Origin of the sequence: Ruegeria profundi (assembly GCF_001507545.1) — a bacterium.
Lineage (GTDB): Bacteria > Pseudomonadota > Alphaproteobacteria > Rhodobacterales > Rhodobacteraceae > Ruegeria > Ruegeria profundi.
In genome coordinates this window covers 1-113,136 of sequence record NZ_LQBP01000008.1, presented here as the reverse complement: position 1 = coordinate 113,136, position 113,136 = coordinate 1, and the positions used below count along the sequence as shown (strand labels likewise).

The following is a 113,136-nucleotide window of genomic DNA, read 5'->3' as shown; positions in this document are numbered from 1 at the left end:
GCCGCCGCCCTTCGGCCCCTTCGATCCACAACCGATCCATTGAGGGGATAAGCCAGACGATTCGGGCCAGTTTCCCCAGATCGATCTGACTTGAAGCCTTGCCATCAATCCGAACCTGTCGGGCCGCTCCACCCTCGGACCAGGTTTCGACCTCGTAGCTCCGACCTTGCGCTTGCAGCAGCCCGGTCAATTTCCACCCCAGCGCTTCGGGCCTGCGGGTCATCTCAGCCGCGCTTGCCCGCCGCATGCCGCGACCGGGTGAAAACAGCGACACCGCTTCAAGAATATTCGTCTTTCCGGCTCCGTTCGGCCCATGAATCGCCACGGGGCGCCCATCCAGAGACAATCGCGCCAACTTGTGCGACCGGAAATGCGAGACCGTAAGTTCGGTCAGGGCCAAAGTCATGACCCCTCCCCTTCGTTAAGGACCACCCCGAGGGATCGATCAGACGCGCATCGGCATGACAACGTAGACCGCGCTTTGATCATTGCCTTCGCGCATCAGCGTTGGATCACCAGCCGAGTTGAACAGGAACACCGCGTTCTCGCGGTCAACCTGCGAAGCGATTTCAAGCAGGTATTTCGCGTTAAACCCGATTTCCAGCCGCTCATCACCATAAGCTACAGCCAGTTCTTCCTCGGCAGCACCGCTGTCGGGGGCGTTGACCGATAACACCAGTTTGTCTGCATCCAATTGCAGCTTTACGGCGCGGGACCGCTCGGACGAAACGGTCGCGACGCGATCCACCGCTTGGGCGAATTCGGCGGCATCCACCTCTAACTGACGCGTGTTCCCCTGTGGAATCACACGGGTATAGTCCGGGAACGTACCGTCGATCACTTTCGAGGTCAGGGTAATATCGGGCGTCGCAAACCGTACCTTGGTTTCGCTGACCGAAACGGCGATATCCATTTCATCATCGTCCAACAGCTTGCGCAGCTCACCCACTGTTTTTCGGGGCACGATCACACCGGGCATACCCGCCGCGCCATCAGGCAGATCGGCATCAATGCGGGCAAGCCGGTGGCCATCGGTGGCCACGCATCGCAGCACTTTGCCACCATCCGACCCGTCAGCCACATGCATGTAAACGCCATTCAGATAATACCGGGTCTCTTCGGTCGAGATGGCAAATTTCGATTTGTCGAACAGACGACGCAGCAAAGCTGCCGGTGCGGTAAAGTTAGACTGGTATTCCGAGGACGCCATCACCGGGAAATCTTCTTTCGGCAGCGTCGCCAGCGAGAAGTTTGATCGCCCCGCCTCAACCGTCAGACGCCCTGCGGCGCTGTCGGCTGTCAGGGTGACCAGCGCCCCATCGGGAAGTTTGCGCACAATTTCGTGCAGGGTTGTCGCGGCCACAGTTGTCGCACCGGCCTTTTCAACCTGCGCCGGGGCCTTGTCGACCACTTCGATATCCAAATCAGTGGCGCGGAACTGGACCTGGTCGCCTTCGGCTTCGATCAACACATTGGCAAGGATCGGAATGGTGTTGCGACGTTCCACAACGGATTGGGCCTGCGAAACGGCCTTGAGAAGGGTGCCGCGTTCGATGCTGATCTTCATACCCTCAATTCCTCTGACTTGCGTGCCGAAACAGGCGGGACTGGCACGTTAGCGGTTCCGCCCTGAGGCACAAGGATTTTTTACGGTTTTCTGGGTCGGAACATCCAAAGCGTCAAGAGGCGCGTTGCCCTGCGGGCACAGTTCCTTGGCAACCGTGGATAAAAGCGCACAAGAAAACACCCCGGGCACAAGGGTCCGGGGCGCTTCTCAAGCGGTTAGAAAAACCTCAGGCTTCCAGCGCGCGACGGAGCATTTCCACGTCTTCAGCGATCTGGCCATCGGTGACTTTCAGCTCTTCAATGCGTTTGACGCCGTGCATGACGGTTGTGTGATCGCGCCCGCCAAAGCGGCGACCGATCTCGGGCAGGGACCGGCTGGTCAACTGCTTGCACAAATACATCGCCACCTGTCGCGGGCGCGCATAAGACCGAAGGCGTTTCGGCCCGATAATATCGGACAGGCGAATGTTGTAGTAGTCCGACACTTTGCGCTGAATTTCTTCGACGGTGATCTTGCGCTCTGACGCGCGCAGCACATCCGCCAGACAATCCTGCGTCAACTCCATATCGATCTCGCGCCCCACCAGAGAGGCAAAAGCGAACAGCCGGGTCAGCGCGCCTTCCAGCACACGAACATTGGTCGAAATACGATGCGCAAGGAATTCCAACACACCATCGGCAATGGTCAGGTCGGGATAGGTGCTGCTGTATTGCTGCACCTTGTTTTGCAGAATGCCCAGACGCAGTTCGTAATCCGTAGGGTGAAGGTCAACGACAAGACCACATTGAAGGCGCGATTTTACACGTTCTTCCAGGTCCTTGATCTCACCCGGGGCGCGGTCAGCCGAGATGATGATCTGCTTGTTCTGATCCACCAACGCATTGAAGGTGTGAAAAAACTCTTCCTGGGTCGAATCCTTACCGGCGATGAATTGCACATCATCTACCATAAGCACGTCGACCGAACGGAACAGATGTTTGAAATCCATCATCCGACGTTCGCGCAGGGCCTGCACAAAACGGTACATGAACTGCTCTGCCGACAGGTAGAGGACATTCAACTCTGGGCGTTTGTTCTTCAATTCCCACGCGATGGCGTGCATCAGGTGCGTTTTACCAAGACCAACACCGCCATAAAGAACCAATGGGTTAAATGTAACGGGGCCGCCTTCTGAAACACGGCGCGCGGCAGCATGAGCAAGTTCGTTGGGTTTGCCGACCACGAAACTATCAAAGGTAAAACGGGCGTCCAGCGGCGCAGCCTGAAGCGATTCCAACGCATCCTGCGCAGGCTCGGCCTGCTGCGACAGAGGTTGGCTCTGCGGCGTTTTCCGGACGTCAGCAGAGTCGCCCTCGTGTTCGTTGGACGGTCGCACCGGTGAGTTAGCCGCCACACGAAATGCGAGGCGCTGAACCGATTCCCCCGCAGTGTTCATTTCATACAGAATCAAGTCCGCGAAATTCTGACTGACGTAATTGCCCATGAAGTTCGTCGGAACCGAGAATGTCGCAACGCCATCCTGAAGCTCCTGAAATTCAAGAGGTTCGATCCAGGTGGTATAGTTGTTTTTTCCGATCGCCTTGAGCAGCTTGCTACGCAGTTGTCCCCATTTCTCTTGTGTCATTACGCGCCTCACGCATCCCATTCTTTATTGGCCTGTCGGCCTTATTTCTCAATCCCGGTTGCCCGGTTCTTTTGCTTTCACTCGAAAAAGGGGTAGGGTTCACCAAACCACATAGATTTGGCGGGCCTGTCCTTCATATTCAGCAAGGCCTGATACACAGGCACCCAAAAAAACCGGGTCGCCCCCTGAACAGAGGTGCGCTTCGCAATCAATTTTGTCGACAGGGCTCAAGTCTTTGGAAATCCCAAGACCATTAGCAGATCGGCAAAACGATCTTCATCGTTTTCCGACAATTGTTTCACGACCATCCTGATGCCCGTCAGTATGATCAATGAAACAGCCTGTCCCCCCAAGCGAGTGAGTCGCTGTAACAGTGGTAACAACAGGTCGCGGTGTACGGCAACGAAACTCTGATATTGACTCGGATGTTTGGCCGAACGAATCTCTCGGCTTTATTAAGGCGCGACTTTCCGGCAACAGCAGCGAAAAGGCGCCACGTGAAGTGACGCCTTTAACAGGAGTATAGCCTTGTTTTGTTGACCCTAGGTCAACTCAACATATCAGCCGAGCGCTTTGACGCGGGCCGACAGGCGCGACATTTTCCGCGACGCAGTGTTCTTGTGGAAGACGCCCTTGGTGACGCCGCGCATCAGTTCAGGCTGGGCTGCGCGCAGGGCTGCGGTTGCGGCCTCTTTGTCGCCGGATGCGATCGCTTCTTCGACTTTGCGCAGGTAGGTGCGGATGCGCGACCGGCGCGCTTTGTTGATTGCAAAACGTTTCTCGTTCTGACGAGCGCGCTTTTTGGCCTGAGGTGAGTTTGCCATGTGTTTCTGACCTTCGTTCGGTACGGTTATCTAGGGTTGCGCGCCACGGAATATCCGCACCGGTTCAGAATCACGAGTGTGAGTCGGGCCAAGCGGGCCGCACGCGCATGTATGCGGCGCTAATTATCCAAGTTTTCAGATTTTGCCAAGCCGATTCTTCATTCGCGCATAGCGACCAAAAATTGGCGGATCGGGCCCGCCTTTCTTAATTCGTTGCGCGTTTACTTGTCGCGGAACTGTGCCGCGCGTTTTTCCAGGAACGCGGCCATGCCTTCTTTCTGATCTTCCGTGGCGAACATCGAATGGAAGACACGGCGTTCAAACAGCAGACCTTCGCTTAACGTCACTTCGTAGCTGCGGTTCACAGCCTCTTTCGCGGCCATTGCGCTTAGCTGTGATTTCTCCGCGATCTTCTGCGCGGCGCCGATAGCCTCTTCCATCAGCTTCTTTGCAGGAACGACACGGCTGACCAGTCCGGCGCGCTCGGCTTCCTCGGCATCCATGAAACGGCCGGTCAGGTTCATGTCCATCGATTTGGATTTGCCGACAAAACGCGTCAGGCGTTGCGATCCGCCCAGCCCGGCAATAACGCCCAGATTGATCTCGGGCTGTCCGAACTTGGCCGTATCGGCCGCGATGATAAAATCACACAGCATGGCCAGTTCACACCCGCCACCCAGGGCATACCCCGCCACTGCAGCAATAATCGGCTTTCGGATCGCCGACACACGGTCATTGGCGTCAGCAAACAAATTGATGTTGAAAACATCAACAAAGCTCATCTCGGACATCTCCTTGATGTCCGCTCCGGCGGCAAATGCCTTTTCCGAGCCGGTAATTACGATGCAGCGCACCTTGTCGTTCTTGTCGGCGTCTTCAAGCGCATCGCACAACTCAGCCAATAGCTGGGTGTTCAGCGCATTCAGCGCGTCCGGGCGGTTGAGCTTGATAAGGGCGACGTGGTCTTCGATTTCGACGATGATCGTCTCAAAAGCCATGAGATGTAAGCTTCCGGTTGTTCTGTTCAGATACAATTCCTTATCACGCGATTTCGCTGGATCAAGCTATCTTTGGCATTGCGCGCAATAGAAGGATGAGCGACCGGACTGGGTGATTCTTCTGATAACCGCACCGCAACCGTCGGTTCGGCACGGCTGGCCTTCGCGCCCGTAGACGTCAAAGCGGTGTTGAAAATATCCAAGCTCTCCATCAGCTTGACGGAAATCACGCAGGGATGAGCCCCCCGCCTCGATGGCGTCCTGCAAGACCTGACGGATGATCGGAACCAGCGATGCCACGCGGGCTGCAGAAATCTGACCAGCTTTGCGACGTGGCGACACACCGGCGCGATAAAGCGCTTCGCAAACGTAGATATTGCCTAATCCGGCAACGATTCCCTGATCCAGCAGCGCAGATTTGACCGGAGTGTTCTTTCCCTTGAACGACTCGATCAGGTGTTGTTCGTGAAAATCATTACCCAAGGGTTCCGGCCCCAGAACTGACAGCAGCTTGTGTTCGTCGGCGGTGACTGTCGGCAGTAAGTCCATCGCTCCGAACCGGCGCGGATCATTGAAGGTCACGCGGGCGCCATTGGCCATGTGAAACACGACGTGATCATGCTTTTGCGCCATCGGATGTTTCAAGGCAAACTGCCCAAGCGGGTCGCCAGATACCGTCATTCTTCCAGACATGCCCAAATGAATGAGCAAGGTTTCACCGCTGTTGAGATCCGCGAGAATGTACTTGGACCGCCGCCGCAAGCGGTCCACGCGCTGCCCGGTCAGCCGCTCGGCCATCCGGTGCGGGAAAGGCCAGCGCAGGTCGAGGCGATTCACATCCGCGCGTTCGATCACCACACCCTCCATTGCAGGGCTCAGGCCGCGTCTTACTGTCTCGACCTCGGGCAATTCGGGCATTAGATGGCTCCTAATTCAAAGGGCCGCATTGTGCCCGGTTCGTATGGCCCTATAACAGAGGCGAAATTCGATAAACGGCAAGGCAAATGTCCGACAACAGCGACAAGACCACTCATTTCGGGTTCGAAACCGTGCGCGAGGCTGAGAAAGCCGGGCGCGTACAGGGCGTGTTCAACTCGGTCGCCTCGAAATACGACGTGATGAATGATGTCATGTCGATGGGCATCCATCGCGTCTGGAAGGACGCGATGATGGATTGGTTGGCCCCGCGCCCCGGTCAGCGTCTGTTGGACGTCGCGGGCGGTACGGGCGACATCTCGTTCCGTTTTCTGAAACGCGCGGGCTATGGCCATGCAACAGTGCTGGACCTGACCGAACCGATGCTGATCGAAGGCCGACAGCGCGCCGAGGCGGATCAGATGGCCGACAGCCTGAACTGGGTGGTTGGCGATGCCATGGCGTTGCCGTTTGATGACAACAGCTTTGACGTCTACACGATCTCTTTCGGCATTCGGAATGTAACCCGCCCGCAAGAGGCACTGAACGAAGCGTTCCGTGTTCTTAAACCCGGTGGTCGCCTGATGGTGCTGGAATTCAGCCAGTTGCCGAATGACGGGCTGCAAAAGCTCTATGATCTTTACAGTTTCAACGTCATCCCCCGGATGGGCAAGCTGATCGCGAACGACTACGACAGTTATCAATATCTTGTTGAGTCGATCCGCAAGTTCCCGGATCAAGGGACGTTTCTGGATATGGTCCGCACCGCTGGTTTCGAAAACGCCAAATACCGCAACCTCAGCATGGGTATCGCCGCGCTGCATTCCGGTTGGAAGATCTGACGCATGCGCGGACCCCACAACATTATCCGCCTGATCCGGACAGGCGCCACGTTAGAACGCACCGGCGCGATGAATGTGGTTCTGGATGCTTTCGAAGCCCCGCGCGCATTGCGCATTGTGGCGCATGCACTGGGCAAGCCCTTTCAGTTTCTGGGCTACAAAGGCGATCCGAAAATGCCGCCCGCCACGCGGGCGCTGACCGCGCTTGGCCCGGCATACATCAAATTCGGCCAGATTCTTTCGACCCGCCCCGACGTGGTGGGTGAGGAACTGGCAGCGCAACTGCGCGTTTTGCAGGACAAACTGCCGCCCTTTTCGCGCGGCGAAGCCATGGCCGAGGTGCAGAAGGAACTTGGCCAGCCTGTCGAAAGTGTCTTTGAAGAATTCAGCGACCCAATCGCGGCGGCCTCGATTGCGCAGGTCCATAAGGCGCGGCTGGTCAGCACCGGGGAATATGTCGCCGTCAAAGTCCTGCGCCCCGGGATCGAGCGCGCTTTTAAAAAAGATGTCGACGCCTACTATCTGGCTGCCCGGATCATCGAGCTTTTTGCGCCCGGTGCCCGCCGTTTGCGCCCCATGGACGTGATCGAGCATTTTGATGGCGTGGTGCGGGGCGAGCTTGACCTGCGCCTGGAAAGCGCTGCCGCTTCGGAATATGCCGCGAACACCAAGGACGATGCCGGGTTCTGGCTGCCTCCGATCGTGTGGTCGCTTTCGGCGCGACGGGTGATGACGCTGAGTTGGGCGGACGGCATTCCGCTGGGTGACAACGCCGCGCTGGACGCTGCAGGTCACAATCGCCGCGATCTTGCTGAACGCGTCCTGCGTCTGTTCCTGCTGCACGCGCTGCGTGATGGCTTTTTCCATGCAGACATGCACCAGGGCAATCTGAAGGTCGCCGCGAACGGTGACATCATCGCGTATGACTATGGCATCATGGGCCATATCGACGAATATACGCGTCGGGTCTATGCCGAGATATTGTTTGGCTTCATCCGCCGCGACTATAAGCGTGTGGCCGAAGTGCATTTTGAGGCCGGATACGTCCCCGCAAATCAGGATGTCGACGAATTTGCCCGTGCCCTGCGCGCGGTGGGCGAGCCGATCTTTGGCATGGATGCCTCTCATATCTCGATGGGACGCCTGCTGAATTACCTGTTCGAGGTGACTGAGCGCTTTGGCATGGAAACCCGGACCGAGTTGATCCTGCTGCAACGCACCATGGTGGTGGTCGAAGGTGTCGCGCGTTCATTGGATCCGCGTATGAACATCTGGGAGGTCGCCCGTCCGGTGGTCGAGGATTACATAAAGCAATCCATCGGCCCCCGCGCGGCACTGAAGGACTTGGGTAAAACCGCAAGGGTTCTTGCCCGGTTCGGTCCGCGCCTGCCCGGTCTGGTCGAAAACGCCCTGATCGCGCAGACGCAAAACGATCAACCCCAGAAGTCGGCCTTCTGGTCCACCGTATTGCCAGCCGCTGTTGGGGCTGCGGCGGGTGCAGCACTGGTCCTGTTGCTGAACGCACTCAGCTAAGATCAACCAAGCTTGCAGTGACTTTGGGCGCAGCGCAATCGTTGCGCGAAAAAGGGGGCCAAGCGGCCCCCTTGATCAGTATCTGATCAGAGCCGTTCAATCGCGATGGCAATGCCCTGACCGCCACCGATACACATGGTCACCAAGCCCTTGGACCCACCTGTACGCTCTAGCTCGTAAAGGGCCTTAAGCGTGATGATCGCCCCAGTTGCGCCCACCGGGTGACCCAAGGCAATCGCACCACCATTGGGGTTCACCTTGGCTGCATCCAACCCAAGCTCCTGGTTCACCGCCAGGGCCTGTGCTGCAAAAGCTTCGTTGCTTTCAATCACATCAAAATCGCTTACCGACAGACCGGTTCTGTCCATCAGGTTCCGCACGGCCGGAACCGGGCCGATGCCCATCACTTCGGGGCGCACGCCAGCATGCGCATATCCCAGAATACGCGCCTTGGGTTTCAGTCCTGCCTTTTCTGCGGCTTCCGCAGTTGCAAGAACCATCGCGGCAGCACCGTCGTTGATGCCCGACGCGTTCCCGGCAGTGACGCGGCCGTCTTTTTTAAAGACCGGACGCAAGCCGGCAAGCGCTTCGGCCGTCGTAGCCTTGGGGTGTTCATCGACCTTGAAGTCGACCATGTCGCGTTTGACCTTGACCTGAACAGGTGTGATCTGGCTGTCGAAATATCCCGCGTCGATTGCCGCTGCCGCCCGGGTTTGGCTGGTCAGCGCAAACTCATCCATCTGCTCGCGGTTGACTTGATGTTCGTCCGCAACGTTTTCAGCCGTAACACCCATATGACCCGTGCCAAACGGACAGCTTAATGCACCCAGCATCATATCGAGCGACGTGACATCGCCCATCTTCGCCCCCCATCGTGCCTGTGGCATGATATACGGGCTGCGCGACATGCTTTCCGCGCCACCGGCAACGGCGAATTCGGCGTCCCCAAGCATCAGGGCCTGTGTCGCCGAGACAATCGCCTGTGCGCCCGACCCACACAGCCGGTTCACGTTCATCGCAGGGGTACCGTTGGGAATGCCCGCCTGCATTGCAGCAACGCGTGACAAATACATATCGCGCGGTTCGGTGTTGATCACATGTCCGAACACGACGTGTCCGATCTGGGCGCCTTCGACGCCCGAACGTTCCAGCGCAGCTTCGGTCGCAACCGTCGCCAGGTCGATGGGAGCGGTCGAGGACAACGCCCCGCCAAAGGTTCCAATCGCGGTGCGGGCACCATCTAGAATTACGATGTCTTTCATGGATCACTCCTTGTCGATTCGGCGGGATTATGCACTTGCAGCATTGGGCTGTCGCGCAAAACGTGTCGTAACACACAGAATTGACATTCACCCGCTTAAGACGCAAGAAATTCCGTCATGACGGACAATACCGACGATATCCTGACACGCCTTCCTGCCCGCCTGAAAGAGGCACGCCGGTCCAAAGGTCTGTCGCTTGAGGCCGTAGCAAACCTGAGCGGGGTGTCCCGCTCGATGGTCAGCCAAATCGAACGCGGCGAAAGCAGCCCGACCATTTCAACCCTGTGGAACCTTACGCGTGCCCTGCAGGTGGATTTCGCGGGCCTGCTGGACGAGGCCAACACCACCGATCAGGTTGAAGTGCTGCGCAACGCCGAAGTGCCCAGCATCGACAACATGGGTCGGAATTGCCGAATACGTATCCTCTCTCCACCCGAAGAGGCCGGTGGGCATGAAGTTTACGATATCCAGTTTGACGCGGATGGCGCCTTGTTAAGCCAACCTCATGCGCGCGGCGCGAGGGAACAACTGACAGTTCTGGAGGGTTCGGTTCGTGTGTCCTCTGGCAGCGCGTCCCGCGACCTGCAAAGGGGCGATACGGCGCGGTATGCTGCGGATGTGACGCATTCGATTGTGGCTGAGGGTCCGGCCCGCGTGTTCCTGATTGTAAAAAACGCCTGACGGTCGCCGCGATCCGTTTTAGTGGATTTTTTCCCATATACTGAATTCCCCCATTTGGGAATTAAATCCGTTATGTTAGACATGCGACTCATATAGACGGAGACCGCCATGGCAGATGCATTCCTGTCCCACATCACGGACACACTCGCACAGATCGAATCCGAAGGGCTTTATAAACGCGAGCGGATGATCACTTCGCCGCAAGGCGGTGAAATTACGGTGGGCGAAAAACAGGTTATCAACCTGTGCGCCAATAACTACCTTGGTCTGGCTGATCACCCCGCCCTTATCGACGCCGCGAAGGGCGCGATGGAACCCAGAGGATTCGGCATGGCCTCGGTCAGGTTTATCTGCGGCACGCAGGACATCCACCGCGAGTTGGAGCAAAAGCTGGCGCAGTTCCTGAAACAGGACGATGCGATCCTTTTTGCCGCTTGTTTCGATGCAAACGGCGGTCTCTTTGAGCCTTTGCTAGGGCCTGAAGATGCCATCGTTTCGGACAGTCTAAACCATGCCTCGATCATCGACGGGGTGCGGTTGTGCAAGGCCAAACGCTATCGTTACCAGAACAACGACATGAATGATCTTGAAGCGTCGCTGAAACAGGCGCGCGAAGACGGGGCACGGCATATCATGATCGCCACCGATGGCGTGTTTTCGATGGACGGATACTTGGCAAACCTGCCGAGGATCCGCGCTTTGGCCGACACATACGACGCCGTCGTCATGGTCGACGACTGCCACGCCACCGGCTTCATGGGACCAAACGGCGCTGGCACACCGGATCACTTCGGGGTCAAGGTAGACATTCTGACAGGAACCTTGGGCAAGGCGCTTGGGGGGGCAATCGGCGGCTATATCGCCGGGCCGCAACCAGTGATCGACCTGCTGCGACAGCGGGCGCGGCCCTATCTGTTTTCGAATTCACTGCCGCCTGCCATCGTTGCCGCTGGTATAGAAGCCATCAGACTGGTCGAAGAAGGTGAAATGCTGCGCGCCCAATTGTTCGGCAATGCCAAGTACTGGCGCGCGGGGCTGGAAAGGCTGGGCTTTGACCTGCTGCCCGGCGAACACCCGATCATTCCGGTCATGCTGGGTGAGGCGACACTGGCGCAAGAGATGGCCGCCAGGTTGTTTGATGAAGGGGTCTATGTCTCGGGCTTCTTCTTCCCCGTCGTTCCACGGGGTCAGGCGCGGATCAGAACTCAGATGAATGCGGCCCTGACAAAGGACGAATTGGACCGGGCACTTGCCGCGTTCGGCAAGGTCGGCAAGGACTTGCGAGTAATCTGATGCGACCCAACACGATGAAAGCCTTGGAAAAGACCAAGCCCGAAGAAGGCCTTTGGATGGTGCAGGCCCCAGTGCCTGAGATCGGCCCGGACGACGTTCTGATCCGCATCAACAAGACAGGCATTTGCGGAACCGACATTCACATCTGGAATTGGGATGAGTGGGCCGCGGCCACCGTACCCATCCCGATGATCACCGGTCACGAATTCGCTGGTGAGATCGTCGAAATAGGGCGCAACGTAACCGGGCTTGAGATCGGTCAGCGCTGCTCGGGCGAGGGGCACCTGATCGGAAAAGACAGCCGCCAGAGCCGCTCGGGCAAATTTCACCTTGATCCCGGAACGCGGGGTATTGGGGTAAACGAACAGGGCGCGTTTGCGCAATATCTGAAACTGCCTGCTTTCAATGTTGTGCCCTTGCCGGACGACATACCGGATGAAATTGGCGCAATCCTCGACCCGCTTGGCAATGCCGTTCACACCGCGCTCAGCTTTGATTTACTCGGCGAGGATGTCCTGATCACCGGCGCAGGCCCTATCGGTATCATGGCCGCCGCCGTTGCGCGCCACGCCGGTGCCCGGCATGTGGTGATCACCGATATCAACCCCGATCGCCTGAAACTGGCTGAACACGTGGTGCCCACCGTGCGCACCGTGGACGCGTCCAAAGAAGGCCTGGAGGACGTCATCGCCGAACTGGGTATGAAACAAGGGTTCGATGTCGGGCTTGAGATGTCGGGCGCGCAGGTCGCGCTAGACCAGATGGTAGAGGCTTTGGTCATGGGCGGAAAGATCGCTCTGCTGGGAATACCGCCTGGAAAATCACCGGTGGACTGGTCCCGCATCGTGTTCAAGGCCATTACGATCAAAGGCGTCTATGGCCGTGAAATGTTTGAGACTTGGTACAAGATGATTGCCATGTTGCAAAATGGTCTGGACGTCAGCCGGGTCATTACCCACCAGATGAAGGTCGACGATTTTGCCGAAGGTTTTGCCGCGATGAAATCGGGCCGGTCGGGCAAGGTGGTTTTGGACTGGACCTAAGCCTCTGGCGCTCTGCAGACTCAGACCCTAAACAAGGGTGACACAGACGTTTGGAGAGCCACATGAGCGACAAGGATGACCGCTATCTTGAACGCGGGATCGAAGATACTCTGGTCACTGATTTCACAGAAACCCATCGCAAGAGTTACGGCGATTTCCTGCAACTCAAGACGCTGCTGAACCTGCAAAAAACCTTTCAAGACCCCGCGCAGCCGGATGAGATGCTGTTCATCATCATCCACCAGGTCAGCGAGCTCTGGTTGAAGCTGATGCATCATCAATTGGTCGAGGTGCGCAGGTTCCTGCAACAGGACGATTTTGGCCCTGCCATGAAGAACCTTGACCGGGTCAAAGCGATCCAGCGGCAGTTGATCGCGGCTTGGGAAACACTTTTGACCATGACGCCCGCAGACTACATGACCTTTCGGCACGCCTTGGGGAATTCATCCGGTTTTCAAAGCTATGGCTATCGTCAGATCGAATTCATTCTGGGCAATAAGGACCCCTCGACCCTGAAAGTTCACAAGCATGACGCCGAAGTCATGAGGATGCTGAACGATGCCCTGACCAAACCGTCGCTTTACGACGAGGTGTTGTTCATGTTGGCCCGCCAAGGGTTTGACGTACCCAGGGACGTTTTGGAACGCGATTATGCTCAACCCTATTCCGGCGATCCGCGCGTTGTAAAAATATGGGTGCAGGTGTTCCGCGATACGAAGCAGTATTGGGACCTGTATGCGCTTGCCGAAAAACTGATGGATGTGGAATCCCTATTCCAACGATGGCGGTTCGATCACGTTACAGCGGTCGAGCGTGTGATCGGCAACCAACCCGGCACGGGCGGGTCCAGCGGCGTATCGTTCCTGCGTAAGGCCTTGGATTTGCGCTTTTTCCATGATCTCTACGACATGCGCACCGAACTGATGTATACCAAGCAGGAGTAAGCGATGCTGTACCGCGGGTTCTCTCAGGAAGAACTGGATCAGGAATATTCACCCCGTTCGATGATCGGTGGGGACCTGACGCCATATCTGGACAGTTACGCCGCGCTCAGCGCCCGGCATCGCGCGCAGATGGAGGTGAAAGAGAACTTGGCCTATGGCGATACCCCAACGCAGGTTCTGGATCTCTTTCCCGCCAAAGGCACTGGCGCGCCGCTGCATGTCTTTATCCACGGCGGCTATTGGCAGGCGCTCAGCCAGCGTGAATCGGCCATGATGGCCCCGGCGCTGATCGAAGCCGAACAGTCTTTTGCCACTTTGAATTACACGCTCGCCCCGGATGCACGGCTGGATCAGATGATTGCCGAGTGTCGTGATGCCCTTCTTTGGCTGGCCTCACACGCGGGCGTCTTGGGTTTTGACCCATCCAGAATCACCCTGTCGGGGCACAGCGCCGGTGCGCAACTGGCGACCATGGTCATGGCAACCTCTGCCGATGCGCTCGCCCGGGCAGGTTTGCGCGTGCGCGATGTGATTCTGATCAGCGGTGTTTATGATCTTGAGCCGATCAGCCTGACCCCGATCAACGACCCGCTACAACTGACCCCGGTCGAGGTGCATGACCTGTCCCCCATCCTGCACCTGCCCGCCCCCGGTCCGCGCTATCACGTAACAGTGGCCGAACGGGACACGCCTGAATTCATCCGCCAAAGTCGCGACTATGCCGAACTGTTACGGAAGGGTGGCCATTCGGTCAGTTTCGATCTGAAAAAAGGGATGCAGCATTTCGATATCATCATGCATCCGGGAACGTTTTTGCCCGCCGGACACTAGCCCGAAAGAAAAACAGCGGCTCGATTGAGCCGCTGTTTTCTGTTTCTTGGTAAATTCGGATCAGTCCAGCGTACGGGTGACTTCTTCGCGTTCGAAAATTTCGATCACGTCGCCTGCGCGGATATCGTCGTAATTTTCGAATGCCATACCGCATTCTTGACCTGACTGAACCTCGGTCACTTCGTCCTTGAAGCGCTTGAGTGTCTTCAGAGTGCCTTCGTGGATCACCACGTTGTCACGCAGCAGGCGGACGCCAGCCGAGCGGCGGGCAACGCCTTCGGTGACCAGACAGCCTGCAACCTTGCCGACACCGGTAACTTTGAAGACTTCGCGAATCTCGGCGTAACCGATGAACTTTTCGCGGATCTCGGCGCTCAACAGGCCAGAAGCGGCTGCTTTCACGTCATCCACAAGGTCATAGATCACCGAGTAATACCGGATTTCCACGCCCTTCTGGTTCGCGGTGTTCCGCGCCGATGCGTTGGCACGGACGTTGAACCCGAAGATCGGCGCGCCAGACGCTTCGGCCAGGCCGACATCCGTTTCGGTGATCGCACCCACGCCCGAGTGCAGCACACGCACACGCACCTCGTCGTTGCCGATTTTTTCCATCGCCTGAACGATGGCTTCGGCCGAACCTTGTACGTCCGCTTTCATCAGAATCGGCAGCTCGGTGACGTTTTCGTCTTCCTTGGCCTTCTGCATCAGCTGCTCAAGCGTGGTCGCGGCACCAGCGGCAGCGCGTTTGTCCTTGGCGGCTTGCTCACGATAGGCAGCAATCTCGCGGGCCTGCGCTTCGGTCTCGGTCACGTTCAGAACGTCACCGGCCTCGGGCGTACCGTTGAGACCCAGAACCTCGACCGGAACCGAGGGGCCAGCTTCGTTCACGCGATCGCCCTTGTCGTTGATCAGCGCACGGACCTTACCGTATTGCTCACCCACAACAAAAATATCGCCCTGACGCAGAGTGCCGTTCTGAACCAGAACGGTGGCCACGGGACCGCGACCCACATCCAACTGCGCCTCGATCACGGCACCTTGGGCGGCGCGATTCGGATTGGCTTTGAGTTCCAGAATTTCGGCCTGCAATGCGATGGCTTCCAGCAGCTCATCCAGACCCTGACCGGTTATGGCAGATACTTCGACGTCCTGAACCTCACCCGACATTTTCTCGACGATCACTTCGTGCTGGAGCAGATCAGTGCGCACCTTGTCCGGGTTGGCATCGGGTTTGTCGACCTTGTTGATCGCCACGATCATCGGCACTTCGGCCGCCTTGGCGTGGTTGATCGCCTCAATGGTCTGCGGCATCACCGCATCGTCAGCCGCCACAACCAGAACCACGATATCCGTGACCTGAGCCCCGCGCGACCGCATCGACGTAAAGGCCGCGTGGCCCGGGGTATCGAGGAAAGTCAGCGTCGCACCGCCATCGGTTTTCACCTGGTAGGCACCGATATGCTGGGTAATACCTCCGGCCTCACCCGCCACAACACGTGCATCGCGGATCGCGTCCAACAACGAGGTCTTACCGTGGTCGACGTGACCCATGATGGTAATGACCGGCGGACGCGGTTGCAGATCTTTTTCGTCGTCTTCGATCTCTTTGATGACATCTTCAACATCCGAATCGGAAACGCGCGTCACCTTGTGACCGAATTCCTCGATGATCAGTTCGGCGGTATCGGCGTCGATGGTCTGGTTCTGCGTGACCATCATACCCATCTGCATCAGCGACTTGACCACATCTGCCACACGCTCGGCCATGCGGTTGGCCAGTTCCGAGACCATGATCGCCTCAGGCAACTGAACGTCGCGGATCACCTTTTCCCGCTCAACCGGGCCGCCCATGGCTTTCTGACGCGCACGCTCCTGCTTGCGCTTCATTGACGCCATCGAGCGTTGACGGTTGCCTTCGCCACCGGTGGCCTGACCGAGTGTCAGCTTACCGGAGCGACGGTTGTCATCGCGCCCTTTGCCGCGGCCACGCTGTTCGCGTTCGCGGTCCTGTTTGCGCGGAGCCGCAGCCGGCGCGGGTTTGCTGGCCGGGGCGCGTCCGGCTTTGGGCTCTTCCGGAGCCGGGGCAGCAGCAGCCCGTTGGGCAGCTTCTTCCGCTTCCTTGCGCTTGCGCTCTTCATCTTCCGCCTTTTGGCGTGCGCGTTCTTCGGCCTCACGCTGTTCGCGTTCTTTGGCTTCTTGCTCTGCACGCCGCCGGGCGCGTTCTTCTTCACGCGCTTTCTCTGCCGCTTCACGCTCGGCGGCTTCTTCAGCCTCGCGCGCTTTGGCGGCCTGCAACGCCTTCATCCGACGGGCCATCTCTGCGTCGGAAATCCCGGCAGGGCGGCGCGAAGGATCGCCCGAGGGCGCAGCTCCGCCGCCCGGCTTTCCAGCACCCGGCTTGGGGACCACCACGCGTTTGCGTTTGGTTTCCACCACGACATTCTTAGTGCGTCCGTGGCTGAAACTCTGTTTCACATTTCCGGGGCGTGCCCCGCCACGAAGACCCAATGTCTTTTTGCCGTCATTATCGCTCATAAAGCTTCTTACCCTTCCGCGCGGCCCCTGCCGCCGTCATCCGTTTCGCGCAAGCCACGCAGGCGCTGCGCTTCCTCTACAACACGTTTGGCGAGTCCACCAGAGGCCAAGGCCGCATGAATCACCGTTTGGCGCCCAAAAGCCTGTCCTAACTCGTCCGCCGTCAGCCAGCCGATGTATTTTCCGAAGTGCGGCGTGCTGAGTTTCGACTTTCCGCGCCCCGATCCATCAGCGGCCTGAATCAATACCTGGGCCTCTTCCCGGTCCAGCCACGTCTTGACTTTCTCGTATCCGGCGACAGCATCGCCGGACTTGCGTGCCAGGCTCAACAACTCGATCACACGGCGTGAGACCTGCTTTTCGACCTCGTCCACCAAGTCCTGAGGCACATTTACCTGAGACTTGAACCCGCGCGCGAACAGTTTTTTGCCCACCGCCTTATCCAAGGCCGTTCGATCTGCCGACACATAGACCCCGCGCCCCGGCAATTTCGCCGCGACATCCGGATAGACCTGACCGTCCGGCCCCGTCACAAAGCGGATCAACCCGTATTTGGGTTGCACCTCGCCCGTGGCGATGCACTTACGCTCAGGTCCTTCGGACCGATCTTTATGGACGCCACCGCGACCCATGCGCCTACCCCGAGACCTGAGATCAGGCCTCGGCCTCCTCATCTACAGACTCGCCATCTTCTTCGGTCTGCGCCAACTCGGCCGGGTCAACCCAACCTAGCATGATGCGTGCGGTCATGACCAAATCCTGCGCTTCTTCCAAAGAAACACCAAAAGGTTCAAGCACACCGTCATCTTTGACCCGCTCACCGTCGACGGTCGTCCAGCCGCCAGCCAGTTCCCAGTCGGCGCAGGTTGCGAAATCTTCCAACGTCTTCACGTCGTCTTTGGCCAGCGCTTCTACCATCTGGGGTGTGAGGCCTTCGAATTCAATAAGGCTATCCTCGGCGCCCAGCGCCCGCGCACTGTCCAGCGCCGCCTTGGCCTGTGCTTCCAGAAACTCGCGCGCACGGGTCTGAAGTTCTTGCGCGGTCCCTTCGTCGACACCGTCGATGACCAGCAACTCATCGATCTCGACATAGGCCACCTCTTCGAGGTTGGTAAAGCCTTCAGAAACCAGCAGCTGCGCAAAGAATTCGTCCAGATCCAGGCTATCCATGAACAGCTTGGTGCGCGCCTCGAATTCCTTCTGACGACGTGCCGATTCTTCGGCTTCGGTCATGATGTCAATGTCCAGGCCGGTCAACTGGCTGGCCAGACGCACGTTCTGACCGCGGCGACCGATGGCGAGGCTCAGCTGCTCCTCAGGTACCACGACTTCGATCTTGCCGGCTTCTTCGTCCAAAACCACCTTGGAAACCTCGGCGGGCTGAAGCGCATTCACAAGGAATGTCGGCTGGTCTTCGTTCCACGGGATGATGTCGATCTTTTCACCCTGCAATTCGTTCACAACGGCCTGCACGCGGCTGCCGCGCATACCAACGCAGGCACCGACGGGGTCGATCGAGCCATCATAAGAAATCACGGCAATCTTGGCACGCGAACCGGGATCACGGGCCACAGCCTTGACCTCGATGATGCCATCATAGATTTCCGGCACTTCCATCTTGAACAGCTCGGCCATGAATTCCGGCGCGGTGCGCGACAGGAAGATCTGGTGGCCACGAACCTCGCGGCGGACTTCCTTGATATACGCCCGCACGCGATCATTCGGGCGATAGCTTTCGCGACCGATCTTGTCGTTGCGGCGCAGAACAGCTTCGGCCCCACCCAGATCGACGATGACATTGCCGAACTCTTCGCGTTTGACAGCACCGTTGATGATTGTACCGGCGCGATCCTTGAATTCTTCGTACTGGCGATCCCGCTCAGCTTCGCGGACCTTTTGCAGAATCACCTGCTTGGCGGACTGAGCCGCGATGCGGCCCATTTCAACCGGCGGCACTTCTTCGACGAAAACGTCACCAACCTCGGGCGACTCCATGTACTGGCGCGCCTGTTCGACGGTCATCTCAGCCTGATAGTTCTCAAGCTCCTCATCCTCGACCACTGTGCGGACGCGGGTAAAGGTCGCCTTGCCAGTCTTGCGGTCGATTGACACGCGGATGTCCATCTCGGCGCCGTAACGGCTCTTGGCGGCACGGGCGAGCGATTCTTCCATCGCTTCGACAACCAGACCGGGGTCGATCATCTTTTCGCGGGCCACGGCCTCGGCGGTCTGCAGCAGCTCCAGCTGGTTGGCTGAGGTGATTGCCATCAGTTCGTCTCCTCTTCGGACCCTTCGGTCTCAATCTCGTCGAAAGCGTTTTCGTTCAGGGCACCCGCATCTTTGCGCTGGCGCAGCATTTCCTTGATCAGGTCATCGGTCAGGACCAGCTTGGCGTCGCTCAGCCAGTCGAATTGCAGACCGATGGTGATGGTCTCACTCCCTTCGGGGATGTTGATCAGAACCTCATTCCCTTCGATCCCGGCCAGTTCCCCTTTAAACCGCCGACGACCGTCGATCAGTTCAGCAGTCTCGATCTTGGCCTCATACCCTTCGAACATCTCAAAGTCCTTCAGACGCGTCAGGGGTCGATCGATGCCCGGGCTGGACACTTCCAGCGTATAGGCGTCAAGGATCGGATCCTCGACATCCAGCGTGGCGCTGACGGCGTTGGAAATCTCGGCGCAATCATCAACTTCGATACCACCGTCGGGCTTGTCTGCCATGATCTGCAGCGTGGTCTGCTTGCCGCTCATCAAGCGGATGCGGACAAGCTCGTACCCCAAATCCTCGATCACGGGCGTAATGATTTCCGCGAGTCGCCGGTCTATGGCTGCCTTGGCTATCAGGTCATTTGTCATCTGGTGCTCTACCCTTCGAACGGGCACAAAAAAACGGGCGCGCGGCCCGTCGAACTTTCCGGTGGAGCCCCGGACCGAAGCCCGACACGCCGCTGTTGCACCTGCATATACGCGCGGTTTCCCGAATCTGCAACCCCTAGCGCGTTGCGTGGCCTGATTTACGCCAACCACCACCGTTCGGCTATGCGGCCATCATCAAGCGCGCGGCCCGTAGCAATCTGACGCGGCATACCCACATGCGGTGCCACGGCCAGCGCCATGTTCGATTCGCTTGGGAAATATCGCAACCCACGCTGGTTTTTCAGACCGTCACCTGCCGGCAAAGCGGCCACATCGACATATCCGTCCCGCAGCGCCTCGGCCCGGATGCGGGCATCGGGGATAACGATGATTTCGATCGTCTCCGCCCACCCTGCCGAACCGTCCTTATAATGCCCGGACACTTTGCGGCCCAGGAAGTGACGATCGTCATCCGCGCGTTCCACCCGGTAGCATCCGGTGCCGTTTGCCTTGTTCAGCGGCGTTACGCCCTGTCCGCCCCGGGTGATGACAAAGCGGTTGTCAGCCAGAAGGAATGGCAAGCCCGGGTTAGCCTCGGCAAGCTCCAGCCGAACCGAATCTGCAGCAAGTGCCTCAGCTTGTCCGACCTCACTCAGAACAGCCACCACATCGGCGGCTTCCAGCGGTGCGCCGTCGTGGAAGGTAACACCCTTTCGCAGGTCAAAACGCCAGACACGCGCTTCGGCATCGGTATGCCAGCCAGTCGCCAATTCGCCGCGCAACGTGCCGTCGGGCGCAATCTCGGTCAGCGTATCAAAAACAGCCCCGCGCGCCACCAGCTCCAGACTATCGTCGCGCGGCACGGCCAATCGTAGAGCACCCCCCGCCTTTGGCGTATCCGCCAGTGACTTACCCGTCGCCGCTAACAAGGCAGCCGCGGCACCCGAGGCGAACAGAGCGCGGCGGTCAATCCGGGTCATGCTACCCCCTCGGCCACGCGGTCCATGATTCGAACCAACTCGGCACTGATGCCGGGTTCAGACAGAGCGTGGCCCGCGTTGCGTACCATCTTCAGCTCGGCATTGGGCCAGCGATCAGCAAGGGCCCACGCGGCCTGCGGCGGACAGATCATGTCATAACGGCCCTGCACGATATGTCCCGGGATGTGTGCGATCTTTCCAATCTGGTCGAGGATCTGCCCATCCTTCTGAAGGAAAGCAGCATTCATGAAATAGTGATTCTCCAGCCGCGCAAAGGCACGCGCGTATTCACCAGGGCTTTCCCCGACCCCGCCTTGCGCGTGAATCGACGCCAAGGCGTTCTCCCACGCGGACCAGGCCCGCGCGTAAAGGATTTCAGTGGCGCGATCCCCCGAGAAGAGCCGTTTGTTGTAGGCGCCGATTGTGTCGGACAGCTCGCCCTCGGTCAGCAGCGCGGTGAACTTTGCCCACTGCTCGGGCCAGAACTTGCCGGCCCCACCGCCGTAGAACCAATCCAATTCGGCCTGCGTGGCCAAAAAGACACCGCGCAGCACCAATCGGTTCACGCGATCGGGATGCGCCTGCGCGTAGATCAACGCCAGTGTGGCGCCCCAACTGCCGCCAAACACGGTCCAGTCGTCGATATCCAGCAGGGTTCGAAGCCGTTCTATGTCAGCCACCAGATGCCAAGTGGTGTTGTCGGTCACTGATGCGTGTGGCCGGGATCGACCGCACCCGCGTTGATCAAACAGAATCACCCGGTACGTATTCGGGTCAAAATAGCGGCGCATCGCCGGGCTGCAGCCGCCCCCCGGCCCACCGTGCAGGACCACAACCGGCACGCCATTGGGATTGCCGCACTGTTCCATATAGATACGGTGGCCTTCGCCAACATCGACCATGCGCTGATCGAACGGGTCGATCGGCGGGTACAGATATTGCACTGCGCGCTTTTGGTCCGGGTACTTGTCCATTATCGCCCTATATAGTCCTTTAACGTAAAAGAGCATACGGAGACAGGAATGCAAGCGCATCCGAATACTGTGGACCCGTCCGAGATCGCAAAATTCGAGGCGATGGCCGCGGAATGGTGGGACCCGCATGGGAAATTCAAGCCTCTGCACATGCTGAATCCCTGCCGTCTTGACTATATCACACAGCAGATCGCAGGAGAATTCGACCGGGATTTAAAGTCGCCTAAGCCTTTCGAAGGCCTTCGCCTACTGGATATCGGTTGCGGTGGTGGGTTGCTGAGCGAACCCATGGCCCGTTTGGGCGCCAAGGTTGTTGGCGCGGACGCAGCTGAACGCAATTTGCCCGTCGCCCGCATTCATGCCGAGCAATCCGGGCTTGAGATCGATTACCGCCACACCACGGCCGAAGACATGGCTGCCGCAGGTGAGCAATTCGATGTTGTTCTTAACATGGAAGTGGTCGAGCACGTGGCCGATCCGCTCTCGTATCTAACCGCAACACAACAACTGCTAAAACCCGGCGGGCTGCAGATCTGCTCGACCATCAACCGCAACCCGAAATCATATGCGATGGCTATTTTCGGGGCCGAAGTGGTCATGCGCTGGCTGCCGCGCGGCACGCATGAGTGGAGCAAGTTCATCACGCCCGACGAGTTGTTCGACCTGCTGCGTCAGGCGGGTTTGGAGCCGGTAGATCGCAAAGGCTTTGTCTTCAATCCGATTCTCTGGAGCTGGTCGATCTCAGACCGGGATTTGAGCGTGAACTATGTGACGGCGAGTGTGAAGCCAAGCTAAAGCTATTCGCCTTCCAACTGGATGCGCAGATCGCGCAGCACCGGCAACGTGCTGCGCACGCGCTCAACACCTAACTCTTCAACCACGCGGTTGATCATCGGCGCAATTGACGCGATTGCCTGATCGCGCGCGCGACGTCCAGCGGGGCTGATCGCGACCATCTTGCGGCGAGCATCGTCCCAATCGGGACGGATGTGGATGTATCCGGCCCATTCCAACTTGGCCAGAGTGTTGGTCATCGCCCCGCGCGTGACGTGGAACGTGCTTGCCAGTTGCGCAGGCGACCGTTCGTCGCCCACAAAGACCAGATGGTTCAGAACCGAGAAATGTGAAATCTCCATGCCCTTTGGCAGCACCCGGCTGAGCCGGTTGCGCAATAGCTGGTCTGCGGTCAGGATCTCGCTGAACAGCGTGACCGCGAGGGCATTGTGATCGTCTGTCATGGTCCGATTCTGGATCAGGGCCCGTCAAAACGACGGGTGTGCGTCAACGAGGGCACGCGGCGACGCGCCTCAGCCACAGGATTATCATCCAAATCGAAAAAGTGAATGCCCGGATCGGTCCCTGCGTCGACAACGACCTCTCCCCACGGGGCCACGACCATACTGTGGCCGTATGTGTGGCGGGTCTTTCCACGGGTTTTCGCGTGCTCTCCGGTTTGCGCTGGTGCCAGCACCCATGCGCCATTCTCAATCGCCCGTGCACGCAGCAGCGATTCCCAATGCGCTGCGCCGGTCACTGGGGAAAATGCAGCCGGAACAGTAAGAATCCGCGCGCCTGCTTGCGCCAAAGACGCATAGAGATGTGGAAACCGAATATCGTAGCAGATGGTCATCCCAATCGCACCAAAGTCGGTCTGGGCCAAAACGGCCTTATCACCCGGGCGGTAGTTCTTTGATTCGCGGAACGTCTCAGACTCGGTGACTTGCACGTCGAACATATGAATCTTGTCGTACTTTGCCACGATCTGCCCTTGCGGGTCGATCAGGAAGGAGCGGTTGGCAAAGCGTCCGTCAGCGTCATGGGTTTTGATCCCAAGCGAGCCGATCAACAGCCAAACGCCCAGCTCAGCGGCCTGATCGCGCAGGCCCGCGAGCGTGATGTCATCTTCTTCGTGCTGAAGAACCGCGCGCTGCCGCGTTGTGCTGGTAGAGACACAATTCGTCACCTCAGGTGTCAGAACGAACCGCGCGCCCTGGCCTGCCGCCTCGGCCAACAGGCCGCGAACGGTCGCCAGGTTTTCGACCGGATCATCAGACGAGGTGAGTTGCAGCAGCGCGGATTTCATCAAGCTGCCAGCAGACGGTCCAGCTTGCCCTGCCGCTCAAGTTCATAGAGCTCATCGCAGCCGCCGACATGTTGTGAACCGATGAAAATCTGCGGCACGGTGCGTTTGCCGCCCGCGCGCTTGATCATTTCGGGCTTGCGTTTGGGATGTATCAGCACATCGACTTCTTTGAACTGAACTTTCTTCTGTTTCAGCAGACGTTTGGCCGCGTGGCAGTAGCCGCACAGCGGCGAGGTGTAGATTTCAACCGGTTTCATTTCTTGTCCTTCAGATTTTTTACAATCTTGTGCGAATTAGGCATCCTTGGCAACGCGCGCCAGAGCCAACACAAAAATATGATTTGCGCCAGCTTCACGGCAGACACGTGCACAGGCCGTCAGTGTCGCGCCCGAGGTCATGACGTCATCCACCAACAGCACATCCCGGCCCTGCATCCGATGCAGGCGTCCGGGGTGCAGTGAAATCGCGCCTGACAGGGTATCTGCCCGTTCCGCTGCGGTTTTCCCGTCCAGAACAGGCGTCCGGACCCGACGCTTCAGAAGGTCCGGGCAAACGTCCAGCCCGGTTTCGCGCGCCAGATGCTGCGCCAACAGCGCCGACTGGTTGTAGCGCCGCTTGACCAATCGCGACCAATGCAACGGCACCGGCGCAATCAGCATATCATCGCGTATCAAGTCCCTGCCAGCCTGCGCCATCCACCTGGCCGCTGGGCGGGCCAATTCCGGTCTGTCGCCATGTTTCAACGCCAGAATCAACGACCTTGCCTTGCCCTCGTACAAAAGCGCGGCGCGCGCGGCGCTCCAGGGGCGGGGTGTTTTCATACAGTCATCACAGTCAATTCGATGACCGTCTGGCGCGCCCGGCAGGGGAACGCCGCAACTTTCGCATACGAGCCCGCCAATAAAGGGCGTATCGCGCCAGCAAGAACCACACAGACCAAAATCGGTTTCGGTCAGATCACCGCATCCCAGACACCGCGCTGGATAGATCAGTTGAACAGCGGTTTGAATTCGCTGCAAGATGCGATAATTCCGCCCTATGAAGCTGCCTGACTCCACTGCACCCTCTCTGTTCGACCGCCGGGCACTTGACCGGCACCGTGCCCGAGCGCGGGATGAGGCCCTGTTCCTGCATCATGCCGCCGTGGACGAAGTGCAGGATCGCCTCTCTATGGTTAACAAAACCTTCACGGCCCCGGTGATCGTGACGCCGTTCCGACAGATTTGGCAGAATGTTCTGACCAACGCACAGGTTATCCCGGATGATGAGGTTCTGGCCTTGCACCCCAAGGCGCATGATCTGGTGATCCACGCCATGGCGCTGCACTGGGCCAATGATCCCGTGGGCCAACTGATCCAATGCCACCGCGCCCTAAGGCCAGATGGGTTGCTGTTGGTGGTATGTCTGGGAGGCGAAACCCTGCACGAGCTGCGCGCGGCTCTTGGACAGGCTGAAATAGAAGTCACTGGCGGGCTCAGCCCTCGCATCGCGCCCATGGCCGAACTGCGCGATCTCGGCGGCTTGCTGCAACGGGCGGGTTTTGCCCTGCCAGTCGCCGACACCGCCCGTCTGACGGCGGAATATCGCGACCTGACCCACCTGATGCATGACCTGCGCGCGATGGGAGAGACCAACAGCTTGTCCGGGCGTGTGAAACACCCCACACAACGGAAGATTTTTTCGCGCGCCCAAGAGATCTATGCCGGCCACTTCTCGACCCCTTCAGGGCGGCTGCCGGCAACATACGAATTGATCTGCCTGACCGGCTGGTCACCCGACGAAAGCCAACAAAAACCCTTGCGCCCCGGATCGGCCAAAGCGCGCCTTGCCGATGCCTTGGGAACAAAAGAAGGCAAACTGCCCGATTGACGACTGGTCTTTTCCAGTTATCTCAGCCCGATACGCAGAAATTCAGGAAGCCCGACATGTTTGACGCCACCCGCCCATCCCATGCCCCCGCAGACCACCCCAAGGTCAAAATGGGCCGTGTTGGTATCCTGCTGGCCAATCTGGGCACGCCGGATGACTATAGCTATTGGCCAATGCGGCGGTATCTGAACGAGTTTCTGTCGGATCAGCGCGTGATCGACTATCCCAAGTGGAAGTGGCAGCCGATCTTACAAAGCATCATCCTGACCAAGCGTCCTTTCAGCTCGGGTGAGGCTTACAAGTCGATCTGGAACCACGATAAGGGCGAAAGCCCACTCATGACGATCACCAAGGACCAGACAGCCAAGATGCGCAAAGCGATGCAGGCGCGCTATGGAGATCAGGTGCTGGTCGACTTCTGCATGCGCTACGGAAACCCGTCGACCAAATCGAAAGTGCGCGAAATGGTAGCCGCAGGATGTGATCGCATGCTTTTTTTCCCGCTTTACCCGCATTATGCGGGCGCTACGACCGCGACCGCCAACGATCAGTTCTTCCGTGCATTGATGGATGAAGCCTGGCAACCCTCTACCCGCACGGTACCACCCTATTTCGATGAGCCCGCCTATATCGACGCATTGGCCCGGTCGGTGGAAAACGCCTATGCCCAGATGGAAACCAAGCCGGACATCCTGGTTTGTTCGTACCACGGTATGCCGGAACGGTACCTGCAACAGGGCGATCCCTACCATTGCCAATGCGCCAAGACGACAAGATTGCTGAAGGAACGGCTCGGCTGGCCAGATGATCAGATCACGTCGACGTTCCAGTCGCGCTTTGGCCCCGAGGAATGGTTGAAACCTTATACAGTTGACCACGTGGCCGACTTGGCCAAACAGGGCAAGAAAAACATCGCCGTCATCGCACCCGCATTTTCAGCCGATTGCATCGAAACGCTGGAAGAAATTAACGAAGAGATAAAGGAAAGCTTCGAGGAAGCGGGCGGTGAGGAGTTTACTTACATCCCTTGCCTCAACGATGACGATTCGCACATCGAAGCCCTTGGCAAAGTGATCGAAGATAATCTGAAGGGCTGGTTGGACTGAGCCATCTTTGTACTCAGGCATGAAAAAAGGCGGTGGAGTGCTCCACCGCCTTTTCTCTAGATAACGCTCGTCAAATTAGCTTGCTGCAACAGCTGCGGCTACGACGACCAGCAGGATCAGCGGCAGCAGGATACCCTGCGACGTGCCCTGTGTTTCTTCCACAACAACCGGTGCTTCGACAATCGGCTCTTCCAGGTTACCGGCATAAGCGGTCGAAGCAGCAGCGGTCAGTGCAGCGGCGAGAACGAGTTTCTTCATATTAACCTCCAGAATTTGCACGATTCCAAATAATGAAACCGCGCACCCAAGACTTACCTCGTGTTATTTTTCTAATCAGCTATCTGACTGGAATGCAATTGCAACTTGCGCTGCAAGCGGGTTCGTGAGCAAAAATGTGGTCAAATTAGCAACACTTGCGTGCCAACATTCGTCATTGAAAACAATTCTGCGATATCTTCGTTGAACAAGCCGATACATCCATTTGACGATCGGCGGCCGATCTTGCGTGTGTCATGCGTGCCATGGATGCGGTAATATTTCCAGCTGAGATACAAAGCGTGTGTTCCCAACGGGTTATCCGGACCTGGCGGAATATAGTCCGGCCATTCGGGGTTTCGCTTTTTCATCGATGGCGTCGGAGACCAGCTTGGACCTTCAACCTTGCGGATCACGCTGGTCCGGCCACGACGGGTCAATTCCTCGGTCAATGGCACTGAAGACGGGTAGAGTTTATAGGTTCTCTGGTCGTCGGACCAGTAATGTAACGCACGAGAAATTGTATCAACCAGGATCGCGCCGTTATTTGTATTTGAGAAATAGGTTCGCCAATCCTGCGCGCGAAAACCCGAAATGTTCCGACGCACCTGCGGTTCCGGCTCGGGCGCGGGGCGCAGCGGATCGCCGGGTATGTATTGCGCGATAGCAGGAGAGGCCAATACTGCCGACGCTCCGGCAATGAACCCACGACGGGTAGAAGTGTGTAAGTATTTTTTGACCATGATGAACGGTCCTCTGCTAAGGCCAACCTGAAAATCTCACATATTCTATTGCCAGAATGCTTCAGTCGCAAACCAAACCGGCAGAATCATGCGAAATGGGGGCACCGTTCGTTTGCCCAAGGCCGTCTGTCGCGCTATGCCCTAGGTTAAACCAATCATCAGGCTAATCATGACGCGTATAGTTTCTTTCCTTTTTGCATGCGTTGTTGCGCTGGCAGCGTGTACTCCAACCAGCACTCCGACCTATGGCTCGGACGGGCGGCCATTGCCGACAGTTTACAAGATCGGGCGAAACTCCGAAAAACTGCAGTTCCGCATGCTTGATTCGGTCAATGCGCTGCGTCAGGCTCAAGGCTTGCAGCCCGTGCAACTGAACGCACAACTGAACGCTGCCGCGGCAACACATTCAAAGGACATGGCCCGACAGAATCGTCCATGGCATTTTGGGTCGGACGGGTCCTCTCCGATCGACCGCGCGCGGCGCGTGGGCTACTTTGGTACCTTCCTAGGTGAAGCGATCTCTGAGACCTATGAGACCGAGACCGAGACCCTCGCTGCCTGGATGCAGGAACCCGGGCCGCGCTCGGTGATCATGGATCCGAAGGCTACGCAAATGGGGTTTGCCTGGCATCAGGAAGGCGGCGGCAAAATCTGGTGGACATTGGAAATGGGCACCGGCGGGTAGTCGCGTTGGAATCCGAAAAAAGCCCCCGGATGTCTGGGGGCTTTTTCTTATGTAAACTAAGCCGCTTGCATTGATTGTGCTTCGGTCAGAATGGCATACAGCTTGACCGGATCCGGGTTGGCGCGCAGCTTCGAGCAGACTGACGTATCGCGCAAGGTACGAGACACCAGCGCAAGCGCTTTCAAGTGATCCACCCCGGCCTCTTCGGGCGCGAACAGGGCAAAAGCGATATCGACCGGTTGGCGGTCGACCGAGCCAAAATCAAGCGGCTTTTCAAGCATCACGAACACGCCCGAAACACTTTCCAACCCGCCCATCCTTGCATGCGGGAGCGCCACGCCATGCCCAACACCGGTTGGCCCGAGGCTTTCTCTCTCTAGCAGCGCGTCAACGACGAGCTGAGCTTCAAGGCCCAGTGTCGCATCAGCCACATCCGCAATTTCCTGAAACAACCGCTTCTTGCTGGAAGCAGAAGACAATACGCGGACTGCCTCGGGCTTCAGTATGCTCGAAAGCTCCATGATTACGCTCCATGGCGACGCTCCCACAGATGCGGGGGCGCGCCTTTGCTATTCTTGCCTGTTACGGATCAATCCAGCCTATGTTGCCGTCTTCCCGACGATACACGACGTTCAATCCATCCTTGTTTTCATTCCGGAACACCAGCACCGGGGCACCGGCAAGTTCCATCTGCATAACGGCTTCACCAACACTCAGCGATGGGATCTTGGTTTCCATCTCGGCCACGATCATCGGCTGCAGGGATTCGGGTTCGTCAGCCGACTCAGATTCATCAGAGGCGAGGATATAAGACGACGCCCCGAAGAGTTCAACAGGCTCTGCACGATCCTTGTGATGGTCCTTCAGCCGCCGCTTATACCTGCGCAGTTGTGTTTCCATCTTGTCACAGCAGCCTTCGAAGGCCGCATAGATTTCAGTCGCATGGGCCTTGGCCTGCGCTGTCAGGCCAGTGGAAAGATGCACTGTGGTTTCGCATACATATTCATGCGCTGAACGGGAAAAGACGACGTTGGCATCTGTAGGTCGCTGGGCATATTTACCCACAACCTCGCCCAGCTCGGTCTGCACGTGAGTCTGCAGCGCCGCACCGATGTCGATCTGTTTTCCGCTGATTTGATAACGCATGTGATCTCCTTCACAATTCACACCCATTCTTACGTCACGTAGAGCGACGCATGTCTTTTTATCGGGTGGGGGATAAAGGCATATTCCGCGGTAGCCGCACCTGCCTCCCTTCAAAGAAGGGGGATCGTGATCCAGACGGGAACCGAAGAAACGCCATAGCCCAATTGAGGCAAGAGACGGCGAAAGAGTCAATCAAAACAGACGTGCATATACGTAAAATCCGCCCTACCGTCGGCGCAATTTTGCGCAAGCTTATGAAATCCGGAAGTTTTCGCCTAGGTACACGCGGCGTACGTTTTCGTTTTCGACCACTTCATCCGGTGTGCCGGACATCAGGACCTGACCATCATGCAGGATGTAGGCGCGATCCACAATCTCGAGCGTTTCCCGCACGTTATGATCGGTGATCAAAACACCGATGCCGCGCTTTTTCAGGTCGGCAACAAGGTGGCGGATGTCACCGACGCTGATCGGGTCAACACCGGCAAAAGGTTCGTCCAAAAGCAGGTATTTCGGATCAGCCGCGAGGCAGCGCGCAATCTCGACACGGCGACGTTCCCCGCCTGACAACGCCAGTGCAGGTGCCCGACGCAGATGTTCGATCGAGAAGTCCGACAGCAATTCCTCAAGTCGTTCTTTGCGGCGATGAACATGCTTCACCGAGATGTCGAGCACCGAAGCGATGTTGTCCTCAACGCTCATACCGCGAAAAATCGACATTTCCTGCGGCAGATAGCCGATGCCCAGCCGCGCACGGCGATACATTGGCAGGGTCGTCACGGTCTGCCCGTCAATCGTGACGGTGCCGGCCTCGGGGAACACCAGACCAGCGACCGAATAGAACGTTGTGGTTTTGCCTGAACCGTTTGGCCCCAGCAGCGCAACAACTTCGGACCGGTCGAGCGTCATCGACACATCCCGGATCACCGTTTTCTTGCGATAGGATTTCCGCAGTTTTTCGATCCGAAGGCCTGATTGCCCATGGGCCACGGTCAATTCAGGCCGCGTCATCAGTTTTCGCCCTGCTGCAGGATGGTTTTGACATTTCCAGTCATCGTAGCTGTGCCGGTCGTCAGGTTGGCATTCATCTGATCGCCACTGATGGTGCTGGGTCCCTGCGTCAACAGCACATTGCCCTTCATTACGATGACGCCCGAGTCGATGGTGTATTCAGCCCAGTCACCCTCGGCCGCATCGGGCGGGCTGACCAGAACCACATCTTCGGTCGCTTCCATCCGCTCAATGCCCGAGCGTTCCTCATTGTAGATCACCAACACGCGCTCAGCCGTCAGGCGCATCTCACCCTGAATAACGATCACATTTCCCAGAAACTCGGCCGATCCGTCCTCTTGATTGACGTTCAACCGTTCCGATGTCACCTCGACTGGTTGGCTAGGATCTGCTTGGACAGCGCCAAACGCGACCTGCGTTTCCTGCGCAGCCGCACCAAAAGCACCCAGGGTCAGAGCGCAACAAATCAGAACAAAACGAAAATTTGTCACAGGTTATCTTTCTGCCTTTTCGGGCTCGTATATCAGCTTCACGCCGTCTGTAAAAATAATATGGACAGGACCATCCTTTTTTTCCGTGCCGAAGGTCATCCCACCCGCCGTGAAATTGCCGATGATACCAGTTCCATTGACCTGACCCGGCGCGTCGCCCCGGATTTCGTTGAGTGCGGTGTTCAGCAGTTCGGTGGTGACGACAGTGCCATCCGTTGACGTGATGACCACGTCACCAACAAAGGTGGCCGAGTTCTTGTCAGGCCGCAGCACGCCCGAATTTGAATCCAGCGTGATGACACCGCCATTCGACAGACCCAAACGACCGCGGAATTCTGCGGCAGTCGGAGTGGATGCCCCGGTCCCCTGCGTGGCCCGGATCGCCTGAATCTGAACCTCTTCACCCTTGCGCGTGGTGCCGCGGTAATTGGGCTGGGTCACCACCTGATCCGCCAGCCGTTCGTCGATGTCCTTTTGCGCGAAAGGCACGTTCACGCTGGTATCGATACTTCGGGACAACAGGAAGACGCTGGATAGCATCAGGATGGCCACCAGCGGTAGCAACACCTTGAGGAACTGTACCCTGCGTGAATGTCCGTCCACTGCGATACCTCCCGTCTAACCCAGCCCGACGCGCAGGCAATCGTGGATGTGCAACAAGCCTTCGGCCCGTCCTTGAGCAGCGGGATCAACCACGAATAACGACGTAATCTTGCGGTCGTTCATGATCGCGACCGCCTCTTCCGCCATTGCATTCGGTGCGATGGTAAGCGGGTCACGCGTCATGACCTCTTCAGTGTTTTTACCCAAAAGGCCATCCATATTCCGGCGCAGGTCGCCATCGGTCACGATACCTAAAAGGCGGGTAGTTTCATCCGTAACGCCAACGACGCCAAAGCTTTTTTGACTCATGACCAGCAAGGCCTCGCTCATTGGTGTGCCAACAGGAACCAAGGGCAAATCCTTGTGCATCAGATCACGCACAGTCGAAAGCTGCGCGCCCAGCTTGCCGCCGGGGTGAAAGGCGCGGAAATCCTCGGGTTTGAAATCGCGATACTTCATCAGGGCAATCGCCAGCGCATCACCCATCGCCAGCGTCAGCGTGGTCGAGACCGAGGGCACCATTCCAAAGCCGCAAGCCTCGCCCAAAGACGGGATCAACAGGTGCACGTCCGCCTGCTTCATCAACGTACTTTCCGGCTTGCTCGACAACCCGATCAGCGGAATCCCAAAGCGCTGGGTAAAGGCCAGCAGGTTCGCCAGTTCAGGCGCTTCGCCCGAGTTTGAAATCGCCAGAACCACATCGCCCTTGGACACCATGCCAAGATCGCCATGGCTGGCCTCGGCCGGGTGTACGAAATAGGCGGGCGTGCCCGTGCTGGCCAGCGTGGCGGCGATCTTGTGTCCGATATGGCCGGATTTACCAATGCCGCTAACAATAATACGGCCCGGAGCCCGAAGGATCATATGCACCGCTTCGGCGAACTGATCATCCAAACTGTCAGCCAGCACATCCAGCGCTCGGGCCTCGTCGGTGACAACCTGCTTGGCGGTTTTCAAAAAGGACTCGTTGTCGGTCATGAGTGTGCAAAGATATCCGTTTCGGGCCAACCGGCGAGGTCAAGCTTCGCACGCATCGGCAAGAAGTCAAAACAAGCCTGCGCCATCTCGGTGCGGTCTTCGCGTGCCAGACGCGCGTCCAGCGCGTCACGCAGTTGGTGCAGGTACAAGACGTCCGAGGCCGCATAGTCCAGCTGCGCCTCGGTCAGGGTTTCAGCACCCCAGTCGCTCATCTGCTGCTGCTTCGAAATATCGACCCCGATCAGTTCCTGGCACAGATTCTTCAACCCGTGCCGATCGGTATAGGTTCGCACCAGCCGACTGGCGATCTTGGTGCAGTAAACCGGCGCGGCCAGTGCCCCAAAGGCATGATACATCGCGGCAATATCAAACCGGCCGAAATGGAACAACTTGAGCACATTCGGGTTTTCAAGCATGGCGCACAGGTTCGGTGCTGCGGTCTGGCCCTTTTCCACCTGTACAATATGGCTGTGACCGTCGCCGCCGGACATCTGGATCACACACAGGCGATCGCGATGCGGATTCAACCCCATGGTTTCACAATCAATCGCCACGACGGAACCAAGGTCCAGCCCGTCCGGCAGGTCGTTTTTATAGAGATGGTTTGCCACGAGGGTCTTCCTTTACGCGATATTGACCCCGAAATAGGCGGTTTGGTTTGTAAACTCAACGCCGCAGGCAGGATCACGCTACTCATGTCGCCCGCGTTTGACAGAATCCATATGGGGGGGATAGGGATATAGCTATGACGTTGGACACTCGTAATTCTCATCCTCAGATCTCAGCACGGCTCAAGCGGGCAAATGGTCACTTGGCTAAGGTCATACAAATGCTGGACGATCAGGCCCCTCCCGCCGACATTGCCCAGCAACTCTTTGCTGTTGAAAAAGCAATCGCTATCGCCAAGCGCGTTTTGATCTACGATCACATCGAACACTGTCTGTCGCCTGATGGTCAAAGCGATTCACCTGACATAGAAAGCTTAAAGACGATAACAAAATACCTATAAAGTTGGTGCGCATTCGTGCTCAATGCCACCTGCCGGGCGCTCAGATTGCTGCACTGTTGGGCAACCGGGCTGGCACAACGCTTTTATGGATGGCCCTGACCTCGGCGCCCGGGGTCGCGGCAGCGTTGGTAATTTGGCCACGCTCGGGCCAGACAGCCATCTCCAAAAGCATTCCGACACATCTTGAGCCGCAAACGCGCTGTGTTACACCTTGGACACCATGGACCAACTAGACCGTCGCATCATAGCCGCCCTGCAACACAACGCCCGCGAGTCGACCTCGAAAATCGCGGCGAAACTGGGCGTGGCCCGGACGACCGTGCATGAGCGAATTCGCAGAATGGAAGAGAACGGCACAATCGCCGGATATTCCGTCATATTGAACAGCCCCGAGGATGCCCCACGCGTGCAGGTCATTGTCTTGCTTGAAGTGCAGCAAAAGGAAACCACGCGCATTATCAAACGGCTTGAGGCCTACCCCGAAGTGAAACTCTGCCTGTCCATCAATGGTGAGTTCGATCTTCTGTTGTCCGCCGAGGCTCCGAGGCTCGAGGATCTGGACATTCTGGTTGACGACTTGGCCAAGATCCCCGGTGTTCAGCGCACAAACACAAGTGTCGTGTTTGGCCGCCGGATAGATCGAATTTGAGTGGCTGATAACCCTCTGTAAACCCTAGCAAGACTAGCTTGGCCCGGATTGATCAGAATTCCGGACTGGCAGAATGCCTCATCTTTTAATTCTTGGACTTTGTTTTCTTACCTTGTGCGTGGCGCATCAGGGTTTTGCCATGCCGAATGCCGGCGGGGCCAGGATATGTGACACCGCCGCCCGCCGTGCCGCCCATGCCGAAGACGTACCATTGGACGTTCTGCGTGCGATTGCGCGCATAGAAACCGGGCGCACGCGGGACGGGCGGCTCGAGCCTTGGCCGTGGACCATAAATGTTGAGGGGCAGGGATTTTGGTTCACCTCGGAACGCGAGGCAAAATTTTACGTCTTCAACATTTTCAAAGCGGGCAAACGCAGCTTTGATATCGGTTGTTTTCAAATCAATTATCGTTGGCATAGCAAGGCCTTCCGATCCATTGATGCGATGTTCGACCCTTATGAAAATGCCGCTTATGCCGCTCGTTTTCTGAAAAGGCTATATGCCGAGCTCGGGTCCTGGCCCGCTGCGGTCGGGGCCTATCATTCCCGCACACCATCACTGGCACAGTCGTATTCAAGCCGTTTTCAGACCGTTTTTGCCCAACTGGATCAAAGCGGGCAGCAAGCCTTGGGCTGGGGCGAGGATGACACGTCCACTTCCAGTGCGGCCTCTCTGCTCCCGATAAACCCTCAACAGTCTGGCGGGAAATCGCTGGGCTCTCTGGTTCCGCCGTCCGGCGCTGCAACCGCCTTTATCTCGTTCGATTAGGAGAATCGCGTGCCCAAAATCGACGCCCGTTCCCTGTTTTCTCCGACCGTGCTGCTGGCGCTTGCGCTGATGACGGTCATCGTGATGATGATCCTGCCAATGCCCGCCTGGGTGCTGGATGTGGGTCTGGCGACCTCGTTCGCGTTGGCGATCCTGATCTTCACGCTGACGCTGTTTATCGAACGGCCATTGGATTTTTCGTCTTTTCCAACAATCCTTCTGGCCTCGCTGATGTTGCGGCTGTCGCTGAACGTGTCCTCAACCAAGTTGATCATTGGGCAAGGCCACACTGGACCAAACGCCGCCGGAGACGTAATCGAAGGCTTTGCCGATTTCGTTATGGGCGGCAGCATATTTCTTGGGCTGGTGGTCTTTGGCGTTCTGCTGATCGTGAACTTTATGGTAATCACCAAAGGTGCCGCGCGCATGGCCGAGGTTGGCGCGCGATTTGCTCTGGACGGGATGCCCGGAAAGCAACTTGCAATCGACAGCGACATGAGCGCCGGGGCCATCGACCACCAGCAAGCGAAAGAGCGGCGTGAGCGCGAACAACAGGAAACGACCTTTTTCGGCTCACTCGACGGTGCGTCGAAATTTGTCAAAGGCGATGCAGTTGCCGGGCTGCTGATTACTTTGCTGAACCTTGTGATGGGCCTGATCATGGGCGTAATCGTGCATGGGATGCCGATCTCCTCGGCGTTCGAAACCTATGCCATCCTCACCGTTGGCGACGGGCTGGTCTCGCAAATCCCGGCCGTGATCATCTCGATCGCCTCGGCTCTGTTGCTGGCGCGTGGCGGCACGCAGGGCGCAACCGATAATGCGATTTTCTCGCAATTGGGGCGGCATCCGGCCGCTCTGGGAACTGTCGCAATGCTCATGGTGCTATTTGCACTTGTGCCCGGTTTGCCCTTCTTGCCATTCATTTTGGGCGCGGGCGTGCTGGGCTACGCGGCCTTTACTGTTCACCGCAAACAATCCGCGCAGGACGCCGAGGCCGCAGACCCTGCGGAACAGGATGATACTCCAGCTTCTCAAGCTATCGGAGACATTCTGGACCTCGACGACGTTCATCTGGAATTCGCGCCCGATCTGGTCAGCATGGTTCTGAATCCGGGTACCGGGCTGGATGCTCGGATTGCCAATATGCGGACCTACGTGGCCTCTAGCTTTGGCCTGATCCTGCCCGACATTCGCCTGACCGACCGCGCCGAACTGCCAATGGGCACTTATGTGGTCAAGGTGCAAGGAGTTGAGCAGGCACGCGGCGTTCTGAACCCTGACTTGGTGCTGGCGCTGGTGCAGGACGGCCACGATGTGCTGCCCGAGGGGAATGATGTCACCGAACCTGTATATGGCGCGCCTGCGCGGTGGATTCTACCCAAGGACCAAGAGGCCGCCGCGTTGAGCGGGGCCACCATCGTTTCACCGCCTGAGATTCTGGCCACCCATCTGCTTGAGATCATCAAGCAGAATTTCTCGCGCCTGCTGACGCTGAAATCCCTTCGTCGGCTATTGTCCGAGATGACCCGTCTGAGTGATCCGGTCCGGGCTGAGGCAAACCGCAAACTGCTGGATGAGTTGATCCCCGACAAGGTGCCTATCGACACATTGCATGCCGTGCTACGGCTGCTGCTGGACGAACGGGTCTCGATCCGCAACATGGCCCTTATCCTGGAATCTGTTGCTGAGGCGCGCCTGACCACTACCCAGCCCGAAGGCATCTGCGAACTGGTTCGGCAACGATTAGGCTTTCAACTGGTCGCCGAGATGAAACGCGAAGACGGTTCGATCCCCCTGATCCAGCTGGCGCCGGAGTGGGAAGATACATTCGCCACCTATCAGATTGATGCACCTGTGTCGGGTCTTGACGTGGCGCTGCCGCCAAACCTGTTCAACAAACTGGCTGACGGTGTGACCGATAGTGTGGCGCAATCCGCCGATCATGGGCTGTTTCCTGCGTTGGTCACCTCGACCCGGCGACGCCGGCTGCTGCGCACCGTCATGCATGCGCGCGGCATTGCCAACCCCGTGCTGTCCTTTGAAGAAATAGGGCTTGAGGCGCGTCCAGCGCTGGTCGGAACCGTCCCCGCATGATCGCGCTGCCACCGGAGCTTTTGCCCCAGCTGAGCGAAGGTCTGTGGCACATGTTTGCCGTTTTTCTACGTGTCTCGGCGATGGTCTCGCTGCTGCCCGCCTTCGGCGAACGCAGCATCCCGACGCGCGTAAAGTTTAGTGTCGCTGCGGCTTTCACCTTGATTGTAACACCTGCGATTGCGGAGCCAGTCACCCAGCCAGACCTGCTATCTATGGTAGGTATGGTATTAACCGAAGTGCTGATCGGGGTCGCCTTGGGAATTGCGCTGCGGGTATTCGTATTGGCCTTGCAGACCGCAGGCTCGATTGCTGCCCAGGCAACGTCGTTGTCGCAAATTCTTGGACCGGCCGCTGCAGACCCTGTCCCGGCGATGGGGTACATGCTGACGCTGGCCGGGATAACACTTGCTGTTTTGCTCGGCTTACACGTGCGCGCGGCGCAGTTTCTGATCCATAGCTATACATTGTTTCCGATGGGCACAGCACCGCTTGCGCCGGACCTGTCACAATGGGGGGTGCAACAGATCGCGCGCAGCTTTGCGTTGGCCTTTTCCCTAGCCATGCCCTTCGTCATAGCCTCGCTTATCTACAACCTCGCGCTGGGCGTCATTAACCGTGCGATGCCGCAGTTGATGGTGGCCTTTGTCGGCGCGCCGGCCATCACCTTCGCGGGCCTTTTCCTTCTGTTCGCAGGAACCCCCCTGATCCTGTCTGTATGGTCGGATGCCTTGTTCTCATTCATGCTGAACCCGCTTGAGGACCCTAGATGAGCGCATCTGACGACGACAGCGACAAGTCCCACGAGGCGACTCCGCAAAAGCTTCAGAAAGCCCGCGAAAAGGGTGAGGTTGCGAAGTCGAACGACTTGTCCGTCGTGGCCGCCTATACCGGGTTGCTTGTCGCGTTGCTCGCAGCTGGACAATTCAGCGTTCAGAGCATGGGCAGCTTGTTCGCCGTACTGATTGATCAGGCCGGTGAAATCGCACCCTTATTGGTTGACGGATCAGCCGCCAACCCGGTCGGAGGGATGCTGACTACCGCGTTACTGTCGGCTGGGCTCCTGTTCGCTGTGCCCGCCGCTGCGGTTCTACTCAGCTTGATCGCCCAACGCGCCTTGATCTTCGCGCCCAGCAAGTTGAAGCCAAAGCTTTCCCGCATCTCGATCATCTCGAACGCCAAGAACAAATTTGGTCGCGGCGGCTTGTTCGAATTTGCCAAAAGCTTTGTGAAACTGGTGATCTACGGTACCTGCCTGGCGCTGTTTCTCAAGGCCAACATGGCCGCGATTCTTTCGGCCAGCGCATCACCCGCACGGATGTCCGTGATGTTAATGATGAACTTCCTGTTTCGCTTTATGTTCATCGTCATTGCAGTGGCACTGGCGATCGGGGTGGTGGATTACTTGTGGCAACACGCTGAACACATGCGCAAGAACAGGATGTCGCGCAAGGAAGTTCAGGACGAAACCAAAGATGCCGAAGGTGACCCCCACGTAAAGCAACAACGCCGCCAACGTGCGCAGGACATCGCCATGAACCAAATGATGTCGGACGTGCCCGAAGCGGACGTCGTCATCGTCAACCCAACCCACTACGCTGTAGCCTTGAAATGGGCCCGTACAGCGGGATCCGCGCCAGTTTGCGTGGCCAAAGGCGTTGATGAGGTCGCCGCCGCCATCCGAGCCCGCGCCATGGAAGCCGGTGTTCCACTCCATTCCGATCCGCCCACTGCCCGCGCCCTGCACGCAGCTGTCGAGATCGGACAGGAAATTGCGGAAGAGCATTATCGGCCCGTCGCTGCAGCGATCCGTTTCGCTGAGGCCATGCGCAAAAAGGCAAAAGGACAGATCAGGTGAAACAAAACGTATTTTCGGATCTTGAGAAAGTCACTGAAGCCACTTTTCAAAAAGAGCGCAAGCTTTTGCGCCCCTTGCTTGAGGCCGAGGCCCGCGTACAGCAGCAGTTGGCCCGGCTTGAAGCGCAGGTGCAGCAATCGCGAAAGGACAGCGGCTCGTCCGAGGGCTACCGCGTGACCGGTACAGATATTTTGTGGAGCAGTTGGGAATCGGCCTCACGCCGCCAACTCAATCTGGAATTGGCCAGAATTCGTGCCCAAAAACTTAACGCCATGGAAGCGTTGCGCAGGGCATTCGGCCGCCAACAAGCTGTCGCGAAGCTTTCCGCCGCGCAGACAGAGGCGTTCAAACGCGCTAGGGGTAAGAAATTGTCATCATACTAGTCTGCACGAAAGCCGTCAGGATCAAACATCCTGACGGCTGACACTCATGATCAAGACCCGCGATACTTCACCACCCATGCTTTTACGCGCCTCTTCAAGCAACGCTTTGCGCAGGACTTCTAAGTTATCTGACTCGGTGAATGCACCATCGAAGCCGCCAGAATTTGCGTGGTCAAACATGACCTGTAAAAAACCGTCACGCAGCTTCGGCTCGATCGCATAGAATGCTTCGGTCGTGCCAACGCTGGCCTCAAGGCTCAAAGTCATAGTTACCAGCGCGGCAATCCGGTCCTCGTCAACGACGGGCACTACGAATTGCTTGGCCATCCTGATGTATTCATATCCGCTCTTCTTGTAGTTTTCGCCCACCATATCGCTTGAATTTGATGAGGTATTGGTGGGGTTCGTCGCGTCTTGGCTGTGTTTTACAGCCTCGCTCGACCGGCTGGTCGGCGGTAGTGTCACTCCGGCCCCAATTCCAGCGCCAAGACCCAGCAGCATAAACAAAACGGGTAAAAGTATGTTCATCACATCCGCTCCTTAATACGGCAGTACGGCGTCAAGAATCTGCTGGCCGAAGCGTGGCTGTTGCACATCCGTGATCTGTCCTCGTCCACCATAAGACACACGGGCCGAGGCGATCTTGTCATAGGTGATTTCGTTCCTGCGCGAGATATCCTGCGGCCGCACGAAGCCTGTGACCAACAGCTCGCGCAGTTCGAAATTTACCCGCAGTTCCTGCGAACCAGTGATAGACAGGACGCCGTTCGGAAGAACATCCACGACCGTCGCCGCTACGCGCAGCGTCAGTTTTTCCTTGCGGGTCACCGACCCTTCGCCCTCACTTTCCGAAGCGGAGTTGATCGCAACAGCCTCTGCCAACGACGCCCCTTCGGGCAAGCGCCGGTTCGCGCGCTGCGGCAATCCAAACAATCCGTTTATCCCAAGGCTTTCCGAGGCCGAACGCGACCGTTCCGTGTCATTCGTGAACTCTGCCTGTTCGTCCAGTTCGATCACGACCGTCAGGATGTCACCCTTCTTGATTGCCCGCTGATCTCCCAGCAATGAATTCTGCCCACCGCTCCACAACGAGGACTGGTCCACATTGCGTTGCGGCTGGGTATGCAGCGGCAGTCCTGGCCACAGCATCGCGACCTGTTCCGGAGAGTCCTCGTTTGGTGTAAAGCTTGGAGGCCGACCCAGGTGATCAACGCGCCCACAGGCCGACACGAGCAAAACCGCGCCGAGCAGAGACTTGGAGAGTATGGACATCATTTAACCTCGATGTTGCCATCCGGTCGAACTACGCCGGAGATGGTGGTACGGGACGAAAGGTTCATGACCCGAATGCGATCCCCAGCGGCGCCACGCCCTAGCGCGCGACCCTCTGCCGTGATCGACAGCGGCTGGCGGTCAAAGATCAGCACAACAAGGTCGTTACGATCCACGAGGGCGGGTGGCCCCACGTCAGTCGCGCGAATGGGGCGCCCCGGATACAGTGCCACACGGGCTTCTAACCCAACCAGGACCTCAGGATCACTGACACCTCCGGCTACCTTCTGGGGTTTGGTCTCAAGATCGTTGGCCGCGATAATTTCCTTGGCGCGGATCGTCCGAGTTGGAACGACGGTATCGGCTATGGCAGCCACCGGCACCAGAAGCGATGCTATCAGGATCAGGAACCGCATCACCGCACCTGTGTCGTTGCGCCCATCATCTGATCGACGGCAGAGATGACCTTAGCGTTCATCTCATATCCCCGCTGCGCTTCGATCAGTTCCGTGACCTCACGCACCGCATCGACCGAACTGTCCTCAAGATAACCCTGACGCAAGGTGCCCAGCCCGTCCTCACCCGGGGTTCCAACTATTGGCGCGCCAGAGGCCTCGGTCTCTTTGAACAGGTTACCGCCAATCGCTTCGAGCCCTTTGGCGTTCGAGAAACTGGCAAGCGTCAGTTCCCCCAACCGTTGCCCGTCAGTCGTATCGTCGAAATAGGCATAGACCTCACCCGACGCATTGATCGAGATCGACCGGGCATCGTCGGGAATGGTGATTTCCGGGGCCACTGCGAACCCATCCGAGGTGATGATCAGTCCTTCGGCGGATTGTTTCAAACTACCATCGCGGGTAAAAGCCGACTGCCCATTAGGCAGCGTTACCTCAAGGTATCCGCGCCCTTCGATGGCGACATCCAAATCGTTTCCCGTTTCTGACAACGCGCCCTGCGCCAGTTGCACCGTTACAGCCGCAGGACGCACCCCCAGACCCAGTTGAATACCCGTCGGCAGGACGGTCCCGTCATTGGCATTTACTGCTCCGGGCCGTGCCATCTGCTGATAATGCAAATCCGCGAATTCGGCCCGGCGCGCGTTGTAGCCGGTGGTGTTCGTGTTCGCCAAGTTGTTGGAAATCGTCTCGACCCGCATCTGCTGCGCGGTCATGCCTGTTGCCGCAATCTTCAAAGCCCGCATTTTGGAATCTTCCTTTCAAATATCAGCGCATCAGTGTTTTGACCGCACCGCGCAAACGGTCGTCTTCGGTTTCCAGAAAACTCTGGCCCAGCTCATAAGCGCGCTGAACCTCTACAAGCCGCGTCACCTGTTCAACCGCGTTGACGTTGGACCCTTCGAGGAAACGGTGCAGAACTACGGGATTTTCCACCGGGTCAACATCGCCCTCAGTCCGGAACTGGGTGCTGCCCTCTCGTACCAGCATCTTGGGATCAGCTACGCGATAAACGCCGATCTGCCCCAGAAACTGCCCCTCGATACTCAATGTTCCGTCGCTGCCCACGTCGATAGAAGCACTATCCGGAGGGATGAAAACGGGCGCACCGTTGCTATCCAGTACCCTGTACCCATCCATTGTGACCAGATCGCCCTGGCCGCTGGGCGAAAACGCCCCCGCTCGCGTGAGCCGATTGCCCGCAGGGGTTTCAACCATGAAAAAGCCATCACCCTCGATTGCGAAATCGAATTGACCCCCTGTCTCGGTCAGCAGACCTTGTTGCAGCGATGTGTTGCGCACCTCGGCCCGGCTCATGGACAACGAAGTGTTGCCTGGCCTGTCGCGGACATACTCGGAAAACACGACGCCTTGCGCGCGGTATCCTGTTGTATTTGCGTTGGCGATATTGTTCGCAACCAGCCGCATTTCATTCATTAGCCCGGACTGGCGGGACAAAGTGGTATAAACGGAATCCATCAACGACCTCCGGCGATCAGTGGGATCAGGGTTGAAGTGAAAAAGGTCACCAGCGTCTGGGTCATGAAACCCATCGAGATCCAGAACACGATGACAATGGCGATAAGCTTGGGCACGAAGGTCAGCGTCATTTCTTGCACCGAAGTCAGCGCCTGAAACAGGCCGATGATCAGACCCGAGATCAGCGCCACTGCCAGGATCGGAACCGAGGTGATGACCGCGACCCACAATGCCTGGCGTACGATGTCATAGAAAAGACCTTCGCTCAGCATGTCGTCAGACCGGCATCCTGAGGATTTCCTGATAGGCCTCTACCACCTTGTTTCGCACGATCACCGCCGTTTCCACGGCAAGCTCGGTCTGGGCCAGGGCCTGCACAAGGGCGTGCGGGTCCGCCTGGCCTGTCATGGCAGCCTCAGAGACCTGCTCTGACCGTTTCAGGGTCGCCGTAAAATCCTGAAAAGTTGACCGCAATCCCTGCGCCACTCCGATGTGATCGGGATCGGCCTGTGTGGCGGGGCGCGCAAAGGCGTAGTTTTGTGCTGCGGTAAGGGATCGGATATCCATTCTGGTGTCCTTTATTTTCTGAGGAGTTCCATCAAGCTCGACGACATTTGGCGTGTCTGGTCGAACATCTTGAGATTGGCTTCGTAGCTTCGCTGCGCTTCGCGCGCGTCGGCGATTTCGATCATCAGATCGACATTTGAGCCGATGTAGTGGCCGGTTTCATCGGCCAATGGGTGCCCAGGGTCATAAATGCGCGACCCGTCGCGACGGTCGAGGTTGACTTCTCCGACCTGAACAACCTCGCGGCCATCCTTCTGCACAGTCTCAAACGGTACGGTTTTGCGGCGATAGCCCGGTGTGTCCGCGTTCGAGATATTCTCGGACACGTGCCGCAAGCGGGCAGACTGCGCCCGCAACGCGCTCGTCGATGCGGCGAGGGAATTGGAAAAATCACTCATGGTACGCTCTTTTTATGTTCGGCCAAGACTGCTGCGCAGGACATTCATCGAAGACTTGTAGATTGCCAGAGCACGATCATGCTGGCGCTTGACCTCAATCGCTTTGAACATCTCTTCTTCGACGGACACACCGTTGGCCCTTGGATCGCCTGACGGCGTCACTTCATACTCGGACCAGGGTAGCGTTTCGGTGGTGCCATTCAGGTGGCCGTCTCGCGTGGCTGTCATTTCCACCCTACGGCCGGAGCTTTCGAAAGTTTTCTGAAAGGCCTCAATATCATGGGGCTGATAGCCCGGCGTATCTGCATTGGCCATGTTGCGTGCGATGACAGCCTGCCGTTGACCGGCGTGGGTTGCCATTGCGTACGCTGTTTTAAAGACGTTCAGGTCATAGAACATCGGGGCTTCTCCCTCGATCAATTTCAATCAAGGCTTAACCCCGATTCCTTTAGAAAGCGTTTTCAGAAACCTGTTGGAGAACCCACAATGTCAAATCTCGACCCGTCGCTTCTGAAATGCGAATTCGACCGTTTATCCACTATGCGTCATATGGGTCGCGTCTCGGGGGTTGCGCGAGGTGTCATCGAAATTCAGGGGTTGGAGGGGAAAGCACGAATCGGTGACCACCTGACCCTTCGGCGCGGCGGCGCGTCGGATCTGCCGGGCGAAGTGCTGCATGTTGAGGCAGAGGTTATTCACATGTTGCCAACGGCCGCACCGGATGGGGTCAGCCTTGGTGATCAGGTGATTCTGGACCAGACGCCCGCTTTTGCTCCGGGTCTGCACTGGCTGGGGCGCGTGGTTGATCCTTTCGGCAGGCCGCTGGACGGTAAACCCCTGCTTCCCGGAGCGGTGGGGCAGGACATCATGCGGGCTCCACCCCCGGCGGTGACCCGAAAACCGCTGGGCAAGCGGATGGAAACCGGGTTGGCCATGCTCAACACTATGCTACCGATTGTGCAAGGTCAGCGTATTGGCCTCTTCGCCGGGTCGGGCGTGGGCAAATCCACGCTGCTGGCAACACTGGCAAAATCAATGCAGGCGGACGCGGTCGTCGTTGCATTGGTGGGCGAACGTGGACGAGAGGTCAACGCGTTCGTGGAACACGCACTCGGGACTGAGGGAATGAAGCGGTCGGTCGTTGTTGCGGCCACCTCGGACCAGTCGGCGTTGGCTCGCAGGCGTTGCGCGTGGTCTGCAATGTCCATTGCCGAGTACCTGCGGGATCAAGGGTTGAACGTCCTGTTTCTAGCCGACTCGGTGACCCGCTTTGCCGAGGCACATAGGGAAATTGCCGTGGCTATGGGCGAGGCACCCTCACTTCGCGGTTTCCCGCCCTCGGTTACGCCTCTGATCGCCGGTCTTTGCGAACGTGCTGGCCCCGGCTCTGGCGAGCAGGGCGATATCACGGCGGTTTTCAGTATTCTGGTTGCCGGATCGGATATGGATGAACCCGTCGCCGACATTCTGCGCGGTGTGCTGGACGGGCATATTGTCCTGAGCCGTGAAATTGCCGAACGCGGCAGATTTCCCGCCATTGACCTCAGCCGCTCGGTCTCGCGCAGCCTCCCGGGGGCGGCATCCGAAGAGGAAAACCGGATGATCTCGGAAACCCGCAAGCTAGTGGGCAGCTATGAACAGTCCGAGGTGATGATCAAAGCCGGTCTATACGCCGAAGGCGCCGACCCGTTGCTGGATCAGGCCGTGCGCGTACACGATGAGTTGGACGCTTTCTTTGGCAAACTCGAAACAGACGGGATAAAGAACAGCTTCAACCGCCTGCAACTGATCCTGCGACGCGCCACCGCTAACCTGCCGCGCTGAAGAAGTCCGGACAGTTTTAAGTGTTAAGACCACCTTAACACCTGCACGGCTACGCCTGTAGCTGGGTGATAAAAAAGGTGGTGGAGATGGGTACGCAATCCAATGCGGCGCCGATCATCATCAAGAAGAAACGTGTGTCAGGTGGTGAAAGCCACCACGGTGGTGCGTGGAAGGTTGCGTATGCAGACTTCGTCACAGCCATGATGGCGTTCTTCATGTTGATGTGGCTGCTAAACGCAACGACTGAAAAACAACGAAAGGGGCTTGCAGATTATTTCTCGCCGACAATTCCGGTTAACCCGGTTTCGGGTGGCGGCGATGGACCCTTTGGCGGCAATGACATGTTTTCCGAGGTAACCCTCGTGATGGAAGGGTCCGGGGCTGCAAAACAACAGCCCACGACTGCCAGGCAGGCACGCGGGTCAAGCGGTGTAAGCGCGGACAAGGGTAAGGAAGTATCCGAAGATCTTACTACGCTTGAGGCGCAGCTTCTGGGTCGCACCGGGGAAAGTTTGGTATCTGAAAAGGTTCTTAAACACATCGTCACGCGGGTCACCGACGAAGGCCTGGTAGTCGAGCTGTTCGATACAGAGGATCAGCCCCTGTTCGAATCGGGAACGGACGAACCAACGCCGATGATGCGGGCGCTGGCGGTACTGGTGGCGCGATCTTCGGACATTGTGACCAATCAAGTTGCGGTCGAGGGCCACGTCAGCGCATCGCCTGTGGTCTTGGCCCGAAACCCGTCCTGGGATGTCTCGACATCACGCGCGCAGGTTGTCCGCCAACTTCTTGAAGACAAGGGTTTTTCAAACTCACGGCTGGATCGCGTCACGGGTCATGCCGATCGTGAACTGTCTGACAAGAACCCGATGGCCGTGCGCAACAATAGGATTGAGATCATCTTTCTGCGCAACACCTGAGAGTTTGGATAGACTGCATTTTACCTGTTAGCGCGCTGTTAAGGGCAGTGCGCTAGCTGTTGCTTCAAGATTGACGCAACAGAAGGGCGTACCAATGACAATTTCCTCCTCGTTGAATGCCGGCGTGGCCGCATTGAAGGCCAACGCCAACCGACTGTCCACAATTTCGGACAACATCGCGAATTCCGGGACTTACGGCTACAAACGGGTAAATACGGATTTTCACTCGATGGTCACGACCGGCCAGGGCGGCAGCTACTCCGCAGGCGGGGTCAGAACCACCAGCCAGCGCCTTGTCGACCAACGCGGGTCCTTGGTCACCACGAACAACTCGACCGATTTGGCGGTGCGCGGCCGGGGCTTGCTGCCGGTTCGTCCAAGCTCGCAACTTGCCAGCGGATCAAACGAGATGCTGCTGACCACCACCGGATCGTTCCGCCCCAATGAAGAAGGGTATCTTGTAACCCAATCCGGTCTTGTCCTGCTGGGCTGGCGCGCAAATTCGGACGGGTCGATCCCGACTGTTGCCCGGGATACGCCCGCCGCGCTGGAGCCTGTACAGCTTAGTGTCAATCAGCTGGCTGGCTCTCCGACCACAAAGGCGAAACTTCGCATGAACCTTCCCGCTACCGCCACCCAAGCGGGTGCTTCGGGAGACACGCAACCCCTGTCGATCGAATATTTTGACAACCTGGGCAAGACCGAGACCATTGATATCGAGCTTAAGCCATCTGTTCCCACGGACGGCAGCAGCAATGAATGGACTATGATTCTGCGCGATTCAGCCTCGGACGGGGATATCGTTGGGGAGTACACCCTGACCTTCACCGACAGCCGTACTGCAGGTGGTACGCTGGAAAAAGTCGCCAAGGTCACAGGTGGGGATTACGATAAAGACACAGGCAGCGTTGTCGTGGATGTCAAAGGTGGCCCGATGGAAATCGATCTTGGCCTGATCGGTGACAACGAAGGCATTACCCAGCTGTCAGACACCTTTGCCCCGGTTTCGATCACGCGCGACGGATCTGCCGTTGGTACGCTATCCAGCATCCAGGTCGATGAAAACGGGTATGTCTACGCGTTTTATGATACAGGCATCAGCCGCCGTATGTTCCAGATTCCTCTGGCGGACGTACCCAATCCCAACGGGCTGACGGCGCTGGACAGCCAGACCTATGCACCGTCGCGAGAAAGCGGAAACTTTTTCCTGTGGAATGCAGGCGAGGGCCCAACCGGAGAGCTTGTGTCCTTCGCACGGGAAGAATCGACCACCGATGTCTCGACCGAACTGACGTCGCTGATTCAAACCCAGCGCGCTTATTCCTCAACCGCAACGGTGATCAAGACCGTTGACGAAATGCTGCAGGAAACCACCAACATCAAACGTTAATTTTGGTTTTGATCCGAAAAGGAGGGCTGCCTGATGAACTTGTCAACAGCATTCAACAACGCGGTAAGTGGCCTGGCCGCTTCCAGCCGCGGTACGTCGGTTGTGTCGGACAATATCGCCAACGCGCTGACACCCGGTTACGCTCGTAGGTCGTTGGAACTGACGACCAATAGAATCTCGGGTACTGGGGTGCGTACGGTTGGCGTCGTCCGTAATCATGACCCGGTACTAACAGCAAATCGCCGTGCCACGGACTCGGATCTGGCCTATCGTACTGCGGTATCGAAGTTTTTCACCAACGTGGAAGACTTCATCGGTACAGCCGACGACCCCAGATCGCTGGCGAATGCACTGGCAGAGTTCGACAACAGCCTGATCACCGCAGCTAGCCTGCCGGACTCGTCTGAACGCCTTGATCAGGTCGCTCGTACCGGTCGCGATCTGGCGACAAGCATCAACAGGGCGTCCGAGGGCGTTCGGCATCTACGCTCGGAAGCTGATCGCTCAATTGGTCGGCAAGTGGACAGCCTGAACCAAACGCTCAAAGAGATCGAAAAGCTCAACACCAAAATTCCATCAATTAAGCACTCGGGTGGTGATGTCGGAGCCCTTCTTGATCAGCGGCAGGTTCTGATTGACCAGGTTAACGCGGTGGTGCCTGTAAACGTGATGGCGCGTCCGAATGAGCAGGTATCGCTGTATTCTGACGGTGGGCTTATCCTGCTGGAAGGCAGCGCGGCCGAGTTCTCGTTCTCGAAATCCGGCAATATCCAGGCTCATATGACCCTTGATAACGGTTTGCTGTCCGGGCTGGAAATGAACGGCAAGCCTGTGCGCACCAGTGGGGATAGCGCGCAGATTAAGGGCGGCGCACTTATGGCGCAGTTTCAAATCCGCGATGAGCTTGCTGTAGAGGTGCAGGCCAACCTGGACTCGGTCGCCCGCGATTTGATCGAACGGTTCGAAACGCCCGGATTGGATCCAACTGCAAAGCCCACGGACCCTGGCCTGTTCACCGACGACGGAACCCGGTTCGATTCCACGGCACCTGCTGGGTTGGCTTCGCGCATTGGTCTGAACAAGATTGTCGATCCCGACAACGGCGGCGACAGTCGGCTCTTGCGTGACGGGCTTGGCGCGACGGCTCCGGGTAATTCAGGTGATGCCACACAACTACAGGCGTTCGGAGCGATACTGAGCGAATCGCGCCCCGTCGCGGGGGCGCCCTTTGGCACCGGTGAAATGCGCGCAGCTGATCTGACTGAAGCGTTGATGTCCAAGGCCGGATCAGACGCACATACAGCAAGTCAAAGTCTGACATTTGCCAATAGTGCTCAGCAAGAAATGGTCCGAATCGAGACGGCGCAAGGCGTTAACACCGATCAGGAACTACAGAACCTGATCAAGATTGAGCAGGCTTATGCCGCCAATGCACGGGTGATCTCGGTAGTTGATGAATTGATGGAAACCTTGTTGAGGCTGTGATGATAAATTTTACGTCTATCGGTGATCTGGCGCGCGGGATGAGACTTCAGACCCGCTCGGTCGAACTTAGAAACCAAATAGAGACCCTGTCTTACGAGTTGGTCAGCGGCAAGGTTCAGGACGTTTCTGGACGACTGGATGGGGACTATTCTCACCTGCTGGATCTGGACCGAAGCCTTTCGCGCCTCGACGCGTTCAAGGTTTCGACGGCTGAGGCGCGGCTTTTCACAGATGCCACTCAACTTAGTCTGACAACGGTCAATGACTCCGTGGACGAGGTTGCGGCAACTCTGTTGTCGTTTGGCACGTCAAACCAAGCGGTCAGCCACGAAAACGCATCGGCGCTGGCGCGAAACGAACTGGACACGATCATGTCCGCGCTGAACCAACGCGCAGGCGGGCGTAGCCTGTATTCCGGAACGGCCACGGATGTCTCTCCGCTGGCTTCTGCCGATACCCTGCTTTCTGCACTTGAGGGTGAACTGTCCGGCCACACATCAGCGGTCGATATCCGTCAGGCGGCAGAGGACTGGTTCAACGACCCCGCCGGATTTGATGCGGTAATCTATCAGGGATCGGATACTGCGCTGGCACCGATGCAGGTTTCTGAGAACGAGAGCGTGCAAATCCCGATCACTGCCACGGATCCCGCGCTTAAGGATGCGATGCGCGATATCGCTGTTGCTGCATTGTTGTCCGACGATGCACTTAACTTGCCAAGGGATCTGCGTACGAGTCTGTTTAGACAGCTAGGTGGCGATTTAGCGAACACCCAGAACCAGTTGGTGAATCTAAGGGGGCAGGTCGGTTCGGCTCAGGCACGCATCGAACAGGCCGCCACACGCAACAGTGCAGCTAGGACCAGCCTGGAATTCAGCAGGAACGAGCTGATTGCGGCAAATCCGGAAGAGACCGCCACAAAACTCCAGACCGTCCAGGTTCAATTGGAGAGTTTGTATTCCGTCACCGTCCGCAATTCGAACCTGTCATTGGTGAACTTCCTGAGATGAGACTCCTTGCTTTTCTACTGATGCTACTGCCCGGGATCGCATCTGCCGGAACGATACGCCTGAAGGATCTTGTGGATTTCGACGGGGTGCGCGGCAATGACTTGGTGGGCTATGGGCTTGTTGTCGGGCTAAACGGCACCGGTGATGGGCTGCGCAACTCGCCTTTCACGGAAGAAACCATGTCGAACATCCTTGAAAGGCTGGGTGTAAACGTGAATGGCGAAGATTTCCGGCCCAAGAACGTGGCGGCCGTTTTGGTGACAGCCAGCCTGCCGCCGTTTGCGCGGGTCGGTGGACAGATAGATGTTACGGTGTCGGCCATCGGAGATTCTGACAGTCTGCTTGGCGGCACCTTGGTCATGACACCGCTGAACGCTGCGGATGGCCAAATTTACGCGGTGGCGCAAGGCACTGTGCTTGCCGGAGGCGCCGTGGCCCAGGGCGAGGCTGCATCGGTCGTGCGCGGCGTGCCGACCTCTGGGGTGATCCCGTCCGGCGCACGGGTTGAGCGCGAGACTGACTTTGATCTCTCGGCACTCACAGAAATGCGTTTGGCCCTGCGTGAGCCTGATTTCACCACTGCCAGCCGTATCGAAACCGCGATCAATAGAGAATTCAATCGAGCGGTTGCGGTCATGCGGGATTCAGGAACAGTAGAGCTGAACATCGCGGCAACTCAATCGGTTTCGACGGCGCACGCGCTAGGGCGGATTGAGAATATATTGGTTGAGCCGGAAACCAAAGCCCGCGTCGTGGTCGATCAACGCTCGGGCACCATCGTCATGGGGCAAGAGGTTCGCATTTCACGAGTCGCGGTATCACAAGGCAATCTAACTCTAACAGTCGAAGAAACACCCATCGCCGTTCAGCCCAACCCCTTTGCGCGCGGAGAAACTGTTGTTGTTCCCCGAACGGTCGCTGGGATTGAGGAAGATGAAGGCACGGGGTTAGCCGAGATTCCCGAAGCCACCACCTTGTCCGAGGTTGTCGCGGGCCTGAACGCGCTTGGCGTTTCGCCCCGCGACATGATCGACATCCTGAAAACAATCAAAGCTGCCGGGGCACTACATGCCGAATTCCTGGTGCGATAGCTTCAAATAGTAAAGGCGGGATCAGTTGATTCTGGCCATCACTTGGACTTCCAACTGTTCAACCACCGTTTAAATCGGCTGCTTCTTTCTTCGATCGCGTCACCGGCGGCATAGAGCCCGTCCTCCATATTCTCAAGCACCGGGTCGACGCGGGCCTCGCGAAACCGGCGCCAGCGGACCCAAATCGCCCATAGAAGCGCGGCGAAAACGGTCAGGAAAATGATGTTGAACCACGGGATGATCCGTACATCAGGACTGTCGACCTGCCAAATCTTTACGGCGTTTGGAAAGATCGAAAGGAATTCGTTGCGCCAACCATAATGTCTTACGACAACCCAGCGTGGATTTTCGGTGGAAGACTTCAGATCCACCGCCTCGGCTTGCAGGTTCGAGGAGTTAAGTTTGAAGTAGGGTGGCCAGCTCCAACCGGTATCTTCATTTCGGTAAACCATCACCCTATCGTTGGTTTTTCGCGTCTGAATAAAGAATACGTCGCGGTTCGGTGCAGTCGGGTCGCTGCCAACGTCGTGCACTGACCAGAAAATGCTGTTCTCGCCCGGATCGATCCGCTTTTCATATGTATCCGAGATTCGCACCACGTCATGCTGCGGCAGAGTATAGTGAAGCACCGCTGCAAGCGTGCCCCAAAACAGGATGATTATGGCCCATTTGACGTATCGCATTGGCGAAGCCCTCACATGAAATTCGTAACGTAAATCAGGATCGCAATCAGGCTTAGCGGCACCACGTAAATCCCGAGGATCAGCTTGCGGCGCATAGACCCATCGTATTTTTCCAGGCCGCGCCGAATAAAAGCATCGCGATCACCGGTCAGACCCTTTTTTTCCCAATGAGCAATCAGCTTACCGCGTCGAACCCAACGGGAATAGATCGAAACACCAACATAGAGGACCGTCAGAATGATCAGCAAGGGTACCAAAAAGCGCAGTGCGACGAACATTCAACCTCTCCCAACAGCGCCCCAGGGACCGACGCGCGCGATGATGTCATCGCTGACCCGGTCCGCGCCATCCATATCAGGCTCATGGCCGAACAGCGCGGCACGGGCGCCTGCCTTGTCCACCTGATACTCGCGAGCGAGGAAATCGGCAACATAGGCTTTCTTGCCTTCGGACCACATGGCGTAGGTACGATAGAATAGCTCTTTATGACAGATGAACATCTGCCGCGGGTCCAGCGGGGCCAATTCGGCCAGCAACATGTTTACCAGATCGCGGTTCGGCGTATCTGTGGCCCTGAGCGTATAGAAATAAGCCGGATGATCCGAGGTGATGCGCGGCCAGGGCCCACCATCACTCGCCCAGCGCAGCAGTTGCGCGAGGCCGTGATACGCCTCGGGCAGTTGGTCCGAGTGGTTGCGGGCCAGACGCCGCATATCGCTGCGGTCCAGCCCGGTCAGATCGACACCCGCATTTGCAGCGGCGTCGATCGTCAGGAAATCCATCTTCTGCTGTAAAATCGCGGTGGCGTCCACACCACGCGCCTTAACGATGGGTTCGACCAGATCGTTGTAATCTAGAAACTTGGCAATCTGGTTTCGCTGGGACGTGGAAAAGGCGTGTTTGATCGGCAAGTCATCGGGTATTTCGCCCATACAAATTGCCGCCGGGTGATCGGCGTCAGGAAACAGGTAGAGCCCGCCGAAATGCGCCGTCCAGAAATTGCGCTGCTCAAAGGCCGTGTGACGCAGGCGGACCGGGTTGCGGGTGACATCTCCGGTTTCTTTCGCGGTTTCGATCATCCGGGCGATCAGTACATCATCGAACCAGGCGTCTTCCTCGGTTTTGAACTGCTCGACCATACCCGCCAGTTGCTCGGCCTTGCGCAGGGTGCCACCGACCGTGTCGGCCTCAATCTCGATCTTGCGCAGGTTCAACAGATCGCGCGGCGTGGTGAGTTCAAAGACCGAGTTCACCAGCTCGCCGGCCACTGCATCGGTGGCGGTCAGGGCAAACAGCTGCGCCTCGTTCATCTCAATGAATTCGCGCAGGATATCGCGCGAGGTCGAGAATTTGACGTTCAGCAGAGGCGCGCGTTTCTGCTCGGTCGTCAACAGGATGAACTGACGGTTGACCCCGTTGGGGTTGAGATAGAGTGGGTCGTCCAGCTCGATCCCCACCTCCGGCGAATAGCCCGAAATATCGACATGGAAATCCGTCAACGCCGTGTTCTTGCCCGCCAGATGCTGCAACGCGCGGTTATACCGCTCGACCAGAGCCGGGCTGGAGATATGGACGAGATTGCCGAACATCAGGCCTTTTTCGATGAGGCGGATCACGTCACAACTCCAAAACCTGCGCTTGTTCAAGTTCTACTTTTATGCGTTTCCACTCCTCCTTGAGTATCCGGTTAGAAATCCTATGAAACTCTTTCAGGCAGGCGTTCTTTTTATCCTTGTCTGCGTCACGTAGCGACTGCACGTAGCGTTGAAAGGACTGATTGAGGTCTTTAGTGTTTTTCTCTTCGAAATTGAGCATCAAGAACACTTTTCGAAACCGGAGTGTCAACTCTTTGAAATCCGAAGCTTCCTTATTATAAACTGACATTTCAGTTTGAAGCTGCGCCAGTTCGCTTCTCAGTTCCTCTACCCACTTCAGCCTAAATTCTGACATTTGCAGACTAGCTTGAATTCTGCGGCTATACCATTCTCTGCGTTCAGCGGATTTATTGGAGATATGTGACGATAGTAGAGCAAGCGAGGATACCAAAAAAAGCGTCCCCAACGACAGCAAGGTACTGTCATGATCCGAAATAAATAGCTCTGTTTTTTGAAGGATGGGTCCTTTGTAACCCGAAATCGCTACGAATAGTACTGGGGCGAGAGCAACCAAGCTTAGAAGGAAGAAGAACGTGCCTAAGATCATCTACTCTTCCCCTCCAGATACCGCCGCTTGGCCTCTTCCATCCGGCCCATCTCGCGGACGGCGTTTTCGATGGCGACCTCGTCGCTCTTGTCGGCATAGCGGAACTCGCTGTCGGCGTAGCGGTTGATTTCCTGTATCACCATCTCGACCGTTATCGGCTGGCGCAGATCTTCGATCATCGCCTTCTTAGTGTCGTAGTCGCGGAACAGGAACAGGTCGGGGTTTTCCATCCATTCGTCGGGCAGTTCGAAATCCATCGCGCGGACCTTGACCGCGTCGGTGATGTTCTTGATCGCGCGGCCGGTGAAACGCTCATCCGCCTGTTGGATCGCCTTGAGGTAGGTGCCAAGCTTGGCGATCGTGTCCATCTGGCCGATCTCACCGGACACACGGTCATAGACCTGCAACAAGGCGTCCTCATGCGGGCGGGAGTGGCTTTCGAAACTGGCGGCGACGGCCTTTCTGATCTCTTGCGCGGCATAGGCTTCGTGCTCGCCCAGCGGGATGTCGTGGTTGCGGCCCATCAACAGGTGCAGGATGTCGATGTAATCCTCGCGCGTTTGCGGCCCGTCGACCAGAAACCGCGCGCCCGCCCGCTGACGCAGGGCGTCGTCCACATTCTCGGGGTAGTTCGAGAACATGCCAAAGGTGCAGTTGCCGCGCACGACGGTGTTGGCGCCCGCAAAGCTCTCCATCAGCACAGCGGTGATTTCCAGTTGTCCCGCGCTGGACTGCCGGTCGCCGCGTTTACCTGCCAGCTGGTCGATATCGTCGATGGTGCCGAACCCGATGACCGAGGGGTCGATGATCGTATTGATAAACGCCTTGGCGTTCTGGCCGGACTTGCCTTGATAGCTGTCGATATTGTCGGTGCTCAGGTTTTGGTAGCGGAACGGATAGCCCGCGTTCTGGCAATACTCATTTATCAGCCCGGCCATCATCTGGATCAGGGTGGTCTTGCCCGTGCCCGGTTTGCCATCGCCCATGAAGGTAAAGATGAACCCGCCGAGTTCCGCGAACGGGTTCAGGCGGCGCTCGAAATCGAAGGCCATCAGCATCTTGGCCAGCTTCATCGCCTGATACTTGGCGATATGGTTACCGACCACCTCGTTCGGTTTCTTGAACGTCATGGTGAGCGTGGTGGATTTCGCCTTGGAAGCTGGCTCGAACCCTCGGATAGTCAGGTCGTCGGCCTCGATATGCCAGGCCGCGTTCTGGAACGGGGCCAGATGGCCTGCGGATTGGGCGCGCAGGGCGGATTTTTCCATCAACTGTTCGGCATAGGCGCTGGTGGCCGCGATCAGGTGCGCGTCATCCGGGGCGTGTTTGGCCAGTGTTTGGTCCAACTCCCACAACGCACCGTGCAGGGCGAGCTGGCCGTTATCGGTCAGAACCTCCTGGACTTCGCCAATGTCGACTGTGGTTTCGCCCAGATGCGAGGACATCAGATAGGCCAGCGCATTGCCAAATGTATGTAGCGTGATCAACGCCTCAGCCGTAAGCAGCTCAGAGAATTCGGTCTTGCGCGCGGCTGGCAAGTCTCCGGCCAGATTGGCGCGTTTCAGATCGGCCAGCGGGGTCTGGTCTGCATAGGCCTCGGCCACGGCCAGCGCGATTGAAATGCCGCGGCGAATAGCCTGCTGCGCGGTGGCTTGGGGCGGTGAGACCAGCGCATCGCCCTCATCCGAGGCCTCGATCCGCTCAACCAGATGCACCCCGTCGGCGCGCGCAGTCCGGCGTGTGACAAGCCCCGGCGTGGTCGACCGGAACCGCCGCCCGGTTGTCACACCCGGCGACCGTTCCGTCGAGGTCTCAATGGCTTTGGCAATCCGCGGCGCGTGTTCAAACCCGTTCAGCAAGGCGGTGGCCGCGGGATAATGCTTGCGAATATCCGCCTCGCGCAATTCCATCTGATCTGATGTCAAACTCATCTCAAAATCGCCTTCGCTGTCTCTAATATCTCAGAACTTGCCCGGTCGCGCCGACAACGAATTTCTGCACATCAGCAAAACCCGGCGGATTGCGTTCGGCCAGAACCTGGAACGGGCGCTGTGGCAGGATAATGGACCGCTGGGTACGCGTGGCCCCTGTCTCGGCCCCCTGCCCGCCGAACGGGTCGAGGGCAAAGACCTCACGTTCAACGGTGGAAAACCATCCGGCGCGTTCTTCGATGACCTCTTCACTTTCCAACTCTTCCGTGGTCCATGCCAGCGCCCAGTCCTGCCCTTGCGGCGCCTGCGCGTCTTCAAGCACCTGCCGCAGCGGGCCAGATTGCTCGGTATAGGCCGAGGAGTACATCGGACCCACATGGATGCGGCGCAGGTGTTTGGGATGCAGGTCGTCGAAATCCTGATCGAAGCCCTTGGCGATGGTCAGCAGTTTCAGCCCGCCTAAGGACTGCGCCATCAGATGCGCCTGCACTTCGGGCCAACGGCGCTGGTCCTTGGGCAAAGCCGTTTTGCCGCTGTCCTCAAGCTGCATCAGGTAGATGACCGGCAGGTTGATCTGGCTGTCATAGACCGCCCAGTGGATCATGAACTTGCGCCGCTCGCCTTCATTACCGATCCAGTGACATTCGGGATCGTTGCGGGACCAGAACAGCTGACCTTTCAATAATTCCTCGTAATAGAGCCTTTGGGACAGCGCGAATTGCAGCTTTGTTGGAATTTCGCGGTCGCTGATGATGGTGCGGACCATGTCGGTTTTCAGATCATCTTCGGAGGGCATATTCTCAAGGTGCACCTGCGCCTGCTGCGCGTCATTGGCCATGGTCAACAACTCGGCCGCCACCGGAAACCCGCTGTCGCGCTTGTCCATGGCGAGACTGCCAAAGAACCGCCCCGTATCGCGCCCGACCAGCAGGTATTTCATGGACAGTGCGCGGAAGGTGTAGAGCAACCCCGAGAGGTAGCGCGACACGATCCGCACCTCTTGTTTGCTGATCGCGCCCTCAGCCTCCATCGTCGCGGCCACCCGCAGAAGGTGTACGGTGATCACCTCGAATTTGCGGAAATAGCGGCGCGAGGCCAAAGTGTCGGTCAGGCCGACATGGTCTTGGGTGGGGTTAGTCATTTTTGGATTTACTACAACCGGTTCCTCTGCATTGATTGAGCCGCCAAGGCAGGAGAAGAACTTCTGAGATCAGGTACAAGGCGAAGATCATAAGCCCGAAGATTATGCTGCCCGGCCCGACATAAAGAGTTAGGAAGCCGAGCAACTCATAAGTTCCGCCATCCACACCCAATTCATGCAGGAGAGCCGTTAGGCCATAAATCGGGATCGGCCAAACTACGAGAAAGGCGCCGATCCTTAGCAGCCTTTTATCTTTTCGACTAAACCACTTCATCCGCCATACAAGTTCTTGTCATGCTTCTCGACAATCGAGGCAAAACGGCGGGCAAAGCGCTCGTCTGCCTTGGCCTTTTTCTCCAGCACGTCGCGGGCAAAGACCATGTGGTCCTCATGCGCCTCGAGCATGTCGGCCATCTTCTGGTTGGTCGCGGTGCCGATGGCGGCCATGGCGGTTTGCGCCTCTTGATCCGTTTGCACGCCGATCTCGTTGATGCGGTGGGCCACGTCCTGCTGTTGTGCGGTTTTCAGCGATTTGGTCAGGGCGTCGTACAGCACCACGCGCTGCTGCGTGTCTGTCTGCAGCTTGTTGATCAACACCATCTGCGTCGCCGCCTGGTTCTGTAGGGAATCGACCCAGGTTTTGCCCTTTTCGATATAGCGCTCCAGCGTCTGAGACTTGGCCAGCTTGACCTGCTCCTCCTGAACTTTGGCGTTGTATTGCTTGTTCAACTCGGCCAGTTCGGTTTCCAGTTGGGTGCGCGCGGCGGCGTCCTGTTCAACGCTGATCTTGTTCTCCAGCGTAATGATCGTTGGGTCCATGCCTTGGATTTCGGCCCGCAGCGCTTCCAATTCGGCCACAGTCGCCTCGCGGTCATCCAGTGTGCCGGTCAGATTATCTTCGACCTTAACACGCTGCTCTTCCAGCACCGCCAGTTGCCCCTCTAACAGTTTCACGATCACGTCTGATTTGGCGATCAGGTCCTGCAGTTTGTCATCGATATTGGCGGTGCGCATCCTCTCTTGCCGCATCGACTCAGATTTGGCCTTGGCAAAAATACCAACAAAGCTTTCCCACCCGGTTTTCGAGCGCATCTCGTCAAAATCCTTGGAAAACGCGTTGGTGACATCGTCCAGACCCATGATCAGCTCGGCGATGTTGGCGTTCATCACCTCGGTATGGGCATGCACATCCTCAAGCGTTGCGTTTTCGATGTCGATATCCGCCTCGGCTGTGCCGATCTTGGTTCGGGCCGCTTCGATCCGGGATGTCAGCCCTTCAATCTGCGATTGGCTTTCCCGCACTTTCGCCTGAGTTTCTTCGATCAAGGCGTCAAATTGGTGGTTCGACATCACTGCTATCCCTTTTTTCTTCAATTACCCAATAAGATAGGGAATGTTACGCTGATTTACATCCCCGCGAGTCCAAAATTCCTCAGGACTGTGACAAACTCAGTTTCAAAAAGATAGGCGTTATATACTGACCTGATACCTGCGTTTGTTGATCAAATCTGGATTGATCCGCCTTGCATAGTGGGCATAGACAATCCAGACACCACCTGATTGGGTGCGTTGACCAAAATTCCTGCCGGAGGCTGACCCATGCTGGACGCAACAACCGATCTGAAATCCATTTTGAAAAACCCCCACCTGCTTGCGACCAAAGCCTATATCGGTGGTCAGTGGGTAGAGGGTGACAACGGCACCTTCGCGGTGACCAACCCCGCACGCGGTGACGTGGTCGCCGAGGTGGCCGATGTCAGCCGCGCTCAGGTCGCTGGTGCGATTGCACAGGCCGAGGCTGCGCAGAAGGAATGGGCCAAGCTGACCGGAAAAGAGCGCGCCGCAATCCTGCGTCGCTGGTTTGATCTGATGATGGAAAACGCCGAGGATCTGGGCAAGATCCTAACCGCTGAACAAGGCAAACCGCTGGCCGAAGCCATTGGTGAGATCGGGTATGGCGCCTCGTTCATTGAATTTTTCGGTGAAGAGGCCAAGCGCGTCTACGGTGAAACCATCCCCGGGCACCAACGCGACAAGCGGATTATGGTGCTGAAACAGCCGATCGGAGTGGCGGCGTCTATCACGCCATGGAACTTCCCCAACGCGATGATTACCCGCAAGGCCGGACCAGCGCTGGCTGCCGGTTGCGCGTTTGTTGCGCGCCCGGCAATGGAAACCCCTTTGTCGGCACTGGTTTTGGCAGTATTGGCCGAACAGGCAGGTATTCCCGCAGGCGTGTTCAACGTTGTGCCGTCATCAAGTGCCAGCGACGTGGGCAAAGAATTTTGCGAAAACCCCGGCGTGCGTAAGCTGACCTTTACCGGCTCGACCGAAGTGGGCCGCATCCTGCTGCGTCAGGCGGCTGATCAAGTCATGAAATGCTCGATGGAATTGGGCGGCAACGCTCCGTTCATCGTATTCGACGATGCTGATCTGGATGCGGCCGTCGAAGGTGCGATGCTGTGCAAGTTCCGCAACAACGGTCAGACCTGCGTCTGCGCCAACCGGATCTATGTGCAGGCCGGTGTCTACGACGAGTTTGCCGCCAAACTCAAAACCGCGGTAGAGGCGCTGAAGGTTGGCGACGGCCTGTCCGAGGGCACCACAACCGGCCCGCTGATCAACGATGATGCTGTCGCCAAGGTGCAGGAACACATTCAGGACGTCACCGACAAAGGCGGCGCGATCCTGACCGGCGGATTGCCCCATGATCTGGGTGGCACCTTCTTTCAGCCGACCATCGTAACCGATGTGACCCAGGACATGCTGGTGGCACAGGACGAAACCTTTGGCCCGCTTGCCCCATTGTTCAAGTTCGAAGACGAAGATGACGTGATCGCCATGGCCAATGACACCATCTTTGGTCTGGCCTCGTATTTCTATGCCAAGGACCTGAGCCGCGTCTACAAAGTGGCAGAGGCACTGGAATACGGCATCGTGGGTGTAAACACGGGCATCATCTCAACCGAGCTGGGCCCGTTCGGGGGCGTCAAGCAATCCGGCCTTGGACGTGAAGGCAGCCACCACGGCATGGAAGACTACCTTGAGATGAAATACATCTGTCTGTCCGTGTGATCCGGTTTAGGCCAGCGCCTGCACACGTTGGCCTAACTTTACAACGCTCTTGTTGGCGAAGGGCGCTGACGCCTGCAGTCATTGCGTGATGCATGATCAGTCTTACCACGCGGGTAAATATACAACGCCCCGCGCCTGGAGGAACGCGGGGCGTATGGTGCGATGATCCAAAGAGGACAGGATCATCGCTTCGTGAATGTTAGCCGTCTTAGTTCACAGCCTTCGCGTCGACCACATCCTTTTCGATGGCTTTGGCCGAAGAGATTTCGATCCGACGCGGCTTAAGGGCTTCTGGCACCTCGCGCTTCAGATCGATGTTCAGCATTCCATCCTCGTGGCTTGCGCCCGTCACCCGCACGTGGTCAGCGAGGGCAAAGCGGCGCTCGAACGCGCGGGTGGCAATTCCGCGATGCAGATAGCTCCGCTCTTTATCTTCAGAGGCTTTTTTGCCCGCAACAATCAGGGCGTTTTCCTTGACTTCGACCGACAGGTCAGTTTCCGAAAAACCGGCAACAGCAATCGAAATGCGATAGGTGTCGGCATCGGTTTTTTCGATATTATAGGGCGGATAGGTGGGCTGGGCCACGTCATTGGTAAGAACGCGATCCATCATGTCGGCGATCTGGTCAAAACCAATTGTGGCGCGGTGCAGCGGTGCAAAATCAAAACTACGCATGTGTCATATCCTCATGTTTGAGCGATCTGTATTACGCCCTCCGTTTGGACGGGCGACTGAGATTGCCAAGCCCCGTTATTGGCGACCCGGCAAGATTGAAATGGGAAGCGTTTTGGCCGAGTTCAAGACCCGCCGGATGAGATGAATTTCGCGCCCGAGTTCGACTTTCCCGACCCGACCTGCAGCCGTCGGATCGCGGCCTTGGGTTGCGGCGCGTTTCGCCGCAGATCGGCCTTGAGTTCCGCAACGATTCCAGCCAGTTCCATTCCGTATCCAACTTTTTGGCGACCATCGGTTCCCACTGCGGACACGACCGACAAAATCTGCCAGCGCGGGCCGTTCCGGGCCAGCAGTGCCGAACCGGACGACCCAAAGGTGATATCGCAATTGAATGAAATCAAACCCTGCTGGCGTTGCAGTATTCGACACGACCGCTCACGTGTGATCGCTTCTGACCGGCCACGCCCGTATGATGCCAGACTAACCTCGTTCCCAGCCACGCGACCGCTATGCAAGGCGAAGGGATCGGCGACAGAATAGGGAATGGGGTGTTCCAGCCGCATCAACGCCACGTCCGCCCGAACGGAGGCCGCGGACAGCTCTGGTAAGTGGACGTAGTCCGGATGTATTGCAATCTGAACCACCTTACGGTCCGCCAGCGCTTTTCCCGCACTTAGACCTGCCCGAAACATCAGCTTGCCGGGCGCATAGATCTGACCTGTCCTTTTCTCAACCGCGCAATGGGCCGCCGTCAGAACCAAATCCTGCGCAATCAAAGTACCGGTACAAAAGCCCTGATCGCCGATATCCAACCGACCAATGGCTTCCCATCCGTACAGGTCCTCTCGATCGGTCAGCTTTCGCTTGGCGCTTTGCGCGAAGGATGCGGTTGACAGGACAGACAGGCACATAACAGCGGCAAGCATCAGACGTATCATGGTTTGATGAACCTCGCGCCGATGTTCTTTTTGGCCACGCCTTCGGAGGTCTGTGCCCGAAACCCACGGCCTGCCGACAATTCGGCCTGCAACAGGTGCAGCGATCCGGCGACCGGGGTGCCAACTGAAACACGTTGGCCGTCAAATTCGGCCTTTGCGGCCACGACAGACACGATACGTGGACGCTCGCCCGCGAATGAGAAAACCGGTGCCCCGGACGAGCCGAACTCGACGTCGCAAGACATCACCAAAACATCCGACCGACGGGTCATGACCGAACAGACTTCTTGCAGCGCGGGCGCTTCGGCCCGATCCCGCCCGTACGAAACCACGCCCACCTCTTCTCCGTGGCCCGGGCGATCACCGGTTTCAAAGGGGATCACGGTCGTGTTGCGAATGGGTTGCCACAGCTCGATCAATGCAATGTCATTGCGCAGTCGCGCGGTCGATGTCTCGTTTTCATAACGATAATCGGGATGCACAACCGCCTGCCGCGCCGCGCGATAGGCCGACGCCCGACCCAAACGCCAGGCGGCAAGGAACTCGATCTCTGACAGGTCGATCCGTTGTCCTGTGGCCTTGTCATACAAACAATGCGCGGCCGTCAGAACCAATGTCGGTGAGATCAACGTGCCGGTGCAAAAGCCCACCCCGTTGATGTCCAAACGGCCGACGGCCATCCAAGCCCGCCCGGCATCGGTGGTGTCGAGGCTTTTCAGCCCGCTATCCTGCGCCATCGCCGCCATCGGCGTCAGAGCCAGCGCTAAAGCCTTGATCCAGTTTCGCAAGCGGTTCTCCGGCGTTGTTGCTTGCTTTTATCCCTACGGTTGGTGTGGGGCGAAAATAGGGCGACCAGTTCAGATCTGGTTTTCAAATCCAAGTGATGCACCGCGGCACCAGACAGCCTATCTGAGGATCGGAACCGCCGGCACGTTGTCCTGTTGCAAAGCCCGCGGTACGGGTCCGCCGGTAGCCCAATCCAACAGCTCGACCGTGTGCAGGATTGGGATATCAGTGCCCGACCCGATCTGCATCATGCAGCCAATATTGCCCGCAGCGATCACATCGGGGTTTTTCGCCTCAAGAGTTTTGACTTTACGCCGTTTCAACTGCCCCGAAATTTCGGGCTGCATCAAGTTGTAGGTCCCCGCACTGCCGCAGCACAGATGACTATCAACAGGCTCTAACACGGTGAATCCCGCCTTTTTTAACAGGCTTTTGGGATGCGTCTTTACCTTTTGACCGTGCTGCAAGGAACACGCTGCGTGATAGGCAACCGTCATACCTTTGTTGGACCCTTCCGGCAGGTCCAACTGCACCAAAAGCTCGCTTATATCCATTGCGATATCCGAAATACGCGCCGCGTCCTCTGCCAGCGGATCATTGCGGAACATATGCCCATAGTCCTTAACAGTTGTCCCACAGCCCGAGGTGTTGATGACAATTGCGTCCAGACCATCCCCGTCCATTTCGGAAATCCACGCTCTGATATTGGCGGCAGCTGCCTTGTGGCTGTCTTCCACCTTGCCCATGTGATGGGTCAAAGCCCCGCAACAACCCGCGCCGTTGGCGACCACAACCTCGCACCCCAACCGCGTCAGCAAGCGGATCGTCGCATCGTTGATATCCGTGTTCAAAGCTTTCTGCGCACATCCTGTCATCAGCGCAACGCGCTTTCGGCGCTGTCCTTTGGGCGCAAAACTTTGCGGGTCATCATTTCGGCTAACCGGAGGGATATGCTTTGGCGCCATATCCAGCATCGCCCGCAACCGCGCATCAGGGACAAGAAAACGAAATGGTCGGCCCAACTTGGCCCCGATCAGAGCCCAGCGGAACCGCATCGGATAGGGTAGAATCTGCGCCAGAACCCACCGCAACACACGATCGGTGAAGGGGCGTTTATACTTGGCCTCTATGTATTCGCGCGCATGATCGACCAGATGCATATAGTGCACGCCGGACGGGCATGTTGTCATACAGGCCAGACAGGACAGGCAACGGTCGACATGCTTGACCGTTTTTTCGTCGGGCACACGCTCATTCTCAAGCATGTCCTTGATCAGGTAGATGCGGCCGCGCGGGCTGTCTAATTCGTCGCCCAGAACCTGGTAGGTCGGGCAGGTGGCGGTGCAAAAACCGCAATGGACGCAGTTGCGCAAGATTTCGTTCGAGCGTTGGATCGCCGGATCTTGAAGCTGCTTTTTGGTAAATGTCGTCTGCATCACCCTACCCCATCAGTCCGGGATTAAAGACACCGCGAGGATCGAATCGCTGTCTTATTCCCCGTGTTAGAGCCTGTAATGCCATAGGTTCAGGTTGGAAGCGACCAAACGCCTTGACGGTTTCCTCGGTGGCACGCACCAGCGTGGCATGTCCGTCAAAGCGCCCCAGTCTCGCGCGAAGATCGGTGCCTTGCGGGACACGCGCCCAGATCAGGCCGCCACCCCAATCGAACAGGGTCTGATCCGCACTCAACCGCTCCGAAATTTCGGGTGCGTCGGTTGGCTTGACCGAAATCCGCCAGACATCACCGCCGTGACTATGAAACGCCTGCACATCACGAATGGCACGCCATGTGGCAATCGGATCAGCGACCTCGCTCACCTGTCCTATCTTGGCAAGCAACGGCGTCAATTGTTTCAGTCGGTAAGACACCGAGTCCTGAAACCCTTCGACCCTGAGATAGGCGTTGCCATCCTGCGGGTCATACGCGGCACCGCTGACCTGAAACGGAGAATTCAACCCAACGGACATCGCCTGAACCGCGCTGTCGATATCGGCGACCTGAACGGCAAGGGTGGCAACGGTCTCGGGCTTTGGCAGTACCTTCAGCGATACTTCGGTCAGAACGCCCAACGTACCCCAAGACCCCGCCATCAGTTTGACCAGATCGTAACCGGTCACGTTTTTCATCACGCGACCGCCATTCTTAACAACCTGTCCTGTCCCGTCTACATATCGCACACCAAGCAAGAAATCGCGGCACGCCCCGGACTGAATGCGACGCGGGCCCGAGATATTGGCCGCGACCACGCCCCCAATGGTTGGCTCTGCTTTCGTACCCAGCAATCCGCGATGATCCATCGGTTCAAACGCCAGTTGCTGACCCTCTGCATCCAACGCGGCCTCGATTTCTGCCACAGGCGTTCCCGCCTGCGCCACCAGCGTCAGCGCGCCGGGCTCATACAGGGTTATGCCGTTCAGACCAGAGGTATTGATCTCGGCCTCGGGGCCGGGCACGCCACGCGTGCCGCCACCGACAATACGCACGGGGTGCTGCAGTCCGGCCACCATCTCGGCCAGTTCGGCTTCTGTCTCAGGTTTCATAGCGATTATTCTTTGTTAGAGCCTATTCAGCCGCCAGCCGCGCCGTGCGGCGCGCCTCGGACGCGTCCAATGGGAAGACCTTGGCGGGATTAAGCAGCCAGTCCGGGTCGAAAACATCCTTAACCGCCATCTGTGCTTCCAGATCTACCAGCGCGTATTGATGAGACATCAGATCCCGCTTTTCGATACCAACCCCATGCTCACCCGTCAGACAACCGCCCACATCCACGCAGAGCTTGAGGATTTCGGCACCGAACGCTTCGCATTTCTCGAGATCGCCGGGTTTGTTGGCATCAAACAGGATCAGGGGATGCATGTTGCCATCCCCTGCATGGAAAACATTCCCCACGGGCAGGCCGTATTCCTTGCTCAACTCTCCGATCCGGCGCAGCACTTCGGGCAAAGAGGAGACCGGGATTGTGCCATCCAGGCACATGTAGTCATTCATCTGCCCCATCGCGCCAAAGGCTGATTTCCGCCCCAGCCAGATTTTCGCGCTTTCCTCGGCTGACTGGCTTTCGCGCAGTTCAACAGGGTTATGGCGCTTGGCGATCTCGATGATTTTTGCAAGCTGATCGTCGATCTCAGCCTCCGAGCCCTCGACCTCGACAATCAGCAGTGCGGTGCAGTCGGGATAGCCCGCGTGGGCGAAATTTTCGCAGGCCTTGATACACAACGTATCCATGAATTCGATCGCCACAGGCAGAATGCCAGACTTGATGATGTCGGACACGCATTGTCCGGCCACCTCATTGTCATCGAACCCCATCAAGACGGGCCTTGCTCCTTCCGGCTTGCGCAGAATGCGCAGCGTCGCCTCGGTCACTACACCCAGCTGACCTTCCGACCCACAGATCAGACCCAGCAGGTCCAGCCCACCTGCATCCAGATGCGCGCCGCCGATTTCGATCACACTGCCATCCATAAGGACCATTTTGACGCCAAGAAGGTTATTGGTCGTCACCCCGTATTTCAGGCAATGTGCCCCGCCAGAATTCATCGCGATATTACCCGCGATGGCGCACGCCAGTTGCGAGGACGGGTCCGGGGCATAGAAGAAATCTTCTTCTTCCACCGCACCGGTCACACTCAGATTGGTGCGCCCGGTCTGAACGCGAATGAACCGGTTGTCGTAGTCGGTTTCCAGAACGTCATTCATGCGCGCAACACCGAGGATAACGCAATCTGCCGTTGGTAACGCCCCGCCTGCCAGCGACGTGCCCGAACCGCGCGGCACAACGGGCACGCCTTCCTCATGGCAGATGCGCAGCACGTCCGAGACCTGCTGCGTGGTTGACGGCAAAACCGCCAGCATCGGAGGGCAGCGGTAAGCCGTCAATGCATCGCATTCATAGGCGCGCGTCTCGGCCGGATCGTGAATCACAGCGTCTTCGGGCAATACTTGCTGTAACCTGCGCAAAACCAAGGCTTTGCGGTTTAAAATGTCGGGGTTTGGCGTTGGCATATCCATGGCGATCCCTCACGTTTGGTAAAATAATATTACCAATTTACCCGTCTGGCAAGTTTCCCTATCTCAACGTAGTGTCACGGCCATGACTTGGATCGAACGCGCCATGGTGTTTTCACCGCTCGACTACGCCGCCATTCTGCTGCTGCTTTGTGCCTGGCAGTGGATCGGCTGGCGGATCGACAATCCCTCACCCAACAGGAAGTCCGTCGCGATGATGATGGATGATTTCCGCCGCGACTGGATGCATGAGATGGTTACACGTCAACCGCGCATGTTCGATGCGCAAGTGGTGGCCAGCATGCGGCAGGGCAGCACATTCTTCGCCTCGACCACCATGATCGCGATCGGGGGCGGACTGGCCCTGTTGGGGAATACTGAACGCCTTGCCGGAGTAGCACGCGACCTTGCCATCGGCAGCGCACCTGCGCTGGTGTGGGAGATCAAGATACTGGTGGTTCTGGTCTTCCTGTCGAACGCATTCCTGAAATATGTATGGGCGCACCGCCTTTTTGGTTATTGCGCCGTGATGATGGCCGCCGTGCCAAACGATCCCGAGGACTCACAGGCCTATCCTCGTGCTGCACAGGCCGCCGAAATATGCGTGACCGCGGCGCGCAGCTTCAATCGCGCCCTGCGCGCCACCTATTTCGCGCTGGCCTCGGTCACATGGATTTTAGGGCCGGTCGCGTTGATTATCGGAACTGTTGCGACGTTTGGAGTGCTATACCGGCGAGAATTCGCGTCTCATTCACGCTCGGTGCTGCTGAAATTGCCGCCCAACACCAAGTTATGATGGCGCAGATACAGCATGCCGCCTATCGTCAGTCCATGCGCTATCTGATTCTCAGCGCCATTCTGGCAAGCCCCGCCTTTGCCGATCCCGCAGTGATCGAAGACGTCTCGGCCCGCCAAAACGGTGAGGCTTGGCGTTTCGATGTCACAATTCGACATCCTGACACAGGCTGGGATCACTATGCCGATGGCTGGCGTGTTCTGGACATGGAAGGCAACGAGTTGGGCATGCGCGTGCTGCATCACCCGCACGAGACTGAGCAGCCGTTTACGCGCTCATTAAGTGGTGTTGTGATCCCAGGCGGCGTCACGCAGGTTCAGATACAGGCGCGGTGCAATGTCGATGGCTGGAATGACGGCACCACAGTGGTTGATCTGAACTGACGCTCAAAACACGCCAAGGCTGAGACCGGCAGCCAAGGCGGCACCAATCTCACGGCATTTTTCCAATTGATCCTTAGGGATGGTCTTTTCAGCCAGTATAGCCTCGGGCGTTTGCGCATGGGTGCACAGGATCAGAGGCGGTTGCACCTCTTTCAGCCGCCAACCGGCCGCAATCCGGGCGATCTGTCGCGCGGCATTCTCGCCATCAGACCCCGCGCAAACCATCTGGGCATAGGGGCGCCCTTCGATCCTGCCCAGCACGGGATAATAACATCTGTCAAAAAACTCTTTCATCAGACCCGAAATCGCAGCCAGATTTTCCGGGGCGCAGAAGATATAGCCATCGGCAGCCAGCAAGTCCTTGGGCCCGGCCTGATCTGCGAATTTCAGAACAACATCCGCCTCAGCCCGCCCGGCCGCAGCCGCCGCTTCGGCCATCTGCCGGGCTCCACCAGTGCGGGAATGATAAACGATCAAAAGCTGCGCCATGTCAGACCCGGTGATATGGGCCACCCGACAATATCGTTGCGGCCCGGTAAAGCTGTTCGGCCAGCATCACACGGACGAGCATATGAGGCCAGACCATCGCCCCGAAGGAGATGGAAAAATCGGCCTCAGCCCGCAGATCAGGGTCTATTCCGTCGGCACCGCCGATGATCAGTGCAAGGTCCTGCCGCCCCGCATCCCTCCAGCCGCCCAGCTTCTCGGCGAATTCCGGCGATGACATCACCCGTCCGCGTTCATCCAACGTGCAGATCACCGCGCCTTTGGGCAGCGATTTGCGCAGCAGCGCGGCTTCGGCGCTCATGCCTGTGTTTTTCTTGTCTTCGACCTCGACCACACGCGCGGGACCAAGACCCAGGCTGCGGCCGGTCCTGTCAAATCGGGTCAGATAATCATCAAGCAGGGTTTTCTCCGGTCCGGCACGCAATCGCCCGACCGCACAAATGCTTATACGCATATTTCTCTCGCCACCGGCCTGTTAATGCAGACCGGGATAGCGCCTCAGTTGGCCGAGGCGCTGCCGCCCTGAGGCAGCCACATCTTTTCCAGCTGGTAGAATTCACGCACTTCGGGGCGGAAGATATGGACGATCACGTCGCCCGTATCGATCAGCACCCAGTCGCCGGCATCCTTGCCTTCGACCTTCGAGGTGAAGCCGAACTCCTGCTTGATGCGATCCGTCAGTTTTTCCGCCATGGCCGAGACCTGACGGGTCGACCGACCCGAGGCAATCACCATGTAATCCGCAACCGATGATTTGCCTTGCAGGTTGATCTGCACGACATCTTCGGCCTTGTCATCGGAAAGTGAGGAAAGGATACGCTCAAGCAGCTTGTCGCTGATTGACTGAGAGTGGGCCATCACGCTGGCCCCGTCTTCGGCAGGCAAACCCGCCTGTGTATGTAGAGACAGGACATTGTCCTCCTTTGCTGCGCGCCGCAAACCCCCGGCGCCGGGGTAGTATAAAGGTAGCAAGAGGAATGCAACATTTCAATGAAATGCCGCGACACGTAAGGCACAGGGGGTCACTCTTTGGCGACCTGTTGCGTGGCTGCGTCGTCGTCCAGCAACCGAACCTCGCGCTGTGGGAAGGGGATTGAGATACCCTGCTCTTTGAACGCGTCCCACAGGGCGAGGTAGACATTGCCCCGAATATTGGTCAGCCCCTTGGTCGGATCGCTGATCCAGAACCGCAGCACATAGTCGACACTGCTGTCGCCAAACCCTGTGATGTGGCAAACCGGTTCGTGCGACCCGCCGCTGAGCACGCGCTTGACCCCTTTGACCGCCCGGATCGCGGTTGCGCGCACCTGATGCGGATCATCGGCATAGCTGGTGCCAAAATCCAGATCCAACCGCACGAACCGGTCCGAATGCGACCAGTTCACCACCTGATTGGTAATCAAATCCTCGTTCGGGATCAGGTACTCCCGCCCGTCCCGCGTCACAACCGAAACATACCGCGCGCCCAGCGCGTTGATCCAACCGAACGTATCGCCCAGCGAGATCACATCACCCGGCTTGATGGACCGGTCCATCAGGATGATGATCCCCGAGATCAGGTTTGACACCACCTTTTGCAGGCCAAAGCCGATCCCCACACCGATCGCACCGGACAGCAGCGCGATGCCTGTCAGATCAAAGCCCAACGTGCGGATGGCAACCAGAAAGACAGCACCGTAAAGCACGACTTGGATGCCCTTGGCCAAAAGCACCTGCATCGATGGGGAAATATCGTCGTTGCTCTGCAAACCCCGTTCGGCCGCGCGGGTACCTAAACGGGCCAGAGTCAGCAGGATACCAATCAGCAGGGTCGCCTTGAGGATCCCAAGGACCGAGATGTGCAGCTCACCAATGGATACGGCCACACCGTCCAGAAACTCGGCCACATCATCCGTAAGATTAAGTGCGATCAACGTTGCATAGACCCACATGGCCCATTTGAAAATCCGCCGCAGCGTCCGGTTGCGCACCAGCCGGGCAACCAGAGCAATCGCAAGCCATGCCGTTGCCAGCGTCGCCACAACCCCGATGATGTAGCTGCGTGATGGCCAGGTGATCTGCTGCATCAGCAGGTACAACGCCCAAGACAGCACCACGAAATAGACCAAAGTCATGCGCTGCATCAGCTGGACAAGAATCCGCAGCCGCCATTTTGGCCAGCCGGCCCGGGCCCGCGCCCAAGTTTCCCATCGGCCTTGTGTCACCAGTTTCAGGGCATAGGCTACGGCCCACAGAACCAGAATGATGACCAACTGGTGCTGCCGCCAGCCGGGCGTGACAATCAGCTCGACAAGATTTTCGAATTGCACGGAAAAACCCGCTGTCATGTTCTGATAGAGGTCCGACAGCGAACTGGGGATCAGATCTTGGTCCATGCTGCCAGCTTGTACAGCGTTTCCAAATGATGCAAGCCCGGTGCGGGATTGAACCTTGATTGACGGCAAACCCCGTTATATCTGGTGCGCATGAGACTCAATGTGGCCCAATTCCAGAACCTGGAAGACCGCGCGCGCCTGCGTGAGCGGTTCTTTGGGGCTGCCCGCACGGTCCTGGCACGCCTACCTGTCGCCTGAGCCAACTCGCCAGCTATTTCTCATTACATACGGGAGAGGACCGATGTCCCCCAAAACACTCTATGACAAGATCTGGGATGCCCATGTCGCGCACGAAGCCGATGATGGCACCTGCCTGCTGTATATCGACCGCCATCTGGTGCACGAAGTCACCAGCCCGCAGGCGTTCGAAGGTCTGCGCATGGCGGGCCGTCCGGTGCGCGCGCCGGAAAAGACCATCGCCGTGCCGGATCACAATGTTCCTACCACACCGGATCGCGTAAACGGGATCGAGAACCCTGAATCGCGTATTCAGGTTGAAGCTCTCGACAAGAACGCCAAAGATTTTGGCATTCACTATTACCCGGTGAATGACGTCCGTCAGGGCATCGTGCACATTGTTGGCCCGGAACAAGGCTGGACCCTGCCCGGCATGACGGTTGTCTGCGGCGACAGCCACACCGCGACCCACGGTGCATTTGGCGCACTGGCCCATGGTATCGGGACGTCAGAGGTTGAGCATGTATTGGCAACCCAGACCCTGATCCAAAAGAAATCAAAGAACATGAAGGTGGAAATCACCGGCAAACTGCAGCCGGGCGTGACCGCCAAGGATATCACTCTGGCCGTTATCGGTGAGACCGGCACCGCGGGCGGCACAGGCTATGTCATCGAATATTGCGGCGAAGCAATCCGCAACCTGTCGATGGAAGGCCGCATGACCGTCTGCAACATGGCAATCGAAGGCGGCGCCCGCGCTGGCCTGATCGCGCCTGATGAGACCACGTTTGAGTATGTCAAAGGCCGCCCGCACGCCCCCAAAGGTGCGCAATGGGAAGCTGCGATGGATTGGTGGAAGACACTCTACACCGACGAAGGCGCACATTTCGACAAGGTCGTTACCATACGTGGTGAGGATATCGCGCCGGTCGTCACATGGGGCACCAGCCCCGAGGATGTTCTGCCGATCACGGCAACTGTGCCACACCCCGAAGACTTCGAAGGCGGCAAGGTCGACGCAGCCCGCCGTTCAATCGAATACATGGGTCTGCAAGCCGGTCAAAAGCTGAGTGATGTGGAAATCGACACCGTCTTTATCGGGTCTTGCACGAATGGCCGGATCGAGGATTTGCGCGCCGCTGCCGAAATCCTGAAAGGCAAAAAGATCAAGGACGGCATGCGCGCCATGGTCGTTCCTGGATCGGGTCTGGTGCGCATGCAGGCCGAAGAAGAAGGCCTTGCCGATATCTTCAAAGAGGCCGGTTTCGAATGGCGTCTGGCAGGATGTTCGATGTGTCTGGCGATGAACCCCGACCAGTTGCAGCCGGGTGAACGCTGCGCGGCGACGTCAAACCGCAACTTCGAAGGCCGTCAGGGGCGTGGTGGGCGCACCCATCTGCTTAGCCCGGCAATGGCTGCCGCAGCGGCAATCACAGGACGGCTGACAGACGTCCGTGAATTGATGTAAGGTCCCCTCATATCTAGATATTTGAGGGATTAAGAATATGAGTGACTGGATTAAATGGCTTCTGTTGGGGCTGCTGTCGATTGCGTTTGGTATTTTTGTGCTGGGCGCGCCGGTTGTGGCATCCATCGCCGTAACAATGGTAACTGGCGTGTTGCTGCTGATTTCGGGCGGGCTGCAAGTTGTGGGCGGCTTCACGGTCGAAGGTGTAGGCAACAAAATCCTGTCACTCATAATGGGTGCCGTGATGTTGTTTCTGGGCTGGTCGTTTCTGGATAACCCACTGGAGGGGACATTGACCCTGACAACTGTGGTCATGATCCTGTTTGTGGCCGGCGGAATCGCTCGCATCATTTTGTCATTCCAGATGCGTGGCACTCAATTCTACTGGCCAACGCTGATTTCAGGTGTCCTGTCCCTGGCCTTGGCCGCCTACATCCTTGCCAATGCCTCGATAGGGCTGGCGCTGAGCTTGTTGGGTATCTTGTTGGGTATCGAGATGCTGTTCAACGGGTTTGGATTGGTTTTCATGGCGCTCTTTATCAAAAGCGCGCCCAATGACGTAACGGAAGCGAAAGAAGCTTAAACGCGGGGCACGGGCGCGGCCCTCTCCCGCAGGAGAATGAACATGGAAAAGTTTGAAAAAGTCCACGGGGTGGCCGCCCCAATGCCGCTGATCAATATCGACACGGATATGATCATCCCGAAGGTACACCTTAAAACCATCAAACGGTCCGGTCTTGGCGTCGTGCTGTTTGACGAGATGCGCTATCACGACGACGGTCAGGAAAACCCCGAGTTCGTTCTGAACAAGCCCGCGTATCGTGAGGCCGACATTCTTGTCGCGGGGGACAATTTCGGCTGCGGCTCGTCGCGTGAACATGCGCCTTGGGCGATCAAGGATTTTGGCATCAAGGTTGTGATCTCAACCAGCTTTGCAGACATCTTTTTCAACAACTGCTTCAAGAACGGCATCCTGCCCATCGTGGTGAACGAAGAACACCATGCGATCCTGATGGACGACGCGCACAAGGGTGAAAATGCCCGTATGACCGTCAATCTAGAAGATCAGCAGATCACGACGTCGGATGGGCATGTGATCGAGTTCGACATCGATCCGCATCGCAAACACTGCCTTTTGAACGGTTTGGACGATATCGGTCTGACCATGGAAAAAGATCACCACATCGACAAGTTTGAGGAACACGCGAGTCAAGCCCGTCCCTGGGTATGATTCTGAGGACGAATCTGTGGACACTCAACCAATGGGGTCGCTTCGGCGGCCCCATTCTCATTCTTGGGGTTAAGTTTTAGTAAACCACAATATATAGATATCCTGTTGCGATACACGTCGGATTTGCGTCGAAAATGATGCAATCCCGCACCAGTTGCGCCATCTTTTTGCCCAAAACTCAGTGTTTTCTAAAGCTTGGCTTGAGCGAAATGTCGCTTATCGCCAATGTCTGGAATTTAAGAGGCATCCGTCTACGAAACATGCGGCGGGCACGAGTTGGAACGAAGTCGGCGTAGAATCGGCTATTCCGGTTTGGAAAGGGTTCGGATAGTGATTGCGCGCACAACAGGGGCGGCGATTCGGGGTATATTGGTCGCCTTAATGGTACTGACCCCCGCATTGTACCTGCCCATATCGTCAACAAACGGCACCGAGATCGTCGTCTTCCTTGCGATTCTCGCCTTTTTCCTGACGTTTGCCGAATACAACTCGGCTTTTCCCAGCTTTATCGAATTCCGCGACGCGCCGCCTGTGAACCGCTTGCGCTTTGTCGGGCTGATGTCGATGGTCACCTTCCTGACGCTGATCTGTAAAAACGCCTATGTGCCAACTGATCTGACCGAGTCATTCTATGCGATGGGTCTGAGCGTCGCTAATGTAGTTGATTTCCCTTACTCACCCGTTCGCCTCGTCGTTCTGGTTCTGCCTGCTGATGCCAGCCCGCAGCTGATCGAATTGGTTCGCATTTCGGCCAGCGTGGCTTATGTCGCTGCGTTGGTGACGATCGCAAGCTTTGCTTACGCCGTGAAAATGCGTGGTTGGCCCACGGGCAACGGCGCATTCAACGTTTGGACTAACCTGCCGTTGTTCGACCCGACCAAAGGCGGAGATGTCGTTACCCGGTTGCAAAGGGACGGGCGCCTGAACATCTCAATCGGGGTGCTGCTGCCGTTCCTGATTCCGGCCGTGATCAAGCTGTTGACCGACTTTGCCAACCCGATTTCGCTGAGTAACCCGCAGACCCTGATCTGGACCATGAGCGCTTGGGCCTTCCTGCCCGCCAGCATGATCATGCGCGGCATGGCAACACTGCGCATCGCTAACCTGATTGTCGAAAAACGCCGCGCCTATTCTACCACCGACTTCACACAGGCTGCATGATCCGCGCCCTGTTTATCTTACTGCTGCCGATGATGGCGCAGGCCGAGACAGTGCGCATTGCCACGTACAACACCGAACTCAGCCGCGATGGACCGGGCCTGCTGCTGCGCGACATTCAGCGCGGCGACCCGCAGGTGCAGGCCGTGGTCGATGTGCTTGTCGCGGCGCAGTCGGATATCGTTGCCCTGCAGGGGGTCGACTGGGACTTGGAAGGGCAAGCTATTGCCGCTTTGATCGACCAACTCCGCACGACAGGACTGGACTATCCCTATCATTTTTCTGGGGTTCCGAATTCGGGGTTCGAAACCGCGTTGGACCTGAATGGTGACGGGCGCACCCATGGCCCGGCAGACGCCCAGGGCTGGGGTCGCTTCACTGGTCAGGCCGGGTTGGCGGTGCTTTCGCGTTACCCCATCAATGAAGACAAGGTGCAGGACTTTACCAACCTGCTGTGGCGTGACCTGCCGGGTGCAGAATTGCCGGTTACGGACGCTGGTCCTTTCCCCTCGGAAGAGGCGCAGGCCATACAGCGCCTGTCTTCTGTTGCCCATTGGATCGTGCCTGTGGACACACCGATCGGGTCACTGGACCTGATGACGTTTCACGCCGCGCCGCCCGTGTTCGACGGGCCCGAAGATCGCAACGGGTTGCGGAACCGTGATGAGATCCGCCTCTGGTCCCTTGTTCTGGACGGTGAACTCGGGCGCAAACCGGATGGCCCGTTCGTTATCGCCGCAGATGCCAACTTGGACCCCGTGCGGGGGGATGGGCGCACCGAAGCAATACAAGCTCTGCTGACCGATTCGCGGCTGCAGGATCCCCGCCCCGCTGATGCGTCAGGCGCGCTGACGACCGTGGAATGGAAGGCCGTAGGCGAGATGCGGGTCGATTATGTGCTGCCATCAGCGGACCTGCAGGTATTGGATGCGGGCATCTTTTGGCCCGACCCGGACACGCCCCTGCGGAAAACGGCTGAGCAAGCCAGCAGGCACCGGCTGGTGTGGGTGGACGTAACCGCGCCTACCCAGCCAATGAACTAACTTGCCCAATTTGTCCGATGACGTTCCGAACTCTACCTACCATGAGCGGAACAAGTTCGCCTTGGCCACGACTGGTCAGAGCGGGCCGGTGTAAGTTCCGCGCGGCGGGTAGTTATTGCCCAGGGAAAATTTCAGGCCACCCACAATATCGGAAGTGGATGGGCGCCCGAATGGTGTTGTTTGCTGCCAGGCGAAGTAAAGCGACCGGTCGGGTGCGATGTAGAAATGGCCGGGTTCGGCGAACAGTGCCGGTTCCGCGCTGCCCTCGCGCGCGGTTGAGATGTTCAGCCCCCAATCCTCGCGCGCGGCTGCCAGCGGCAGGCTGTGACCCACACGCAGGCGCGAGACGCCAGCCTTCTGCGCGGTTTCCGCCGCGCGATCCGCCGTATCTGTCGAGATCATGATCACTTCGACGCCCAGCGCGGCAAACTCATCTAGGGCGGCTTCGACCTCGGACATTTGCCTTATGCAGATCGGGCAGTGCAGACCCCTATACTGAATCACCAGCGTGCCATTTTCCCCATTGTCGGCATCCAGATCGAATGTTCCGTGACCGACAGTATCGATTTTCAGCGCAGGGACGGGTTTTCCCGGTATCAGCATGTATTTTCCTCGTAGTTTGACGGGTTCGTCTCATTGACCCGATGCGGCGCAGACGCTAGGGCCTTTTCGACCAAACGCAAGGAGATCCTTCATGTCCAACCCTTCGCTCCTCATCCTGCCCGGAGACGGAATTGGCCCCGAAGTTATGGCCGAAGTGCGCAGAATTATCGATTGGTTCAGCGACAAGCGTGACCTTCACTTTGACGTGAGCGAAGATCTGGTGGGCGGTGCGGCTTATGACGCGCATGGAAAGCCCCTGTCGGACGAAACCATGGCCAAGGCGCAAGAGGTGGACGCGGTTCTGCTGGGTGCCGTGGGTGGCCCGAAATACGACGATCTGGATTTCAGCCTCAAGCCCGAGCGCGGTCTGCTGCGCCTGCGCAAGGAAATGGACCTGTATTCAAACCTGCGTCCGGCACAGTGTTTTGACGCGCTGGCCGATTTCTCATCGCTGAAAAAAGACATCGTCGCGGGTCTGGACATCATGATCGTGCGCGAGCTGACCTCGGGCGTTTATTTCGGCGAGCCGCGCGGCATTTTCGAAGAAGGTAATGAGCGCGTCGGCATCAACACCCAGCGCTATACCGAATCCGAGATTGAGCGCGTCGCGCGTTCGGCCTTTGAGTTGGCAATGCGCCGGAACAAGAAACTGTGCTCAATGGAAAAGGCCAATGTGATGGAATCGGGCATCCTGTGGCGTGAAGTCGTGACCCGCGTAAGCCAAGACTATCCCGAAGTTGAGCTGAGCCATATGTATGCCGATAACGGCGCCATGCAGCTGGTGCGCGCGCCCAAGCAGTTTGACGTGATCCTGACAGACAACCTGTTTGGCGATATCCTGTCGGACTGCGCCGCGATGCTGACCGGATCGCTTGGCATGTTGCCCTCGGCCAGCCTTGGAGCCCCAATGGCGAATGGCCGTCCCAAGGCGATGTACGAGCCCGTGCACGGGTCTGCCCCGGATATCGCGGGTGAAGGCAAGGCCAACCCGATCGCCTGTATCCTCAGCTTTGCCATGGCGCTGCGCTATAGCTTTGATCAGGGCGACGAAGCTGACCGCCTGGAAGCTGCGATCGAGAAGGTGTTGGCCGATGGCGTCCGCACCGGCGACCTGCTGGCTGATGAAGGGGTAACTCCGGTCTCGACCACCCAGATGGGTGACGCGATTTTGGCCGCACTGGACAGTAGCCTCTGATCACTTGGGGCGATTGGACAGAAAGGCGGTGCCGGGTGCACCGCCTTTTTTGTTGACGTATCAGTTTCCGAAAAGGTTGTTCAGCAGGTTGTTGATGGCATTTTCAAAACCGCCACCCTGTCGGCGTCGCTGCTGTTGCGGCTGAGCTGTCCGCACCGGGGGGTCCGGGGCCAGCATGGGCAGCGGCGTGGGCGTCATACCTTCGGTCACGCGCAGCATGGTTTCCCGCCATATCTCGGCAGGCAAACCACCACCCGTCACGCCGGACAGGGGCGTGTTGTCATCATACCCCATCCACACACCGGCCACATAATCCGCCGTGAACCCAATAAACCAGGCATCGCGCGCCGCCTGGGTCGTGCCAGTCTTGCCTGCCACCTGCCACCCCGGTAGCTGTGCGCGTCCACCGGTGCCTTCGGACACCACCCGCTCCATCATCCAGGTCAGTTGCTTGGCAGCCTTGTCGTTGATCACCCGTTCGCCGATGCCGGTTGTCGTCACCATCACGGGCGTTTCATCCCCCAGCAGCTTAAGCTCAGACAACCCGTATGGCTCGACCGCGGAACCGCCGTTGAGGATACCGGCATAGGCCCCGGTCATCTCGATCAGTGTGCTTTCCGACGCACCCAGCGCCAGGGCCGGACCCTGCGCCAGATCGCTTTCAATACCAAATTCGCTGGCTACCGTGCGGACATTATCCAGCCCTGCAACCTCGGCCGCTTTGACCGCCGGGATGTTCAACGAATTCTTCAGCGCATCCGCAAGGGTGACCCGACCGTAGAACTTGTTGGTATAGTTCTTGGGGCACCACTGGCCCGAACCTGGAATATTGACGCAATACGGTTCGTCCACGACTGTATCCAGCGGGGAATAGCCCAATTCCAGCGCCGTGGCATAGACGAAGGGCTTGAAGGACGACCCGGTTTGGCGCAGCGCCTGCGTTGCACGGTTGAACGCGCCGGATACGCGTGTTTTGCGCCCGCCGACCATTGCGCGCACGGCACCATCCGCAGACATCACAACAATCGCGGCCTGCGCCTTGGACCCTTCGCGAACCTTTTCCTGAAAGATGTATTTCAGCGCCTCTTCCGCCGATTTCTGAAGCCGTTGATCCAGCGTGGTGCGGATAACGACGTCATCTCTGGTGTTCGTGCCAAAATAGCTTGGCAATTCGGTGATGACCCAATCGGCAAAATACCCACCAGCCTGCGCCGCGGCTGCATCGGACAACTGGGCAGGGGTGTTGCGCGCAGTGCTGGCCTGGGCAGTGGTCAGATAATCCTGATCCTCCATCAACCCAATGACCAAGCGCGCCCGGTTTTGCGAACGTTGCAGGTTATTTGTCGGCGCATAGCGTGTCGGTGCAACCAGCAGACCCGCCAGCATCGCCGCCTGCGCCGGGTTCACCTCAGCCGCTGAGATGCCGAAATAGCGCTGGCTTGCGGCTTCGAACCCACGCGCGCCTGCGCCAAGGAATGCGCGGTTCAGATAGATCGTGAGGATTTCGTCCTTTGAGTATTTGACCTCCATCGCGATGGCATAGACCGCCTCTTTGGCCTTGCGCCACAACGAACCCTGACGGCAATCCGCCTCATAGGCGGCTTCGGAGTCCCATTCGCCTGGAACATATGGCACACCCAGACACAGAAGTTTTGCGGTTTGCTGCGTGATCGTCGATCCGCCATGCCCTGACAATGGCCCGCGCCCTTCGCTCAGGTTGATGCGTACGGCACTGGCAATACCGCGCGGGCTCACCCCGAAATGCCGGTAGAATCGTTTATCCTCGGTGGCGACGACGGCATTTTTCAAATGCGGTGAGACGGTATCCGCCGTAATGACGCCACCAAACTGATCGCCACGCCAGGCAAAGACATCTCCGTTGCGGTCCAGCAATGTGACCGAGCCACGCGCGCGCCCATCCAGCAAGGCATCCAGATCGGGCAGCGACGTGTAAACCACCCCGACGGCCAGCGCCAACAGCATGGCGGCGACTGCACCGACGCGCCACGTCACGCTCCAGATCAGCCGCACGGCCCAGCGAAAGAGGCGGCGAAATAAGCCGCCTCCGCCACCGGATTTCTTGCGCGTCTTTTTTCGGGTGGTTCTGCGCGCAGCCGTTTTGCGCGCAACCGCCTTCTTGCCCGCGGGTTTCGCCGTTCGTTTGGTCGCTGCGGGCCTGCGCCCTTTCGACGGGTATCTTTTGTCCGCGACAAGCGGTGTCTTGCGGCGCCTGGACTCAGTCATGCTCAAACTCTGCCCGGTTATCGTTTTGAGGCACAATACCCCGCAATGGCGATGAAGTAGAGGTCTGAATTTCCGTCAAATCGCCTCATCACTTCGCCTAATTTTTAGTCATTCATATATTTTTGTGCAAAAATTGTGCACCTTGCCCCCAGTTTGCCCCCTATAGCGGCCTCTAACCGTTCCTTACTGCGGTCAGTCACGCTCTTTTTCTGCAAGTGCAAAACAGACCGGACGGACCCGGAAAGCAGAGGGGATAAACGTGAAACTGATTATTGCGACAATCAAGCCGTTCAAGCTTGAGGAGGTGCGCGAGGCACTGACCAACGCAGGCGTACGCGGCATGATGGTGACCGAAATCAAGGGCTTCGGCTCGCAATCGGGTCACACAGAAATCTATCGTGGCGCAGAATATGCCGTGAATTTCGTACCGAAGATCAAACTGGAAATCGTGGTGCCTGCCACGATGGCCGACCAGATCGTCGAAACCATCACAAAAACCGCCAAGACCGGCAAGATCGGCGACGGCAAGATTTTCGTCCTCGAAGTTGAGCAAGCCATGCGCGTGCGGACCGGGGAAACGAACGAAGAGGCGCTTTGAGCGCCGCCATTCACAACATTCGAGGACTGACAATGAACCTGATGAAATCTCTCATCCCTGCTGCCGCGATCGTCGCGCTGCCGCAGATGGGTCTTGCGCAAGAGGCCACCGCGACCGGAGAGCCCGCGCTGCACACCCAGTATATCTTTACCACGCTGCTGTTCCTGATGGCGGGTTTCCTGGTGTTTTTCATGGCCGCAGGCTTTGCAATGCTGGAAGGCGGCCTGGTACGCTCGAAGAACGTAGCCATGCAGATGACCAAAAACGTGGCGCTGTTTTCACTTGCCGCGATCATGTACTGGCTGATCGGCTTCAACCTTATGTATCCCGGCGACGGCTGGACAATCGGCGGCTGGGTCGGACCGTTCTTTTCAACCACTGTTCTTGATCCGGTCGGTGTACCCGCCGAGGAAGCAGCGCTGGATTACGCGTCCATCGGATCGGACTTTTTCTTCCAGTTGGTCTTTGTGGCCGCGACCGCATCCATCGTGTCGGGTGCCGTGGCTGAGCGTATCAAGCTCTGGCCGTTCCTGATTTTCGTCATCTTGCTGACAGGTGTCATGTACCCGATCTCGGGGTCGTGGCAGTGGGGTGGCGGCTGGCTGTCCGAAGCTGGTTTCTCCGACTTCGCCGGTTCGACCGTCGTTCACTCCGTCGGTGGCTGGGCGGCTCTTGCTGGCTGCATCATCCTTGGCCCGCGGATCGGAAAGTACAAAGATGGCAAGGTTCATCCGATCCCCGGTTCGAACCTGGCTTTGGCGACCCTGGGTACGTTCATCCTGTGGCTGGGCTGGTTCGGCTTCAACGGCGGCTCGCAACTGGCGATGGGCACCGTGGGTGACGTATCCGACGTGTCGCGCATCTTTGCCAATACCAACATGGCAGCCGCTTCGGGCGCTGTCGCAGCCCTGCTTCTGTCGCAGATTCTGTACAAAAAGCCTGACCTGACCATGGTGTTGAACGGTGCACTTGCCGGTCTGGTTTCGATCACGGCCGAGCCGCTGGCCCCGACCCTGTTCGGTGCCCTTTGGATCGGTGCAGTTGGCGGCGTGATCGTCGTGCTGGCGATCCCCATGCTGGACAAGTTCAAAATCGACGACGTGGTTGGTGCGATCCCGGTTCACCTGTTCGCGGGTATCTGGGGCACCATCGCCGTGATCTTCTACGGTGAGGCGAACCTTATCACCCAGCTGACCGGTATCGTCGCATATGGCGTGTTTACCTTCGTCGGTGCCCTGATCCTGTGGAGCGTGCTGAAGGCGACCTTGGGCATCCGCGTCAGCGAGGAAGAAGAGATCAACGGTCTCGACATGGCGGAACTGGGTATGGAAGCCTATCCGGAATTCTCCAAAGGCTAAGCGTTAGCCACGCGCAGACAAAAAAACCCGGGCGTTCGCGCCCGGGTTTTCTTTTTGTGATCAGGGTGGCTTAAACGCCAACCTCGACAATCGCCTTCGCCAGGATCGGCACGGTTGTCGCGTTCAGCCCGGCAATGTTCAGGCGGCTGTCACCGATCATGTAAATACCATGATCTACGCGCAGTTTCTCGACCAACTCAGGCGCTGCACCCAGACGCGAGAACATGCCCCGGTGCTGAGCGACAAAGCCGAAACGATCAGAACCGGCCAGGCGCTGCAACTCGTCCGCCAAATGCTGTCGCAGTCCCAGCATGGACAGGCGGACCTCTTCCAGCTCGGTCGCCCAATCCGCACGCAGGGCATCGTCGTTGAGGATCGTGGTCACAACGCGCGCGCCATGATCGGGTGGGAAGGAATAGTTCTGGCGGTTCAAAAACGCCAGTGTCGCCTGATTCAGGGCCGTTTGCCCCGCGTCATTGCTGATCGCCATCAGCAGACCAGTGCGTTCGCGGTATACGCCGAAGTTCTTTGAACAGGAGGCTGCAATCAGGCATTCCTTGACCGAGGATGCCACCAGCCGCGCGCCTTGCGCGTCTTCTTCCAGACCGTCGCCGAAGCCCTGATAGGCAATGTCTATCATCGCCACCAGACCACGCTCGTTGATTAGGTTCACAACCTCTTGCCACTGGACCATATTCAGATTTGCGCCGGTCGGGTTATGGCAGCAGCCGTGCAGCAGGACAACGTCGCCCGCCTTGGTGGTTTTCAGGTCCTCAATCATGCCGTCGAAGTCGACACCGCGCGTTTCATCATCGAAATAGCGGTACTGAACCGTCTCGATCCCCAGATAGTTCAGGATCGACAAATGGTTCGGCCATGTTGGGTTAGACACAAACACGCGGGCCGAAGGATTGGCCATGCGGATCATCTCAAACGCCTGACGGCAGGCGCCTGTACCTCCGGGGGTTGCCACGGCCGCGATATTGGCACGCGGCACCGAGGCCCCAAGGATCAGACCGATCATCGCATCGGCATAAGCGGGATCACCGGCCAGACCGGTATAGGCCTTGGTCTCCTGCTCTTCCAGAATACGTTTTTCGGCAGCTTTCACCGCCCGCATGACCGGTGTGATACCCTCGGCGTTCTTATAGACGCCAACACCCAGATCAATCTTATTGTCGCGCGGGTCTTCGCGGTACATCTGCATCAGCGCCAGGATCTTGTCGGCGGGCTGCGGTTTGAGGTTCTCGAACATCAGATCTCTCCGGTTGCGACGGGCAGGGTTGGGAAGGCACCCCATTCGGCCCAGGAGCCGTCATAAAGCGAATGGTCTTTCTTGCCCATGCGTTCCAGCGCAAGGCTGAGGATCGCAGCCGTTACACCCGATCCGCAGGACGTAATAGCAGGTTTCGACAGATCGACACCTGCGGCCTCGAATATGGCACGGCATTCGTCAGGTGATTTCATCGTACCATTTTTATTGAGCAAATTGCCAAACGGCACGTTTCGCGACCCCGGAATGTGGCCGGATCGCAGGCCTTCTCGCGGCTCGGCCTCGGCCCCAGCAAAACGGCCTGCCGAGCGGGCGTCTATGATCTCGTGATCCGCCAGTTTCGCGGCGGCTGAAACCTGCGTCACGTCGCGCACCAGATGATTTTGCACACGCACGGTCATATGGCGGTCACGGATGACGGGGGGCAGGTCTTCGACCTCGCGCCCTTCGGCCTGCCACTTGGGGAAACCGCCGTCCAGAACGGCCACGTTTTCCTGCCCCATCAGCCGGAACAGCCACCAAACCCGCGCGGCGGACATTAGCCCGGCGCCGTCATAGACCACGACCTGATGACCATCGCCCACACCCATCGCCCGCAAGCGCGACATGAACTTTTCAACCGGCGGAGCCATGTGCGGCAGGTCCGAGCGCAAGTCCGAAATCTCGTCAATATCGAAGAACCGCGCGCCCGGGATGTGACCCGCGTCATATTCCGCCTTGGCGTCCCGCCCTTGTTGCGGCAGATACCAAGATCCGTCCAGCACCCGCAGATCCGGGTCTTTGATATGGGCGGCAAGCCATTCGGTTGAAACGAGGGTTTTTGGATCGTCCTGCATCAAAGCCTCCCCAAAGCGCGGTTGGGTTTTCCCTATACGCGCAGGCATGCGGGTTCAAGGCTGGAAGGGGGTTTGCAGGCTTAACCCGTGCGGCGAAGCCGAAAAAACTGAACGATCCCGATCAGGCTGATCAGAATCCAGAACCCTTCGATCAGCATCGAGGCCAGATTGAAGTTCTCAAGCAGCGAATAGACGATCAGAATGGACCCGGCGAGGTTCAGGACCGGAAAGGCTAGGTCATTGGAATTCATCATCCGCATCTGCGTGGCGAAATAGGCGGCTACAACGACCAGCGCCCCAAAAGACCCAATGGCATCTGCCAGCGTCAGACTGTTCAGCAATGCGGCCATACTTTACCCCTTGAATCAGCCGATCGCGGCCAGAGCGTCTAGCTGCGCGTAGTGGTGCATATTCAGAAACGCCGCGCCCTGATCACCGGCACGGTAGCCATGCGGTAAATCGGCGGCGAACCGAAGCCCTTGCCCGGCCTGCAACGGAACCCATTCGCCATCGCGCAGAATCTCAAGCGATCCATGCAGGACAAAAACCTCTTCGGTCACGCCAGTGGCGTGGGCTGCGGATTCGTGGCTCTGGTTTGGCGCAAGATCAACATGAAAGGTTTCGGCCCGCAGCGCGGGATCAAAGGGAAACACGATCTTGACCTCAAGACTGCCGGGGAAAGTCACGGTACGAAACACGTCCGAACTGGGCGTTTCCCGCAGCGTTTCCGACCCGATGAGCGCGCCCAGCGGCAGTTGAAACCCTTTTGCGATCTTCCACAGCGTTGCGATGGTCGGGCTGGATTCGCCGCGCTCGATCTGGCCCAGCATTGCTTTGCTGACACCGGTCATCTCTGCCACTTTGGATAGGCTCAAGCCCGCGGCGGCCCGCACATCCCTGAGCTTCAGTGTGATTTCGTCCGGTGCCATCTTCATCGTCTTTCAAATCCCCTTGTGCGTTATAGCGCACATGTGGTACGTGCGTTATAGCGCACATATCCCGCATATCGCAACCGGGGCAAAAGGGAAACAGCATCATGCCAATGTACCGATCCAGAACCTCCACTCATGGCCGCAACATGGCCGGTGCCCGCGGCCTGTGGCGTGCCACAGGCATGACCGAAAGCGATTTCGGCAAGCCAATCATCGCCATCGTCAACTCATTTACCCAGTTTGTGCCCGGCCACGTGCATCTGAAGGATCTGGGCCAGATGGTTGCGCGCGAAGTTGAGGCCGCAGGCGGTGTTGCCAAGGAATTCAACACCATCGCGGTGGATGACGGTATCGCCATGGGGCATGACGGCATGTTGTACTCACTGCCGTCGCGCGAAGTGATCGCGGACTCGGTCGAATACATGGTCAACGCGCATTGTGCCGATGCGATGGTCTGTATCTCGAACTGCGACAAGATCACGCCCGGCATGCTGATGGCCGCGATGCGCCTGAACATCCCAGCGATCTTTGTCTCGGGCGGACCGATGGAAGCTGGCAAGATCGAAATCGAAGATCTGGAAGCCAAGAAGATTGACCTCGTCGATGCTATGGTTGCCGCCGCTGACGACAGGTTCACCGATGAGCAGGTTCAGCACATCGAAGAGAACGCCTGCCCGACCTGCGGGTCGTGCTCGGGCATGTTTACCGCGAACTCGATGAACTGCCTGGCCGAGGCGCTGGGTCTGGCCCTGCCGGGCAACGGCTCGACCCTGGCCACGCATTCTGACCGCAAAGAGCTGTTCCTTGAAGCCGGTCGCCGGATCGTTGAAATCACCAAACGTCACTATGAGCTGGACGAAAAGGGCTTCCTCCCGCGCGAGATCGCCACGTTCGATGCCTTCGAAAACGCGATGAGCCTGGATATTGCCATGGGTGGATCCACCAACACCGTTCTTCACCTGCTGGCCATTGCCAATGAAGGCGGCGTCGACTTCACGATGAGCGACATGGACCGCCTGAGCCGTAAGGTGCCCTGCCTGTGCAAGGTCGCGCCCAACACCGAGAACGTACATATGGAGGACGTCCACCGCGCCGGAGGCATCTTCTCGATCCTCGGCGAACTCAGCCGGGCCGGGTTGTTCCACGAGCATTGCAGCACTGTTCACACACCGACCATGGGTGAGGCGATTGCCAACTGGGACATCACGGTTGCCAATAACCCCAAGGCACAGGATCTGTTCAAGGCGGCCCCGGGCGGTGTGCGTACCACTCAGGCTTTCAGCCAGTCGAACCGATACAAAGAGCTGGACACCGATCGTGAAAACGGCGTCATCCGGACCAAGGAACACGCCTTCAGTCAGGATGGCGGTCTGGCCGTTCTGTTCGGCAACATCGCGCGTGACGGATGTATCGTAAAAACCGCGGGCGTGGATGAAAGCAGCCTGACATTCACCGGTTCAGCCTATGTCTGCGAAAGCCAGGATCAGGCAGTCAACGACATTCTGACCGGCAAGGTCAAAGAGGGCGACGTCGTGGTGATCCGCTATGAAGGCCCGCGCGGCGGTCCGGGAATGCAAGAGATGCTGTACCCAACATCGTACCTTAAATCCAAAGGACTGGGCAAAGCCTGCGCCCTGCTGACTGATGGTCGGTTCTCGGGCGGCACGTCGGGCCTGTCGATCGGCCACGTCTCACCCGAAGCCGCCGAGGGCGGTGAGATCGGGCTGGTGCAGAACGGGGATAGGATTGAGATCGATATCCCCAACCGGACGATCCATCTGGCCGTGTCCGACGAAGAACTGGCCGAACGCCGCAAGGCGCAGGACGCAAAAGGATGGGAGCCTGCCCAGCCGCGCAAACGCAAGGTGTCCACGGCGCTAAAAGCCTATGCGAAGCTGACCACCAGCGCGGCGAAAGGTGCCGTGCGTCAGGTCTGATCTCAACCGGTCCGCGCCACGTGGACCGGACGATCACCCAAATCCCAAAGGCTCCCGCGTCTGACCGGCACCATCGGCTTCGCCGATGCTTCCATCAGTCTTGGGCCGGGCGCCGCGCTGCGCGCGGCGCCCGGCCCAACCAGAGAAGATGTCTCGCCAGAGACATTGACGATGGGCGGGAGCGCCCCGGCCTGTTGGGGCAGACTAGATCAATCGCCCAGTTTCGCGTGGATCTCGTCCAGGTCAATCTCACCCACCGGCATCTTGTTTGCCGGGTTTTCGAAATCGTATCTGAACAGCTCGAAATCCTGTTTGTAGATTTCATAGACCAGGTGCATCGACAGATCGTCGAAATAATCCTCGACCGGATGCGCGCGTTTGGGGCCGTGCCCTTCGGATTCATTGAATCGCGGGATTTCGGACAGGGTCACGGGATGTGGGGTTTCCAGCGCATCAAGCACGCCCTGCATCCCATCGTTGAACTTTTCGGTCCAGAAAATTCGATCGTATCGCCCGCCGTTTACAATGAAAGTGGAAACGTGACCCGACATGGCCGACCAGTGAATGTCGGGATCCATTGGCCGACGCCAGCGGATCGTATCCCGCGCAAACAGCAGGAACCGGCGAAAGCTGGCGATCTGATCGAATTCTCCCTTGCCGTCGTCTCCACCAACTTCGATCCCGTAATTATAGATCAATGTCGGCACCAAATTGCCACGATACCGGCTGCCATTCCGCTGAATGCCGCAAATCTTATCGAAGAATGAGCTGAGTATCCGCGTGTACGGATTGCGCACACAGGTAAACGAGTACGACGTATGCTCGCGCACAGTTTTCGAAATCCGGTCCTGACTGTCAGCAAAGGCCCATTTGTGCAGCCCATGCGTAGCGTCGTGAATGTCCCCGTCGAAAAATCGGCCATGATCCGAGTAGTACATGATCTGGCCAATGGTCGAGCAGGCACATTTCGGCACGACCCTATAGATCATGCTTTCACTTTCGGTCATCCAAACACCGGGAAAACCCATCTGCTGTGCCTCCTCAACGTGTAGGAACTCGCAACGCACTTCTGCTCTGGTTGCCAAAGAACCAAAATTAATCTGTTTATTCAATCGCTCATCCTCAGTATCAGGGTGTAAACAGGCAGAAACGGACATCGCAGACACAAGATGGCAAGGATTGCCTATATTCTATTGTGCCATAAAGACCCTGACGCGATTGTTGCGCAGGCCGAGCAGCTGACGGCCGCAGGCGACTGCATGGCGATACACTTTGATGCACGGGCCAGTACGCAGGCCTATGACCGCATTCGCAACGCCCTGAAAGACAACCCAAATGTGGCTTTCGCTGCCAATCGCGTAAAATGCGGCTGGGGCGCGTGGTCCCTGGTGCAAGCAACCCTGAATGCCGTGCAGGTTGCGGTCGATACGTTCCCAAGGGCCACGCATTTCTACATGCTGTCCGGTGACTGTATGGCCATCAAAACCGCCGAGTATGCGCATTGGTTTCTGGACCACAACGAAAGAGATTTCATCGAAAGTCACGATTTCTTTGCCAGCAACTGGATCAAAACCGGCATGAAAGAGGACCGGCTGATCTATCGCCACTTTTTTAATGAACGCACTCAGAGCACGCTTTTTTACGCCTCATATAGCCTTCAGAAACGGTTTGGGCTGAAGCGCGACATTCCGGCTGATCTTCAGATCATGATCGGCAGCCAGTGGTGGTGTCTGCGTCGCCGCACGATTGAGATGATCCTCGATTTCCTGCAAAAGCGCACGGACGTGATCCGGTTTTTCTCGACCACATGGATACCGGACGAAACATTTTTCCAAACCCTTGTCCGCCACCTGATCCCAAAGGAAGAGATCGAGAACCGCACCCCAACCTTTCTGATGTTCTCAGACTATGGAATGCCGGTGACCTTCTACAACGACCACTATGACATGCTGCTGGGACAAAACTACCTGTTCGCCCGGAAGATCAGCCCCCAAGCGCATGAGTTGAAGGACCGGTTGGGCGCGCTTTATGCCAGCGAAGGGGTCGAATTCAAAATCTCGGATGAGGGGCGAAACCTCTACAGCTTTCTGACCGGACGTGGCCGTGTTGGCCGCCGTTTCGGGCAACGGTTCTGGGAGGCGGGCAATACGTTGGGGTCCGAGCGTCAGATATTGCTGATCGCCTGCAAGAAATGGCATGTGGCCAAGCGTCTTGTTCATCAAATCAGGTCCGAGACAGAAATCCCCTGCATCGAATATCTGTTCAACGAAGAGGGTGCGCCCCTGCCCGATCTGGGTGGTATCGAGGCGACGCTGGAGAAACGCTCGCGCCACCGCCGGGCGGTCCTGCGTATGTTGTTCGACCATTTTGGCGCCAGCAAGCTGGTGCTCTGCGTCGATCCCGCCAATCTCGATATCATTCAGGATTTCTGTGCCGACCAGGCCGAAACGCACGTGCTTGAGATCGAGTGCGAATATTCCGACGACTACCTGATCGGACATGCCCGCCGGGTTGGTCTGGCCGGTGAAAACAGCCCGACGGAAACTGTGGCCCGCCTTGTGCCAGCTTTGCGCAACGCGTTGGCCCACGAATCCGAGTTGATCCGGGGAGCAGGTTTCAGTGGATACTCACTTATGAGAGAAACCAACACAAAAGCCGAGAACGGGGCGGCGATCGCCGAGTTTCTAGGTGTGTCGAATGAACAGGCAAATTCCGTCCTGCGGCTGGACTACTTGTTCGCGGATTGATCCGGCGGCACTTGTCGACGCCGCCGGACCGTTGATCAGATATCGAACTTCACGCCCTGCGCCAGCGGTAGTTCAGCGGAATAATTCACCGTATTGGTTTGACGTCGCATATACGCCTTCCATGCATCAGACCCGCTTTCGCGCCCGCCGCCAGTTTCTTTTTCGCCGCCGAATGCGCCACCGATCTCGGCCCCTGATGGTCCGATATTGACGTTGGCGATACCGCAATCTGACCCGGCGGCGGTCAGGAACTGTTCGGCCTCACGCATGTTCAGGGTAAACACACACGAGGACAGACCCTGCGGCACGTCATTTTGCATCTCGATCGCGTAGTCGAAGTCGTCATACCCCATGACATAAAGGATCGGGGCAAAGGTTTCGGTTTTCACCACCGAGGTCTGGTTTGGCATCTCGACGATTGCAGGTTCCATGTAAACGCCGTCTGGAACACCTTTGGTCACGCGATTGCCGCCAAAGACTTGCCCACCTTCGGCCGCTGCGGCCTTCAACGATTCGGTCATCGCTTCACCCGCGGCTTCGTCTACCAGGGGACCGACCAGCGTGCCTTGGTCCAGCGGGTTGCCGATCGGCAGACCGGCATAGGCTTTTTTCAAGCGACTCAACAGCTCTTCTCGGATCGCGTTATGGACGATCAGGCGGCGCAGTGAGGTACACCGCTGACCAGCCGTCCCAACGGCCGAGAACACAATCGCCCGCACTGCCATTTCCAGATCGGCCGATGGGCCAACGATCATGGCGTTGTTTCCACCCAATTCCAGAATGCACTTGCCGAACCGCTGCGCCACGACCGGTGCAACAGCGCGGCCCATACGGGTGGATCCGGTGGCGGAGAGCACGGGCACGTCTTCGCTCGCCACGAGCGCCTCGCCCAGCGCGGCGCCACCGATCACCGTTTGCAGCAGATGGTCGGGCGCATCGCCAAACCGCGCCAGCGCGCGCTCGAATATCTTCTGGCAGGCCATCGCCGTGAGCGGAGTCTTCTCGGACGGCTTCCAGATCACCGTATCACCACAGACCAGTGCAATCGCCGCGTTCCATGACCAGACCGCAACCGGGAAGTTGAAGGCCGAGATTACGCCGACCGGACCCGCCGGGTGCCATGTCTCCATCATCCGATGACCCGGACGCTCGGAAGCTATAGTCAGACCATAAAGCTGGCGCGACAGACCAACGGCAAAGTCGCAGATGTCGATCATCTCCTGCACTTCGCCCAAACCTTCGGATGTGATCTTGCCCGCCTCCCAACTCACCAAGGCACCAAGGTCATCTTTGGCAGCGCGCAATTCTTCACCCAGAAGGCGGATCAATTCTCCGCGGCGAGGGGCCGGAACCGTGCGCCATGCCTTGAAGGCCGCCTTGGACCGGGCAAAAACAGCCTCCATCTCGGCTTCGGGCGTTTGATGCACCTCAGCCAGAACACTGCCGTCGATGGGTGAGGTCACTTTGAGCGTACCGCCTGTCAGCTCGGCCTTGGACAGGTCCAGGTTTGCAAGTGTGGTTTGCGCAGTCATCACAATGTCTTTCATATCTCAGGCCGCCTTGTTCTGATTGGTTTCGTCGCCGGCGCGATACAGCCGGCCAAATTCGGTGTTGAGAAAGTCGGACAGTTTCACTTGTTCCTGTCGAACAAACCCTTTGCTGGGCACGGCCCCGGTCCGCATCAGGTCAACCACGCCCAGAACGCCAGCGGCAGTGGTGATCTGAATGGCGCTCCAGACCTGCCCGTTAAGGCTACGCGCAAAGGATTTGTTGATCAGGGATTTCTCGCGCAGCGCCCCGTCGATCATGCCCTTTGCGGTACAATAAACCAGAACTACATCCTGATCCGTGCGCGGCAGCGCGGTTTCAAAGATGTCCTTCAGCAAATCGCGGCGGCGCTCCAGCCCCAGATCCTTGAGCAGCAGCTTCAGGATATCGCAATGCCCGGGATAACGGATCGAGCGATAGGACACTGCGCGCGCCTTGCCTTCCAACGTTTCAGGCAGCGTGCCCAAACCACCGGATGTGTTAAAGCATTCATACTCCACCCCGTCGTGGCCCAGGACCTCATAGTCTTCCAAAGGTGCGGTCTTTACACGTTCGCCATTCACGATGGCGTCGCAGGGGTTGCAGTATTCGTTGATCAACCCATCCGTGGACCACGTCAGATTGTATTTCAAAGCGTTGGTCGGATACAGCGGCAGGGCACCCACCCGCATGTGCAGGCTGTCAAGCTCATCAAACTCATCCGCCAGGGCAGCCCCTGCAATTCCGACGAAGCCCGGCGCAAGGCCACATTGTGGCATGAACGCTGTTTCGCTGTTTTCGGCCAAAGCGCGCACGGCATTGGTGGCGGCCACGTCTTCGGTCAGGTCGAAGTAGTTTGCGCCTGCGGTCTTGGCCGCCTTTGCAATTGTTGGCGTCAAAAAGAACGGAGCAGCCGAGATTACTGCATTGTACCCCGCCAATCCTTGCGCCAATTGCGCCTCATCCCCCACATCAATCTGCCGGGTTGCAATCCCTTGTTTGTTGAGAACCGCCAGCGCAGCCAAATCCCGATCGGCAACCGTGACCGAGTAATTGGAAGATGATTGCAGCAGGCTGGCGATCATCTGACCGATCTTACCTGCCCCTATGACACAAATACTCCAGCTCAAAACGCGCCTCCTTTTTTGATTTCTCAAAAGTATGAGGCTTGGGCTGTTCGAACCGCAGGGTCATTCTTGACGAAAGCGTCGAAAGTTACGTCATTATGCCGACCAATTCGGCGAAATGTCGGGGGCAGATAAAGATGGGCATGCGCAAGGCAAACCTCTGGTATGCCGAGGCAAAAGCGAGACTCCAAGCGAGGTTTGTTCCCCGAACACCCGCTTTTGGAGCCCTAAAGCGTGTAGCAGAGCCCACATGATGGCAGGCTGCGCCCAAGCCATGAACAAAGTTAGGGCGCCTGCCATATTGACCGGCGGCCTAACCCTCGGCGCTGAGTCCTTCGGTCGACAGGTCGTCCAATCGCGGCATCAAGCGAAGCAACTCACTGGCATATTCGGTCTGCGGATTGGCGAAGAGGCTGTTGGTCTCTTGCAATTCCACAACTTTGCCCTGTTTCATCACTGCGACCCGGTCGCACATCTGGCGCACCACGGGCAGGTCGTGGCTGATGAACAGGAGGGTCAGACCCAGATGTTCTTGCAAATCCTTCAGGATGTTCAGGATCTGCGCCTGTATCGATACGTCGAGGGCGCTTGTGGGCTCATCACAGATCAGGAAACGCGGTTGCGTGGCCAGCGCGCGGGCAATCGAAATTCGCTGACGTTGACCGCCCGAGAACTCATGCGGGTATTTCAGCCCCGCCTCATGTCCCAGCCCCACCTGATCCAGCAGCTCATCAACGCGGCGCTTGATATCGGCGCCGTCCATCAGACGGTGATGGCGGATGGGTTCTGCCACAATATCATCCACCCGCATACGCGGATTGAGCGAGGAATACGGATCCTGGAAAATCATCTGGATGTTCTTGCGATATGCATCCAGGGCCGCCCGGTTTTTCAGGTCGCTCACCACCTGCCCTTCGAACGTGATGGTTCCGCCATCCACCGGATACAGCCCCGCGATCATCCGGGCGACGGTAGACTTGCCCGAGCCGGACTCGCCCACGACACCAAAAACCTCACCCGCACGGATGTCAAAACTGACCTGATCCACTGCCGTGAAATAGGTGCGATCCCAAGGCAGCAGACCTTTGCGTTGCAGGAATTTCTTGGTCAGGTCGCGAATCTCGAACACTGGCTTGGAGGTGTCGTTGTCCACCTTCGGCCAGTGACGGGCCATATCCTCGATCGCGAAGCGCGTCTCACGCCCGCCATAGCTGATCTGCGGAAAGCGATGCAGCTTAAGCGTAGGGCGGGGTACAGCAGCAATGAGCGACTTGGTGTATTCATGGCTGGGACGCCCCATGACCTGTGACGTCGGGCCAGTCTCAACCACCTTACCCGCGTACATGACGGTAACTTTGTCGGTGGTGTCCGCGATTACACCCATGTCATGCGTAATCAGGATCACGCCGACCTGACGTTCGGTCGCCAGTTCCTTGATCAGATCCAGAATCTGCGCCTGAACTGAAACATCCAGCGCCGTCGTCGGCTCATCCGCGATAATCACATCCGGCTCGGTACATAGCGCCAGAGCAATCACCACGCGCTGCCGCATCCCGCCTGAGAATTGGTGCGGGTACTGATCCAATCGCGTATCGGGGTCAGGGATACCCACCCGGTCGATCAGGTCACGGGCGCGCTTGTTCGCCTCGGCGTCCGAACCGCCCAGATGGGCCTGTATCGTCTCTACCAACTGCTCACGCACCGTGAACAGCGGGTTCAGCGAGGTCAGCGGGTCCTGGAAGATCATCGAGATTTTCTTGCCACGCAGCCCGCGCATCGCCTCGGCATCCAGACCGCTGATCTGTTCACCGCTCAGCTTGATCGTGCCGCTGGCGATACGGCCGGGGCGATCCAGCAGGCCCATGATCGCGGCGCCTATGGTGGATTTACCAGCACCGGATTCGCCTACCAGACCGTGGATTTCACCGGGTTCGACCGACAGATCCACGTGGTCCACTGCAGTAAACAGCTGGCGGCGCGTCGGGAATTCGACCGTCAGGTCATTGATCGTCAGAAGGCTCATGAAATCACCGCAGCTTGGGGTTCAGCGCGTCGCGCAGCCAGTCGCCCAGTAGGTTCACTGACAACGCAAGCGCCAGAAGGGTGCAGGCCGGGAAGAACAGGATCCACCACTCACCTGAGAACAGGAAGCCTTGCCCGATACGGATCAAGGTTCCCAGCGACGGCTGGGTCGGCGGGGCACCGACGCCAAGGAAGCTGAGCGTTGCCTCGGCAATAATCGCCAGCGCCAGCGAGATCGTGGCGATTACCAGAACCGGGCTAAGCACGTTTGGCAGGATATGGCGGAACATGATGGGGATCGACCCACGCCCGATCAAACGGGCCGCTTGCACATATTCCTTGTTCTTCTCAACCAGCGCAGCACCCCTTACCACGCGGGCGAATTGCACCCAGTCGGACAGCGCGATGGCGATGATCAGCACATAGATTGCCATTTCATTCCGGTATTCAGGCGGGGTCACGCCCTTGGCGATACCAAAGATCAGCATGGCCACCAGAATGGCCGGAAACGTCAGCTGAACATCCGCGATGCGCATGATGATGGTTTCGGTCCAGCCGCCAAAGTAAGCGGCCATCAACCCCAGGATGACGCCAATGATCATCGCCAGAAGAACAGCCGAAACACCGACGAACAGCGAAATGCGCATGCCGTAAAGGATGGTCGAGAATACATCCCGCCCCTGATCGTCGGTGCCCATCAGGAATGTCTCTTGCGTGAATGCGTTTGGCGTCCTCGGGGGCGTAAATCCGTTCATCAGGTTCAGTGTTGCCGGATCAAACGGGTTATAGGGCGCGATCAGCGGTGCGAAAATCGCCGCCAACGCCAGTACAATCACCACAAGCGACGCAATGATCGCCACAGGCGAATGTCGAAACGACCACGCGAAATCGCTGTCCCAGAATTTGGCGAAACGCGATTTGGGCGCGGCTGTCGGGGTTTCGATGGTATCGGTCATGTGGCCCTCGCGTCGACACGCAGGCGCGGGTCAATGGCATAGTAGAGAAGATCGACAATCAGGTTGATCGTGACGAACATGACCGAGATCAGCATCAGATAAGCGGCCATGACGGGGATATCGACAAACTGAATCGCGTTGATGAACAACAGCCCCACACCGGGCCACTGGAACACCGTCTCGGTAATGATGGCAAAGGCGATGATCGAGCCCAGCTGCAAGCCCGTAATGGTGATCACCGGCACCAACGTGTTCTTGAGCGCATGGCGAAAGTTGATCACCCGGTCCGACAACCCTCGGGCGCGGGCGAAGCGGACGTAATCTGCGCGCATCACCTCAAGCATTTCCGACCGCACCAGCCGCATGATCAGCGTCATTTGATACAGACCCAGCGTGATCGCGGGCAGGATCAGTGCCTTGAGCCCCGAGGTCGTCAGAAACCCCGTGGACCAGTTGCCAATCATAACGGTCTCGCCCCTCCCGAAGCTGGGGAGGAGGTCAAGCTCAACCGAGAATATGTAGATCAGCAAGATGCCGATCAGGAAGGTGGGCAAGGATACTCCGATCAGGGACACCGTCATGATGACATTCGCCGCCACCCCTTGTCGTCGGATCGCCGTGAAGACCCCCAGTGCGATGCCCAGTGTGATCGCGAGGACACCGGAGACAAAGGCCAGTTCCAACGTCGCGGGCGCACGCTCGGCTATGATGGTGGAAACCGGGCGGCCCTGCCGATAAGACACACCGAAATTGCCCTGAACCGCGCCTTGCAGGAACTTGAAATACTGCACCGGGAATGGTTGATCCAACCCAAGCTCTGAACGCAGGCGGTCGATGTCGGCCTGTGTTCTTTCCTGCCCCAGCATGTTGTCGATCGGATCGCCGACAAAGCGGAACATTGAAAATGCTACCAGACCCACGACCAGCAGAACGATCACGGATTGGAACATCCTTCGGACAATATATGCGAACATTCACTTTTCCCCGTTGATCTGTCTGTCTAGGCCAGTGCTGACCAAGTGGTCAAGTTATCGCCAACATCCAGACGTCACGTTCCCGCCAATTAGTTTACCGTCACCCAGCGCAGCAGGAAGAAATTGTCCGGGCGTTGTGTCAGATCGATATTGCTGCGCGTCCCCCACAGCAACGGTTGGACATAAAGCGGCACATAAACCTGTTCTGCCTGAATGATCTGCGCGACCTCATCCAGCATGGCCTGCCGGTTTTCGGCGTCCAACTCTGATTGGATCAAAGGCAGCACCGCGTCGATCCGTTCATTCGAGAAACCGCCGAAGTTCCAGCTGCCCAGCTTTTTCTCTTCGTTGGGTGTTGCGACCAGGAATCTCACCGGATGTTCCGCATCAAAGGTCCCCGGGCTCCAGCCCAGCAGGTACATGTCGTAATTGTCCTCGCGCAGTTCGGGCCAGTAGTTGCGGACAGGCATGGCGTCCAGCTCTGCTGTAATCCCGATCTGTGCCAGCATGCTGGCAACAGCCTGGCAGACCGCTTCATCATTCAGGTAGCGGTCATTGGGACATTTCAGACCGAAAGAGAATCCATCGCCATAGCCTGCCTCGATCAGCAAGGCCTTAGCGGCGTCGATATCAAAGGCCGGGCGTTCGGCATTGGCCTGCGAATACCCGCTCATCGCCGGGCTGACGAGTTGCGAGGCTGCTTCGGCATTCCCACGCATGATGGTGGCGAGGATTGCATCGACATTCACAGCATGCGCTACGGCCTTCCGCACGCGCGGATCGCGGAATGGGTTCGGTTTCCCCTCATCCCCGGTGTATTTCAGCGTCTCGGCCTCATGATCGAATCCCAGCATAATGACGCGCGCCTCAATGCCCTGAATGACATCAACACCGTCGCTGCCCTGCAAGCGTGCCACGTCCTGAATTGGCACCGGGTTGATCATATCCACGTCACCTGACAGGAGGGCCGCAACGGCGGTGGCAGGGTTCTGGATCGGGGTAAACTCGGCGCGGGTGATGTTGTGTTCAGCTTTACCCCACCATCCTGCGAACGGCTCAAGTACAGTGCGAAGTCCCGGTTCGCGCGCGGTAACTTTGAATGCGCCGGTGCCATTGGCGTTCAGCGTGGCATAATTTCCCGTTTCCTTGTCGGGCACAGTGGCGTAATTGGCCTCGGTCCAGCCTTGATCCATGATCATCCAGTTAGCGATAGACGACGGGAACAGCGGGTTCGGGGCGGTGGTCAGAAAATCGACGGTATACTCGTCAACGACCTTCACCTCACGGATCGGAGCGAACCAGCTACGGGTATCCGCCGCCTCGCCCGAGGCGCGCTCATAGCTGAACAGAACGTCCTGCGCATCAAATGTGCTGCCATCATGAAAGGTCACACCCTCGCGCAGATTGAACCGCCAACCTTCGCCGTCACCGATTGGTTCCCAGCTGACCGCAAGGGCTGGTTCCACCTGCATGTCCTTATCGCGGCGCACAAGCCCTTCGTAGACGTTGTTGAGAAAGCCAAGAACCGGAGCAGAGTTAACCGCGTGCGGGTCCATCGTCTGCGGATCGGTGGTCGAGGCCCATTTGAACTCGGCGGCCTGAGCGCTGGTGGCGATAAGCATCGCGAGACCAACGGCGCTGTTTCTGAAGATCATGGCGGAACTTCCCTATGTGCCCCGAAACGGGGCGTCTTCTTGAAGGGTAACACAAAAGGCAGGGCGCGATGATCACGCCCTGCCATATCACTGACTCTGAGTCATTAGTTCAGGGTGAAGTACTTGATCTTGGGCGAATCTTCCGGTTCGACCACAGTACCCACGTTTGACTTCATACCCCAGTTCAGCACCTGGTGGTGGATTGGGATGTACAGCTGTTCGTCCTGAACAACCTGCCAGATCTCAGCGATCTGCTTGTCACGCTCAGGCAGGTTGGTTTCCGACGCCAGAGCAACGATCTTGGCATCCAGCTCCGGGTTGCTGTAGCGCGTACCGTTCCACGAGCCGTATTTTTCACCCTTCGTGTGAACGAGGAAGTTGAAGATGTATTCCGAGTCATAGGTCGGAACGCCCCAACCCAGCATGTAGAAGTCGGTTTCCAGGTTGTTGATCAGCGGGAAGTGCTGCGCTTTCGGTTTGGCATCCAGGTTTACGGTGATCCCGATCTGCGCCAGCATACCAACCGCAGCCTGACAGATCGCTTCATCGTTGATGTAGCGGTCGTTCGGGCAGTCAAGCTGAATGGAGAACCCGTCCGGATAACCAGCCTCGGCCATCAGGGCTTTGGCACCTTCAATATCGGTGGTCGAGCTGTCCATCGCCTCATTCCAGCCATTCACAAACGGTGGAGCGATCATGCCCGCCGGGGCCGACTGACCGCGCATCACGACCTGCTTGATCGCATCGCGGTTGATCGCCTGGGACATGGCCTGGCGCACGCGAACATCCGACAATGGGTTCTTGCCTTCGACATTGTCATTGGCGAGGTCCGCATCCCCCATGTTCATACCAAAGAAGATGACACGGTTCTGCGGCGCGGTGCGGACGTCCAGACCATCAGCGCTGGCAACACGCTCAAGGTCTTGCACAGGCACGTCCTGAATGAAATCGACCTCACCCGACAGCAAGGCGGCAACGCGAGTGGCTGCGTTCTGAATCGGGGTATAGATGATTTCGGTCACTTCCAGCGGGAACTCATTTTTGCCCCAATAGTTGTCGTAAGCGGCCAGAACGGTTTTCACATCGGGTTCGCGGCTGACCAGCATGTAAGGTCCGGTGCCGTTGGCATTCTTGGCCGCGAACGTGTCTTCGCCGCCCTCGTAGTCCTGAACCTTGACGGCGTTGTTCGCCTCGGCCCAACCTTTGTCCATCATGAACATGTTGGTCAGGTTGTTGGGCATGATCGGGTTCGGACCGTCGGTCTCGATCTCGATCGTGTATTTATCGGTCGCGCGCACCTCTTTCACAGAGGCCAGCAATTCTTTGTAGTCGGAATCCGGTGTTCTGGCACGGTCCAACGAAAAGACAACGTCTTCGCTGTCAAACTCGGCACCATCATGGAAGGTCACACCTTCGCGCAACTTGAACACCCAGATATTGGGATTGTCTTCCGAGGGCGCCCATTCCGTGGCCAATGACGGAACCAGTGCGCCGGAATGGTCACGCATCACCAGCGTTTCCATGATTTGGTGCGCCAGCGCCGAAGTTGGGCCTTCGTTCTGCGCATGCGGGTCCAGCGTCAGCGAGTCACCCGCCCGCGCCCAGCGCAAAGTTTCAGCAGACGCGCTTGCCGCCATCAACGCAGTGGCGCTGGCGGCAATCATCAGGTTTCTTAGGATCATTATAGTCTCCCCGGTTTATTGTTAGCGCCGTCATTGCAACGGCCGGCCGCTTGCTGCGGCCGTAGTAAACCCGATCATCCAGATCAGTTCAGCAGTTGCAACACTAGATTGTGTTTGAAAATGAAGACGCGGGGGAAAATACCCCGAATCAACTGAATGGCACCCGCGCCTCGTCCAGGGTTTTTGTTCCATTAGGCAGGCTCAGGTCGCATTTGACCGGGTTTGACCGCGCGATGATGCGCCCCTTGCGCACAACAGCCAGCCGATGCGCGCGCAGCCGGATCGCCTCAATCCTGTCGCTGGCTTGCAGCAGAACGAAATTCGCCGCGCATCCTTTGGCAATGCCATACCCCTCTAACCCCATGATCTGGGAAGAGTTTTCGGTCACCGCATCAAAACACCAGCCCATGTCTGCCCGACTGGACAACTGCCCGACGTGCAACCCCATAAAGGCGACATCCAGCATGTCAGCCTTCCCCAATGAGTACCACGGATCCATGACGCAATCCGAGCCAAAGCCAACGGTGATCCCGGCATCGCGTAGTTCACGCACGCGGGTCTGGCCCCGGCGTTTGGGGTAGGCGTCATGCCGACCTTGTAACATAATGTTGATCAGGGGGTTCGGGATAGCATGCACCCCGGCCTCAACCATCAGCGGGATCAGCTTTGAGACATAATAGTTATCCATTGAATGCATGGACGTCAGATGCGATCCCGCAACCCTGCCATTCAGACCCAAACGTTGGGTTTCATAGGCCAAAGTCTCGATATGGCGGCTCAGCGGATCGTCGCTTTCGTCGCAATGCATGTCGACCATCAACCCACGCTCAGCTGCGATTTCGCACAGCAGGCGCACGGACTCGGCCCCATCGGCCATGGTACGCTCAAAATGCGGAATACCGCCCACCACGTCTACACCCATATCTAGGGCGCGGATCGTGTTCTGCATGGCGGTAGGGTCACGCAGCACCCCGTCTTGCGGGAAAGCGACCAGTTGCAGGTCAAGATAGTCCTTCACCTGTTCCCTGACCTCAAGCAAGGCCTGCACACCCTTGAGTTCGTCATCGCAGGTGTCTACGTGACTGCGGATTGCGCCGATACCCTTGGCCACAGCCAGCTCGCAATAGCGTAAGGCGCGGGTGATGATATCGTCAACGCTCTGGATCGGCTTCAACTCACCCCAGAGCGCGATCCCCTCCAACAGGGTGCCTGACACGTTCATGCGCGGCGTACCCAGCGACAAGGTCGCATCCATGTGGAAATGCGGGTCTACGAAAGGTGGAGAGACCAGTTGCCCCCCGGCATCCATAACCTCTTGCGCCTCGGCGGTGATCGATTGCTCAACCGCAGCGATCTTGCCATCCATGCAGGCGATATCCACCCCGGTCTGTCCATCAGGCAAGGTGGCGTTTTTTACGATCAGGTCGAACATGCAGGCTCCTATCTTTGGCCTTTGAACCAGGGGGTAAGCAATGCGCGCGGATAATCCGCCGACCGCGCCGCGACGACGAGCGCGATGATCGACAGGACATAGGGTGCCATTAGGAACACCTGGCCGGGCACCAGCGCCCCGATCTCGGTCTGCAGGCGCACCTGCAAGGCATCGAACGCGCCGAACAGTAGCGCGCCCAGCAAAGCCTTGCCCGGTCTCCAACTGGCAAAAATCACCAGCGCGATGCAAACCCAGCCGCGCCCGTTGACCATCCCGAAGAAGAACGCATCAAACGCGCTCATCGTCAGGAATGCCCCGCCCAGCGCCATAAGGGCCGATCCGACAACTATTGCGCCAATCCGCAGCCCGTAGACCGATAAACCTTGCGCGTCGACACTGTCGGGGTTGTCCCCGACCGCCTGAAGGGCCACGCCCAGCGCGGTGCGGTTCATCACGTACCAGACCACAGCCACCAACAAAAGGGCCAGCCATGTCAACGCGGTTTGCTGAAACAAAACAGTCCCTAAAAAGGGCAAATCGGACAGCATCGGCAAGTCCAGCGGCTGGAACGGCTCGATTCTTGGTGGTGAGGAAACGTTCGGCAGCGCGGTTCGGTACGTATAGTAACTGACCGACGTGGCAAACAGCGTGATCCCCAGGCCCGAAACGTGCTGGGACAGCCCAAGTGGTACCGTCAGAATGGCGTGCAGCAGGCCGAAAAAAGCCCCGGCCAGCGCCGCGACCAAAACGCCACCCCACAGCCCCGCGCCAAGCCAAACCGCCATCCAGCCACACATCGCACCGACGACAAAGATACCCTCAATCCCAAGGTTCAGCACGCCCGCCCTCTCGCAGATCAGCGCGCCCAAGACACCAAAGATCAGCGGCGTTGCGATGCGCAGCGACGCGGCCCAAAAGCTTTCGGACAGAAGGATGTTGAGAATATCCATCATGACGCTGCCCTCGTGGTGCTGGCCCGCACGACCCGGTATCGAGCGAAGAAACTGCCGACGAGCACGCAGAGCAACGAAACTGATACGACCAGATCAGCCAGAAAGGATGACACGCCCATGGCGCGGCTCATGCTGTCAGCCCCGACAAAAACGGACGCAATGAACAACGCCGCGATCACCACGCCTGCAGGTGACAGACCCGCCAGCATCGCCACGACGATTCCCGTGTACCCAAAGCCGGGGGACAGGTCCGATGTAAGGTATCCTTTCAGCCCGGCGACTTCACTGACACCGGCCAGGCCGGCCACACCGCCCGATAGAATGGCAACGCCAAATAGCGAGCGTTTCACATTGATTCCGGCATGGCGCGCGGCGGCAGCGTTTTCCCCCACAGCCCGCAAACGAAAGCCCCAGACAGAGCGCGCCAGCATGAATTGAGCCAAACCAGCCAGTATCAGAGCCAAAATCAGCCCGGAATGAACCCGCATCCTCTCGATCAGCGGGGGCAGCATTCCCTGATCCAGAATCGGGGCAGATTGCGGCCAGCCCAGGCTCATCGGGTCTTGCAGCGGGCCTTCCAGCATCATCTGCACAAAGATGAGAATGATGAAATTCAACAACAGCGTCGTCACGACCTCATCCGCGCCGAAGCGCGTTTTCAGATAGGTCGGGGCAACCATCCCCGCCGCACCAGCCGCTGCACCCAGGACGACAATCAGAGGCAGAAGCAAGAGGCCGGGTACATCCAAAACTCCTGATCCAATCGCCACGGCGGCCATCGCCCCCAGATAAAGCTGCCCCTCGGCACCGATATTCCAGAGTTTGGCGCGAAACGCCAAAGCGGCAGCCAAACCGGTAAAAATCAGTGGCGTAGCGCGGGTCAGAACTTCGGAGAACGCAAAAACTGAGCCAAAAACACCCTTGTACATCTCGCCATACGCCTGGATTGGGTTCGCCCCGGCAGCCAGCAAAGGAATAGCAGCGAAGGCCAGGGCGATCACGGCAGACAGGATCGGGACACCCACTGCGAAAGCGCGCGACTGTGTCTGGCGCGGCTCAATACGGATCATGCCGGTTCTCCTGCCATCATCAGCCCGATCTGTTCCCGATCGCGACTGGGGGCCTCGTGCAATTCGCCGTCGCGGATCACCATGATCCGGTCGGCAAGGCCCAAGATTTCATCAAGGTCCTCAGAAATCAGCACGACACCCGCGCCGCGCGCGCGCGCCTCAAGCAGGCGACGCCCGACTTCGGCCGCAGCGCCCATATCGAGACCACGCGTTGGTTGGTTGGCAAGGATCAGGCTGGGGGAACGCTCAAAAACACGGGCTAGGATGAGTTTCTGGATATTGCCGCCAGACAACAGGCGTGCCGGCGCATCCACTCCCGGTCCGCGCACGTCATAGGCCTTGGCGAGACGTTCCGCGTTGTCCTGTATCGCCTCGCGCCGCAAAAGACCGCGCGACTGCACATCAGGGTCATCCAGCCGCTCGATTATCATGTTCTCCGCAACACTCATCGCCCCGACGATGCCTTCGCGATGACGGTCCTCGGGAATGCGACCGACGCCCGCGCGCACCATCGCAGTGGGGTTCGGAGCTCCAATGTTGGTTTCATTAACCTTGATTAGACCCTGTTCTGGCTCTGTGGTTCCTGAGATCACATTGGCCAGCCCGCTCTGACCATTTCCCGACACCCCGGCGATTCCCAGGATTTCATGCGCATGCACAGTCAGGTTTAGTTCATTGAGCGTATCGCGCTTTGAACGGCCTGTGACCGAGATACCCGACAACGTCAGAACCGGCGCGCCCGGCGCCATCCTGCTGCTTGCGAGTTCAGGCGTTTCAGCACCGACCATCAACCGCGCGATGGATTTCTCATCCGCGTCCGAAGTCGCCATCTCGCCCACCTTGCGACCGTGGCGCAGCACGGCGATCCGGTCGGAGAAGGCCAGAACCTCACGCAGTTTGTGGCTGATGAAAATGACCGACAGCCCCTCGTTCGTCATCATTCGGATGTTTTCGAACAGGGCATCGGCCTCTTGCGGAGTCAGCACAGCCGTGGGTTCGTCCAACACCAGAACACGGGCTTGCCGGTACAGGGCCTTTAGAATCTCAATCCTTTGTCTTTCACCAACGGACAAGCGTCCAACAGGCAAATCTAACGGCGCATTCAAGCCGCTTTGTGCCATGATAGACTCGATTCTGCGCCGAGCGGCACGTCGATTGCGACGCACCGCAAACAAGGGTTCTGACCCCAAGGTGATATTGTCCAGCGCCGAGATGTTTTCGGCCAGTGTGAAATGCTGGTGGACCATTCCCACGCCCGCGGCGAGCGCGACCTGCGGATGCCCCAGAGGCAGCGGGTGTAGGAAACCCGAGTCGTCCGCGACCTCGATCGTGCCTGAATCGGGCAGGTAATGCCCGAACAACATATTCATCAGCGTGGTCTTGCCCGCGCCGTTTTCACCCAACAACGCCAGAACTTCGCCCTTGTTCAGGGTCAGGCTGACATTGTCATTGGCGATGACCGGACCGAACCGCTTGCTCAGCCCGTTAAGCTTTAGAACTGTGGAGTCTTTCATTGGGACTGCGGGCCGGCACGACGACCGGCCCAAAAGTAATCAATTGTCAGAAACCGGGCGGTCGTCGTTCACGTTTACACGAAACAGACCGTCCAGAATCTCGGCTTGGCGGGCATTCACCGCCTCGATGACTTCGGCTGAAACAAGTTCCTCATCCAGAACAAGTGAGCCACCGCCATAGCCCATAAAGCTGTACTGGCCGTAATCTGCTGCTTCGAATGACCCATCGGCAACATTGGCAATGGCCCTGTCGATTGTTGGCTCCATATGCCAAAGGGCAGATGCCATGATCGTACCCGGATAGTCACCCGAAGTGTCGATGACGTTGCCCACTGCTTTTACACCACGCTCCACCGCCGCGTCCGAAACGCCAAAACGTTCGGCATACATGATGTCAGCCCCCGCATCCATCATCGCGATGGCGCTTTCTTTTGCTTTAGGTGGATCATACCAGCTGTCGATGAAGGTCACCAGGAAGGTAACATCCGGGTTCACCTCACGCGCGCCATCCATGAAAGCGTTCATCAGGCGGTTCACTTCGGGGATCGCATAGCCGCCGACCATACCGATAACGTTCGACTCAGTCGCCGACCCGGCCACCATACCGGTCAGGTAAGACGGTTCGTGAATCCAATTGTCAAAGACCGAAAAGTTAGGCGCCACCGGTCCAAAGGACGAACCCATCAGAAACGCGGTGTCGGGATAGTCCTTTGCCACGTTGCGTGCCGCGCGTTCCAGGCCAAAAACCTCGCCCACAATCAACTGAGCGCCCTGTTCCGCATATTCACGCATGACACGCTCATAATCCGTGTTCGCGACGTTTTCCGAGAACACATATTCAATGTCGCCCCTCTCGGCAGCGGTGTTCAGAGCTTTGTGAATGCGGCTGATCCATTGCTGTTCAACCGGCAAAGTATATATCGCCGCCACCTTGACAGTTTCTGCCGCCGCCAGACCGGCGGAGTATAAGGTAGATATCGCCGCGGTCGCAGCCAGCAGCATTCGTCTTGAGAATTTAGCTTTTTTCATAACACTCTCCTGTGTGGCGAGATGGCAGCATTTTTCGTCTTTTCAGTCAATTTTTTCGTACTAGGACCGACCAATTTCAGCCCGGCTGCAGTTCTGCCGGTGGAATTGCTGGCATTAACACAGCCTGTCCAGACGCAGGACAGCTTCGAACTGGGGAGGCACTAAGGCGACTTGGCCCGGCACGATCTAATACCGAAAGAAGGCAACAGCGTTGGAAAAGCGGTTTTTTTGCGTTTGCTGTTTTCGCAGGAGACCAAGGTAATTTTAGTGAGTATTGCATCGGTTTTACAAAGTTACTTCTTTAGCCGAGTCGCCGTGCAAAACTGCATGCGACAAAGGGTCGAGCCGAATAATCGCCCTGAATTGTTTCAAGAGCTTATCAGACAGTAAAAACATGATTATGGTCGGGCCGGGTGTTAGGGTTCTGGTTACACAAGGAACAGCGATATGAAAATCGCGATCGCCGGTATCGGCTATGTCGGCTTGTCCAACGCGGTGCTGCTTGCACAAAACCACGAAGTGGTGGCCCTTGACGTATCTGATGATCGTGTGGCCCTTATCAACCAGCGCCAGAGCCCCATCCAGGATGCTGAAATCAAAGATTTTCTGAGCAATCGCACGCTCAACCTTTCGGCCACTACAAATCCAGAAACTGCCTATGTCGGGGCGGACTTTGTCGTGGTCGCTACACCGACCAACTATGATCCGCGCAGCAACTATTTCGATACCAGCTCGGTCGAGGCGGTGATCGAACAGGTCACTGCGCTGAACCCTGGTGCTGTGATCGTGATCAAATCGACCATCCCCGTCGGCTTTGTTACTGAGGCGCGTGCGCGATTCGGAACTGAAAATGTTATTTTTTCGCCGGAATTTCTGCGCGAAGGCCGCGCGTTGTACGACAACCTGCATCCCAGCCGGATCATCGTCGGCGAACGGTCTGACCGCGCCAGAGTGTTTGCCGACCTGTTGGTAGAGGGGGCCTTGGACAAGGACGTGCCGGTTCTGTTCACGGGTCCGGATGAAGCCGAGGCGATCAAGCTTTTCGCCAATACCTACCTTGCGATGCGCGTGGCCTTTTTCAATGAGCTCGACAGCTACTCTCTGGCCGGTGGGATGGATCCACGCCAGATCATAGAAGGCGTCAGCCTCGACCCGCGGATCGGTACGCATTACAACAACCCGTCTTTTGGTTATGGCGGCTATTGCTTGCCCAAGGACACCAAGCAGTTGCTGGCAAATTACAATCACGTCCCGCAGAACCTGATCCGGGCCATCGTCGATGCAAATCGCACCCGCAAAGATTTCCTCAGTGATCAAATCCTGATGAAAGGTCCGAAAACGGTTGGCATCTATCGGCTTGTCATGAAGGAAGGCAGTGACAATTTCCGTCAAAGCTCAGTTCAGGGCATCATGAAACGCATCAAGGCCAAGGGCATACAGGTCATTGTCTACGAACCGGTACTGTCGACGGAGCATTTCTTTCACTCACCCGTGATCCGCGATCTTGATGCCTTCAAGCAGCAGGCGGACCTGATCGTCGCTAACCGCCTTTCGGACGAGATAAGTGATGTGCAAGATAAGGTCTTTACCCGCGACTTGTTTGGCGCGGATTAAAGACATTGCGTGCGGCTAGTACACAAAACCCCACCAACTAAAGTCTAGCAGCGGGATTTGACCCGTCAGCCCTTCGCGCCCTGACCGCGTGCGTATTTGTCTTCGTAGCGAACGATGTCATCCTCACCGACATACACGCCGGTCTGAACCTCGATCAGGACCATCGGAACCTTGCCGGGGTTTTCCATGCGGTGAACGGCTCCCAGCGGGATATAGACCGACTGATTCTCGGTCACCAATTGCTGCTGATCATCGATGGTTACGCGGGCTGTCCCTTCGACCACGATCCAATGCTCTGACCGGTGAAAGTGGCTTTGCAGACTGAGCGACGCACCGGGGTGCACGTGAATGCGTTTCACCTGAAACCGCTCACCGACCACAAGGCTTTCGAACCACCCCCAGGGGCGGTGGTCTTTCGGGAAAGCGGTTGCCTGCGGCGCGCCTTTTTTCTTAAGGGCAGTCACGGCTGCCTTCACGTCCTGCGCACGCGAAGAGTCCGCCACCAGAACCGCATCATTCATTGCAACCGCGATGATATTGTCCAGACCAATACCCACCAGTTCCAACTGATCGCTGTCCGACCGCAAAAGCGAGTTCTGACAGTCGATCGCTGTCGCCGCGCCGCCGGTCACGACACCATCGGCATTTGGCCCGCTTTCACGCCAAACCGCGTCCCAGCCGCCGAGATCGGACCAGGCCGCATCAAAAGGGACAACGGACAGGTTCGTTGCCTTCTCCATCACTGCGTAGTCAATCGAGATATCCTTGGCCTGCCCCCAGGGGTCCGGGTTCAGGCGCAGAAAACCCAGATCGGGTTTGGCTGTTTCAACGGCCTCTTCTACCGGAGCCATCAATTCCGGTGCATATTCCCGAAAGGCGGCGATCATGTCAGAGGCACGGAACAGGAAAATCCCGGCATTCCATTTGAAATTCCCAGCCTCCAGCATCTCGGTCGCGCGCGCCAAATCAGGTTTTTCAACAAACTGCTTCAAAGGAACAGGCGATCCACTACTGTCGGGCGTGATTGCCAACTCAAGATACCCGTAAGCGGTTTCCGGATGCGCCGGAGTAATACCAAATGTGACCAACTGCCCTTGCGCGACGGCTTCCATGCCACGCGCGACAGCGGCGTGAAATGCGGCAACGTCTGGCACAACGTGATCAGAGGGTGCGACCAGCAGCACCGCTGCCGGGTCTTCGGCATGGCAGTGCAACGCGGCAGCCAAGACCGCCGGAGCGGTATTGCGGCCTTCGGGTTCGATCAGAATGACGCCGGGATCAATACCGACGGCCTGCAATTGCTCGGCAACGATGAATCGGAAATCCGAGTTGGTCAAAACAGTGGGCGCTGAAAACTGAAGCGTTTCGGTTGTGCCCGAAAGACGGCGGGCAGAGGCCTGAAAAAGAGTTTCATCCCCCACAAGCGGTACAAACTGTTTGGGATAGCTTTTCCGGGACAGCGGCCAAAGACGTGTTCCGGACCCTCCGCACAGGAGGACAGGAGTGATCATCATGATAAGCTCGAAACCTGACGTATATTGTACAGGCCCTATTGGATGTAACTTGCATTTACAAGATTTTGCTCTGCTTCAACTTGAAAAAGCAAGCCTAGCGACAGAATTGCACCGGATCGGCCCTGAAGAAGCAACCCTTCAGACTTGTGCCATCAGAAATCTGGAGTCGCCTCCATCCAGGCAGACCGCACTCAGGACACCTGTTGCGAAAGCGCCTGTATCAATGGCAATACGCCCCCGTCGCGCTTCGGCCACAGGGGACGATCGTATGCCCATGGACAACCCAAACATCATCTCGGCGATCTGTAGACTGAAAGGATGGATGTCCCCAGACAAGGACAGTGTCAGATTGCTCGCTCGGTGCGACGTCAGGATCAGCACCTGCATGCGCCACAAGAACGTTGCGCGACAGGTCGTATGTCCTCAACTCCGTCATCCACTGGTGTATCGATGCACCCATCACCTCTTGCAGGTTGTCCCGACACTCGGCCAGTGCATCGCCGCTCATTTCGGGCCGCACCCCACGAACTCCAAACGAGGCTAGAGTCTGCAATCCACCATTTCGAAGCCATCGCGGGCCGTGGCATTGGGAATCTTTGAGAATGCGCAGCAGCATCATAAACGCCATTGATCCGATTGCGTGCTTTGTTCATGAACCATGACTTCAACGGCTCAGGGCAGTAATCCGCCATGACATTGCTGAAGGAGTCAAAGTCCTTTTCTGCCCAGCGTCTTCCGCTGCGGGACGGGCCGTGGAAACCAAAAACTGTGTCCGGATCGATGCAGATTCCGTCAAGGCCGAGGAACAGTGTACATGTGGAACAGCAAACACGACCGCGAATTTCGACTTGGATACCATTGCGCTGAAGGTTTTCCAGCTCAATCAAGCTGTCATGCAGATACGGGTTTCAAACACTGACGCGGATTTTGGTAAAAAAACCTGGCAGAAAGTGATTTATGCGCGATTCGGGGCATAACAGCCCAGCTATTTAGCTTTCATTCGACGCTTGGTTCGCCGCTGCAAACGCCACAGATCACCCCAATACGAAATCCGCCAAGGAGAAAAAACCGCGACTTGCCACCAGCTGCGGCTTTCCTGAAAAAGTTTCTTTTCGTACTCTTTCTTCGAATACCGTTTGGGTAAAGCAATATGGATATTTGAGCCGAACTCTCCGGACACGCCGGGCGCGTCGGGATTGGTAGAACCCGAATTTAATGACAATAGCGCGCTTGTCTGTAATGCCAACTGGCGTTGCAGACTAATCTCGAACAACGCGGGGTGGACATAATCGACAACCGAGTTGAGGGTATTGCCGTCAACGTCCAGCCAAGCGTCGCCCAACGCGGAATTGGTAAAAACAATGGTGCTCTGCAGCGTGTCCCAATCGCTGTAGTAACTATCCCATACAGCAGGGCGGACAACGTCACGCAGAATGAAGCCTTCGGCGAGAAACAGCATGGCCCAAAAGCTGGGCCACGAGATCAGCAAATCCTGAACATCCTGCTCAGCAGCGGGAACCGGCGAGAAAACCACTATGTCCGCTCGTTGCGTTAGAAGACTAACGCTGTGCTCTGCTTCGCTCAGACTGTTTGCGGGAACACCTTTGGTAACATGGACAATTCGCACACTATTTTCGGCAACATTGTCACGAGCCGTCTGCGTAAACTTACCAAAGGTGGTGTGCGATACCTGTTCTATTGCGTTCTGCTGATACGCCGCGCACCAATCCGAGTGATGCCTGCCGTCCAGAACAATAACCTCACTCACCGGTTGTTTAATCGCTGAGATAACTTTCTCAACGGCTAAGCTCCTTGTTTCATTGTCGTTCATTTATATTTTCACTCTGGCAGTTTTATCAGTACGCATTGCTAATTTAACGGATGCCCTTGAAATTTTGACTATATTAAAAGTGCTGCCCCGAAATTTCCAAACGTTGATTTTCGGACATTGAATGCGCAATTTCTGTAAAGGAACTCCAATTGCTGCCCAATAAAACCGGTGCGCGCGACAGCAATATCACGTCTGCCAGTGCAAATTTAAGCTGCATTTCTGATCGGTCATACACCGTCCTTGGTAAGCTGGTTACCCGATCACCATACTTTGCGTTGAAGGCGCCGTAGGATTCCGAGTTGTCCGACGCAAGGAAAATTGTCTGGGTGCTTTCCTCCTCCAACAATTCATCCAGGCGTTTAAAGAAATACCCATAATGCGATCGGCTACGGGCCCGCCTGGAAATCTCGTCTTCTGAACGCGACCATTCGCCCGGTACATCCCCATGAGGATCGGTTGAAGCGCCCCCGTTCATACGCACATGCACAGCAATGTCGTTTGGGCTGCGCACCGAGTCGATGAGCGTTTGTACGTCCGCGCTCGGCTTGAGCGTCCGCAGAAACTTTCTTTCAATTGGGTCGTAGGGTTTGCCAAATGTAAACCTGTAAGCGGACCGAATGACCACATCCCGGTTTGTGCGAACCAAAGAGTTAGGATCAAATGCGTCACGAAACGCTTTGTTCATCAGGTCGACTTCGACAGTGTCTTCAGCGGTGCTTTTTCGGCTGTCTTCGACGGTGCCATCAAAGTCGAACAACGAGTCAAAGCTGCAATCACAATGTTCGTCACGAACCCATTGGATAATCAATTCCCGGTCCTGAACCTGCGCGAACGCATAGGCCGAGGCGATCGCGCGTAGCCGGTTCCCCAACCCATGCTGGGCATCCAGGATAAGCCTTGGCCTGTCAATTCGGTGCCCGATCGGGGCGGTAACTTCACTGGTTTCCTCAACAGGTTGAAGGGACTGGTTGCTGATGGCGGCAACGGCGTCTTTCAGCGAACGCGTCATAAGGGCATAATCGACGACATCTGGTGACACCGTGACGGCGACGCCGCTGAAGGCATCTTCAATCGCGCTGACGGCCGCTATGGCACGTTCGATGCGTGTGCCAATAAGGTTTGTGTCGATTCCGTAAGGGTGACTCCGCCTTAGCCTCAGTTCGCGAGGGGAGTCGCCAAGGACGCGAAAAGCGGTCATCGGGCAACTTGCATCCCAAGGCGCACACGAAGACGCGTACTGCCTGTTCAGGGCGATCCAGAACTGGGGAAAGGTCTGTATCTCGTCCCAACCGGTCAGCGGTTTGCATTTCGGGTGTTCAATCCGTCGCAGGTCAGAGTGGTCGATATGCCTGATCGTATCGGGGTCGACGTCTTTCCTTTGAACACCGGCCTTCGTCAGTCGCTCATACAAGTCGTCATCGTCCCACCCATAGGTTACGATCCGTTCGTTGAACCCATTTACAGCTAGAAGCGCATCGCGCCCAACAACAAAAAAGCCGTTCACGTGGCTCTGTCCGGATTTAGCCTGCCGCCAGTTTCCGGCGGTTAACCGTGCTGTGTCGGTCGGGTTTAGTTGAAAGAAACCAGCATCAAGCATGATGTCGCTGTCAACTTTTATGATCTTATCCCTGCTCGCCGCTCGAAAGCCCAAGTTATACGCGTGGGATAAGATCCAAGTGCCCTCATCCTCTACTCGCAAAATTCGTATACGCGCGTCTTGAATTCCGGCTTGGTCAAGAGTTATCGAAACCGGAATCCTTGAACTCCAATCTACGATGATAACTTCGTCAACTTCCGGATGAACCAACCATGTTGGCAGGGACTGAGCGAGGTGGTCATTTCTGTTCATACAACATGTAACGACCGAAAAACCGGCGGCGATGCTGTTGTCCGGCTTGTATTCATCACCGGCATCTTCGTATTTTGGTAAGTTACCCCAAGTTTCTGGTCGGTTACGTACCTCGTTATACAGAGAGGAAATAGCGGCGGATGACTTGGCATTGCGCGAAGATAGTTGTGATCTAAACAAACTGCGAAACGTCTCGCCTTCCCGCGCTGCTAATGAGTCGTTATCAGATGCGAGCGCATCGCTAAAGCTTGCAACAATTTCTTTCGAAGTCTGCATCTGATTTCCAGTTCAAGTTATTTTTCGTAACGCTCTTCTTCATATAGTGATGTAGCTTATTACTATCACTTTCGCATGTTTTGTTACAACAGAGGCACGGAGCATATATTTGCGTGCGCATGTCAATGTTCAAAGCCACACCTATTAAGCAAATACGTCAAAAACAGTGGAAATGGGCGACTTTACGCCGGAATGCCCACGCAATAGGCTTCAGAATCTTTTATCAGCAAAGCGATGCAAAATCGAACGTGTTACGATCCAACATGAAGGGGATGGCGTGCAGATCGAACTGGAGGGCGCCCTAGCGGCGATGATTGGGGCGTCCCCGAATGAACAAAGCCGCCCTGCGGCGGCTTGTTCTAGACTCTGTTCGACCATGCTGGTTGCGGGAGCAGGATTTGAACCTGCGACCTTCAGGTTATGAGCCTGACGAGCTACCGGGCTGCTCCATCCCGCGACACTTTGGTTTGGTCTACCGC

At 57.5% G+C, this 113,136-nt stretch carries 115 protein-coding genes and 1 tRNA gene (1 of these 116 only partly in view); 40 read left to right on the top strand and 76 right to left on the bottom strand.

Annotation, left to right across the window (positions count from 1 at the left end):
* From recF to mutM, 6 genes are all read right to left on the bottom strand, one after another.
* Positions 1 to 406, bottom strand: the start of a protein-coding gene (gene recF, locus AVO44_RS15530) for a DNA replication/repair protein RecF (RefSeq protein ID WP_068338626.1). The gene continues 692 nt to the left of window position 1, outside the view; the window shows 406 of its 1,098 coding nt (coding positions 1–406); the start codon lies at positions 404 to 406; the stop codon falls past the left edge of the window.
* A 39-nt stretch (positions 407 to 445) separates the two neighbouring features.
* Positions 446 to 1,567: a DNA polymerase III subunit beta gene (gene dnaN / locus AVO44_RS15525; RefSeq protein ID WP_068338623.1), complete on the bottom strand. Its 1,122-nt coding sequence runs from the start codon at positions 1,565 to 1,567 to the stop codon at positions 446 to 448.
* Positions 1,568 to 1,793: 226 nt separating this feature from the next.
* Positions 1,794 to 3,191, bottom strand: a complete 1,398-nt coding sequence (dnaA, locus tag AVO44_RS15520; RefSeq protein ID WP_068338620.1) for a chromosomal replication initiator protein DnaA — start codon at positions 3,189 to 3,191, stop codon at positions 1,794 to 1,796.
* A gap of 560 nt (positions 3,192 to 3,751) precedes the next feature.
* Entirely contained in the window at positions 3,752 to 4,015 is a 264-nt protein-coding gene (gene rpsT / locus AVO44_RS15515; protein ID WP_068338617.1) for a 30S ribosomal protein S20, read from the bottom strand.
* A 221-nt stretch (positions 4,016 to 4,236) separates the two neighbouring features.
* Positions 4,237 to 5,013, bottom strand: coding sequence for an enoyl-CoA hydratase (locus AVO44_RS15510; RefSeq protein ID WP_068338614.1), 777 nt, complete (start codon positions 5,011 to 5,013; stop codon positions 4,237 to 4,239).
* A 66-nt stretch (positions 5,014 to 5,079) separates the two neighbouring features.
* Positions 5,080 to 5,931 (bottom strand): bifunctional DNA-formamidopyrimidine glycosylase/DNA-(apurinic or apyrimidinic site) lyase, encoded by an 852-nt coding sequence (gene mutM / locus AVO44_RS15505; RefSeq protein ID WP_068338611.1) that lies wholly within the window; start codon positions 5,929 to 5,931, stop codon positions 5,080 to 5,082.
* Between the two features lie 86 nt (positions 5,932 to 6,017).
* Between mutM and ubiE the strand changes: the two genes are divergently transcribed.
* Both ubiE and ubiB read left to right on the top strand, forming a co-directional pair.
* On the top strand, positions 6,018 to 6,770 hold the full coding sequence (ubiE, locus tag AVO44_RS15500) for a bifunctional demethylmenaquinone methyltransferase/2-methoxy-6-polyprenyl-1,4-benzoquinol methylase UbiE (protein WP_068338608.1): 753 nt from the start codon (positions 6,018 to 6,020) through the stop codon (positions 6,768 to 6,770).
* 3 nt (positions 6,771 to 6,773) lie between these two features.
* Complete coding sequence (ubiB, locus tag AVO44_RS15495) at positions 6,774 to 8,303, top strand: 2-polyprenylphenol 6-hydroxylase (RefSeq protein ID WP_068338605.1); 1,530 nt, start codon at positions 6,774 to 6,776, stop codon at positions 8,301 to 8,303.
* 86 nt (positions 8,304 to 8,389) lie between these two features.
* On the opposite strand, the gene AVO44_RS15490 is transcribed toward ubiB, so the two are convergent.
* Entirely contained in the window at positions 8,390 to 9,565 is a 1,176-nt protein-coding gene (locus AVO44_RS15490; RefSeq protein WP_068338603.1) for an acetyl-CoA C-acyltransferase family protein, read from the bottom strand.
* Between the two features lie 117 nt (positions 9,566 to 9,682).
* Here AVO44_RS15490 and AVO44_RS15485 point away from each other — a divergent pair, with 117 nt between their 5' ends.
* From AVO44_RS15485 to AVO44_RS15465, 5 genes are all read left to right on the top strand, one after another.
* Positions 9,683 to 10,246, top strand: a complete 564-nt coding sequence (locus tag AVO44_RS15485; protein ID WP_068338600.1) for a helix-turn-helix domain-containing protein — start codon at positions 9,683 to 9,685, stop codon at positions 10,244 to 10,246.
* A 108-nt stretch (positions 10,247 to 10,354) separates the two neighbouring features.
* Positions 10,355 to 11,539 (top strand): glycine C-acetyltransferase, encoded by a 1,185-nt coding sequence (locus AVO44_RS15480; protein ID WP_068338597.1) that lies wholly within the window; start codon positions 10,355 to 10,357, stop codon positions 11,537 to 11,539.
* Positions 11,540 to 11,553: 14 nt separating this feature from the next.
* Positions 11,554 to 12,582: an L-threonine 3-dehydrogenase gene (gene tdh, locus AVO44_RS15475; RefSeq protein WP_068338949.1), complete on the top strand. Its 1,029-nt coding sequence runs from the start codon at positions 11,554 to 11,556 to the stop codon at positions 12,580 to 12,582.
* A 62-nt stretch (positions 12,583 to 12,644) separates the two neighbouring features.
* Positions 12,645 to 13,526 (top strand): tryptophan 2,3-dioxygenase, encoded by an 882-nt coding sequence (locus tag AVO44_RS15470; RefSeq protein ID WP_068338594.1) that lies wholly within the window; start codon positions 12,645 to 12,647, stop codon positions 13,524 to 13,526.
* A gap of 3 nt (positions 13,527 to 13,529) precedes the next feature.
* Positions 13,530 to 14,357, top strand: coding sequence for an alpha/beta hydrolase (locus tag AVO44_RS15465; protein ID WP_068338591.1), 828 nt, complete (start codon positions 13,530 to 13,532; stop codon positions 14,355 to 14,357).
* A 60-nt stretch (positions 14,358 to 14,417) separates the two neighbouring features.
* On the opposite strand, the gene infB is transcribed toward AVO44_RS15465, so the two are convergent.
* From infB to pip, 6 genes are all read right to left on the bottom strand, one after another.
* Positions 14,418 to 16,892: a translation initiation factor IF-2 gene (infB, locus tag AVO44_RS15460; protein WP_068338588.1), complete on the bottom strand. Its 2,475-nt coding sequence runs from the start codon at positions 16,890 to 16,892 to the stop codon at positions 14,418 to 14,420.
* 8 nt (positions 16,893 to 16,900) lie between these two features.
* A complete protein-coding gene (locus AVO44_RS15455; RefSeq protein WP_068338584.1) occupies positions 16,901 to 17,524 on the bottom strand; it encodes an RNA-binding protein in 624 nt (207 codons plus the stop codon).
* A gap of 22 nt (positions 17,525 to 17,546) precedes the next feature.
* Positions 17,547 to 19,160 (bottom strand): transcription termination factor NusA, encoded by a 1,614-nt coding sequence (gene nusA, locus AVO44_RS15450; RefSeq protein WP_068338581.1) that lies wholly within the window; start codon positions 19,158 to 19,160, stop codon positions 17,547 to 17,549.
* On the bottom strand, positions 19,160 to 19,750 hold the full coding sequence (gene rimP / locus AVO44_RS15445; RefSeq protein WP_068338578.1) for a ribosome maturation factor RimP: 591 nt from the start codon (positions 19,748 to 19,750) through the stop codon (positions 19,160 to 19,162). The genes nusA and rimP overlap by 1 nt, the downstream gene beginning before the upstream one ends.
* Before the next feature lie 158 nt (positions 19,751 to 19,908).
* A complete protein-coding gene (locus tag AVO44_RS15440; protein ID WP_068338575.1) occupies positions 19,909 to 20,730 on the bottom strand; it encodes an ABC transporter substrate-binding protein in 822 nt (273 codons plus the stop codon).
* Positions 20,727 to 21,704, bottom strand: coding sequence for a prolyl aminopeptidase (gene pip, locus AVO44_RS15435; protein ID WP_068338572.1), 978 nt, complete (start codon positions 21,702 to 21,704; stop codon positions 20,727 to 20,729). Before pip ends, AVO44_RS15440 begins: the two co-directional genes overlap by 4 nt.
* Before the next feature lie 48 nt (positions 21,705 to 21,752).
* Between pip and ubiG the strand changes: the two genes are divergently transcribed.
* Positions 21,753 to 22,499: a bifunctional 2-polyprenyl-6-hydroxyphenol methylase/3-demethylubiquinol 3-O-methyltransferase UbiG gene (gene ubiG / locus AVO44_RS15430; protein ID WP_068338569.1), complete on the top strand. Its 747-nt coding sequence runs from the start codon at positions 21,753 to 21,755 to the stop codon at positions 22,497 to 22,499.
* A gap of 2 nt (positions 22,500 to 22,501) precedes the next feature.
* Here ubiG and AVO44_RS15425 read toward each other — a convergent pair whose 3' ends face one another.
* Genes AVO44_RS15425 through AVO44_RS15410 form a run of 4 tightly spaced genes read right to left on the bottom strand, consistent with a single transcriptional unit; the run spans position 22,502 to position 24,809 of the window.
* Positions 22,502 to 22,942 (bottom strand): MarR family winged helix-turn-helix transcriptional regulator, encoded by a 441-nt coding sequence (locus AVO44_RS15425; protein WP_068338566.1) that lies wholly within the window; start codon positions 22,940 to 22,942, stop codon positions 22,502 to 22,504.
* Between the two features lie 14 nt (positions 22,943 to 22,956).
* On the bottom strand, positions 22,957 to 23,787 hold the full coding sequence (locus tag AVO44_RS15420) for a carbon-nitrogen hydrolase family protein (protein WP_068338563.1): 831 nt from the start codon (positions 23,785 to 23,787) through the stop codon (positions 22,957 to 22,959).
* Positions 23,787 to 24,044 (bottom strand): glutaredoxin 3, encoded by a 258-nt coding sequence (gene grxC, locus AVO44_RS15415; RefSeq protein ID WP_068338559.1) that lies wholly within the window; start codon positions 24,042 to 24,044, stop codon positions 23,787 to 23,789. Before grxC ends, AVO44_RS15420 begins: the two co-directional genes overlap by 1 nt.
* 36 nt (positions 24,045 to 24,080) lie before the next feature.
* A complete protein-coding gene (locus AVO44_RS15410; RefSeq protein WP_068338947.1) occupies positions 24,081 to 24,809 on the bottom strand; it encodes a ComF family protein in 729 nt (242 codons plus the stop codon).
* A gap of 16 nt (positions 24,810 to 24,825) precedes the next feature.
* Between AVO44_RS15410 and AVO44_RS15405 the strand changes: the two genes are divergently transcribed.
* Both AVO44_RS15405 and hemH read left to right on the top strand, forming a co-directional pair.
* Positions 24,826 to 25,656 carry a methyltransferase domain-containing protein gene (locus AVO44_RS15405; protein ID WP_068338558.1) on the top strand — a complete coding sequence of 277 codons (831 nt, stop codon included), beginning with the start codon at positions 24,826 to 24,828 and terminating at the stop codon, positions 25,654 to 25,656.
* A gap of 56 nt (positions 25,657 to 25,712) precedes the next feature.
* A complete protein-coding gene (gene hemH / locus AVO44_RS15400) occupies positions 25,713 to 26,762 on the top strand; it encodes a ferrochelatase (RefSeq protein ID WP_068338556.1) in 1,050 nt (349 codons plus the stop codon).
* A gap of 75 nt (positions 26,763 to 26,837) precedes the next feature.
* On the opposite strand, the gene AVO44_RS15395 is transcribed toward hemH, so the two are convergent.
* Both AVO44_RS15395 and AVO44_RS15390 read right to left on the bottom strand, forming a co-directional pair.
* A complete protein-coding gene (locus tag AVO44_RS15395) occupies positions 26,838 to 27,020 on the bottom strand; it encodes a ferrochelatase (RefSeq protein WP_068338552.1) in 183 nt (60 codons plus the stop codon).
* A 140-nt stretch (positions 27,021 to 27,160) separates the two neighbouring features.
* Positions 27,161 to 27,760, bottom strand: coding sequence for a L,D-transpeptidase (locus AVO44_RS15390; protein ID WP_068338549.1), 600 nt, complete (start codon positions 27,758 to 27,760; stop codon positions 27,161 to 27,163).
* A gap of 169 nt (positions 27,761 to 27,929) precedes the next feature.
* Between AVO44_RS15390 and dalA the strand changes: the two genes are divergently transcribed.
* Positions 27,930 to 28,445: a divisome-associated lipoprotein DalA gene (gene dalA, locus AVO44_RS15385; RefSeq protein WP_068338545.1), complete on the top strand. Its 516-nt coding sequence runs from the start codon at positions 27,930 to 27,932 to the stop codon at positions 28,443 to 28,445.
* 56 nt (positions 28,446 to 28,501) lie between these two features.
* Here dalA and AVO44_RS15380 read toward each other — a convergent pair whose 3' ends face one another.
* The 7 genes from AVO44_RS15380 to AVO44_RS15350 form a co-directional block, all read right to left on the bottom strand.
* Positions 28,502 to 28,966: a PTS sugar transporter subunit IIA gene (locus AVO44_RS15380; RefSeq protein WP_068338541.1), complete on the bottom strand. Its 465-nt coding sequence runs from the start codon at positions 28,964 to 28,966 to the stop codon at positions 28,502 to 28,504.
* 61 nt (positions 28,967 to 29,027) lie between these two features.
* Complete coding sequence (gene hpf / locus AVO44_RS15375) at positions 29,028 to 29,591, bottom strand: ribosome hibernation-promoting factor, HPF/YfiA family (protein ID WP_068338538.1); 564 nt, start codon at positions 29,589 to 29,591, stop codon at positions 29,028 to 29,030.
* A 252-nt stretch (positions 29,592 to 29,843) separates the two neighbouring features.
* Positions 29,844 to 30,602 carry an LPS export ABC transporter ATP-binding protein gene (gene lptB / locus AVO44_RS15370; protein WP_068338535.1) on the bottom strand — a complete coding sequence of 253 codons (759 nt, stop codon included), beginning with the start codon at positions 30,600 to 30,602 and terminating at the stop codon, positions 29,844 to 29,846.
* Complete coding sequence (locus AVO44_RS15365; RefSeq protein ID WP_068338532.1) at positions 30,602 to 31,093, bottom strand: LptA/OstA family protein; 492 nt, start codon at positions 31,091 to 31,093, stop codon at positions 30,602 to 30,604. The genes lptB and AVO44_RS15365 overlap by 1 nt, the downstream gene beginning before the upstream one ends.
* 3 nt (positions 31,094 to 31,096) lie before the next feature.
* Positions 31,097 to 31,696: an LPS export ABC transporter periplasmic protein LptC gene (gene lptC / locus AVO44_RS15360; RefSeq protein ID WP_068338529.1), complete on the bottom strand. Its 600-nt coding sequence runs from the start codon at positions 31,694 to 31,696 to the stop codon at positions 31,097 to 31,099.
* A 15-nt stretch (positions 31,697 to 31,711) separates the two neighbouring features.
* Positions 31,712 to 32,674 carry a KpsF/GutQ family sugar-phosphate isomerase gene (locus AVO44_RS15355; protein WP_068338526.1) on the bottom strand — a complete coding sequence of 321 codons (963 nt, stop codon included), beginning with the start codon at positions 32,672 to 32,674 and terminating at the stop codon, positions 31,712 to 31,714.
* A complete protein-coding gene (locus AVO44_RS15350) occupies positions 32,671 to 33,285 on the bottom strand; it encodes a ribonuclease D (RefSeq protein ID WP_068338523.1) in 615 nt (204 codons plus the stop codon). The genes AVO44_RS15355 and AVO44_RS15350 overlap by 4 nt, the downstream gene beginning before the upstream one ends.
* A 134-nt stretch (positions 33,286 to 33,419) precedes the next feature.
* Between AVO44_RS15350 and AVO44_RS15345 the strand changes: the two genes are divergently transcribed.
* From AVO44_RS15345 to AVO44_RS15315, 7 genes are all read left to right on the top strand, one after another.
* Positions 33,420 to 33,683, top strand: coding sequence for a metal-sensing transcriptional repressor (locus tag AVO44_RS15345; protein WP_068338520.1), 264 nt, complete (start codon positions 33,420 to 33,422; stop codon positions 33,681 to 33,683).
* 220 nt (positions 33,684 to 33,903) lie between these two features.
* Positions 33,904 to 34,332, top strand: a complete 429-nt coding sequence (locus AVO44_RS15340; RefSeq protein ID WP_068338517.1) for an Lrp/AsnC family transcriptional regulator — start codon at positions 33,904 to 33,906, stop codon at positions 34,330 to 34,332.
* Positions 34,333 to 34,405: 73 nt separating this feature from the next.
* On the top strand, positions 34,406 to 35,101 hold the full coding sequence (locus AVO44_RS15335; RefSeq protein ID WP_068338514.1) for a lytic transglycosylase domain-containing protein: 696 nt from the start codon (positions 34,406 to 34,408) through the stop codon (positions 35,099 to 35,101).
* A 9-nt stretch (positions 35,102 to 35,110) separates the two neighbouring features.
* Positions 35,111 to 37,198, top strand: coding sequence for a flagellar biosynthesis protein FlhA (gene flhA, locus AVO44_RS15330; protein ID WP_068338512.1), 2,088 nt, complete (start codon positions 35,111 to 35,113; stop codon positions 37,196 to 37,198).
* Positions 37,195 to 37,968 (top strand): flagellar biosynthetic protein FliR, encoded by a 774-nt coding sequence (locus AVO44_RS15325; protein ID WP_068338510.1) that lies wholly within the window; start codon positions 37,195 to 37,197, stop codon positions 37,966 to 37,968. The genes flhA and AVO44_RS15325 overlap by 4 nt, the downstream gene beginning before the upstream one ends.
* Entirely contained in the window at positions 37,965 to 39,053 is a 1,089-nt protein-coding gene (flhB, locus tag AVO44_RS15320; protein WP_068338507.1) for a flagellar type III secretion system protein FlhB, read from the top strand. Before AVO44_RS15325 ends, flhB begins: the two co-directional genes overlap by 4 nt.
* Entirely contained in the window at positions 39,050 to 39,436 is a 387-nt protein-coding gene (locus AVO44_RS15315) for a hypothetical protein (RefSeq protein ID WP_068338504.1), read from the top strand. The genes flhB and AVO44_RS15315 overlap by 4 nt, the downstream gene beginning before the upstream one ends.
* Positions 39,437 to 39,457: 21 nt before the next feature.
* Here the strand turns inward: AVO44_RS15315 and AVO44_RS15310 are convergent, their stop codons facing one another.
* Genes AVO44_RS15310 through AVO44_RS15270 form a run of 9 tightly spaced genes read right to left on the bottom strand, consistent with a single transcriptional unit; the run spans position 39,458 to position 44,006 of the window.
* Positions 39,458 to 39,964, bottom strand: a complete 507-nt coding sequence (locus tag AVO44_RS15310; protein WP_068338501.1) for a flagellar basal body-associated FliL family protein — start codon at positions 39,962 to 39,964, stop codon at positions 39,458 to 39,460.
* Between the two features lie 12 nt (positions 39,965 to 39,976).
* Entirely contained in the window at positions 39,977 to 40,708 is a 732-nt protein-coding gene (gene flgH, locus AVO44_RS15305; protein ID WP_068338944.1) for a flagellar basal body L-ring protein FlgH, read from the bottom strand.
* Positions 40,708 to 41,124 carry a flagellar basal body P-ring formation chaperone FlgA gene (gene flgA / locus AVO44_RS15300; protein ID WP_068338499.1) on the bottom strand — a complete coding sequence of 139 codons (417 nt, stop codon included), beginning with the start codon at positions 41,122 to 41,124 and terminating at the stop codon, positions 40,708 to 40,710. The genes flgH and flgA overlap by 1 nt, the downstream gene beginning before the upstream one ends.
* Positions 41,124 to 41,909 carry a flagellar basal-body rod protein FlgG gene (flgG, locus tag AVO44_RS15295; protein WP_068338498.1) on the bottom strand — a complete coding sequence of 262 codons (786 nt, stop codon included), beginning with the start codon at positions 41,907 to 41,909 and terminating at the stop codon, positions 41,124 to 41,126. Before flgG ends, flgA begins: the two co-directional genes overlap by 1 nt.
* Before the next feature lie 22 nt (positions 41,910 to 41,931).
* Positions 41,932 to 42,642, bottom strand: a complete 711-nt coding sequence (locus AVO44_RS15290) for a flagellar hook-basal body complex protein (RefSeq protein WP_068338496.1) — start codon at positions 42,640 to 42,642, stop codon at positions 41,932 to 41,934.
* Positions 42,642 to 42,914 (bottom strand): flagellar biosynthetic protein FliQ, encoded by a 273-nt coding sequence (locus AVO44_RS15285; protein WP_068338494.1) that lies wholly within the window; start codon positions 42,912 to 42,914, stop codon positions 42,642 to 42,644. Before AVO44_RS15285 ends, AVO44_RS15290 begins: the two co-directional genes overlap by 1 nt.
* 4 nt (positions 42,915 to 42,918) lie before the next feature.
* Positions 42,919 to 43,209, bottom strand: coding sequence for a flagellar hook-basal body complex protein FliE (gene fliE / locus AVO44_RS15280; RefSeq protein WP_068338492.1), 291 nt, complete (start codon positions 43,207 to 43,209; stop codon positions 42,919 to 42,921).
* Between the two features lie 11 nt (positions 43,210 to 43,220).
* Positions 43,221 to 43,607, bottom strand: coding sequence for a flagellar basal body rod protein FlgC (gene flgC, locus AVO44_RS15275; RefSeq protein WP_068338490.1), 387 nt, complete (start codon positions 43,605 to 43,607; stop codon positions 43,221 to 43,223).
* A gap of 12 nt (positions 43,608 to 43,619) precedes the next feature.
* Positions 43,620 to 44,006 (bottom strand): FlgB family protein, encoded by a 387-nt coding sequence (locus AVO44_RS15270; protein ID WP_068338488.1) that lies wholly within the window; start codon positions 44,004 to 44,006, stop codon positions 43,620 to 43,622.
* A gap of 87 nt (positions 44,007 to 44,093) precedes the next feature.
* Here AVO44_RS15270 and AVO44_RS15265 point away from each other — a divergent pair, with 87 nt between their 5' ends.
* The 6 genes from AVO44_RS15265 (at position 44,094) to AVO44_RS15240 (ending at position 51,330) form a co-directional block, all read left to right on the top strand.
* Positions 44,094 to 45,431 carry a FliI/YscN family ATPase gene (locus AVO44_RS15265; protein WP_082677512.1) on the top strand — a complete coding sequence of 446 codons (1,338 nt, stop codon included), beginning with the start codon at positions 44,094 to 44,096 and terminating at the stop codon, positions 45,429 to 45,431.
* Between the two features lie 86 nt (positions 45,432 to 45,517).
* A complete protein-coding gene (locus AVO44_RS15260; RefSeq protein ID WP_068338486.1) occupies positions 45,518 to 46,354 on the top strand; it encodes a flagellar motor protein MotB in 837 nt (278 codons plus the stop codon).
* A gap of 94 nt (positions 46,355 to 46,448) precedes the next feature.
* Positions 46,449 to 47,744, top strand: coding sequence for a flagellar hook protein FlgE (locus AVO44_RS15255; RefSeq protein ID WP_205626550.1), 1,296 nt, complete (start codon positions 46,449 to 46,451; stop codon positions 47,742 to 47,744).
* A 33-nt stretch (positions 47,745 to 47,777) separates the two neighbouring features.
* Positions 47,778 to 49,229, top strand: coding sequence for a flagellar hook-associated protein FlgK (flgK, locus tag AVO44_RS15250; protein WP_068338483.1), 1,452 nt, complete (start codon positions 47,778 to 47,780; stop codon positions 49,227 to 49,229).
* Positions 49,229 to 50,239, top strand: a complete 1,011-nt coding sequence (locus tag AVO44_RS15245) for a flagellin (RefSeq protein ID WP_068338481.1) — start codon at positions 49,229 to 49,231, stop codon at positions 50,237 to 50,239. Before flgK ends, AVO44_RS15245 begins: the two co-directional genes overlap by 1 nt.
* Complete coding sequence (locus tag AVO44_RS15240; RefSeq protein WP_068338479.1) at positions 50,236 to 51,330, top strand: flagellar basal body P-ring protein FlgI; 1,095 nt, start codon at positions 50,236 to 50,238, stop codon at positions 51,328 to 51,330. Before AVO44_RS15245 ends, AVO44_RS15240 begins: the two co-directional genes overlap by 4 nt.
* A gap of 38 nt (positions 51,331 to 51,368) precedes the next feature.
* Here AVO44_RS15240 and AVO44_RS15235 read toward each other — a convergent pair whose 3' ends face one another.
* From AVO44_RS15235 to AVO44_RS15200, 7 genes are all read right to left on the bottom strand, one after another.
* The gene (locus AVO44_RS15235; RefSeq protein WP_068338477.1) at positions 51,369 to 52,013 is read right to left on the bottom strand and encodes a DUF1523 family protein; all 645 of its coding nucleotides are present in this window, start codon (positions 52,011 to 52,013) and stop codon (positions 51,369 to 51,371) included.
* Positions 52,014 to 52,024: 11 nt separating this feature from the next.
* Positions 52,025 to 52,291 (bottom strand): hypothetical protein, encoded by a 267-nt coding sequence (locus AVO44_RS15230; RefSeq protein ID WP_068338475.1) that lies wholly within the window; start codon positions 52,289 to 52,291, stop codon positions 52,025 to 52,027.
* Complete coding sequence (locus tag AVO44_RS15225; protein ID WP_068338473.1) at positions 52,292 to 53,629, bottom strand: DUF6638 family protein; 1,338 nt, start codon at positions 53,627 to 53,629, stop codon at positions 52,292 to 52,294.
* 1 nt (position 53,630) lies between these two features.
* The gene (locus AVO44_RS15220) at positions 53,631 to 54,215 is read right to left on the bottom strand and encodes a hypothetical protein (protein WP_068338471.1); all 585 of its coding nucleotides are present in this window, start codon (positions 54,213 to 54,215) and stop codon (positions 53,631 to 53,633) included.
* Positions 54,212 to 56,146 carry an AAA family ATPase gene (locus AVO44_RS15215; RefSeq protein ID WP_068338469.1) on the bottom strand — a complete coding sequence of 645 codons (1,935 nt, stop codon included), beginning with the start codon at positions 56,144 to 56,146 and terminating at the stop codon, positions 54,212 to 54,214. Before AVO44_RS15215 ends, AVO44_RS15220 begins: the two co-directional genes overlap by 4 nt.
* Before the next feature lie 22 nt (positions 56,147 to 56,168).
* Entirely contained in the window at positions 56,169 to 57,287 is a 1,119-nt protein-coding gene (locus AVO44_RS15210) for a hypothetical protein (RefSeq protein WP_068338468.1), read from the bottom strand.
* A 270-nt stretch (positions 57,288 to 57,557) separates the two neighbouring features.
* Entirely contained in the window at positions 57,558 to 58,637 is a 1,080-nt protein-coding gene (locus tag AVO44_RS15200) for a coiled-coil domain-containing protein (RefSeq protein WP_068338464.1), read from the bottom strand.
* Positions 58,638 to 58,886: 249 nt separating this feature from the next.
* Here AVO44_RS15200 and AVO44_RS15195 point away from each other — a divergent pair, with 249 nt between their 5' ends.
* Positions 58,887 to 60,362, top strand: coding sequence for an NAD-dependent succinate-semialdehyde dehydrogenase (locus tag AVO44_RS15195; protein ID WP_068338462.1), 1,476 nt, complete (start codon positions 58,887 to 58,889; stop codon positions 60,360 to 60,362).
* Between the two features lie 208 nt (positions 60,363 to 60,570).
* Here the strand turns inward: AVO44_RS15195 and AVO44_RS15190 are convergent, their stop codons facing one another.
* From AVO44_RS15190 to AVO44_RS15165, 6 genes are all read right to left on the bottom strand, one after another.
* Entirely contained in the window at positions 60,571 to 61,038 is a 468-nt protein-coding gene (locus AVO44_RS15190; RefSeq protein ID WP_068338461.1) for an Hsp20 family protein, read from the bottom strand.
* A gap of 122 nt (positions 61,039 to 61,160) precedes the next feature.
* Positions 61,161 to 61,976 carry a trypsin-like serine peptidase gene (locus tag AVO44_RS15185; protein WP_068338459.1) on the bottom strand — a complete coding sequence of 272 codons (816 nt, stop codon included), beginning with the start codon at positions 61,974 to 61,976 and terminating at the stop codon, positions 61,161 to 61,163.
* A complete protein-coding gene (locus tag AVO44_RS15180; protein ID WP_068338457.1) occupies positions 61,973 to 62,764 on the bottom strand; it encodes a trypsin-like serine peptidase in 792 nt (263 codons plus the stop codon). Before AVO44_RS15180 ends, AVO44_RS15185 begins: the two co-directional genes overlap by 4 nt.
* A 117-nt stretch (positions 62,765 to 62,881) precedes the next feature.
* Entirely contained in the window at positions 62,882 to 64,198 is a 1,317-nt protein-coding gene (glcF, locus tag AVO44_RS15175) for a glycolate oxidase subunit GlcF (protein WP_068338455.1), read from the bottom strand.
* Between the two features lie 4 nt (positions 64,199 to 64,202).
* Complete coding sequence (locus tag AVO44_RS15170) at positions 64,203 to 65,303, bottom strand: FAD-binding protein (RefSeq protein WP_068338453.1); 1,101 nt, start codon at positions 65,301 to 65,303, stop codon at positions 64,203 to 64,205.
* 22 nt (positions 65,304 to 65,325) lie between these two features.
* Positions 65,326 to 66,774 carry an FAD-linked oxidase C-terminal domain-containing protein gene (locus AVO44_RS15165; protein WP_068338451.1) on the bottom strand — a complete coding sequence of 483 codons (1,449 nt, stop codon included), beginning with the start codon at positions 66,772 to 66,774 and terminating at the stop codon, positions 65,326 to 65,328.
* Positions 66,775 to 66,856: 82 nt separating this feature from the next.
* Between AVO44_RS15165 and AVO44_RS15160 the strand changes: the two genes are divergently transcribed.
* Together AVO44_RS15160 and AVO44_RS15155 are read left to right on the top strand one after the other, a co-directional pair.
* On the top strand, positions 66,857 to 67,567 hold the full coding sequence (locus AVO44_RS15160) for a DUF599 domain-containing protein (protein ID WP_068338449.1): 711 nt from the start codon (positions 66,857 to 66,859) through the stop codon (positions 67,565 to 67,567).
* A gap of 35 nt (positions 67,568 to 67,602) precedes the next feature.
* Complete coding sequence (locus AVO44_RS15155) at positions 67,603 to 67,950, top strand: hypothetical protein (RefSeq protein ID WP_068338938.1); 348 nt, start codon at positions 67,603 to 67,605, stop codon at positions 67,948 to 67,950.
* 3 nt (positions 67,951 to 67,953) lie between these two features.
* Here AVO44_RS15155 and AVO44_RS15150 read toward each other — a convergent pair whose 3' ends face one another.
* The 4 genes from AVO44_RS15150 to AVO44_RS15135 all read right to left on the bottom strand — a co-directional run bounded on the left by AVO44_RS15150 (position 67,954) and on the right by AVO44_RS15135 (position 70,832).
* On the bottom strand, positions 67,954 to 68,439 hold the full coding sequence (locus AVO44_RS15150; RefSeq protein WP_068338447.1) for a flavodoxin family protein: 486 nt from the start codon (positions 68,437 to 68,439) through the stop codon (positions 67,954 to 67,956).
* A 1-nt stretch (position 68,440) separates the two neighbouring features.
* Positions 68,441 to 68,911, bottom strand: a complete 471-nt coding sequence (gene rlmH / locus AVO44_RS15145; protein WP_068338445.1) for a 23S rRNA (pseudouridine(1915)-N(3))-methyltransferase RlmH — start codon at positions 68,909 to 68,911, stop codon at positions 68,441 to 68,443.
* Between the two features lie 44 nt (positions 68,912 to 68,955).
* Complete coding sequence (gene rsfS, locus AVO44_RS15140) at positions 68,956 to 69,315, bottom strand: ribosome silencing factor (protein WP_068338936.1); 360 nt, start codon at positions 69,313 to 69,315, stop codon at positions 68,956 to 68,958.
* Positions 69,316 to 69,479: 164 nt separating this feature from the next.
* Positions 69,480 to 70,832, bottom strand: a complete 1,353-nt coding sequence (locus AVO44_RS15135; protein ID WP_068338443.1) for a mechanosensitive ion channel family protein — start codon at positions 70,830 to 70,832, stop codon at positions 69,480 to 69,482.
* A 90-nt stretch (positions 70,833 to 70,922) separates the two neighbouring features.
* Here AVO44_RS15135 and AVO44_RS15130 point away from each other — a divergent pair, with 90 nt between their 5' ends.
* The 6 genes from AVO44_RS15130 (at position 70,923) to AVO44_RS15105 (ending at position 75,909) form a co-directional block, all read left to right on the top strand.
* Positions 70,923 to 71,030 carry an isopropylmalate isomerase gene (locus AVO44_RS15130; protein WP_068338442.1) on the top strand — a complete coding sequence of 36 codons (108 nt, stop codon included), beginning with the start codon at positions 70,923 to 70,925 and terminating at the stop codon, positions 71,028 to 71,030.
* Between the two features lie 43 nt (positions 71,031 to 71,073).
* Entirely contained in the window at positions 71,074 to 72,477 is a 1,404-nt protein-coding gene (gene leuC, locus AVO44_RS15125; protein WP_068338440.1) for a 3-isopropylmalate dehydratase large subunit, read from the top strand.
* A 37-nt stretch (positions 72,478 to 72,514) separates the two neighbouring features.
* On the top strand, positions 72,515 to 73,060 hold the full coding sequence (locus AVO44_RS15120; protein WP_068338438.1) for an HdeD family acid-resistance protein: 546 nt from the start codon (positions 72,515 to 72,517) through the stop codon (positions 73,058 to 73,060).
* A 42-nt stretch (positions 73,061 to 73,102) separates the two neighbouring features.
* The gene (gene leuD / locus AVO44_RS15115) at positions 73,103 to 73,708 is read left to right on the top strand and encodes a 3-isopropylmalate dehydratase small subunit (protein ID WP_068338436.1); all 606 of its coding nucleotides are present in this window, start codon (positions 73,103 to 73,105) and stop codon (positions 73,706 to 73,708) included.
* A 330-nt stretch (positions 73,709 to 74,038) separates the two neighbouring features.
* Positions 74,039 to 74,869: a hypothetical protein gene (locus tag AVO44_RS15110; protein WP_068338434.1), complete on the top strand. Its 831-nt coding sequence runs from the start codon at positions 74,039 to 74,041 to the stop codon at positions 74,867 to 74,869.
* Positions 74,866 to 75,909, top strand: a complete 1,044-nt coding sequence (locus tag AVO44_RS15105; RefSeq protein WP_068338432.1) for an endonuclease/exonuclease/phosphatase family protein — start codon at positions 74,866 to 74,868, stop codon at positions 75,907 to 75,909. Before AVO44_RS15110 ends, AVO44_RS15105 begins: the two co-directional genes overlap by 4 nt.
* Before the next feature lie 75 nt (positions 75,910 to 75,984).
* Here the strand turns inward: AVO44_RS15105 and AVO44_RS15100 are convergent, their stop codons facing one another.
* A complete protein-coding gene (locus AVO44_RS15100; RefSeq protein ID WP_068338430.1) occupies positions 75,985 to 76,512 on the bottom strand; it encodes a redoxin domain-containing protein in 528 nt (175 codons plus the stop codon).
* 91 nt (positions 76,513 to 76,603) lie between these two features.
* Here AVO44_RS15100 and leuB point away from each other — a divergent pair, with 91 nt between their 5' ends.
* Complete coding sequence (gene leuB, locus AVO44_RS15095; RefSeq protein WP_068338428.1) at positions 76,604 to 77,707, top strand: 3-isopropylmalate dehydrogenase; 1,104 nt, start codon at positions 76,604 to 76,606, stop codon at positions 77,705 to 77,707.
* Between the two features lie 60 nt (positions 77,708 to 77,767).
* Here the strand turns inward: leuB and AVO44_RS15090 are convergent, their stop codons facing one another.
* Positions 77,768 to 79,951: a transglycosylase domain-containing protein gene (locus AVO44_RS15090; protein ID WP_068338427.1), complete on the bottom strand. Its 2,184-nt coding sequence runs from the start codon at positions 79,949 to 79,951 to the stop codon at positions 77,768 to 77,770.
* A gap of 259 nt (positions 79,952 to 80,210) precedes the next feature.
* On the opposite strand from AVO44_RS15090, the gene AVO44_RS15085 reads away from it, so the two are divergent.
* A complete protein-coding gene (locus AVO44_RS15085; protein ID WP_068338425.1) occupies positions 80,211 to 80,549 on the top strand; it encodes a P-II family nitrogen regulator in 339 nt (112 codons plus the stop codon).
* A 32-nt stretch (positions 80,550 to 80,581) separates the two neighbouring features.
* Complete coding sequence (locus AVO44_RS15080; protein ID WP_068338423.1) at positions 80,582 to 81,907, top strand: ammonium transporter; 1,326 nt, start codon at positions 80,582 to 80,584, stop codon at positions 81,905 to 81,907.
* Between the two features lie 70 nt (positions 81,908 to 81,977).
* On the opposite strand, the gene AVO44_RS15075 is transcribed toward AVO44_RS15080, so the two are convergent.
* The 4 genes from AVO44_RS15075 to AVO44_RS15060 all read right to left on the bottom strand — a co-directional run bounded on the left by AVO44_RS15075 (position 81,978) and on the right by AVO44_RS15060 (position 84,945).
* The gene (locus AVO44_RS15075) at positions 81,978 to 83,162 is read right to left on the bottom strand and encodes an amino acid aminotransferase (RefSeq protein WP_068338421.1); all 1,185 of its coding nucleotides are present in this window, start codon (positions 83,160 to 83,162) and stop codon (positions 81,978 to 81,980) included.
* A complete protein-coding gene (sseA, locus tag AVO44_RS15070; protein WP_068338419.1) occupies positions 83,162 to 84,016 on the bottom strand; it encodes a 3-mercaptopyruvate sulfurtransferase in 855 nt (284 codons plus the stop codon). The genes AVO44_RS15075 and sseA overlap by 1 nt, the downstream gene beginning before the upstream one ends.
* Before the next feature lie 80 nt (positions 84,017 to 84,096).
* A complete protein-coding gene (locus AVO44_RS15065; protein WP_068338417.1) occupies positions 84,097 to 84,366 on the bottom strand; it encodes a CBU_0592 family membrane protein in 270 nt (89 codons plus the stop codon).
* Positions 84,367 to 84,381: 15 nt separating this feature from the next.
* Complete coding sequence (locus AVO44_RS15060) at positions 84,382 to 84,945, bottom strand: helix-turn-helix domain-containing protein (RefSeq protein WP_068338933.1); 564 nt, start codon at positions 84,943 to 84,945, stop codon at positions 84,382 to 84,384.
* Positions 84,946 to 85,052: 107 nt separating this feature from the next.
* On the opposite strand from AVO44_RS15060, the gene ilvD reads away from it, so the two are divergent.
* Positions 85,053 to 86,885 (top strand): dihydroxy-acid dehydratase, encoded by a 1,833-nt coding sequence (gene ilvD, locus AVO44_RS15055; RefSeq protein ID WP_068338416.1) that lies wholly within the window; start codon positions 85,053 to 85,055, stop codon positions 86,883 to 86,885.
* A 209-nt stretch (positions 86,886 to 87,094) separates the two neighbouring features.
* Here ilvD and AVO44_RS15050 read toward each other — a convergent pair whose 3' ends face one another.
* Complete coding sequence (locus tag AVO44_RS15050; RefSeq protein ID WP_068338414.1) at positions 87,095 to 87,913, bottom strand: sulfotransferase family protein; 819 nt, start codon at positions 87,911 to 87,913, stop codon at positions 87,095 to 87,097.
* A gap of 141 nt (positions 87,914 to 88,054) precedes the next feature.
* Between AVO44_RS15050 and AVO44_RS15045 the strand changes: the two genes are divergently transcribed.
* Positions 88,055 to 89,632, top strand: a complete 1,578-nt coding sequence (locus tag AVO44_RS15045) for a DUF5928 domain-containing protein (protein ID WP_068338412.1) — start codon at positions 88,055 to 88,057, stop codon at positions 89,630 to 89,632.
* Between the two features lie 35 nt (positions 89,633 to 89,667).
* Here the strand turns inward: AVO44_RS15045 and amaB are convergent, their stop codons facing one another.
* From amaB to AVO44_RS14985, 12 genes are all read right to left on the bottom strand, one after another.
* Positions 89,668 to 91,164 (bottom strand): L-piperidine-6-carboxylate dehydrogenase, encoded by a 1,497-nt coding sequence (amaB, locus tag AVO44_RS15040; RefSeq protein WP_068338929.1) that lies wholly within the window; start codon positions 91,162 to 91,164, stop codon positions 89,668 to 89,670.
* An 18-nt stretch (positions 91,165 to 91,182) separates the two neighbouring features.
* Positions 91,183 to 92,289 carry a saccharopine dehydrogenase family protein gene (locus tag AVO44_RS15035; RefSeq protein WP_068338410.1) on the bottom strand — a complete coding sequence of 369 codons (1,107 nt, stop codon included), beginning with the start codon at positions 92,287 to 92,289 and terminating at the stop codon, positions 91,183 to 91,185.
* 310 nt (positions 92,290 to 92,599) lie between these two features.
* Positions 92,600 to 94,309: an ABC transporter ATP-binding protein gene (locus AVO44_RS15030; RefSeq protein ID WP_068338408.1), complete on the bottom strand. Its 1,710-nt coding sequence runs from the start codon at positions 94,307 to 94,309 to the stop codon at positions 92,600 to 92,602.
* Positions 94,310 to 94,313: 4 nt separating this feature from the next.
* Positions 94,314 to 95,264 carry an ABC transporter permease gene (locus AVO44_RS15025; protein ID WP_068338406.1) on the bottom strand — a complete coding sequence of 317 codons (951 nt, stop codon included), beginning with the start codon at positions 95,262 to 95,264 and terminating at the stop codon, positions 94,314 to 94,316.
* On the bottom strand, positions 95,261 to 96,238 hold the full coding sequence (locus tag AVO44_RS15020; protein WP_068338404.1) for an ABC transporter permease: 978 nt from the start codon (positions 96,236 to 96,238) through the stop codon (positions 95,261 to 95,263). Before AVO44_RS15020 ends, AVO44_RS15025 begins: the two co-directional genes overlap by 4 nt.
* Positions 96,239 to 96,327: 89 nt before the next feature.
* Positions 96,328 to 97,893, bottom strand: coding sequence for an ABC transporter substrate-binding protein (locus AVO44_RS15015; RefSeq protein WP_068338402.1), 1,566 nt, complete (start codon positions 97,891 to 97,893; stop codon positions 96,328 to 96,330).
* A gap of 104 nt (positions 97,894 to 97,997) precedes the next feature.
* The gene (locus tag AVO44_RS15010; RefSeq protein WP_068338400.1) at positions 97,998 to 99,575 is read right to left on the bottom strand and encodes an ABC transporter substrate-binding protein; all 1,578 of its coding nucleotides are present in this window, start codon (positions 99,573 to 99,575) and stop codon (positions 97,998 to 98,000) included.
* Positions 99,576 to 99,723: 148 nt separating this feature from the next.
* Positions 99,724 to 101,007 carry an amidohydrolase family protein gene (locus tag AVO44_RS15005; protein WP_068338398.1) on the bottom strand — a complete coding sequence of 428 codons (1,284 nt, stop codon included), beginning with the start codon at positions 101,005 to 101,007 and terminating at the stop codon, positions 99,724 to 99,726.
* 8 nt (positions 101,008 to 101,015) lie between these two features.
* Positions 101,016 to 101,957 carry an ABC transporter permease gene (locus AVO44_RS15000; RefSeq protein ID WP_068338396.1) on the bottom strand — a complete coding sequence of 314 codons (942 nt, stop codon included), beginning with the start codon at positions 101,955 to 101,957 and terminating at the stop codon, positions 101,016 to 101,018.
* Positions 101,957 to 103,030 (bottom strand): ABC transporter permease, encoded by a 1,074-nt coding sequence (locus AVO44_RS14995; RefSeq protein ID WP_068338394.1) that lies wholly within the window; start codon positions 103,028 to 103,030, stop codon positions 101,957 to 101,959. The genes AVO44_RS15000 and AVO44_RS14995 overlap by 1 nt, the downstream gene beginning before the upstream one ends.
* Positions 103,027 to 104,544, bottom strand: a complete 1,518-nt coding sequence (locus AVO44_RS14990) for an ABC transporter ATP-binding protein (protein WP_068338392.1) — start codon at positions 104,542 to 104,544, stop codon at positions 103,027 to 103,029. Before AVO44_RS14990 ends, AVO44_RS14995 begins: the two co-directional genes overlap by 4 nt.
* 39 nt (positions 104,545 to 104,583) lie before the next feature.
* Complete coding sequence (locus AVO44_RS14985; protein WP_068338391.1) at positions 104,584 to 105,573, bottom strand: BMP family protein; 990 nt, start codon at positions 105,571 to 105,573, stop codon at positions 104,584 to 104,586.
* 447 nt (positions 105,574 to 106,020) lie between these two features.
* Between AVO44_RS14985 and AVO44_RS14980 the strand changes: the two genes are divergently transcribed.
* The gene (locus AVO44_RS14980) at positions 106,021 to 107,187 is read left to right on the top strand and encodes a nucleotide sugar dehydrogenase (RefSeq protein WP_068338390.1); all 1,167 of its coding nucleotides are present in this window, start codon (positions 106,021 to 106,023) and stop codon (positions 107,185 to 107,187) included.
* A gap of 65 nt (positions 107,188 to 107,252) precedes the next feature.
* On the opposite strand, the gene AVO44_RS14975 is transcribed toward AVO44_RS14980, so the two are convergent.
* Both AVO44_RS14975 and AVO44_RS21090 read right to left on the bottom strand, forming a co-directional pair.
* Positions 107,253 to 108,701, bottom strand: coding sequence for a mannose-1-phosphate guanylyltransferase/mannose-6-phosphate isomerase (locus AVO44_RS14975; protein ID WP_068338389.1), 1,449 nt, complete (start codon positions 108,699 to 108,701; stop codon positions 107,253 to 107,255).
* Positions 108,702 to 108,921: 220 nt separating this feature from the next.
* Positions 108,922 to 109,209, bottom strand: coding sequence for a hypothetical protein (locus AVO44_RS21090; RefSeq protein ID WP_157769993.1), 288 nt, complete (start codon positions 109,207 to 109,209; stop codon positions 108,922 to 108,924).
* A gap of 244 nt (positions 109,210 to 109,453) precedes the next feature.
* Here AVO44_RS21090 and AVO44_RS21085 point away from each other — a divergent pair, with 244 nt between their 5' ends.
* Positions 109,454 to 109,678 (top strand): hypothetical protein, encoded by a 225-nt coding sequence (locus tag AVO44_RS21085; protein ID WP_068338387.1) that lies wholly within the window; start codon positions 109,454 to 109,456, stop codon positions 109,676 to 109,678.
* Between the two features lie 8 nt (positions 109,679 to 109,686).
* Here the strand turns inward: AVO44_RS21085 and AVO44_RS14960 are convergent, their stop codons facing one another.
* The 3 genes from AVO44_RS14960 to AVO44_RS14950 form a co-directional block, all read right to left on the bottom strand.
* Positions 109,687 to 110,532 carry a hypothetical protein gene (locus AVO44_RS14960; protein ID WP_068338386.1) on the bottom strand — a complete coding sequence of 282 codons (846 nt, stop codon included), beginning with the start codon at positions 110,530 to 110,532 and terminating at the stop codon, positions 109,687 to 109,689.
* Between the two features lie 73 nt (positions 110,533 to 110,605).
* On the bottom strand, positions 110,606 to 112,129 hold the full coding sequence (locus tag AVO44_RS14955; RefSeq protein ID WP_157769992.1) for a galactosyltransferase-related protein: 1,524 nt from the start codon (positions 112,127 to 112,129) through the stop codon (positions 110,606 to 110,608).
* A 908-nt stretch (positions 112,130 to 113,037) separates the two neighbouring features.
* Positions 113,038 to 113,114: transfer RNA gene (locus AVO44_RS14950), tRNA-Met, on the bottom strand.
* Between the last annotated feature and the right edge of the window lie 22 nt (positions 113,115 to 113,136).

Bases quoted from the DNA above. Each gene is read 5' to 3' on its own strand.
- dnaN (WP_068338623.1), bottom strand. From the start codon at position 1,567: ATGAAGATCAGCATCGAACGCGGCACCCTTCTCAAGGCCGTTTCGCAG.
- dnaA (WP_068338620.1), bottom strand. From the start codon at position 3,191: ATGACACAAGAGAAATGGGGACAACTGCGTAGCAAGCTGCTCAAGGCG.
- rpsT (WP_068338617.1), bottom strand. From the start codon at position 4,015: ATGGCAAACTCACCTCAGGCCAAAAAGCGCGCTCGTCAGAACGAGAAA.
- AVO44_RS15510 (WP_068338614.1), bottom strand. From the start codon at position 5,013: ATGGCTTTTGAGACGATCATCGTCGAAATCGAAGACCACGTCGCCCTT.
- mutM (WP_068338611.1), bottom strand. From the start codon at position 5,931: ATGCCCGAATTGCCCGAGGTCGAGACAGTAAGACGCGGCCTGAGCCCT.
- ubiE (WP_068338608.1), top strand. From the start codon at position 6,018: ATGTCCGACAACAGCGACAAGACCACTCATTTCGGGTTCGAAACCGTG.
- ubiB (WP_068338605.1), top strand. From the start codon at position 6,774: ATGCGCGGACCCCACAACATTATCCGCCTGATCCGGACAGGCGCCACG.
- AVO44_RS15490 (WP_068338603.1), bottom strand. From the start codon at position 9,565: ATGAAAGACATCGTAATTCTAGATGGTGCCCGCACCGCGATTGGAACC.
- AVO44_RS15485 (WP_068338600.1), top strand. From the start codon at position 9,683: ATGACGGACAATACCGACGATATCCTGACACGCCTTCCTGCCCGCCTG.
- AVO44_RS15480 (WP_068338597.1), top strand. From the start codon at position 10,355: ATGGCAGATGCATTCCTGTCCCACATCACGGACACACTCGCACAGATC.
- tdh (WP_068338949.1), top strand. From the start codon at position 11,554: ATGAAAGCCTTGGAAAAGACCAAGCCCGAAGAAGGCCTTTGGATGGTG.
- AVO44_RS15470 (WP_068338594.1), top strand. From the start codon at position 12,645: ATGAGCGACAAGGATGACCGCTATCTTGAACGCGGGATCGAAGATACT.
- AVO44_RS15465 (WP_068338591.1), top strand. From the start codon at position 13,530: ATGCTGTACCGCGGGTTCTCTCAGGAAGAACTGGATCAGGAATATTCA.
- infB (WP_068338588.1), bottom strand. From the start codon at position 16,892: ATGAGCGATAATGACGGCAAAAAGACATTGGGTCTTCGTGGCGGGGCA.
- AVO44_RS15455 (WP_068338584.1), bottom strand. From the start codon at position 17,524: ATGGGTCGCGGTGGCGTCCATAAAGATCGGTCCGAAGGACCTGAGCGT.
- nusA (WP_068338581.1), bottom strand. From the start codon at position 19,160: ATGGCAATCACCTCAGCCAACCAGCTGGAGCTGCTGCAGACCGCCGAG.
- rimP (WP_068338578.1), bottom strand. From the start codon at position 19,750: ATGACAAATGACCTGATAGCCAAGGCAGCCATAGACCGGCGACTCGCG.
- AVO44_RS15440 (WP_068338575.1), bottom strand. From the start codon at position 20,730: ATGACCCGGATTGACCGCCGCGCTCTGTTCGCCTCGGGTGCCGCGGCT.
- pip (WP_068338572.1), bottom strand. From the start codon at position 21,704: ATGGACAAGTACCCGGACCAAAAGCGCGCAGTGCAATATCTGTACCCG.
- ubiG (WP_068338569.1), top strand. From the start codon at position 21,753: ATGCAAGCGCATCCGAATACTGTGGACCCGTCCGAGATCGCAAAATTC.
- AVO44_RS15425 (WP_068338566.1), bottom strand. From the start codon at position 22,942: ATGACAGACGATCACAATGCCCTCGCGGTCACGCTGTTCAGCGAGATC.
- AVO44_RS15420 (WP_068338563.1), bottom strand. From the start codon at position 23,787: ATGAAATCCGCGCTGCTGCAACTCACCTCGTCTGATGATCCGGTCGAA.
- grxC (WP_068338559.1), bottom strand. From the start codon at position 24,044: ATGAAACCGGTTGAAATCTACACCTCGCCGCTGTGCGGCTACTGCCAC.
- AVO44_RS15405 (WP_068338558.1), top strand. From the start codon at position 24,826: ATGAAGCTGCCTGACTCCACTGCACCCTCTCTGTTCGACCGCCGGGCA.
- hemH (WP_068338556.1), top strand. From the start codon at position 25,713: ATGTTTGACGCCACCCGCCCATCCCATGCCCCCGCAGACCACCCCAAG.
- AVO44_RS15395 (WP_068338552.1), bottom strand. From the start codon at position 27,020: ATGAAGAAACTCGTTCTCGCCGCTGCACTGACCGCTGCTGCTTCGACC.
- AVO44_RS15390 (WP_068338549.1), bottom strand. From the start codon at position 27,760: ATGGTCAAAAAATACTTACACACTTCTACCCGTCGTGGGTTCATTGCC.
- dalA (WP_068338545.1), top strand. From the start codon at position 27,930: ATGACGCGTATAGTTTCTTTCCTTTTTGCATGCGTTGTTGCGCTGGCA.
- AVO44_RS15380 (WP_068338541.1), bottom strand. From the start codon at position 28,966: ATGGAGCTTTCGAGCATACTGAAGCCCGAGGCAGTCCGCGTATTGTCT.
- hpf (WP_068338538.1), bottom strand. From the start codon at position 29,591: ATGCGTTATCAAATCAGCGGAAAACAGATCGACATCGGTGCGGCGCTG.
- lptB (WP_068338535.1), bottom strand. From the start codon at position 30,602: ATGACGCGGCCTGAATTGACCGTGGCCCATGGGCAATCAGGCCTTCGG.
- AVO44_RS15355 (WP_068338526.1), bottom strand. From the start codon at position 32,674: ATGACCGACAACGAGTCCTTTTTGAAAACCGCCAAGCAGGTTGTCACC.
- AVO44_RS15345 (WP_068338520.1), top strand. From the start codon at position 33,420: ATGACGTTGGACACTCGTAATTCTCATCCTCAGATCTCAGCACGGCTC.
- AVO44_RS15340 (WP_068338517.1), top strand. From the start codon at position 33,904: ATGGACCAACTAGACCGTCGCATCATAGCCGCCCTGCAACACAACGCC.
- AVO44_RS15335 (WP_068338514.1), top strand. From the start codon at position 34,406: ATGCCTCATCTTTTAATTCTTGGACTTTGTTTTCTTACCTTGTGCGTG.
- AVO44_RS15325 (WP_068338510.1), top strand. From the start codon at position 37,195: ATGATCGCGCTGCCACCGGAGCTTTTGCCCCAGCTGAGCGAAGGTCTG.
- flhB (WP_068338507.1), top strand. From the start codon at position 37,965: ATGAGCGCATCTGACGACGACAGCGACAAGTCCCACGAGGCGACTCCG.
- AVO44_RS15310 (WP_068338501.1), bottom strand. From the start codon at position 39,964: ATGAACATACTTTTACCCGTTTTGTTTATGCTGCTGGGTCTTGGCGCT.
- flgH (WP_068338944.1), bottom strand. From the start codon at position 40,708: ATGTCCATACTCTCCAAGTCTCTGCTCGGCGCGGTTTTGCTCGTGTCG.
- flgA (WP_068338499.1), bottom strand. From the start codon at position 41,124: ATGCGGTTCCTGATCCTGATAGCATCGCTTCTGGTGCCGGTGGCTGCC.
- flgG (WP_068338498.1), bottom strand. From the start codon at position 41,909: ATGCGGGCTTTGAAGATTGCGGCAACAGGCATGACCGCGCAGCAGATG.
- AVO44_RS15290 (WP_068338496.1), bottom strand. From the start codon at position 42,642: ATGGATTCCGTTTATACCACTTTGTCCCGCCAGTCCGGGCTAATGAAT.
- AVO44_RS15285 (WP_068338494.1), bottom strand. From the start codon at position 42,914: ATGCTGAGCGAAGGTCTTTTCTATGACATCGTACGCCAGGCATTGTGG.
- fliE (WP_068338492.1), bottom strand. From the start codon at position 43,209: ATGGATATCCGATCCCTTACCGCAGCACAAAACTACGCCTTTGCGCGC.
- flgC (WP_068338490.1), bottom strand. From the start codon at position 43,607: ATGAGTGATTTTTCCAATTCCCTCGCCGCATCGACGAGCGCGTTGCGG.
- AVO44_RS15270 (WP_068338488.1), bottom strand. From the start codon at position 44,006: ATGTTCTATGACCTGAACGTCTTTAAAACAGCGTACGCAATGGCAACC.
- AVO44_RS15265 (WP_082677512.1), top strand. From the start codon at position 44,094: ATGTCAAATCTCGACCCGTCGCTTCTGAAATGCGAATTCGACCGTTTA.
- AVO44_RS15260 (WP_068338486.1), top strand. From the start codon at position 45,518: ATGGGTACGCAATCCAATGCGGCGCCGATCATCATCAAGAAGAAACGT.
- AVO44_RS15255 (WP_205626550.1), top strand. From the start codon at position 46,449: ATGACAATTTCCTCCTCGTTGAATGCCGGCGTGGCCGCATTGAAGGCC.
- flgK (WP_068338483.1), top strand. From the start codon at position 47,778: ATGAACTTGTCAACAGCATTCAACAACGCGGTAAGTGGCCTGGCCGCT.
- AVO44_RS15245 (WP_068338481.1), top strand. From the start codon at position 49,229: ATGATAAATTTTACGTCTATCGGTGATCTGGCGCGCGGGATGAGACTT.
- AVO44_RS15240 (WP_068338479.1), top strand. From the start codon at position 50,236: ATGAGACTCCTTGCTTTTCTACTGATGCTACTGCCCGGGATCGCATCT.
- AVO44_RS15235 (WP_068338477.1), bottom strand. From the start codon at position 52,013: ATGCGATACGTCAAATGGGCCATAATCATCCTGTTTTGGGGCACGCTT.
- AVO44_RS15230 (WP_068338475.1), bottom strand. From the start codon at position 52,291: ATGTTCGTCGCACTGCGCTTTTTGGTACCCTTGCTGATCATTCTGACG.
- AVO44_RS15220 (WP_068338471.1), bottom strand. From the start codon at position 54,215: ATGATCTTAGGCACGTTCTTCTTCCTTCTAAGCTTGGTTGCTCTCGCC.
- AVO44_RS15215 (WP_068338469.1), bottom strand. From the start codon at position 56,146: ATGAGTTTGACATCAGATCAGATGGAATTGCGCGAGGCGGATATTCGC.
- AVO44_RS15210 (WP_068338468.1), bottom strand. From the start codon at position 57,287: ATGACTAACCCCACCCAAGACCATGTCGGCCTGACCGACACTTTGGCC.
- AVO44_RS15200 (WP_068338464.1), bottom strand. From the start codon at position 58,637: ATGTCGAACCACCAATTTGACGCCTTGATCGAAGAAACTCAGGCGAAA.
- AVO44_RS15195 (WP_068338462.1), top strand. From the start codon at position 58,887: ATGCTGGACGCAACAACCGATCTGAAATCCATTTTGAAAAACCCCCAC.
- AVO44_RS15190 (WP_068338461.1), bottom strand. From the start codon at position 61,038: ATGCGTAGTTTTGATTTTGCACCGCTGCACCGCGCCACAATTGGTTTT.
- AVO44_RS15185 (WP_068338459.1), bottom strand. From the start codon at position 61,976: ATGATACGTCTGATGCTTGCCGCTGTTATGTGCCTGTCTGTCCTGTCA.
- glcF (WP_068338455.1), bottom strand. From the start codon at position 64,198: ATGCAGACGACATTTACCAAAAAGCAGCTTCAAGATCCGGCGATCCAA.
- AVO44_RS15170 (WP_068338453.1), bottom strand. From the start codon at position 65,303: ATGAAACCTGAGACAGAAGCCGAACTGGCCGAGATGGTGGCCGGACTG.
- AVO44_RS15165 (WP_068338451.1), bottom strand. From the start codon at position 66,774: ATGGATATGCCAACGCCAAACCCCGACATTTTAAACCGCAAAGCCTTG.
- AVO44_RS15160 (WP_068338449.1), top strand. From the start codon at position 66,857: ATGACTTGGATCGAACGCGCCATGGTGTTTTCACCGCTCGACTACGCC.
- AVO44_RS15155 (WP_068338938.1), top strand. From the start codon at position 67,603: ATGCGCTATCTGATTCTCAGCGCCATTCTGGCAAGCCCCGCCTTTGCC.
- AVO44_RS15150 (WP_068338447.1), bottom strand. From the start codon at position 68,439: ATGGCGCAGCTTTTGATCGTTTATCATTCCCGCACTGGTGGAGCCCGG.
- rlmH (WP_068338445.1), bottom strand. From the start codon at position 68,911: ATGCGTATAAGCATTTGTGCGGTCGGGCGATTGCGTGCCGGACCGGAG.
- rsfS (WP_068338936.1), bottom strand. From the start codon at position 69,315: ATGGCCCACTCTCAGTCAATCAGCGACAAGCTGCTTGAGCGTATCCTT.
- AVO44_RS15135 (WP_068338443.1), bottom strand. From the start codon at position 70,832: ATGGACCAAGATCTGATCCCCAGTTCGCTGTCGGACCTCTATCAGAAC.
- AVO44_RS15130 (WP_068338442.1), top strand. From the start codon at position 70,923: ATGAGACTCAATGTGGCCCAATTCCAGAACCTGGAAGACCGCGCGCGC.
- leuC (WP_068338440.1), top strand. From the start codon at position 71,074: ATGTCCCCCAAAACACTCTATGACAAGATCTGGGATGCCCATGTCGCG.
- AVO44_RS15120 (WP_068338438.1), top strand. From the start codon at position 72,515: ATGAGTGACTGGATTAAATGGCTTCTGTTGGGGCTGCTGTCGATTGCG.
- leuD (WP_068338436.1), top strand. From the start codon at position 73,103: ATGGAAAAGTTTGAAAAAGTCCACGGGGTGGCCGCCCCAATGCCGCTG.
- AVO44_RS15105 (WP_068338432.1), top strand. From the start codon at position 74,866: ATGATCCGCGCCCTGTTTATCTTACTGCTGCCGATGATGGCGCAGGCC.
- AVO44_RS15100 (WP_068338430.1), bottom strand. From the start codon at position 76,512: ATGCTGATACCGGGAAAACCCGTCCCTGCGCTGAAAATCGATACTGTC.
- leuB (WP_068338428.1), top strand. From the start codon at position 76,604: ATGTCCAACCCTTCGCTCCTCATCCTGCCCGGAGACGGAATTGGCCCC.
- AVO44_RS15090 (WP_068338427.1), bottom strand. From the start codon at position 79,951: ATGACTGAGTCCAGGCGCCGCAAGACACCGCTTGTCGCGGACAAAAGA.
- AVO44_RS15080 (WP_068338423.1), top strand. From the start codon at position 80,582: ATGAACCTGATGAAATCTCTCATCCCTGCTGCCGCGATCGTCGCGCTG.
- AVO44_RS15075 (WP_068338421.1), bottom strand. From the start codon at position 83,162: ATGTTCGAGAACCTCAAACCGCAGCCCGCCGACAAGATCCTGGCGCTG.
- sseA (WP_068338419.1), bottom strand. From the start codon at position 84,016: ATGCAGGACGATCCAAAAACCCTCGTTTCAACCGAATGGCTTGCCGCC.
- AVO44_RS15065 (WP_068338417.1), bottom strand. From the start codon at position 84,366: ATGGCCGCATTGCTGAACAGTCTGACGCTGGCAGATGCCATTGGGTCT.
- AVO44_RS15060 (WP_068338933.1), bottom strand. From the start codon at position 84,945: ATGGCACCGGACGAAATCACACTGAAGCTCAGGGATGTGCGGGCCGCC.
- ilvD (WP_068338416.1), top strand. From the start codon at position 85,053: ATGCCAATGTACCGATCCAGAACCTCCACTCATGGCCGCAACATGGCC.
- AVO44_RS15050 (WP_068338414.1), bottom strand. From the start codon at position 87,913: ATGGGTTTTCCCGGTGTTTGGATGACCGAAAGTGAAAGCATGATCTAT.
- AVO44_RS15045 (WP_068338412.1), top strand. From the start codon at position 88,055: ATGGCAAGGATTGCCTATATTCTATTGTGCCATAAAGACCCTGACGCG.
- amaB (WP_068338929.1), bottom strand. From the start codon at position 91,164: ATGACTGCGCAAACCACACTTGCAAACCTGGACCTGTCCAAGGCCGAG.
- AVO44_RS15030 (WP_068338408.1), bottom strand. From the start codon at position 94,309: ATGAGCCTTCTGACGATCAATGACCTGACGGTCGAATTCCCGACGCGC.
- AVO44_RS15025 (WP_068338406.1), bottom strand. From the start codon at position 95,264: ATGACCGATACCATCGAAACCCCGACAGCCGCGCCCAAATCGCGTTTC.
- AVO44_RS15020 (WP_068338404.1), bottom strand. From the start codon at position 96,238: ATGTTCGCATATATTGTCCGAAGGATGTTCCAATCCGTGATCGTTCTG.
- AVO44_RS15015 (WP_068338402.1), bottom strand. From the start codon at position 97,893: ATGATCTTCAGAAACAGCGCCGTTGGTCTCGCGATGCTTATCGCCACC.
- AVO44_RS15010 (WP_068338400.1), bottom strand. From the start codon at position 99,575: ATGATCCTAAGAAACCTGATGATTGCCGCCAGCGCCACTGCGTTGATG.
- AVO44_RS15005 (WP_068338398.1), bottom strand. From the start codon at position 101,007: ATGTTCGACCTGATCGTAAAAAACGCCACCTTGCCTGATGGACAGACC.
- AVO44_RS15000 (WP_068338396.1), bottom strand. From the start codon at position 101,957: ATGGATATTCTCAACATCCTTCTGTCCGAAAGCTTTTGGGCCGCGTCG.
- AVO44_RS14995 (WP_068338394.1), bottom strand. From the start codon at position 103,030: ATGATCCGTATTGAGCCGCGCCAGACACAGTCGCGCGCTTTCGCAGTG.
- AVO44_RS14990 (WP_068338392.1), bottom strand. From the start codon at position 104,544: ATGAAAGACTCCACAGTTCTAAAGCTTAACGGGCTGAGCAAGCGGTTC.
- AVO44_RS14985 (WP_068338391.1), bottom strand. From the start codon at position 105,573: ATGAAAAAAGCTAAATTCTCAAGACGAATGCTGCTGGCTGCGACCGCG.
- AVO44_RS14980 (WP_068338390.1), top strand. From the start codon at position 106,021: ATGAAAATCGCGATCGCCGGTATCGGCTATGTCGGCTTGTCCAACGCG.
- AVO44_RS14975 (WP_068338389.1), bottom strand. From the start codon at position 108,701: ATGATGATCACTCCTGTCCTCCTGTGCGGAGGGTCCGGAACACGTCTT.
- AVO44_RS21090 (WP_157769993.1), bottom strand. From the start codon at position 109,209: ATGAGCGGCGATGCACTGGCCGAGTGTCGGGACAACCTGCAAGAGGTG.
- AVO44_RS14960 (WP_068338386.1), bottom strand. From the start codon at position 110,532: ATGAACGACAATGAAACAAGGAGCTTAGCCGTTGAGAAAGTTATCTCA.
- AVO44_RS14955 (WP_157769992.1), bottom strand. From the start codon at position 112,129: ATGCTTGATGCTGGTTTCTTTCAACTAAACCCGACCGACACAGCACGG.